General features: G+C 44.8%; 94 protein-coding genes, 1 pseudogene and 1 riboswitch. Of the genes and pseudogenes, 69 read left to right on the forward strand and 26 right to left on the reverse strand.

The window, feature by feature from the left end; all coding sequences use genetic code 11:
- The first annotated feature begins 124 nt into the window (after positions 1–124).
- The 10 genes from B5G00_RS13740 to B5G00_RS13785 all read left to right on the forward strand — a co-directional run bounded on the left by B5G00_RS13740 (position 125) and on the right by B5G00_RS13785 (position 10,289).
- Positions 125–667 carry a Fe-S-containing hydro-lyase gene (locus B5G00_RS13740; protein WP_087273681.1) on the forward strand — a complete coding sequence of 181 codons (543 nt, stop codon included), beginning with the start codon at positions 125–127 and terminating at the stop codon, positions 665–667.
- Between the two features lie 262 nt (positions 668–929).
- A complete protein-coding gene (locus B5G00_RS13745; protein WP_087273683.1) occupies positions 930–1,805 on the forward strand; it encodes a hypothetical protein in 876 nt (291 codons plus the stop codon).
- A 57-nt stretch (positions 1,806–1,862) separates the two neighbouring features.
- Positions 1,863–2,402, forward strand: a complete 540-nt coding sequence (locus B5G00_RS13750) for a DUF2284 domain-containing protein (RefSeq protein ID WP_242971367.1) — start codon at positions 1,863–1,865, stop codon at positions 2,400–2,402.
- A gap of 72 nt (positions 2,403–2,474) precedes the next feature.
- Positions 2,475–3,278, forward strand: a complete 804-nt coding sequence (locus tag B5G00_RS13755; protein WP_087273685.1) for an SseB family protein — start codon at positions 2,475–2,477, stop codon at positions 3,276–3,278.
- A 69-nt stretch (positions 3,279–3,347) separates the two neighbouring features.
- Positions 3,348–4,172: a PHP-associated domain-containing protein gene (locus B5G00_RS13760; RefSeq protein ID WP_087273687.1), complete on the forward strand. Its 825-nt coding sequence runs from the start codon at positions 3,348–3,350 to the stop codon at positions 4,170–4,172.
- A complete protein-coding gene (locus tag B5G00_RS13765) occupies positions 4,153–5,451 on the forward strand; it encodes a homoserine dehydrogenase (protein ID WP_087273689.1) in 1,299 nt (432 codons plus the stop codon). The genes B5G00_RS13760 and B5G00_RS13765 overlap by 20 nt, the downstream gene beginning before the upstream one ends.
- Positions 5,448–6,629, forward strand: coding sequence for an alanyl-tRNA editing protein (locus B5G00_RS13770; protein ID WP_087273690.1), 1,182 nt, complete (start codon positions 5,448–5,450; stop codon positions 6,627–6,629). The genes B5G00_RS13765 and B5G00_RS13770 overlap by 4 nt, the downstream gene beginning before the upstream one ends.
- A gap of 18 nt (positions 6,630–6,647) precedes the next feature.
- Positions 6,648–8,309 carry a glycoside hydrolase family 13 protein gene (locus B5G00_RS13775; protein WP_087273693.1) on the forward strand — a complete coding sequence of 554 codons (1,662 nt, stop codon included), beginning with the start codon at positions 6,648–6,650 and terminating at the stop codon, positions 8,307–8,309.
- A gap of 85 nt (positions 8,310–8,394) precedes the next feature.
- Positions 8,395–9,381 carry a choloylglycine hydrolase gene (gene bsh, locus B5G00_RS13780; protein WP_087273696.1) on the forward strand — a complete coding sequence of 329 codons (987 nt, stop codon included), beginning with the start codon at positions 8,395–8,397 and terminating at the stop codon, positions 9,379–9,381.
- Positions 9,382–9,524: 143 nt separating this feature from the next.
- Positions 9,525–10,289, forward strand: a complete 765-nt coding sequence (locus tag B5G00_RS13785; RefSeq protein WP_087273698.1) for a heparan-alpha-glucosaminide N-acetyltransferase domain-containing protein — start codon at positions 9,525–9,527, stop codon at positions 10,287–10,289.
- A gap of 66 nt (positions 10,290–10,355) precedes the next feature.
- Here the strand turns inward: B5G00_RS13785 and B5G00_RS13790 are convergent, their stop codons facing one another.
- The 11 genes from B5G00_RS13790 to B5G00_RS13840 form a co-directional block, all read right to left on the reverse strand.
- On the reverse strand, positions 10,356–11,762 hold the full coding sequence (locus tag B5G00_RS13790; RefSeq protein WP_087273700.1) for an MDR family MFS transporter: 1,407 nt from the start codon (positions 11,760–11,762) through the stop codon (positions 10,356–10,358).
- Entirely contained in the window at positions 11,755–12,237 is a 483-nt protein-coding gene (locus B5G00_RS13795) for a MarR family winged helix-turn-helix transcriptional regulator (protein ID WP_087273702.1), read from the reverse strand. Before B5G00_RS13795 ends, B5G00_RS13790 begins: the two co-directional genes overlap by 8 nt.
- 137 nt (positions 12,238–12,374) lie before the next feature.
- A complete protein-coding gene (locus B5G00_RS13800; protein ID WP_087273704.1) occupies positions 12,375–13,175 on the reverse strand; it encodes an urease accessory protein UreD in 801 nt (266 codons plus the stop codon).
- A complete protein-coding gene (ureG, locus tag B5G00_RS13805; RefSeq protein WP_087273707.1) occupies positions 13,175–13,783 on the reverse strand; it encodes an urease accessory protein UreG in 609 nt (202 codons plus the stop codon). The genes B5G00_RS13800 and ureG overlap by 1 nt, the downstream gene beginning before the upstream one ends.
- Before the next feature lie 75 nt (positions 13,784–13,858).
- Positions 13,859–14,560 carry an urease accessory protein UreF gene (locus B5G00_RS13810; protein ID WP_087273709.1) on the reverse strand — a complete coding sequence of 234 codons (702 nt, stop codon included), beginning with the start codon at positions 14,558–14,560 and terminating at the stop codon, positions 13,859–13,861.
- Entirely contained in the window at positions 14,557–15,069 is a 513-nt protein-coding gene (locus B5G00_RS13815; protein ID WP_087273711.1) for an urease accessory protein UreE, read from the reverse strand. Before B5G00_RS13815 ends, B5G00_RS13810 begins: the two co-directional genes overlap by 4 nt.
- Positions 15,070–15,080: 11 nt before the next feature.
- Positions 15,081–15,587 carry an AmiS/UreI family transporter gene (locus B5G00_RS13820; RefSeq protein WP_087273713.1) on the reverse strand — a complete coding sequence of 169 codons (507 nt, stop codon included), beginning with the start codon at positions 15,585–15,587 and terminating at the stop codon, positions 15,081–15,083.
- A 10-nt stretch (positions 15,588–15,597) separates the two neighbouring features.
- Entirely contained in the window at positions 15,598–17,319 is a 1,722-nt protein-coding gene (ureB, locus tag B5G00_RS13825) for an urease subunit beta (protein WP_087273715.1), read from the reverse strand.
- Between the two features lie 30 nt (positions 17,320–17,349).
- Entirely contained in the window at positions 17,350–17,709 is a 360-nt protein-coding gene (ureB, locus tag B5G00_RS13830; protein WP_087273717.1) for an urease subunit beta, read from the reverse strand.
- A gap of 20 nt (positions 17,710–17,729) precedes the next feature.
- The gene (ureA, locus tag B5G00_RS13835; protein WP_087273718.1) at positions 17,730–18,032 is read right to left on the reverse strand and encodes an urease subunit gamma; all 303 of its coding nucleotides are present in this window, start codon (positions 18,030–18,032) and stop codon (positions 17,730–17,732) included.
- A gap of 284 nt (positions 18,033–18,316) precedes the next feature.
- The gene (locus B5G00_RS13840) at positions 18,317–19,186 is read right to left on the reverse strand and encodes a LysR family transcriptional regulator (RefSeq protein ID WP_087273720.1); all 870 of its coding nucleotides are present in this window, start codon (positions 19,184–19,186) and stop codon (positions 18,317–18,319) included.
- A gap of 242 nt (positions 19,187–19,428) precedes the next feature.
- On the opposite strand from B5G00_RS13840, the gene B5G00_RS13845 reads away from it, so the two are divergent.
- The 19 genes and pseudogenes from B5G00_RS13845 to B5G00_RS19840 form a co-directional block, all read left to right on the forward strand.
- A complete protein-coding gene (locus B5G00_RS13845; RefSeq protein WP_087273721.1) occupies positions 19,429–20,070 on the forward strand; it encodes a DUF3796 domain-containing protein in 642 nt (213 codons plus the stop codon).
- Positions 20,071–20,073: 3 nt separating this feature from the next.
- Positions 20,074–20,277, forward strand: a complete 204-nt coding sequence (locus B5G00_RS13850; RefSeq protein WP_087273723.1) for a helix-turn-helix transcriptional regulator — start codon at positions 20,074–20,076, stop codon at positions 20,275–20,277.
- Between the two features lie 213 nt (positions 20,278–20,490).
- Complete coding sequence (locus B5G00_RS13860) at positions 20,491–21,285, forward strand: CPBP family intramembrane glutamic endopeptidase (RefSeq protein WP_087273727.1); 795 nt, start codon at positions 20,491–20,493, stop codon at positions 21,283–21,285.
- Between the two features lie 368 nt (positions 21,286–21,653).
- Complete coding sequence (locus tag B5G00_RS18910) at positions 21,654–21,806, forward strand: hypothetical protein (protein WP_162613511.1); 153 nt, start codon at positions 21,654–21,656, stop codon at positions 21,804–21,806.
- Between the two features lie 73 nt (positions 21,807–21,879).
- Entirely contained in the window at positions 21,880–22,278 is a 399-nt protein-coding gene (locus B5G00_RS13870; RefSeq protein ID WP_162613512.1) for an alpha/beta hydrolase, read from the forward strand.
- Positions 22,187–22,420, forward strand: a complete 234-nt coding sequence (locus tag B5G00_RS19980; protein WP_087273733.1) for an alpha/beta hydrolase — start codon at positions 22,187–22,189, stop codon at positions 22,418–22,420. The genes B5G00_RS13870 and B5G00_RS19980 overlap by 92 nt, the downstream gene beginning before the upstream one ends.
- A gap of 19 nt (positions 22,421–22,439) precedes the next feature.
- A complete protein-coding gene (locus B5G00_RS13880; RefSeq protein ID WP_087273735.1) occupies positions 22,440–22,991 on the forward strand; it encodes a hypothetical protein in 552 nt (183 codons plus the stop codon).
- Between the two features lie 44 nt (positions 22,992–23,035).
- Positions 23,036–23,209, forward strand: a complete 174-nt coding sequence (locus B5G00_RS13885; RefSeq protein ID WP_206423801.1) for a DUF7677 family protein — start codon at positions 23,036–23,038, stop codon at positions 23,207–23,209.
- 44 nt (positions 23,210–23,253) lie between these two features.
- Positions 23,254–23,445 (forward strand): hypothetical protein, encoded by a 192-nt coding sequence (locus B5G00_RS13890; protein ID WP_087273737.1) that lies wholly within the window; start codon positions 23,254–23,256, stop codon positions 23,443–23,445.
- Between the two features lie 239 nt (positions 23,446–23,684).
- A complete protein-coding gene (locus B5G00_RS13895) occupies positions 23,685–24,137 on the forward strand; it encodes an Hsp20/alpha crystallin family protein (protein WP_087273740.1) in 453 nt (150 codons plus the stop codon).
- A gap of 58 nt (positions 24,138–24,195) precedes the next feature.
- A complete protein-coding gene (locus B5G00_RS13900) occupies positions 24,196–24,654 on the forward strand; it encodes an Hsp20/alpha crystallin family protein (RefSeq protein WP_087273742.1) in 459 nt (152 codons plus the stop codon).
- Between the two features lie 180 nt (positions 24,655–24,834).
- Positions 24,835–25,386 carry an inorganic diphosphatase gene (locus B5G00_RS13905; RefSeq protein WP_087273867.1) on the forward strand — a complete coding sequence of 184 codons (552 nt, stop codon included), beginning with the start codon at positions 24,835–24,837 and terminating at the stop codon, positions 25,384–25,386.
- A 43-nt stretch (positions 25,387–25,429) separates the two neighbouring features.
- A complete protein-coding gene (locus B5G00_RS13910) occupies positions 25,430–26,374 on the forward strand; it encodes an AEC family transporter (RefSeq protein ID WP_087273745.1) in 945 nt (314 codons plus the stop codon).
- Between the two features lie 62 nt (positions 26,375–26,436).
- Positions 26,437–26,542: riboswitch (TPP riboswitch) on the forward strand.
- A gap of 436 nt (positions 26,543–26,978) precedes the next feature.
- Positions 26,979–27,173, forward strand: coding sequence for a sulfur carrier protein ThiS (gene thiS / locus B5G00_RS13915; RefSeq protein ID WP_087273747.1), 195 nt, complete (start codon positions 26,979–26,981; stop codon positions 27,171–27,173).
- Between the two features lie 4 nt (positions 27,174–27,177).
- Positions 27,178–27,816, forward strand: a complete 639-nt coding sequence (gene thiF / locus B5G00_RS13920) for a sulfur carrier protein ThiS adenylyltransferase ThiF (RefSeq protein ID WP_087273749.1) — start codon at positions 27,178–27,180, stop codon at positions 27,814–27,816.
- A 17-nt stretch (positions 27,817–27,833) separates the two neighbouring features.
- Complete coding sequence (locus B5G00_RS13925) at positions 27,834–28,610, forward strand: thiazole synthase (protein WP_087273752.1); 777 nt, start codon at positions 27,834–27,836, stop codon at positions 28,608–28,610.
- A gap of 12 nt (positions 28,611–28,622) precedes the next feature.
- A complete protein-coding gene (thiH, locus tag B5G00_RS13930; protein ID WP_087273754.1) occupies positions 28,623–29,843 on the forward strand; it encodes a 2-iminoacetate synthase ThiH in 1,221 nt (406 codons plus the stop codon).
- Positions 29,836–30,450: a thiamine phosphate synthase gene (locus B5G00_RS13935; protein ID WP_242971368.1), complete on the forward strand. Its 615-nt coding sequence runs from the start codon at positions 29,836–29,838 to the stop codon at positions 30,448–30,450. The genes thiH and B5G00_RS13935 overlap by 8 nt, the downstream gene beginning before the upstream one ends.
- Before the next feature lie 24 nt (positions 30,451–30,474).
- Positions 30,475–30,681 (forward strand): annotated as a pseudogene (locus B5G00_RS19840) (MFS transporter); the annotation flags it as partial.
- Between the two features lie 160 nt (positions 30,682–30,841).
- Here B5G00_RS19840 and B5G00_RS13945 read toward each other — a convergent pair.
- On the reverse strand, positions 30,842–32,065 hold the full coding sequence (locus B5G00_RS13945) for a MalY/PatB family protein (RefSeq protein ID WP_087273756.1): 1,224 nt from the start codon (positions 32,063–32,065) through the stop codon (positions 30,842–30,844).
- 121 nt (positions 32,066–32,186) lie between these two features.
- On the opposite strand from B5G00_RS13945, the gene B5G00_RS13950 reads away from it, so the two are divergent.
- On the forward strand, positions 32,187–32,825 hold the full coding sequence (locus B5G00_RS13950) for a TetR/AcrR family transcriptional regulator (RefSeq protein WP_087273758.1): 639 nt from the start codon (positions 32,187–32,189) through the stop codon (positions 32,823–32,825).
- Positions 32,826–33,003: 178 nt separating this feature from the next.
- Here B5G00_RS13950 and lon read toward each other — a convergent pair whose 3' ends face one another.
- Positions 33,004–35,274 (reverse strand): endopeptidase La, encoded by a 2,271-nt coding sequence (gene lon, locus B5G00_RS13955; protein WP_087273760.1) that lies wholly within the window; start codon positions 35,272–35,274, stop codon positions 33,004–33,006.
- A 284-nt stretch (positions 35,275–35,558) separates the two neighbouring features.
- Between lon and B5G00_RS13960 the strand changes: the two genes are divergently transcribed.
- The 5 genes from B5G00_RS13960 to B5G00_RS13980 all read left to right on the forward strand — a co-directional run bounded on the left by B5G00_RS13960 (position 35,559) and on the right by B5G00_RS13980 (position 40,736).
- Positions 35,559–37,349 carry an ABC-F family ATP-binding cassette domain-containing protein gene (locus B5G00_RS13960; RefSeq protein WP_087273871.1) on the forward strand — a complete coding sequence of 597 codons (1,791 nt, stop codon included), beginning with the start codon at positions 35,559–35,561 and terminating at the stop codon, positions 37,347–37,349.
- A gap of 291 nt (positions 37,350–37,640) precedes the next feature.
- Positions 37,641–38,459, forward strand: a complete 819-nt coding sequence (locus B5G00_RS13965) for a PRD domain-containing protein (protein ID WP_087273762.1) — start codon at positions 37,641–37,643, stop codon at positions 38,457–38,459.
- 90 nt (positions 38,460–38,549) lie between these two features.
- A complete protein-coding gene (locus B5G00_RS13970) occupies positions 38,550–38,807 on the forward strand; it encodes an HPr family phosphocarrier protein (protein ID WP_087273764.1) in 258 nt (85 codons plus the stop codon).
- A gap of 18 nt (positions 38,808–38,825) precedes the next feature.
- Entirely contained in the window at positions 38,826–40,448 is a 1,623-nt protein-coding gene (gene ptsP / locus B5G00_RS13975; protein WP_087273766.1) for a phosphoenolpyruvate--protein phosphotransferase, read from the forward strand.
- A 12-nt stretch (positions 40,449–40,460) separates the two neighbouring features.
- Positions 40,461–40,736 carry a PTS transporter subunit EIIB gene (locus tag B5G00_RS13980; RefSeq protein WP_087273769.1) on the forward strand — a complete coding sequence of 92 codons (276 nt, stop codon included), beginning with the start codon at positions 40,461–40,463 and terminating at the stop codon, positions 40,734–40,736.
- Positions 40,737–40,847: 111 nt separating this feature from the next.
- Here the strand turns inward: B5G00_RS13980 and B5G00_RS13985 are convergent, their stop codons facing one another.
- Positions 40,848–42,104, reverse strand: coding sequence for a 6-phosphofructokinase (locus tag B5G00_RS13985; RefSeq protein ID WP_330396375.1), 1,257 nt, complete (start codon positions 42,102–42,104; stop codon positions 40,848–40,850).
- 213 nt (positions 42,105–42,317) lie between these two features.
- Between B5G00_RS13985 and fba the strand changes: the two genes are divergently transcribed.
- Positions 42,318–43,187, forward strand: coding sequence for a class II fructose-1,6-bisphosphate aldolase (fba, locus tag B5G00_RS13990; protein ID WP_087273772.1), 870 nt, complete (start codon positions 42,318–42,320; stop codon positions 43,185–43,187).
- A gap of 176 nt (positions 43,188–43,363) precedes the next feature.
- Here fba and glgD read toward each other — a convergent pair whose 3' ends face one another.
- Positions 43,364–44,479, reverse strand: a complete 1,116-nt coding sequence (glgD, locus tag B5G00_RS13995) for a glucose-1-phosphate adenylyltransferase subunit GlgD (RefSeq protein WP_087273774.1) — start codon at positions 44,477–44,479, stop codon at positions 43,364–43,366.
- A 1-nt stretch (position 44,480) separates the two neighbouring features.
- Positions 44,481–45,620, reverse strand: a complete 1,140-nt coding sequence (locus tag B5G00_RS14000) for a glucose-1-phosphate adenylyltransferase (RefSeq protein ID WP_087273778.1) — start codon at positions 45,618–45,620, stop codon at positions 44,481–44,483.
- A 237-nt stretch (positions 45,621–45,857) separates the two neighbouring features.
- On the opposite strand from B5G00_RS14000, the gene B5G00_RS14005 reads away from it, so the two are divergent.
- The 6 genes from B5G00_RS14005 to pdxR all read left to right on the forward strand — a co-directional run bounded on the left by B5G00_RS14005 (position 45,858) and on the right by pdxR (position 52,880).
- Positions 45,858–47,219 carry an alanine/glycine:cation symporter family protein gene (locus tag B5G00_RS14005; protein ID WP_087273875.1) on the forward strand — a complete coding sequence of 454 codons (1,362 nt, stop codon included), beginning with the start codon at positions 45,858–45,860 and terminating at the stop codon, positions 47,217–47,219.
- 77 nt (positions 47,220–47,296) lie between these two features.
- Positions 47,297–48,073 (forward strand): SDR family oxidoreductase, encoded by a 777-nt coding sequence (locus B5G00_RS14010; protein WP_087273781.1) that lies wholly within the window; start codon positions 47,297–47,299, stop codon positions 48,071–48,073.
- 331 nt (positions 48,074–48,404) lie between these two features.
- A complete protein-coding gene (gene truA, locus B5G00_RS14015) occupies positions 48,405–49,139 on the forward strand; it encodes a tRNA pseudouridine(38-40) synthase TruA (protein ID WP_087273783.1) in 735 nt (244 codons plus the stop codon).
- A gap of 50 nt (positions 49,140–49,189) precedes the next feature.
- Entirely contained in the window at positions 49,190–49,636 is a 447-nt protein-coding gene (locus tag B5G00_RS14020) for a PaaI family thioesterase (protein WP_242971369.1), read from the forward strand.
- A gap of 135 nt (positions 49,637–49,771) precedes the next feature.
- Entirely contained in the window at positions 49,772–51,469 is a 1,698-nt protein-coding gene (locus tag B5G00_RS14025; RefSeq protein ID WP_087273785.1) for a glutamine--tRNA ligase/YqeY domain fusion protein, read from the forward strand.
- Positions 51,470–51,473: 4 nt separating this feature from the next.
- On the forward strand, positions 51,474–52,880 hold the full coding sequence (gene pdxR, locus B5G00_RS14030; RefSeq protein ID WP_087273787.1) for a MocR-like pyridoxine biosynthesis transcription factor PdxR: 1,407 nt from the start codon (positions 51,474–51,476) through the stop codon (positions 52,878–52,880).
- 66 nt (positions 52,881–52,946) lie between these two features.
- On the opposite strand, the gene B5G00_RS14035 is transcribed toward pdxR, so the two are convergent.
- The 3 genes from B5G00_RS14035 to B5G00_RS14045 all read right to left on the reverse strand — a co-directional run bounded on the left by B5G00_RS14035 (position 52,947) and on the right by B5G00_RS14045 (position 56,168).
- Entirely contained in the window at positions 52,947–54,536 is a 1,590-nt protein-coding gene (locus B5G00_RS14035; protein ID WP_087273788.1) for a potassium/proton antiporter, read from the reverse strand.
- 278 nt (positions 54,537–54,814) lie between these two features.
- A complete protein-coding gene (locus B5G00_RS14040; RefSeq protein WP_087273791.1) occupies positions 54,815–55,249 on the reverse strand; it encodes a hypothetical protein in 435 nt (144 codons plus the stop codon).
- 109 nt (positions 55,250–55,358) lie between these two features.
- Entirely contained in the window at positions 55,359–56,168 is an 810-nt protein-coding gene (locus tag B5G00_RS14045; RefSeq protein WP_087273793.1) for a Cof-type HAD-IIB family hydrolase, read from the reverse strand.
- Between the two features lie 221 nt (positions 56,169–56,389).
- Here B5G00_RS14045 and B5G00_RS14050 point away from each other — a divergent pair, with 221 nt between their 5' ends.
- The 8 genes from B5G00_RS14050 to htpG all read left to right on the forward strand — a co-directional run bounded on the left by B5G00_RS14050 (position 56,390) and on the right by htpG (position 62,380).
- Positions 56,390–56,689, forward strand: coding sequence for a DUF2325 domain-containing protein (locus tag B5G00_RS14050; protein WP_087273796.1), 300 nt, complete (start codon positions 56,390–56,392; stop codon positions 56,687–56,689).
- A complete protein-coding gene (locus B5G00_RS14055; RefSeq protein ID WP_087273800.1) occupies positions 56,679–57,230 on the forward strand; it encodes a DUF3793 family protein in 552 nt (183 codons plus the stop codon). The genes B5G00_RS14050 and B5G00_RS14055 overlap by 11 nt, the downstream gene beginning before the upstream one ends.
- 30 nt (positions 57,231–57,260) lie before the next feature.
- Positions 57,261–57,686, forward strand: a complete 426-nt coding sequence (locus B5G00_RS14060; protein WP_334293308.1) for a flavodoxin — start codon at positions 57,261–57,263, stop codon at positions 57,684–57,686.
- A 152-nt stretch (positions 57,687–57,838) separates the two neighbouring features.
- Entirely contained in the window at positions 57,839–58,423 is a 585-nt protein-coding gene (locus B5G00_RS14065; protein ID WP_087273803.1) for a Maf family protein, read from the forward strand.
- 6 nt (positions 58,424–58,429) lie between these two features.
- Complete coding sequence (locus tag B5G00_RS14070; RefSeq protein ID WP_087273806.1) at positions 58,430–59,107, forward strand: HAD family hydrolase; 678 nt, start codon at positions 58,430–58,432, stop codon at positions 59,105–59,107.
- 61 nt (positions 59,108–59,168) lie between these two features.
- On the forward strand, positions 59,169–59,432 hold the full coding sequence (locus B5G00_RS14075) for a glyoxalase (protein ID WP_087273809.1): 264 nt from the start codon (positions 59,169–59,171) through the stop codon (positions 59,430–59,432).
- 78 nt (positions 59,433–59,510) lie between these two features.
- Positions 59,511–60,158, forward strand: a complete 648-nt coding sequence (locus B5G00_RS14080; protein WP_087273811.1) for a class I SAM-dependent methyltransferase — start codon at positions 59,511–59,513, stop codon at positions 60,156–60,158.
- Between the two features lie 134 nt (positions 60,159–60,292).
- A complete protein-coding gene (gene htpG, locus B5G00_RS14085) occupies positions 60,293–62,380 on the forward strand; it encodes a molecular chaperone HtpG (RefSeq protein ID WP_087273879.1) in 2,088 nt (695 codons plus the stop codon).
- 155 nt (positions 62,381–62,535) lie between these two features.
- Here htpG and B5G00_RS14090 read toward each other — a convergent pair whose 3' ends face one another.
- The 3 genes from B5G00_RS14090 to B5G00_RS14100 are packed head-to-tail and all read right to left on the reverse strand — an operon-like array spanning position 62,536 to position 65,289.
- Positions 62,536–63,906, reverse strand: coding sequence for an NAD(P)/FAD-dependent oxidoreductase (locus tag B5G00_RS14090; RefSeq protein WP_087273814.1), 1,371 nt, complete (start codon positions 63,904–63,906; stop codon positions 62,536–62,538).
- A gap of 24 nt (positions 63,907–63,930) precedes the next feature.
- A complete protein-coding gene (nudC, locus tag B5G00_RS14095; RefSeq protein ID WP_087273818.1) occupies positions 63,931–64,767 on the reverse strand; it encodes an NAD(+) diphosphatase in 837 nt (278 codons plus the stop codon).
- 18 nt (positions 64,768–64,785) lie between these two features.
- Complete coding sequence (locus tag B5G00_RS14100; RefSeq protein ID WP_087273821.1) at positions 64,786–65,289, reverse strand: DUF5721 family protein; 504 nt, start codon at positions 65,287–65,289, stop codon at positions 64,786–64,788.
- 194 nt (positions 65,290–65,483) lie between these two features.
- Here B5G00_RS14100 and B5G00_RS14105 point away from each other — a divergent pair, with 194 nt between their 5' ends.
- The 10 genes from B5G00_RS14105 (at position 65,484) to B5G00_RS14155 (ending at position 76,919) form a co-directional block, all read left to right on the forward strand.
- Entirely contained in the window at positions 65,484–66,323 is an 840-nt protein-coding gene (locus B5G00_RS14105; RefSeq protein ID WP_087273823.1) for a DegV family protein, read from the forward strand.
- 277 nt (positions 66,324–66,600) lie between these two features.
- Entirely contained in the window at positions 66,601–67,653 is a 1,053-nt protein-coding gene (locus B5G00_RS14110; RefSeq protein ID WP_087273881.1) for an inorganic phosphate transporter, read from the forward strand.
- Positions 67,654–67,664: 11 nt separating this feature from the next.
- Positions 67,665–68,288: a DUF47 domain-containing protein gene (locus B5G00_RS14115; protein WP_087273825.1), complete on the forward strand. Its 624-nt coding sequence runs from the start codon at positions 67,665–67,667 to the stop codon at positions 68,286–68,288.
- Between the two features lie 673 nt (positions 68,289–68,961).
- Positions 68,962–69,720 carry an adenosylmethionine decarboxylase gene (gene speD, locus B5G00_RS14120; protein ID WP_087273827.1) on the forward strand — a complete coding sequence of 253 codons (759 nt, stop codon included), beginning with the start codon at positions 68,962–68,964 and terminating at the stop codon, positions 69,718–69,720.
- Between the two features lie 59 nt (positions 69,721–69,779).
- Entirely contained in the window at positions 69,780–71,234 is a 1,455-nt protein-coding gene (locus tag B5G00_RS14125; RefSeq protein WP_087273829.1) for an aminotransferase class I/II-fold pyridoxal phosphate-dependent enzyme, read from the forward strand.
- Between the two features lie 2 nt (positions 71,235–71,236).
- Complete coding sequence (gene speE / locus B5G00_RS14130) at positions 71,237–72,097, forward strand: polyamine aminopropyltransferase (RefSeq protein WP_087273831.1); 861 nt, start codon at positions 71,237–71,239, stop codon at positions 72,095–72,097.
- Positions 72,078–72,932, forward strand: coding sequence for an agmatinase (gene speB / locus B5G00_RS14135; protein WP_087273833.1), 855 nt, complete (start codon positions 72,078–72,080; stop codon positions 72,930–72,932). The genes speE and speB overlap by 20 nt, the downstream gene beginning before the upstream one ends.
- A 106-nt stretch (positions 72,933–73,038) precedes the next feature.
- The gene (locus tag B5G00_RS14140; protein ID WP_087273835.1) at positions 73,039–74,241 is read left to right on the forward strand and encodes a saccharopine dehydrogenase family protein; all 1,203 of its coding nucleotides are present in this window, start codon (positions 73,039–73,041) and stop codon (positions 74,239–74,241) included.
- Positions 74,241–75,377: a carboxynorspermidine decarboxylase gene (gene nspC, locus B5G00_RS14145; RefSeq protein WP_087273838.1), complete on the forward strand. Its 1,137-nt coding sequence runs from the start codon at positions 74,241–74,243 to the stop codon at positions 75,375–75,377. The genes B5G00_RS14140 and nspC overlap by 1 nt, the downstream gene beginning before the upstream one ends.
- Positions 75,378–75,902: 525 nt before the next feature.
- Positions 75,903–76,919: a YeiH family protein gene (locus tag B5G00_RS14155; RefSeq protein ID WP_087273844.1), complete on the forward strand. Its 1,017-nt coding sequence runs from the start codon at positions 75,903–75,905 to the stop codon at positions 76,917–76,919.
- A 219-nt stretch (positions 76,920–77,138) separates the two neighbouring features.
- On the opposite strand, the gene B5G00_RS14160 is transcribed toward B5G00_RS14155, so the two are convergent.
- Both B5G00_RS14160 and B5G00_RS18745 read right to left on the reverse strand, forming a co-directional pair.
- A complete protein-coding gene (locus B5G00_RS14160) occupies positions 77,139–77,705 on the reverse strand; it encodes a DUF1700 domain-containing protein (protein ID WP_087273845.1) in 567 nt (188 codons plus the stop codon).
- The gene (locus tag B5G00_RS18745; RefSeq protein ID WP_140403167.1) at positions 77,702–77,878 is read right to left on the reverse strand and encodes a PadR family transcriptional regulator; all 177 of its coding nucleotides are present in this window, start codon (positions 77,876–77,878) and stop codon (positions 77,702–77,704) included. Before B5G00_RS18745 ends, B5G00_RS14160 begins: the two co-directional genes overlap by 4 nt.
- A 273-nt stretch (positions 77,879–78,151) precedes the next feature.
- On the opposite strand from B5G00_RS18745, the gene B5G00_RS14165 reads away from it, so the two are divergent.
- From B5G00_RS14165 to B5G00_RS14195, 8 genes are all read left to right on the forward strand, one after another.
- The gene (locus B5G00_RS14165) at positions 78,152–79,015 is read left to right on the forward strand and encodes a hypothetical protein (protein WP_087273847.1); all 864 of its coding nucleotides are present in this window, start codon (positions 78,152–78,154) and stop codon (positions 79,013–79,015) included.
- A gap of 135 nt (positions 79,016–79,150) precedes the next feature.
- Positions 79,151–79,846 (forward strand): VanR-ABDEGLN family response regulator transcription factor, encoded by a 696-nt coding sequence (gene vanR / locus B5G00_RS14170; protein WP_087273849.1) that lies wholly within the window; start codon positions 79,151–79,153, stop codon positions 79,844–79,846.
- Positions 79,847–79,931: 85 nt separating this feature from the next.
- Positions 79,932–80,978, forward strand: coding sequence for a sensor histidine kinase (locus tag B5G00_RS14175; RefSeq protein ID WP_242971370.1), 1,047 nt, complete (start codon positions 79,932–79,934; stop codon positions 80,976–80,978).
- Positions 80,979–81,127: 149 nt separating this feature from the next.
- On the forward strand, positions 81,128–82,075 hold the full coding sequence (locus B5G00_RS14180) for a D-alanyl-D-alanine carboxypeptidase family protein (protein WP_087273852.1): 948 nt from the start codon (positions 81,128–81,130) through the stop codon (positions 82,073–82,075).
- A gap of 226 nt (positions 82,076–82,301) precedes the next feature.
- Positions 82,302–82,640, forward strand: coding sequence for a hypothetical protein (locus B5G00_RS19375; protein ID WP_330396377.1), 339 nt, complete (start codon positions 82,302–82,304; stop codon positions 82,638–82,640).
- Positions 82,641–82,666: 26 nt separating this feature from the next.
- Positions 82,667–82,957, forward strand: a complete 291-nt coding sequence (locus B5G00_RS19380) for a hypothetical protein (RefSeq protein WP_242971371.1) — start codon at positions 82,667–82,669, stop codon at positions 82,955–82,957.
- Between the two features lie 48 nt (positions 82,958–83,005).
- The gene (locus B5G00_RS14190; RefSeq protein WP_087273854.1) at positions 83,006–83,287 is read left to right on the forward strand and encodes a hypothetical protein; all 282 of its coding nucleotides are present in this window, start codon (positions 83,006–83,008) and stop codon (positions 83,285–83,287) included.
- A gap of 24 nt (positions 83,288–83,311) precedes the next feature.
- Positions 83,312–83,833 (forward strand): hypothetical protein, encoded by a 522-nt coding sequence (locus B5G00_RS14195; RefSeq protein WP_087273856.1) that lies wholly within the window; start codon positions 83,312–83,314, stop codon positions 83,831–83,833.
- Between the two features lie 48 nt (positions 83,834–83,881).
- On the opposite strand, the gene B5G00_RS14200 is transcribed toward B5G00_RS14195, so the two are convergent.
- Both B5G00_RS14200 and B5G00_RS14205 read right to left on the reverse strand, forming a co-directional pair.
- Positions 83,882–85,171: a sensor histidine kinase gene (locus B5G00_RS14200; protein ID WP_087273858.1), complete on the reverse strand. Its 1,290-nt coding sequence runs from the start codon at positions 85,169–85,171 to the stop codon at positions 83,882–83,884.
- Positions 85,172–85,855: a response regulator transcription factor gene (locus tag B5G00_RS14205; RefSeq protein ID WP_087273860.1), complete on the reverse strand. Its 684-nt coding sequence runs from the start codon at positions 85,853–85,855 to the stop codon at positions 85,172–85,174. It abuts the gene before it with no gap.
- A gap of 260 nt (positions 85,856–86,115) precedes the next feature.
- Here B5G00_RS14205 and B5G00_RS14210 point away from each other — a divergent pair, with 260 nt between their 5' ends.
- Positions 86,116–87,477: a hypothetical protein gene (locus B5G00_RS14210; RefSeq protein WP_087273862.1), complete on the forward strand. Its 1,362-nt coding sequence runs from the start codon at positions 86,116–86,118 to the stop codon at positions 87,475–87,477.
- Positions 87,478–87,536 lie beyond the last annotated feature (59 nt).

Consider the following 87,536-nt stretch of genomic DNA (forward strand, 5'->3'; position numbering starts at 1 on the left):
AACCAGCTATTTTCGTATCAGATACAGAGAAATGCCCATCTCCATGGCTCATTCATCTGAGATAGTAACTTGAAAAACCTTTATTTTAAAGGAAAATCACTTGACAATATAGGGAGGAAGGAACATGGACAGATATATGAAAGCGCCTCTGGATCGGGAAGAGGTAAAGACCTTGAGAGCAGGGGATTATGTATATATTACGGGAACTATCTATACAGCCAGAGATGCGGCACATCTGCGGATGTCCCAGGCACTTGATAAGGGAGAGAAGCTTCCAATAGAACTGGAAGGGAATGTGATTTACTATATGGGACCTACCCCGGCAAGAGAGGGAAGGCCTATTGGCTCTGCAGGGCCTACCACTGCCAGCCGTATGGATAAATATACCCCCAGGCTTCTGGACCTGGGCCTTACAGCCATGATTGGAAAAGGAAAAAGAAAACCAGAGGTAACAGAGGCTATTGTCCGGAACGGTGCAGTATTTTTCGCTGCAGTGGGAGGAGCAGGAGCTCTTCTTTCTAAATGTATAAAAAAGGCAGAAGTGATCGCCTATGAGGATCTGGGAACAGAGGCTATCAGAAAGCTGGAAGTAGAAAATCTCCCAGTGATTGTAGTTATTGATTCTCAGGGAAATAATTTATACGAAGAAGTATTAAATAAGCAGTGATGAAAAGCAGGACCCTTATCTGAGCTTTCAGGACTGAAAAATTTAAAATAAAAGAGCGCTGTATTTAATGAATAGAGGAACTGGTTTTGACCAACTATTATTAAATGCAGCGCTTTGTTTTACATTGTGTGAACCAGAAGATTATGGTATACTAGCCGCAAAGATGCGTCCAGTATCGCCTATTGCCGCCAAATGAACATAAATGTTCGCTTGGCCCCTTGTACACTGAGGGTAAAGGCAGAGAAAAGAAACAGGAGGTCTTATGAGAAATAATAATACAAGTCCCATTGTTTATATTGGCGTACTGCTGGTGACCCTGGTCATTTTGACAGCAGCCAATATGCTGAGAAGTCAATTTTCTTCAGAGGAACCCCAGGAGGAAAATCAGGTCCAGGGAGAATATGCACTGAAGGCGGTTTATTTAGAGAAAGAGGACGGAAACAGTATTTTTGTAAATCTGACAGAGGAATACCCATTTGATGGAAACATACCCGAGGGAGAACTCTATGATGAGGATGGCGAAAAGATCACCCAGGAAGATCTGAACAGCGGAGATGTGCTGAATATCTGGGGAAACGGCGTTATTGCTGAATCCTATCCTGCCCAGTACAATGGGATCACAAAAATGGAAAGAACAGAGCAGTCTAACCAGGAATATATTGATCAATACGGGCATTATCTGGAGGAGCTTTTTGTAGAAAAGGATCCCTCAGAGCTGCCTTATCTGAATGTGTGCTATAGGGATGAACTGGCAGATGCGGCAGTGATGATCCCGGATCCCCTCAGTTATACCTGGACATATACAGATGAAAGTGGGGAGAGCAGGGCTGTTACTACAGATGGGGCTCATGTCCTTCATACAGAGCCGGTGGAAGTGAAGAAGATTTCAGAACCCATGACTATGGAACTGTACTTTGACGAAGTACCCGAGAGTGTAGAGCTTCTGGTTTGGGATGATACCCTTCTGGGACAGTACCAGGACAGTGCTGATCAGATTCCGGAGGGAACAGCTGTGGAAGTGACAAAAAGTAGAAAGGGAAATCTGGAGTTTAACGCCCAGCCTGGTTCTGTATACCTGGTGCAGGGACAGTGGGATCAGGGTACTGTAGAATATGGGTTCTGGGTGCCATCGGAGTAAAGTTATGGACTGAGTACAGCTAAAAGCTTTAGTGAATAGAAAATGGGAGGAAGAAAGATGATACAGGAAGAGGAATTATTGAAAAAAGCAAAAGAGGCAGGATTTGACAACTGCCGGATTCTTCCGGCAGGAGAGCTGAGTTTTGACCATTCGCTGAGAAAATATTGTGAGGTAAATTATTGCGGGAATTATGGAAATAACTATTCATGTCCTCCAGAATGCGGTACACCTGAGGAAATGGAAGAAAAAACCGGGAAATTCTCCCGGGTTTTGGTACTTCAGACTATTACGCCGGTGCATGACATTGCCGATGACCGGGAAACCAGGGAAATCAAGCACCGCCATAATCAGATGACTTGGGGACTTATCGACGGCCTTTCAGAGAAGCTGGGAAACTTTCTTCCGGCTATGGCAGGCCCCTGTCAGATTTGTAAAGACTGCGAGAAAAAAGATGGAAAACCTTGCAGCTTTCCAGAGAGGATCGCATCCTGCCTTTCAGCCTACTGCATTCAGGTGGACAAGCTGGCAGAAAAATGTGATATGCCTTACTGGTGCCAGGGAGAGGTGGCTTTCTTCAGCCTTCTGTTTTTTTCCTGATTCCCGGGGACAAAACGCAGAAAAAGGTGTATACTAGAGACAGAGAATGATGAACACAACAGGAGAAACAAAATGGATGCTATTAGAAAAGAACTGATCAGAAAAATACAGACTCTGGGAGAGGTTTATACCATTCTTTCCAGGGCTACCAGACTGCCCTATGTAATCTGTGATCCGGAGAGCTTCAATGACCAGGTATGGATATTTGAGAGTAAGGAAGAGCTGGAAAAGGCTGTGAAGCCTTTTACAGATAAGAAAAACCCCGTTGCGGCTATTAAGGTGGAAAACAAGAGCTATCTGAGTTTTTATACGACTCTTTACACTCTGGGAGTAAACGCAGTGGTGTTTTATGAGGAGGATAAGGCTACGGAACTGGAATTAGAAGAGATTGTAAAAAAACCGGATTTCTCTTCTCTTCCTAAAGAAAAGCAGCCGCTGTTTAACCCTCAGCTCCAGCTTTCTGGTATTTATTTTATGCAGGAACTGCGAAGAGGCGGCGCTAATGAGGAAAAAGATAATCTTCCGGAACTTGAAGAAGAAGTAGCTGCAAATGTGGTAAAAAGCAGATACCTTATGGCTGTACAGAGACCGGAAGAGGGGCAGGATCAAAAAAATGTACAGGTGCCTTACATCAAAAATAATCAGGGAGATATTTACCAGCCTCTGTTTACAGATGCGGAAGAATTCCGGAAGTTTAATAAAGAGAAGAAGCTTCAGGCTCTGCTGGTAGGTTTTGACAATCTGGAGAAGGTCCTGATCCCGGCGGCAAAGGGGATTATCATCAACCCCCAGGGATTTAATCTGATCATTCCAAAAGAGAAGATCCAGGGACTGAGGCAGCGGTTCGGCATTGCGCCTCAGGACGGCCAGAAATAATGTGTCCTGCGGAAAGAAAGCAGGGACCAAACAGGCTTCTGAGCATAAGATCAGGAAGGAGAGATAGGCTTGAAGATTGATATGCACTGCCATACACGGGAAGGTTCCCCGGACGGGAAAGTACCTATTGAACAGTATATACGTATGCTGCGGAATCAGGGATTCGGAGGCATGCTGGTGACGGACCATGACTCCTACGGGGGATATCGCTATTGGAAGAAGAATATCAAAGGAGATAAGTATCAGGATTTTTTGGTCCTGAAAGGAATAGAATATGATACCCTGGACGCAGGCCATATTCTGGTGATCATGCCGGAGACTATAAAGCTGCGGCTTTTAGAGCTTCGGGGGATCCCGGTGCAGATGCTGATTCCTATTGTTCATAATTACGGAGGAATCCTGGGACCTGCCCATCCCTGCGGAGAAAAGTATATGAGTTTTATGAACGCAAAGGCTTATCAGAGAAATCCGGATATCCTAAAAGAATTTGATTTCATGGAAATTTTCAATGCCTGCGAACCTCAGGAGGTAAACGACAGAGCAAAAGCAGTTGCAGAGCAATATGGATTGCCGGGAACAGGCGGCAGTGATGCTCACAAAGCAGACTGCATTGGCCTGGCTTACACAGAAATCCCAGATGATGTGACCTGTGAATCAGATCTTATCACTCATATTATGAAAGGAACGCCTATGGAATGCGGCGGTTCTATTTATACCAATACTACTAAGGAAAAAATGGGGAAAGCCAAGGGTCTTTTTTCACGTTCTTTCTGGGTATACAATAAAGTGGGAGGATGGAGTAAAGCCCTGAGCAGGAGCAACAAGATGAAGAAGGGATATGTAGAAAGAGTAGAAGTAAAAAAGGAAGAAAAGAATGAGCAAAAAAATGATTAATGTAGCCCTTCTGGGGCTGGGAACAGTGGGAACCGGTGTCTATAAAGTCCTGAAAATGCAGCAGGATGACATGGAAGATAAAATCGGAGCCAGGGCAGAGATAAAAAAAATCCTGGTGAGAAATCTGAAAAAGGCTGCGGCTAAAATCGAAGAGCCAGAGCTTTTGACTAATGACTGGAAAGAGATCCTGGAGGATGATTCCATTGAGATTGTTATAGAGGTCATGGGAGGAATCGAGCCAGCCAAGACTTATATGCTGGAGGCCTTAAAGGCAGGAAAACATGTGGTGACGGCAAATAAAGACTTGGTGGCCTCTTACGGACAGGAAGTACTGGACTGTGCGGCAGCCAACAACAGAGACTTTCTTTTTGAGGCGGCAGTGGCGGGGGGAATTCCTATTATACGCCCGCTGAAACAGTGCCTGGCAGGCAATCATCTGTCAGAGGTGGTGGGGATTGTCAATGGAACTACGAATTTTATCCTTACCAAGATGACCCAGGAAGGAATGGAATTTGCAGAAGCTTTGGCTCTGGCCACCAGGCTGGGCTATGCGGAGGCTGATCCTACAGCAGATATCCAGGGGCTGGACGCAGGAAGAAAGATGGCGATTCTGGCTTCCATTGCCTTTAATTCCAGAGTTACCTTTGAAGATGTGATCACAGAAGGGATTACTCATATTTCTGCAAAGGATATCCGGTACGCCAGGGAATTGGGCTGTGTGATCAAGCTTATGGGATTGGCCAGAAATACAGATTCCGGAATCGAGGTTCGGGTCCAGCCTATGCTGGTTCCCCAGGAGCATCCTTTGGCGACTGTCAATGATTCTTACAATGCAGTCTTTGTAAAAGGTGATGCAGTAGGCGATGCCATGTTCTATGGAAGAGGAGCGGGGGAAATGCCTACAGCCAGCGCCATTGTGGGAGATGTTTTTGATATTGTAAGGAATATCCTCTTTAACTGCACGGGAAGGATCAGCTGTACCTGTTACAAAAATCTTGCCGTGAAAGAGGCAGAAGATATCGAAAGCCGTTTCTTCATGCGGCTTCATGTAGATGACCGCCCAGGCGTACTGGCAGGAATTGCCAGTGTGCTGGGAAATAACAATGTGAGCATTGCCCAGATGATACAGAGGCACAAGGACGGAGATCTGGCAGAAATCGTAGTGGTAACCTCCAAAGTACGGGAAGGAAACTTTAATGACGCCATGATGATCGTAGAGGGCTTGAATGCAGTACATAAGATATCCTCTGTGATTCGTGTATATGGAGGCCAGAGATGACAGAAAAGCTTTTTTATGAAGACAGCTATATAAAAGAATTCCGGGCCAGGGTTTTGTTCTGTACGGAAAGGGAAGGCGGTTATCAGGCAGTTCTTACGAGAACTGCCTTTTTCCCAGAAGGAGGAGGACAAAGTGCAGACACCGGCTTTTTATATACAGAAGACGGCATCGAAGTAAACGTTACTGATGTGCAGGAAAAAGATGGTGTAGTCTTTCACTATATTACAGGTCCTTTGAAAGAAGGAGAAGAAATAACAGGGAAGCTGGATTTTCAGGAGCGGTTTTCCAAGATGCAGCAGCATACCGGAGAGCACATTATATCAGGACTGGTCAGCCGCCATTTCGGCTATCACAATGTGGGATTTCACCTGGGTACAGAAGAGGTTACCATGGACTATGACGGTGTGCTGTCCCAGGAAGATTTGGAGCAGATTGAGGAAGAGGCCAATGAGGCAGTGGCAAAAAATCTGCCGGTGGTTGTTCTTTACCCTTCAGAAGAAGAATTAAAGAATATTACATACAGAAGTAAGATTGAGATTGAGGGGCAGATAAGGATTGTGCAGATACCGGGATATGACAGCTGCGCCTGCTGTGCGCCTCATGTAAAGGAAACAGGCAGCATAGGCCTGATCAAGATTGTGGGCGCCATTCACTATAAAGGCGGTATGCGGGTATCTATGCTCTGCGGATTCCGGGCTCTCTGGGATTACCGGATGAAAGAGAAAAATATAGTCCGGATATCCAATCTCCTTTCTGCAAAGCAGGAAGACACAGCTCAGGCAGTGGAACGTCTGGGACAGGAAATAAACCGTCAGAAGGAAAAGATCAGGGACCTCCAGCAGCGGTATGTGGCTCTTTGCCTGGAAGAAGCCAGAAAGAAAGCAGCCACGGCTCCGGAAGAAAATATTTTACTTTTTGCGGAGGAACTGGATGGCGGGGCCAGAAGGAATTTTGTCAATGGAGCTATGAAAATGACCGAAGGCTTTGCAGGAGTTTTTGTGGGGACCGATGAGCAGGGATATCAGTATGTGCTGGGAAGCAGGAATCAGGACATACAGGAGGCAGGAAAAAAACTGAACGTCCGTTTTCAGGGAAAGGGCGGAGGCCGTCCGCCTATGATACAGGGTTCTCTTAATGGAACAGAGCAGGAGATTAAAGAGTTTATAAAAAATATATGAAAACGGAGGTACAGCGCTATGGAAAGAGCATGGTGGAAAGAAGCAGTGGTATACCAGATATATCCCCGGAGCTTTATGGATTCTAACGGTGACGGAATCGGGGATCTTCCGGGAATCATCAGCAAACTGGACTATCTGAAAGAGCTGGGAGTGGATGTAATCTGGTTGTCTCCCTGCTACAAGTCGCCTAACGATGACAATGGATATGATATTTCTGATTACCGGGACATTATGGATGAGTTTGGAACCATGGAGGATTTTAAAACGCTTCTGGAAGGGATACATGAGAGAGGCATGAAGCTGGTCATGGACCTGGTAGTAAATCACACTTCCGATGAGCATCCCTGGTTTATAGAGTCCAGAAAATCCAAGGACAACCCTTACAGAGACTATTATATCTGGAGAGACCCCAAGGAGGGAAAAGAACCCAACAACTGGACTTCTTATTTTTCCGGCCCCGCCTGGGAATTTGACGAGGCTACGGGACAGTATTACCTTCATCTTTTTACCAGAAAGCAGCCGGACCTGAACTGGGAAAATGAGAAGGTGCGGTATGAGATTTATGATATGATGAAATTCTGGCTGGATATGGGCTGCGATGGATTCCGGATGGACGTGGCAAATCTTTACTCCAAGGTTCCAGGGCTTCCTGACGGTATTCCCAGAAAAGGAAGAATCGGGGCAGAAAATTATCAGAACGGCCCAAGGATCCATGAGTTTTTCCATGAGATGAACCGGGAGGTCCTTTCCAAGTATGATATTATGACTGTAGGAGAGATGTCTGATGTACCTTTGGAAGAGGCTTTGAAATATGCGGGAAAAGATACCCATGAACTGAATATGGTATTTCAGTTTGAGCATGATGACCTGGATACAGTGGATGGAGAGAGATGGGCCTATCGGAAAGTGCCTCTGCCGGAATTAAAGGCAGTTCTCAGCAAATGGCAGGTGGCAATGAATGACAAGGCCTGGAACAGTCTCTACTGGACCAATCATGATCAGCCAAGGACTGTTTCCAGAAGAGGAAACGATAAAGAATTCCGGAAGGAAAGCCAGAAGATGCTTTATACCATGCTGATGACCATGCAGGGCACTCCTTATATTTATCAGGGAGAAGAGATCGGCATGACCAATGTTTATTTTGATTCTATAGAGGATTATGATGACGTAGAAATCCACAACTGCTGGAGAGAAAGAGTTATCAAAGGGGGAGAGGATCCCCAGAAGCTTCTGGAGGGTATCCGCTACCGGGCCAGGGATAATGCCAGAACGCCTATGCAGTGGAGTGATGAGGAGAACGGCGGCTTTACCACAGGAACTCCCTGGCTGAAGGTGAATCCCAATTATAAAGAGATCAATGTGAAGGAATCTCTTGAAGATGAAGATTCTATTTTCCATTACATGCAGAAACTGATCCGTATGAGAAAAGAGAATCTTACTGCAGTCTATGGGGACTTTAAAGAGTATGAGCCGGATGATCAGCAGCTTTACATATATGAGAGAAACTATCAGGAACAGAAAATGTTCGTGGTATTGAATTTCTCAGACCAGGAGGCCTCCTTTACCATGCCGGAAGAGTGGAAAAAAGAAGAGGCAAAGCCATTGATCGGAAATTATCCGGAGAAACCTTTCCAGAGCCGGACCTTTGCTCCCTGGGAAGCAGCAGTGTATATCAGATAAACTCCTGAAAAACGGGGATAACAGAAGTCTTTCGGGAAATAATAAGATACAGTATATATGAGGAAAATGGAGCTGACCTGTGAAAATGTGTACATGTATTGCTTATGAAAACGGAGACTTTTATTTCGGACGGAATATGGACCTGGATTACTCGATTGGAGAACAGATTATTCTTACTCCAAGGAATTATATCCTTAAATTCCGGAAGCTGAATCCTGCAGAAAAACATTATGCCATGACAGGTATGGCCGCTTCTGAGGATACATTTCCTCTTTACGCCGAAGCAGTAAATGAAAAAGGCCTGTTTATGGCAGGCCTGAATTTCCCACAAAATGCAGTATATCAGGAGGCGAAAGAAGGAGGGAAAAATGTTGCTCCTTTTGAGATTATACCATGGCTTTTGGCCTCCTGCGCTTCTGTGCAGGAAGCCAGAGAGCTTCTTTTTCAGGCCAGGATCGTAAAGATTCCTTTTGCTGAAGAGATGCCTCTTGCTCCTCTCCACTGGATGCTGGGTGACGGAAAGGAATGTGTGGTTTTGGAGGCAGTGGAAGAAGGACTGAAGATTTACGAAAACCCTATAAAGGTACTGACGAATAATCCCCCTTTTCCCTTTCATAAAGATTATCTGACTCATTTTCGGAAGCTGTCACCAGGGCAGGGAGAAAATACCTTTTCCAGGAAGCTGCCCCTGGAACCCTACTGTCAGGGAATGGGAGGAATAGGACTTCCGGGAGATGCTTCTTCTGCCTCCCGTTTCGTAAGGGCTGCCTTTCTGCTTTGGAATTCCAGATGTGAGAAAGAGGAAAATGCCAATGTATCCCAGATATTTCACATACTGGATCAGGTGAGTATGGTGAAGGGGACAGTTCTTACAGAGGAAGGGACCTGTGATATGACGACTTATTCCTGCTGTGTAAATGGAAAGAGAGGAGTCTATTATTATAAAACCTATGACAACAGCAGCGTACAGGCTGTGGAGCTGGCAAAAGAAGACCTGGAAGGAGAGAGACTGATCTGTCATAAGGTTTCGGTGAGAGGGGTTCCTGAGAAATCTTTTCAGTCAGGAATTTAACTGGTAACAGTCTCTCAAGGCTGGTTCGGACACGCTTCCCTTGTCATCCCAGAGGAAAACTGATATGATGGGAAAAACAGAAGGCTGGGAATTTGCTGTTTAAAAGCGAAAGCCTGCTTCTGCAATAGATAAGGAGTAAAGAGATGACAGAAACTACAATAGAAGAAAAGAAGGAAAGATATTATCTTCTGGATGCCCTGCGGGGCCTGGCACTGGTGAACATGCTCCTGTATCATTTTTCTTATGATATCTTTGTCATATACGGGCAGAATCCCCATTGGTTGGGGGCTCCGGCCACCTTTTTCTGGCAGCAGGGAATCTGCTGGAGCTTTATACTGATTTCAGGTTTCTCCTGGCGGTTTGGAGCAGCCAACAGTCTGAAACGAGGGCTGTTCTTAAATGGTTTGGGCCTGCTGATCACGGCGGTGACCTGGCTGGTCATTCCTGATGAGGTTGTGTTTTTCGGCATTCTGAACTTTATCGGCTGCGGGGTCCTGCTGACCATTCCTTTTTCAAAATTAGGAAAAAAGACTCCGCCCCTTTTGGGAGCGGTAATATGTCTGGTACTGTTTGCCCTGACTTATCCTATACAGAATGGTTATCTGTGGCTGGGAGGAGAGACCCTGGCGCTTCCTCGGGAACTGTACTCAGGAGTCCTGACAATTTTTGGATTTCCGGGAGCAGGCTTTTATTCCAGCGACTATTTCCCTATATTGCCCTGGATTTTTCTGTATTGGACAGGCTGGTTTTTATATCCTTTGCTTATGAAAAACAAAGGAATCCGGCACTTTCTCAGCATCCGGATCCCTCTGCTTTCAGACATAGGAAGAAAAACTATCTGGATATACGTTCTTCACCAGCCTATTCTTATGGGAATCTGTATCATATGGTCTTCTCTTTTTATGTAGCTTTTTTATGAAAGTCCAGTTTAAAAAAACAAAGGGGCTGCTGGCAGGCCAGTGGCGACATAACCATCAGGCCTGCTTTTTCTTTCCTGAAAGTGCGAAGACTCCCAAAGAACAGCAGATCACAACAACGGCCAGCACTGCCAGAAGATAGAAGGAATACTGAGTGCCCTGGGCAGTAGCTGCTGCCATGTCATCAGGGAGCTTTGCCTGGGAGGCTGCCACTATGGTGGTGATAATGGAAGTGCCGATGGCGCCAGCCAGCTGCTGGAGAGTATTGATCACTGCATTGCCGTCAGGATTTAATTCCGGCGGCAGCTGCTTCAGTCCATTGGTCATGGTGTTTCCTACAGAGAAGCCCTGGCCGAAAGCGAAGAATATATAGAATAAGATAAAGCTTCCGATGTTTAGTTTCAGGGCGAAAATGCTGAAGCATACCGTTGCCAGGATAATACAGAAGTTACCGGAAAGGATAGGTTTCTTTGCTCCGAAACGGTCCAGCATCCTGCCACTTATAGGAGAGAGAACAGCGCCTATGATACAGCCGGGGAGGAGAAGGCAGCCTGCCAGAAAAGCTTCTTCCCCCAGAACAAGCTGCGCATAGTTGGGGATCAGAAATCCCAGTCCAAGGCAGATAAACTGAATAAAGACAAGGACCAGTACACTGAGGCTGAAGGGAACACAGCGAAATACCCGGATATCGATAAGGGGTGTTTCCCTTTTTTTACATCTCAGACAGAATATCACAATACAGATAATGCTGGCTGCCAGAAGCCCCAGTACCTGGACACTGATCCAGCCTGCGTCGGAAGCGGTGCTGGTAGCAAAGATAAAGCAGGCGAAGCCTGCAGCCAAAAAGAAGTAGTCCAGCCATTGGAAAGAAATCTTTTCTGTCTCTGTTACCTGACGGATAGAGAAAACCCCAAGGAAAAAAGAGAGCAGGAGCAGAGGAATCAGAGAGATAAAGATCATCCTCCAACCGAAATTGCTTACCAGCATACCTCCCACGGAAGGTCCTACTGCAGGAGCCATGGCTGTGATCAGAGAGGCGATTCCCATCATCAGCCCCAGTTTTTTGGCAGGAACCTGCTCCAGAACGATATTAAACATCAGAGGCAGGGCGATACCTGTTCCCACACCCTGGATCAGACGGCCCAGGAGCAGAAGAGAAAATACCGGGGTAACAGCAGCCATAATGGTTCCTATAAGGAACAGGCAGATGGCGGTGACAAAAAGTTTTTTCAGTGTAAACCGCTTTTTCAAATAAGAAGATGCAGGTATGATCATGGCCAGAATAAGGAGATAGCCGGTAGTGATCCACTGTACGGTAGAAGTTCCGATGCCGAATTCTTCCATCAGAGTGGGGAAGGTAACATTCATGGCAGTTTCCACCACTACGCCGGAGAAGGACATGATTCCTGCGGCAATGATGGAAAAGATCAGCTTTGCATCAATTTTCTTTTCTGATTCATTCATTTTCTTCTTTTTCCTTTCTTTTTTCCTTGTAGGCGGTAATATCCAGACCTTTCATGATTTCCAGTACCCGGTGAATGGTACTAACGGTTACAGAAAAATCTTCAGGAGAAATATCCCGGAAATTTTCAGCCAGCCAGGAGTGATATTCCCCTACATAGAAATCATAATATTCCTTCCCAAGAGATGTCAGAGCTATGTGGACGATCCTTTTGTCCTCCTGGTCAGGGATTTTTGTCAGAACCTTCAGTTTTTCCAGCTCCTGGATTACTTTGGTGATGCTTGGCCTGGTGACTCCAAGCAGTTTACTCACATCGCTGACCATCACCTTTTCCTGGCATTGGCTTAACTGAAACACTGCGTCGATCACATAGATATGCCGGGGAGACATTCCTTTGGGAAGAGGGGGCATCAGCTCTGTAATGCGTTTGGCGTCCTGGCAGGCAGAGAGAAAATCTTTTACATAAGATATTTCCATGTTTACTTCTCCTTTCTGAAATTGATTACCATAAATAATTATCTTTAGTAATTATTTAAAATAATTATATGAAGATACAGAGAAAATGTCAAGAGAAAACCAAAGAAGAATAATAAAAAACTGCTGTGCCTCAGCCTTTACAGGCCGCTGCACAGCAGGATTTTTTGAGACAATTCTTCCAGTACCTGTCCCCGCCTTCCCAGAATACGCACTGCCAGGTCCCCCTGGGGCAGCCGGGTAATGCCTCCGGTGATATCCGAAGTATTTTCCAGAAGATCTTTAACCTTGGATACAAAACTTTTCGGATCCTCCGGCGGTGTAAGGTATATACAGGCCAGATGGGTATAGGACTCATACATTCCCATACTGTCCATAGAGAAAAGTACAGGGTCATACCGGGTATTGTCCCGGTAGATCAGTTTTCCATTTCTGTAGATACGGACCAGATTATGATAGAAACGATAGGCAAAAGTCTCCCCTCTGGCGTATCGTCCGCAGGAAAGGATCTCGCTCATAAAGAACTGGGAGGTCTCATCTTCCAGCCGGATATCCATGGTGCTTTCAAAGGCAGATCCTTTAAAAGGAATCATAGGCTGGGGATGAAAGAAAAAGGTTCCTCCTTTCTCTACGAAAACAGAGGTATGTCTGCCTGCCTTTCCTTCTTTCATGCAGTGGATCTTATCGTAGGACTGGGAGATGAACTCTGTCCTGGCGCCTTCTTTTATATGAAAAGAAAATTCCTGAAGATCTCCTGCCATGATTCCCGGGGAAGCAGCCAGCAGCATGACCTGGATCCCGCCGCCTTTCAGGGGAAAGGGCTGCATGATCTTAAAGGGAGAGGTATAAGAAAAGTCTTCCAATATGGTCTGGCCTTCACGGGTACCGGCGGTAATGGAAAAGCGGGAGACTTTTCCATAGGGATTTTTTTCTTCTGGCATTACATTCCCTCCAAAAGTACGTTTTTCTTGATCCATTCCACTACCTGTTCCACATGTTCTCCGCTGCGGATATTGGTGAACAGGAAAGGACGGTCTCCCCGCATTTTCTTAGAATCTCTTTCCATAACCTCCAGGCTTGCCCCTACATAGGGAGCCAGGTCGATCTTATTGATTACCAGCAGGTCAGAACGGGTGATCCCTGGTCCGCCTTTTCTGGGGATCTTGTCCCCTTCCGCCACATCAATGACAAAGATGGTGGCGTCGGCCAGTTCCGGTGAAAAGGTAGCGGAAAGATTATCCCCGCCGCTTTCTATGAAAAACAGCTCGATATCCGGAAACTTTTCCGCCATTTCTTCTACTGCCTCCAGATTCATGGAGGCGTCTTCACGGATGGCTGTGTGAGGGCAGCCGCCGGTTTCCACGCCGGTGATCCTTTCCAGAGGCATGATACTGTTTTTGGCAAGGAATTCTGCGTCCTCTTTCGTATAGATATCATTGGTGATAACACCGATACTGTAATCTTTGGCCATGCGCCGGGTAAGGGCTTCTATGAGAGCAGTCTTGCCGGAACCTACAGGGCCGGCTACGCCGATTTTTACATAAGACATAATTCTTCCTTCTTTCATATATAGTAGAGTCTGCATTCGCAGACAGAGAAATATAAAAACAGGGCTGCACCTGTATCAGGACATATACAGCCGGGAGTACAGACCTTCATGCTGGATAGCCCGCAGGTCAAAGCCGGGAGTGGAAGCGCAGAACATTTCTTCTCCCGCTGTGGTCACAAGAAAAAGCACCTCTTCCAGGACCTGATGGAGGGAGAGGAGGATTTTCTGTCCCTCTGACTGGCTGAGGGGGATGGTCTTTACACAGTTTGTGACCATAGCAGAGGTCTGGGCATAAAGAAAGGCTGCCATAGAATCCTCTAAAGGGATCCCGGCGGCACAGCAGAAAACTCCGTAAGCACAGGGATGACTGGTTACTTTTCCCCGGCGGAGTTCCTGGTATTCCTGAAAAATATTTTTCTTCCAGGAAATCTCCATGTGCTGGAGTGTCTTCACAAAACGGCTGCCCAGTTTCCTGGAGGCTTCCCGCAGTTCCAGGGGGATCTTGGAGGCGTCCAGGACGTCCTCCAGTTCCTCCAGCTTTTCCAGATCTTCTTTAGCTGCTGCTTCATAGGCCAGCCGGACAGCCAGAAGATCTGTATAGAGAAGGCTGCAGTGCAGCCGGTTTTCTATGTAAAGCCTGGCGGTGTTTCCATCGCTCACCAGGCCTTTCTGTATATAAGTCTCCAGCCCATAGGAGTGGGAATAACCTCCTATGGGAAAGAGAGAATCATTTATCTGAAGGAGGAGAAAACGGGCCTCCATATCCCGGCGGTTCATGTCTGAGCTCCTTCCTGGCTTCCATGATCGTGGTGATGGGAATGGCCGATCTGAGAGGAAATCTGTCCTTTAAAGTTCAGAGATTCTATGGTTTTCCTGGCTTCTACACCATGAAGAGAAGAGAGGAGACGAAGCATAGGCTCATTATAGGGAGTTACAAAGGTGCTGGAATCCTCTCCAAAGAAAAGAGGCGCATGCCGGTTTCCGATTTCATAGCAGACCTTGGGGATCATCTCCGGGTGATGGGGAGAAACCTTTGCCTTGACTACCTCGCAGGGAGGGGTATGGACGGCAATGACCAGTTCGGGATCTGCGTAGAGTACATCCCCCTCTAACAGCCCGGTTTTCAGTACTGAGTCATCCAGACGGATTCCTATTTCCCGTCCGGCATCCGTAACCTTCCGGTGGATTTTTTTAAAGGCCTCGTGCCACTCCACAGTGATAAATTCCAGCTTCTTTCCCTGGAGTTCTATGTCTTCCAGTTTTCCCAGTATTTTTTCACAAATCATAAGTTTTTCTCCTACCATTGACCGATTAACATAAGAAGTCCCGGTATCCAGGCGGTGACGACCCCTTCAAATACCTGGAGACAGGGGACGAATTTCCCCAGCTTTTTCCCGCAGATATCTTCCACAAAGGAAGTTCCCCAGAGAACTGCCCAGAGATACCAGATAGCGGCCCAACGCCAGTCCGCAGTCACATTTAAAGCAGCGCTTCCTGTAACTCCTTCAATGGTTCCGAAGACTACAGCGTTTACTGCTACAAAGGTGGAAAACCAGGCAAAGGGGATGGGGCTTAAGTTCCACAGTTTGGAAAACGCTACAAAGATATATGTGAAGCCGAAGAGCAGTCCTGTTCCTGCAGCGTAATAATTTCCCATTACCAGGTTTACCGCATTGATAAAAATGGAAAGTCCTCCGGTAAGGATATTCATAACCGCCGCTGATCTTCCCTCTACCTTGTATAAGGTGCACATGCCGTTATTGATCAGGACGATTCCTACAAATAATAAACAAACGCCTAACATGGGACACCTCCTAGAATAAGCTGTAAAGCTGTGTCAGAGGAAGTTTGTCAGCAGGTTTGGAGGTGATATGTTCTCCGTCCACTTTTACCTCATAGGTTTCCGGGTTTACTGTGATCTGGGGTGTCTTGCTGTTGAATTTCATGTCCTTTTTGCCGATATTGCGGCAGCCGGATACAGGAACCACTGTTTTTTCCAGATGATATTTTGTCTTTACGTCTTCTTCCATGGCTGCCTTAGATACAAAGGTCAGGCAGGAAGCATATTTTGCCTTTCCGTGAGCGGCAAACATAGGCTTGTATATTACCGGTTCACAGGTGGGAATGGAAGCGTTAGCGTCCCCCATCTTTCCGGCAATGATCATGCCGCCTTTGATGATCAGGTCAGGTTTGATACCGAAGAATGCAGGATTCCACAATACCAGATCGGCGAATTTTCCTTTCTCCACAGAACCTACATAGTCGGCTACGCCATGGGTAATGGCCGGGTTGATGGTATATTTGGAAATATAACGTTTTGCCCGGAAGTTGTCGTTTCCGTGGCCTTCATCCTCAGGAAGGGCTCCACGCTCCCCTTTCATCTTGCTGGCAGTCTGCCAGGTACGGGTGATGACTTCTCCCACACGTCCCATAGCCTGAGAGTCAGAACTCATCATGCTGAAGACGCCCATGTCATGGAGAACATCTTCTGCGGCAATGGTTTCCGGACGGATCCTGGAATCTGCAAAAGCTACGTCCTCTGGGATCCTCTTATCCAGATGGTGGCAAACCATCAGCATGTCCAGATGCTCATCCAGAGTATTTACTGTATAAGGCATGGTAGGGTTAGTGGAAGAGGGAAGTACGTTGGGAGCTGCCGCTGCCCGGATAATGTCAGGGGCATGGCCGCCGCCGGCGCCTTCTGTATGGTATGTATGGATAGTTCTTCCTGCAATGGCTGCCAGAGTATCTTCCACACAGCCCCCTTCATTAAGAGTATCTGTATGGATGGCTACCTGCACGTCATAGTCGTCGGCCACGTTCAGGCAGTGATCAATGGCAGCAGGAGTAGAACCCCAGTCTTCATGAAGCTTCAGTCCCATAGCGCCGGCTTTGATCTGTTCCACCAGAGCTTTCTCGTCAGAACAGTTTCCTTTTCCAAGAAGACCGATGTTCATAGGGTATTCTTCACAGGCCTTTAACATCATTTCCATGTTCCAGGGGCCTGGAGTACAGGTGGTGGCGTTGGTGCCGTCGGCAGGTCCTGTTCCGCCGCCGATCATAGTGGTGACGCCGCTGTACAGGGCACATTCTACCTGCTGGGGGGAAATGAAATGGATATGGGTATCCAGTCCGCCGGCAGTGAGGATCAGGCCTTCACCAGCCAGGGCCTCTGTGGAAGCGCCCACGGTCATTCCGGGAGTTACCCCGTCCATAACTGCAGGGTTTCCGGCCTTGCCGATGCCTGCGATCTTTCCGTCTTTAATTCCGATATCTGCTTTGTAGATTCCTGTATAATCCAGGACTAAAGCGTTGGTGATCACCAGATCCAGGTCTCCGTCGGCGCTGGTAGTCTTTACAGACTGTCCCATGCCGTCACGAAGGGTTTTGCCGCCGCCGAATTTACACTCGTCCCCGTAAGTGGTGTAATCTTTTTCTACTTCAATGACCAGGTCTGTATCTGCCAGCCGTACTTTGTCCCCTGTGGTAGGGCCGTACATCATGGCATATTTCTCTCCGGATATTTTTACGCTCATATTCATACCTCCAAGATTAGTTTGTGTATTTTAAAGGAATCCTTTCTGCTTTGCCTTTTCCATGGAAGCGGCTTTTGTCCCTTCCACAGCCTGGGCGCAGGTCAGATCGTTCAGTCCGAAGATCCGCCTGGTGCCTCCCATGGCAGTGAGGACAACTTCCTTTTCCTCTCCCGGTTCAAAACGGACAGAAGTTCCCGAAGGAATATCCAGATGGAAGCCATAGGCTTTTTCCCTGTCAAAGGACAGACAGCGGTTTACTTCAAAGAAATGAAAATGAGACCCTACCTGCACAGGACGGTCTCCGGTATTTGTGACCATCAGCGTAAGGGAAGTCTTCCCTTCATTTAATGTAATTTCCCTTTCCAAGGGCATGATTTCTCCGATTTTCATTGCGTTACCTCCTGATCGCATTACTGAATAGGGTTGTGTACAGTGACCATTTTGGTTCCGTCAGGGAAGGTGGCTTCCACCTGTACTTCTGAGACCATATCGGCCACTCCTTCCATTACATCGTCTCTGGAAAGAAGCTTTGTTCCCAGATGCATAAGTTCTGTAACTTCCTTACCGTCTCTGGCCATTTCCATTAATTCCGAACTGATATAGGCTACCGCTTCCGGGTAGTTCAGCTTCAGTCCTCTGGCTTTCCGCTCTTTTGCCAGATTTCCGGCCAGATGAAGCAGGAGCTTTTCCTGTTCCTTAGGTGTCAGTCTCATACTTTCTTCCTCCTTGCGCATAAAAATAAAAAAAGGCAAAGACGCTTCTTTCGGCGTCTTTGCCTTTATGGGAGAGATAGTAGCATGGGAGAAGAAAGATGTCAAATAAAAGTTCTTATTTCTTTATTGAGAAAAAAGTATTTTTATACATATTAAAAAATATCTGACCAGCAGAGAATCGGAATACTATGAATAATTTTTTGGGGTTTTTAAAATTCTTTGTGAAAAATACCAAAGATAAAAGGACCTGGATACAAAATATAAGTGAATTATACACGAAACCGTTAGAAAACGGAGTCTTTTATGTAATGAATAAATTTTGTTGCAGCAGCGGAGAAGACAAAATTTTTCTTCCAGGCCAGAACGGCGCCGGTCTCCAATGCAGGGGAAAAAGGAATAAAACGCAGGTCGTTGGAAATGTTTTCAATATAAAAGCATAGAGCAACTCCAACGTTATTTTTCACCATGTCTGCTGCATTTAAGATCAGGTTATAGTTGGCTGCCACATCAATCTGATCGTAAAAGTCCCCGAACCAGTTGGCCAGTTCGTTTTGTACCATTTCTCTCCGTGACATCAGAAGCGGAAATTTTGCCAGATCCTCCGGCGTCACAGTTTCTTTAGAAGCAAGGGGAGAGTCCTTCCGTACCAGTACGCCCCACACCTCTTTCTTTTCCAGACGGAGAAACTCATATTTCCCAATATCCACAGGCTCCGTGAACAGACAGATATCAAGAAGTCCTTTTTCTATCCGGTCCTTCAGGTCATCAGCCGTTGCACTGTAGATATTATAATGGACAAGGGGATATTTTTCCCGGAAAGCTGCCATTTTCCGGGAGAGAAAGGTCATGTTCCGGGTTTCGGCACAGCCGAAAAAGATTTCCCCGGAAAGGGCTTCTGCTTCATGGGATAATTCTTTTTTTGCCTTATCTGCAAGTTCTATGATCTCCTGAGCCCGCCGCTTCAGCAGCATACCATCTTCCGTAAGGACTATCCGATACTTGCTCCTGTGGAAAAGAGTGGTTCCCAGTTCCTCTTCCAGCTGTATAAGCTGCCGGGAAAGAGTAGGCTGGGTAATATGAAGCAGGTTGGCAGCTTTTGTAATATTTTCTTCCCTGGCAACCATTAAAAAGTATTTTAAAACACGGATTTCCATAAGATGATATACCTTCCTTTCTGTTGTTTCTGTCTTTAAGCATACATGATTTTGGTCAGAAGTTCCAGTATTATGGAAAAATTTCTATCCGTACAATCTTGCGTTGGAGACGTGATGCGGCATATACAGCTCTTGAATAAAAAGTGATATATTTGTAGCATTTTTGCTGACACTCTAAGGATATGGTGATATATTTATCTCATAAAGATACAAAAATGTCTCATTTAAAAGGAGGAAATACTATGTCAAAGAAACAGATTAAGAGAATTATCTTTATGGGACTGGGGTGTGCAGTGTTACTCATCGCAGCAGTGATCTACTCCCTGCTTTATAATGAGGGACGCTGGGTGAAAGAGATGGATATGTCAACTTATGTGTTCTCTCCAAAGGATATTCCCATGCTGGCAGCGGGAGTTTTAATAGCTGTATACGCTGTCTATATCCTGGTACTTTGTGTCAGGAATGCCCTTTCAAAGAAATATCCGGATAAAAAATACTCTCGGACAATCTCACCTCTGTGGGGATTTTGCGGGATCTTCGGATTTTTAGGTTTTGGGGGCTTCTGGACCTATGATAAGTATGGAGAAATATTTCCCTTTGTCTTCTTTCTGTTTTTCGGCTTTTTCGGACTGTTTTTTGAAGGAAAACTCTCTCACACTTTAGAAGATGAGCTTTTTCAGGAAAACAGGCGAAAAGCACAATTAAAAGCATATAAGACAGGATTCCGTTTATTGTTCATAGTCATATGGCTTATGGGACTTGGGATGTTTTCCCGAAATGTAGAATGGTGTGCCATCTTCATGCTGATTTCTGTTTCCTTTATCTATGCCCTGGTCCTTTTCTTCAGCAATTATTTCCTGTACCGTTATGAAAAAGGAGAGTAGATCATGGGTGCAGATTTTGTTTGTAATTTAAAAGTATATCGCACGGCACAGGGACTTACCCAGGAACAGCTGGCCGAGATCGTAGGGGTCCGGCGGGAAACCATTATGAGATTGGAAAAAGCCCAGTATAATCCTTCCCTGAAACTGGCCATTGATATTTCAAGAGCTGTGAAAGCTCCCATAGAAGATATTTTTGTTTTTAAATAAATTATTTTGTTGTTCCCGGCTGGCTGTTCTGCTTTATCCATTTGATATGCATTACATACAAGCGGTTAGTCTTTACGATTGACCGCTTTTCAAGAATTTTAATATAATGGGGAACAGAAACTCCGGAACAGGGAGAAAGGCAGGGCGAAAAATAAATAGAAATATTGAAGAAGATTTTTTTCAATATTCGTATCATAATAGAGGTGTTGTAATATGAAGAAGTTATTTATTACAGGAACAAAAGCAATTTTTTTCTTTGTTGGATGGGCTGTTTTAGCCGGATTGTTACCTATTCCCGATTCCTCAAATGGTGCAGTTTGGAGATTTTGGGCTGAACTTATTCCGTTTCTATGTGTTGTGGGTTTAACTCTGATCTTCTGGCTAATGGAGAAACGAAAAATAGAAATGCATATCATCTCCAAGCCATTCAGAAGTGTTTGCATCGGCTTTGGGACGGGTGTCCTTTGGCTGGGTGCTGCCATCATAATTTTAGCTGGACTGGGGGTAATGAGAATTACAGCCACTGACACTTTTCCAATGTTATGGCTATGGCTGCTTTCCGCACTTATAAACACAATCATGCAGGAATTATTGGTGCGAGGTTATCTCTACCAAATGATAAAGCGTAACTATAATGTGGTTGCGGCAATGGTTGTTACTACGGCATTGTTTACCTTTATGCATGGAGGTGCCTTTGAAGCAGGTATTGTGCCAGTATTAAATGTTATTACGATGAGCATTTTAATGACTACGGTATTAGAATATACCCAATCACTGATTGCTCCCGTGATGATGCATTTTATATGGAATGGTGCTGGAGGTATTATTCTCGGCGTTGTTTCGCTGGCAGACGATTATCCACATCTGTTCACAACAGCTTTTACTGGAAACACACTGCTATCTGGTGGAATGCCTAAAATGGAAGGAAGCATAGTCGTTTTAACCATAAATATAGCATTGACATTACTATTTCTGCTTTTTCTAAAAAAGCAACGAAAAGTCGCGTAACGTCATTTTACAAAAAATGGAATATCGCAAGTAGATCATGGAACGCCCAGATAGACGTTCCTTTTCTATTTCCAGCCGTTCAGTAATGGACGGCTTTTTCTATATTCTCTACAGAAAGTCCTTGGGATTGCCCTGTAGGAGAAAAATCCCCCGGGAGGGAGGCACACCTGCAATACCGGCTATAGCTGACCCCAGATACATGTCCGTTTGGCTTGCTGATTCCAGGAATAAAACCTTTGGGTATATACCGGAAAACCAACTGGATATTCTGAAGACTTTGTAAATAATCTATAATTATTTACAAAGTCAGAAGGGATTTGTAAATAATTATACAAATTTGAAAACAGCAGGGTCAGGAGGAAGGAAAGATGAGCAACTATGGAATACGATTTTCTATTCTGGATCTGGGAATCATGAAATCCGACGTTAACCTTGTAGCGCCTGGAACTGTGAAGGCCACTCGTTCCAATCCGGAGGCAAAGACTTATATGCTTGAAAAGCAGTACCGGAGAAAACAGTGAGATCCAGACAGCAGCTCATGGGCAGGTGGATGCAGGGACACGACAGATCTTCTATCTGTGGGAGGAAGGCAATATGCCTTCAGAAACAGAGTATACGGAAAACAATGGCGGTTATGCAGATGACCCCGGCTTCCGTCCTACAGTGAGAACATTTCCTGTGCCCGAGGAAACAGAGGTTAAAGGCGCTGTACTGATCTGCGCAGGGGGAGCTTTCCAATACCGAAGCGACCAGTATGAGGGAACTCCTGTGGCGGAAGCGCTCAGTCAGCGGGGCTATCAGAGCTTTGTGGTGGACTACAGACTAAGGCCATATACCCAGGAAGAAGGAGCCTTGGATCTTGCCCGGGCTGTCCGGTTTGTCAGAAGCCACGGAGAGGAATATGGAATCGATCAGGAAGATATTGCAGTTATGGGATTTTCCGCCTACCTATTTTGCATACGGAACCAGGGATCCTTTTGTAGGGGAATTTGAAGAATGTATCCAGGCTTTGGAAGAAGCAGGAGTATCTGTAGAATCCCATGTGCTGGAAGGAATGCCCCATGGTTTCGGAGCAGAAGGGGGCTGGATAGAAGGATATGATCAGTGGCTTGGCAGTATATTTGCAGAAGGATAAAAAATCAGGAGGAAGAGGTATGGGAAAAACATGGCACATATACAGAAACAGTCTTAGGGTTATCCTTTTGTCCGGGGTTCTGTCTTTTATGCTGCTTCTGTCAGGCTGCGGCCAGACAGAGGAGAGCTACCGGACAGATTCATCAGATGCAAACCCTTCAGAGAAAGCTGAAACTGTAGAGAACGGGAGCAGTGGTGAGGAGGAGGATTATACCTTAGAGACAAAGGTTATGGATGTGATCAATGATCCGGTATTTGGAGATTACGGGAGACTGATTTTTCCTGTGGACCGGACGATTGATGAGGATCTGGAACTACAGGATGTGGGAGAGATCCTGACCTGGTATAACAATGTGAATCCAGACCGTACGGTGGAGATTGCAAATTATCTGAAAGATCAGGTGGAGTCAGGAGAGCAGATTTTCTATGACATTTATACAGATGAAGAAAAGGCGGAAGATCCTGACAAGGAAAATACAGGGCTGTTTTTCTTCCGGGGAGAGCCGGGAGCAAAGACTGCAGTGATCAATGCAGGAGGAGGTTTTGTCTATGTGGCTGCCATCCATTATTAGAAGGAATCGATTTTTTTAGCGAATTCAAAGAAAGTCCAAGTCTATTGGAAACAGTATATGCAATATTTATGAACAACCTTGAGCTTGATGAAAATGGAGAGGTTCTAAATGCAAAATATGCAGAACACAGGGCTGCACAATATATTAAACAGTGGTGTATAAAAGAATATATTGCCGAACCCACATTTGAAGGCTCAGAGGAGTTAGAGTTATATTGACAACTCCTAAGTTGTCGAATTTGAAGTTAATGAGGGGAGAATAAATGGATAAAGAAAAAAAGAGAAAGTTTCATTTGGTGTTATATGGAATTGCTATTCCCGTTAGTTTGTTCGCTCTATATACATTTATCTTTGTTTTTGATAATGGTATTGGGTGGAAAATTGCGTTAATTATTATTGGTTTGGGTTGGCTTATATCCGCTATCTCCGGGGTTATAGAAAATTTGAAGAAATAGAACAATCCTGCTTTATCTGTACACAATATGAAGTCTAAGCTATAACAAAATTAATCGGTACGAAATTTTTAAAAAATTTTAGCACTCGAGGGTTGACTTTGCTGAAAATATGTGTTATATTACAACTAGAACAAAGGAAGAGAGAAAAAGAATGATTCCCAAGTTCCGACAACAACACTTCGGTTTTCCCAAAGTGCTAAAATAAATAATATGATGTCTTTTGAAAGGAGATATGACTTATGTTAGTACCTAGTATTTTTGGAGAAAATTTGTTTGATGACTTTATGGACTTCCCATTTAACGATGATTTCTGGGGAAGGAAAAATCCTTTATATGGAAAGAACGCCAAGAGAATGATGAAAACCGATATCCGGGAAACAGATGGTTCCTATGAACTGGATGTTGACCTGCCGGGATTTAAGAAAGACGAGATCAAGGCTTCCCTGGAAAATGGCTACCTTACCATTTCCGCAGCAAAGGGATTGGATAAAGATGAGAAAGACAAAGACGGCAAATATATCCGCCAGGAGCGTTATGCAGGAGCAATGAGCAGAAGCTTCTATGTAGGCGATGAAGTTACCCAGGAGGATATCAAGGCTAAATATGAGGACGGTATCCTGAAACTGAGCATTCCGAAAAAAGAGAAAAAACCTGCAGTTGAACAGGATAATCACATTGCTATTGAGGGATGACAGATTTTAGTCAGCCCTGGGCAGAAGAGTAGGAAAAGTGAAAAAGGAGGAATGACCTATGTTACTGCCGAGAACATTTGCTGATGACTGGTTTGATGATTTCTTTGATTTTGACGATTTCCCATTTTTTAATGATAGAGAAGATAGGAAAATGGAAAGGAAGCTCTATGGACGGAGAGCGAAAAATCTGATGAAGACAGATATCCGGGAGAAGAAGGACGGCTATGAACTGGATATTGATCTTCCCGGATTCAAGAAAGAAGATATAAAGGTTACTCTGGAAAATGGCTATATGACCATTTCCGCACAGAAGGATTCTCCAAAGGAGACAAAGAACGGACGTTTCATCCGGAAAGAACGTTTCAGCGGAGCCTGTGAGAGAAGCTTTTATGTAGGCGACAATCTGACTCAGGAGGATATCCAGGGTGAATTCAAACATGGCGTACTGAAACTGAGGATTCCGAAGAAAGAAGCGGCTCCTCAGGTAGAAGAGAATAAGTACATTACCATTGAATAAAGGGATAATAGATAAGGGACTGCTTCCCGCCGGGGATTTAAGAACCGACAGGGGAGCAGTTTTTTGCTGTCTGCTTTTGCACAGAAAAAGAATTTGCAAATAGGAGAAAAGGGTTATAGAATAGGGATATCAAAACAGGAAAGTCTCAGAAGGGGAGAGACTTTAAAAGGAGGTATTTCTATGAACATTTGGCATGATATCAGTGAGGAGCGGATCTACCCCACAGATTTTATGGCGGTGATCGAGATCGAAAAGGGGAGCAACAAAAAATACGAGCTGGATAAGGAGACCGGCATGCTGTCACTGGACAGAATCTTATTCACTGCAACCCACTATCCCATGAACTACGGTTTTATTCCCAGAACTTACGGAGACGACAAGGATCCTCTGGATGTGCTGGTACTTTGTTCTGAATCAATTCTGCCCATGACCCTGGTCAGGTGCTACCCTATAGGTGTTATGAAGATGGAAGACGGGGGAATGGGAGATGAGAAGATCATTGCCATTCCTTATGGAGATCCTACCTATATGGGTTATACAGATATCCATGAACTGCCGAAGCACATTTTTGAGGAGCTGAAGCACTTCTTTACTATCTACAAACATCTGGAAGGAAAAAGTACCACAGTCAATGAGTTCGGCGGCCCCATTGCGGCAGTGGAAGTTATCGAAAAATGTATGGAGAATTATAAGAAAAAATTTGTAGATCAAACAGAGGAAGCCCAGGCATAAAAAGGGCGGTCAAAAACTTGAAAGGAAGACTGGAAGAACGGCCATGGAGAATCTTATTTTTAGTCTGAATGCTACGATACCTGTATTTTTGCTGATGGTCCTGGGACTGGCTCTCAGGAAAATCGGCTGGATCGACGAAGGGTTTGCTTCGAAGATGAATCAATTTGTCTTTCGGGTGCCTTTGCCGGTGCTTTTATTCCAGGATCTGGCTACCGTAGATTTTTATGAAATGTGGGATGGAAAATTTGTTCTTTTCTGTTTTGTTGTCACATTTCTGGAGATTTTCCTAGCCGGTCTTCTCTCCCTTCTTCTGAAAGACCGGAGCACCAGGGGGGAGTTTATCCAGGCTTCTTACCGGAGCAGCGCTGCTCTCCTGGGGATTGCTTTTATCCAGAATATTTACGGTTCTGCTGGGATCGCCCCCTTGATGATCATTGGCAGTGTTCCTTTGTATAATATAATGGCGGTAGTGGTCCTTTCTTTCTTCAGCCCTGAAAGAAAGACCCTGGACGGAAGTACCGTTAAGAAGACTTTGAAAGGGATCATTACAAACCCCATTATTATTGGTATTCTGGTGGGAATGGCCTGGTCTCTGCTGAGACTGCCTTTGCCCCAGATTGCTCAGAAAACAGTCAGTAGTATAGGGGCGACGGCAACCCCTCTGGGCCTGATGGCCATGGGAGCTTCCTTTGATTTCAAAAAGGCTCTGGGGCAGAAAGGACCGGCAGTAGCTGCCTCTTTTCTGAAGCTGGCAGGATTTGGCACCCTGTTCCTTCCTTTGGCGGCAGCTATGGGATTCCGCCAGGAAAAGCTGGTAGCCATTCTGATCATGCTGGGTTCGGCTACTACAGTAAGCTGCTATGTGATGGCGAAAAATATGGATCATGAGGGAACGCTGACTTCCAGCGTGGTTATGCTGACTACACTGGGAAGCGCTTTTACCGTCACTGCCTGGCTGTATATTTTCAGAACTCTGGGGATGATCTGAGAAGGGCTGTCTGGTTGATAAATTTATCTTGACAGAAAAGAGAGAGAAGTTTATACTGAAAAAGTAAAAAACAGGGGAGCTTGTAAACAGGCTGAGAGGAAGTTGTGAACTTCGACCCGGGAACCTGATTTGGATAATGCCAACGTAGGAAGAAAGAAGAGATTTCAGGAGATGGCAGAGTCCGTCTCCTTTCTTTTTGTGCGATAAGCTGGACATGATATTGCGTCAGATAGGATATTCCCCTATCCGATCAAAAGACTCTTCAGAAGACAGATTTCTGAAAGAAGTCCCAAGCTAAGGTTCCTTACGAAAACAGAATACTGATCACAGTTGAGAGTGAGCCAACGGGTTCATGAAGGGGTGCACCACCACGGGTGTATTACTTCGTGAACCCTTTTTTAGTCTATGTAGCTGTCCCATTAATCATTTTCGAGAATATTTACACATTTTACTGCTTAGTCTGCGCTGCTTTGAGCCTATGGTCTCAAAGCTGTGCTCGACAAATTCGCATAAAATGTATAAATATTCCTGAAGTATGACTAATGGGACAGCACCATAGAATAAAACCTCTCTGTGTGGCAGAAATTCTGGAAAGGAGAGGAAGATGATTGTAAACGGAGAAAGAGCAGCCTGGGAGGCCGGTCTGACAGTGGAGAAGCTGCTGGAAGCAAGAAATTACCGGCAAGACCGGGTTGCGGTGGAAAAAAACGGAGAGATCGTTCCTAAGAAGAATTATTCCACAGAAGAGATCCTGGAAGAGGACAGGATCGAGATCGTCAGTTTTGTTGGAGGAGGCTGATCTTATGGAGAAAAGGATTCCATCCAGGGAAGAACTGCAGAAAGCCCTTCTTGCCCGGTGCACAAGGGAAGAAGCGGAAAAATTGTGGAATGCCAAGATTGCGGTGGCAGGCCTTGGGGGTCTGGGCTCTAATGTGTCGGTGTTTCTGACCAGAGCAGGAGTGGGACATCTTCATCTTATTGACTTTGATAAGGTGGATATGACAAATCTGAACCGGCAGCACTATTTTATTTCCCATCTGGGTATGGATAAGACAGAAGCACTGAAAGAGCAGCTTCTTCAGATCAATCCCTGGCTGGATATTGAGACCAGTTGTGAAAGGGTTACGGAAGAAAATATTCCCAGGCTTTTTCAGAATGCAGGTATTATCTGCGAAGCTTTTGACAGGCCGGAGAATAAAGCTATGCTGGTTAACGGCTGTCGGGAGTTTTTTCCTGAAAAACCTCTGGTCTGTGCCAGCGGCATGGGAGGGTTTGGAAGGAGCAATGATATCGTCACCAGACAGGTGGGAAGAAATTTCTATCTCTGCGGAGACGGGACTTCCGGGATCGAGGAAGGACAGGGGCTTGCAGCCCCCAGAGTGGCCCTGTGCGCAGCTCATGAGGCAAACCTGATCCTGGAACTGATATTAGAAAAAAATTAAGAAATGAGGGAAGAAAAATGAACCATACAAAAGACACTTGGAAAATCGGTAACCACGAGTTTACTTCCAGATTTATTCTGGGATCCGGGAAATATTCTCTGGATCTGATAAAGGCAGCGGTAGAGCAGGCAAAAGCCCAGATCATTACCCTGGCTCTTCGCCGGGTAAATGAAGGCGGCGCCGCCAATATCCTGGATTATATCCCCCAGGGCGTCAGTCTTCTGCCCAATACTTCCGGAGCCAGAGATGCCCAGGAGGCAGTGCGGATCGCCAGGCTTTCCAGAGAAGTCTGCGGCAGCGATCTGGTAAAGATCGAGATCATGCGGGATACCAGATACCTTCTTCCGGACAACCAGGAAACCATTAAAGCTACAGAAATCCTGGCAAAAGAAGGATTTACTGTTATGCCCTATATGTATCCGGATCTTAATGCCGCCAGAGATATGGTCCAGGCAGGCGCCGCCTGTATCATGCCTCTGGGAGCGCCCATCGGCTCCAACAAAGGCCTGTGTACCAAAGAATTTATCCAGATCCTCATTGATGAGATCGATCTGCCCATTATTGTAGATGCCGGCATCGGAAGACCTTCCCAGGCCTGCGAGGCTATGGAAATGGGGGCAGCGGCAGTTATGGCCAATACTGCTATTGCAACGGCAGGAGATGTGCCTCTTATGGCAGATGCCTTCCGCAAGGCTATAGAAGCAGGAAGAGAGGCTTACCTTTCCGGACTTGGAAGAGTTATGGAAAAAGGAGCCAGCCCTTCATCACCCCTTACAGGATATCTTCAGGACTAGGAGGCAGAGGCAATGAGTCAGGAAAATCACGTAAACGAAAGTATCATCAACGAAGAAGTAAAAGAATTTCTGGAAAAAGGAAAGCGGACGGATCACATGAAATATCTGCCGGATATGGAAGTGATTCAAAGCGATGTGATGGACAAAGTCCGGGAGGCTGCGAGAAATTATGACTACAGTCTGTATACAGAGGCAGATGTAAGAAGAGCTCTTGCCCATGATTACAAGACACCGGAAGACTTTAAGGCCCTCCTTTCTCCTGCGGCTCTTCCTCTTTTGGAGGAGATCGCTCAGTGCGCCCAGAAGGAGACCAGGAAGCACTTCGGCAATTCCATTTATATGTTCACGCCTATCTACATAGCAAATTACTGTGAAAACTACTGTATATACTGCGGGTTTAACTGCCATAACAGGATCAAAAGAGCCCAGCTTACCTATGAAGAGATTGACAAGGAAATGGCAGCTATTGCCAAGTCTGGCCTTCAGGAAATCCTGATTCTGACAGGGGAGAGCCGGAAAAAATCCACCGTAGAATATATCGGAGAGGCATGTAAGATCGCCAGGAAATATTTCCGGGTCATCGGCCTGGAGGTTTATCCTATGAATTCTGATGAGTACGCCTACCTTCATAAATGCGGAGCAGACTATGTCACCGTTTTCCAGGAAACCTATCATGCAGACAAATATGAGACCCTCCATCTGGCAGGTCATAAAAGGATTTACCCTTACCGTGTCAATGCTCAGGAAAGAGCCCTTATGGGTGGTATGCGGGGAGTAGCTTTCGGCGCCCTTCTGGGGCTGGACGATTTTAGAAAAGATGCTTTTGCCACAGGTATGCATGCCTGGTATCTCCAGAAAAAATATCCCCAGGCAGAGATTTCCTTCTCCTGTCCAAGACTTCGTCCTATTATTAATAACGACAAGATCAACCCCATGGACGTCCACGAGGCCCAGCTTCTTCAGGTAGTCTGCGCCTACCGTCTGTTTATGCCTTTTGCAGGGATCACTATTTCTACAAGAGAGTGTGCCAGAGTAAGGGATAACCTGGTAAAGATCGCCGCCACTAAGATTTCCGCCGGAGTCAGCACCGGTATCGGCGAGCATGTAGAAGAGCTGGAAGATAAGGGAGACGCTCAGTTTGAGATCTCAGACGGACGGTCTGTCCAGGAAGTCTATGACAGCCTGCTGGGAGAAAATCTCCAGCCGGTTATGGCGGAGTATGTCTATGTGTAGAGAAGAAAGAATGACTGCAGAGCTGGAAAAAGATCTCTGGTCCCGGATAACGGTTGTTACTGACCGGAAGCTTGCTGTCCGCCCTTTTCTGGACCAGATCGAGATCCTCTGTCAAAAAGGGCCCGAGAGGATCTTGTTAAGAGAAAAAGATCTGAACCTGCCGGAATATGAGAAGCTTGCAGTAGAAGTAAAAGAAATCTGTGACAGATACCAGGTGCCTTTTTACTGCCATACCTACAGGGAAGCAGCAGTAAAAGCAGGGACGCAGGGTCTGCAGCTCCCTCTTTCAGTGCTTCGGGAGACAGGAAGAGGAAGCTTGGACAAAAAATGGAACCTCGGCTGTTCTGTTCACAGCCTGGAAGAGGCTCAGGAGGCGGAATGCCTGGGAGCGGATTATGTCATCGCCGGACATATATTTGCTACAGACTGTAAGAAGGGCCTTCCTCCCAGAGGCCTGGACTTTCTGGAGCAGATCTGCCGGTCAGTTTCCCTGCCGGTCTACGCCATCGGAGGGATCTGTCTGGAGCAGGATCAGATAAAAAAAACACTGGCTGCCGGAGCCAGAGGAGTGTGCATTATGTCCGGAGCTATGAAATTCCAGCCGTAAAGGCTCAGGCAGGAGGATATTACAATGTTTCAGCTATTGTTAGCGATTATTTATCTGGCTTTTATCAGCCTGGGACTTCCGGATGCACTTTTAGGCTCTGCGTGGCCCACCATGTATCAGGAACTCTCGGTACCTGTTTCCTTTTTCAGTGTACTTATGACGGCAGCGGCGTTGTTCGGGTTTTCTGTCAGCCATTCTTATGCGGCGCTGTGTCTGTGGGCCAGCAGCTATCTGGTGCTGCGCCGGGGCCTTTCAGAGGATGCAGCCGCCGGTATTCGGGGTGATCGCCAATCATATCAGCACAGCTCTTCTGCCGCTGTATCTGCTGCTGATCCTGGTGCTCATGATATTCGCATATGAGAAAATGCTGAAGAAAGTAAAATAACTGTATTCAGGCGTTAAATACATATTTATCCAGCCGTTCCATAGCCTCTTTAACAAGGCTGTGGGGCAGGGCCAGATTCATACGGATAGAGCAGGGACCGTGGAAAGGCCTGCCGTCCTGCCAGATAACACCCACCTGGATCCCGGCGGCTTCCAGCTCATCCAGGGTCTTTCCATGTTCCTGGCACCATCTGGTGCAGTCCAGGAAGAGCATATAGGTTCCTTCCGGTCTGGACAGTTCTACACCGGAAAAATGGGTGGTGATATAGTCATAAGCATAGTTTACATTGTCTGTCAGTACCTGGCAGAGCTGATCCACCCATTCATAGCCTTCCGGCTTGTAGGCGCCGATCAGGGCATGCATGCTCAGTACATTCATGCTGTTGTAGTGAGAAAGAGAGGATTCTTTCTCCATACGGTCACGGATCCATTTGTTATAGACAATATGATAGCTTCCCACAAGGCCCGCCAGATTAAAGGTTTTGCTGGGAGCGTAGAATGCGGCGGTGCGCATCTTTGCGTCCTGGCTGACGGATTGGGTGGGAATATGTTTGTGTCCATCCAGGATCAGGTCAGACCAGATCTCGTCAGAAACCACATAGACATCATATTTCTGGAAAAGGGCCATGGCTTTTTCCAGTTCCCAGCGTTCCCACACCCGTCCGCAGGGATTGTGGGGAGAACAGAAAACAGCGGCATGGATGTTTTCTGTAGCCAGTTTCTCCTCCATATCTTCAAAATCCATACGCCAGATGCCTTTTTCATCACGTTTTAAAGGACTCAAAACCATATCGTAGCCGTTATTTTTCAGACTGCCGGTAAAACCTATGTAGGTGGGAGAGTGAAGGAGTACCTTGTCTCCTTTGGAACAGAATACGTTCAGAGCAGAGACTACTCCGCCCAGAACCCCGTTTTCATAACCGATACATTCACTGGTAAGACCGGTGACCCCATTTCTGGTCTGCTGCCACCGGATAATGGAGTCATAATATTCCTGAGAGGGAGAAAAATAGCCGAAAGCCGGATGTTCCGCCCTCTGGATCAGGGCTTCCTGTACGGTGGGAACCGTAGGAAAATTCATGTCTGCCACCCACATGGGGATCACAGAAAAGCCTTTTTTGATTTCAACATTTTCTACTCCCAGCATACCGCCTTCCAGAGCAGTTTCTACATCTAAAGCTATGGCGTCTTTGCCTTTCCGGTCCATGATTGTGGTAAAGTCGTATTTCATGTCAAAAAACCTCCTATTATTCTCTTCCTATGATACAATCTGCAGGCAAAAAATTCAAGGCTTTGCCATAGCGTATACTTCGTGGTATACTAGCCTTGAATTCTAAGGAGGCATGTTTTTTATGAAGTGTCAAAAGGTGAAAAAAGAATCCCTGGCGGCAGCCCGGCAGCAGGAGATCATACGGGCCTGTGAGGAGCTGTATGAGACTATGGAATACGAGGATATCAGCATTAAAGAAATTGCGAAATCCACCTCCATCTGCCGTTCTAATATATACAACTATTATCAGACAAAGGACGAGATCTTTCTGGATATCCTGGAGAAAGATTATCTTTCCTGGACAGAAGACATCAGGGAGGCTATGGACCGGGAGGAACAGCCGGGACGGGAAGCCTACTGCAGGAATATTGCCGGGACGGCGGCTCTTCATCCCAGGCTGCTGAAACTGATGGCAGTCCATTATATCACTATAGAGAAGAACTGCTCTCTGGAAAAGCTGACGGCTTTTAAGCATGCCATACATCCTTTCCAGGAGACCATGGAAGAAGTGCTTACCCGGTATTTTCCCAAAGCACCCAGAGAGAAGATCCAGAATTTTATCTTTCTCCTTCTGTCTTTAGTCCAGGGGATCTATTCCATGACCAGCCTTTGTGAGAAGCAGGTAAAGGCCATGCAGGAGGTAAATCCGGATTACCGGATGCCGGATTTTACTTCAGCCCTCTATCAGGCTCTTTATATCCTTACCTCAGACTTGCTGTAAAAAACCCAATTCTTATTGTCAGGAATACAGGAAAAGCTGCCAGTATACCCTTTGCCAAATAACTGGGCCAATCCCGCAGAATGCTTTTTGCCCCGCGCAATCGGGAAAGCAGACAAGGGATTTGGCGCAGTTGTTTGCAAAAGGATATACTGGCAGCTTTTTTAAGTTCATGCAGTCTTTAATCTTTCAGTACCTGGTCTAACACATCGGTAACTTTCTTTACCGGGATGATCTCCAGTTTTTCTTTGACTTCCTCAGCCACATCTTCCAGATCCTCAATATTGTCATAAGGGATAAATACCTTCTGGATACCGGCTCTCTGGGCAGCCATGAGTTTTTCAGGAAGTCCTCCGATAGGCATGACACCGCCACGGAGAGAAACCTCACCGGTCATGGCATATTCTGTTCCCACAGCCTTTCCTGTTACCAGAGAGGCCAGGGCGGTTACCAGAGTAATACCTGCAGATGGTCCGTCTTTCGGCACAGCTCCCGCAGGAACGTGAATGTGAAGATCCCGTTTCTCCAGGATCTCTGTTTCTTTGGGAAACAGAGATTTTACCAGAGTCAGGGCAATCTGGACAGACTCTTTCATTACATCTCCAAGCTGTCCGGTGATGAGGAGATTTCCTTTTCCTTCCATCAGCTTGCTTTCGATAAAGAGGATCTCGCCGCCTGCGGTGGTCCAGGCAAGGCCTGTAACTACACCCGGCTCTTTTTCCTCCAGACGGGTCTCATGACGCATACGCTGATGTCCCAGGTATTCCGGCAGGTTTTCTTTAGTAACCGTTAAAGTTTCCTGTTCTTTCTTCACCAGCTTTACAGCAGCGTTCCGGCACAGGATGTCGATGAGTTTTTTCAGGCTCCGGACCCCTGCTTCCCCGGTATATTCTTCGATCATTTTGTGCAGAGCGCTGTCGGTAACCTCCAGATTTTCTTCTTTAATACCCATAGTTTCCAGAGCCTTTGGCAGAAGATGGCGTTTGGCGATCTGGAATTTTTCCAGAGATGTGTAGCCTGGAAAGGAAATTACTTCCATACGGTTCAGCAGAGGCTCTGGAATGGTGTCTGTGGTATTGGCAGTGCAGACAAACAGAACATTGGACAGATCATAAGGAACGTTCATGTAATGATCGGTAAAGCTGTTGTTCTGTTCCGGATCCAGAACTTCCAGAAGAGCGCTGGCAGGATCGCCGCTGTAGTCTCTGGCCAGTTTATCCACTTCATCCAGGACCATAACAGGATTGGAAGCTCCACTGCGCTTCATGCCTTCCATGATACGTCCGGGCATAGCCCCTACATAAGTACGCCGGTGTCCCCGGATCTCTGCTTCATCCCGGACACCTCCCAGACTGATCCGGACATATTTTCGTCCCAGAGCCTTGGCGATACTCTGGCCGATGCTGGTTTTTCCGGTGCCGGGAGCTCCTACAAAGAGCAGGATAGAACCGGACTGTTTTTTGTTCAGGGCCATTACTGCAAGCTGCTGGATGATCCTCTCTTTGACTTTCTTCAGTCCATAGTGGTCTTCATCCAGGATGGCCTCAGCTTCTTTCAGGTCAATAGAAGGCATTTTCGGAGTCTTCCAGGAAAGGCTGGTGACAAAATCCAGATAATCATAGAGCAGGCCGTATTCATGGCTTTCCTTGCCTTCCTGCTTCATACGGTTTAAGACTTTTTCTGCTTCCTGCTTTGCTTCTTTGTTCATGCCGGAACGGGCGATCTTTTTTTCAAACTTCCGTACATCGGAGACATTTTCCGGATGCATATCGTCCAGTTCCCGCTGGAGATATTCAATCTGTTTTTTGATAGCCGCCTCCCGGTAAAGCTGTTCCTGATCATCCTTCTGAGCGGAAGAGGCTTCCTGGGAAACCTTGGACATTTCTATAAATTCATAGATGGCATTCTCAATGAGGCCATCCCTTTCCTTCCTAGAATCTGCCGCCAGGATCTTATATTTTTCTTCTGTACTGAGATTCAGATAATCTGTGAGAGAGCAGGCCAGATCGTGAAGGTTTTTCCTTTGCAGGATATAACTTCTGGCCCAGACGCCCCATTGATACCCCTGGACAAATTTCAGAAGAGCTCCCCGGAGTTTTGAAAAAAGTTCCGCCTCTTCCTCATCAGAGATATCGCTGATCTCTCCCCGGATAGAAGCGGTAGCTGTGATATGATTATCTGCAACTTCAATATCGGAGATATCCACCCGCTCCAGTGTGCGGATCTGCACATTTTCCGAATCGTCGATCCCTTCTACCCGGGCAGAAATGCCAATGGGATAGAAATCCCCGGCAGTCAGCTCATTCCCGGCTTTGTCGTCTTTCAGCAGCATAAAGAGCACATCGTCATCTTTTTTCATAGGTTCTGTACACCAGTCGTTGAAAAAATCCTTCTTGAAATAGTAGGAAACATCGGGAAGTAAAAGTATATTATGAACAGGTCTTACAATCATAAGAAATCCTCCTTTTATCAGCAGTCTGTTTAAACGAGTGCTAAAGCTTGATTTTAAAATATAGCGAATAATAAATGAATTATCCGCTTTCCCGTTTAAAACCTACAACAGTTTCCTGGCACAGTACAAATTCTGACACTGTGTCATTGGTTATACAATAGCATGCACAAAAGAGAATGTCAATATACTTTGCAAAAAAAATGAAAAATAAAGTAGACGGAAAAGAGAAAATCCGATATGATATTTTCTATCGGGCAGCTTTGCTCTGCAAAGGAGAATATTCGATGAACATTATTAACATAGAACATATTGATAAGATATTTGGAGATAAAGTGATTTTTCATGACGCTTCTCTGGGAATCCAGCAGGGGGATAAGATCGGCATTATAGGGATCAATGGTACAGGAAAGTCTACTTTATTAAAGATCATTGCCGGAGAAGAGGAACCGGATACGGGAGAGGTGATATACCAGAACGGTCTGAAGACCCTGTATCTGCCTCAGAATCCGGAATTCCCTGGCGAGGGGACATTGGAGTCTTATGCTCTGAAGGGAGATCCTCAGATAGACTGGCAGGTACAGAGCTATCTGAATATACTGGGATTTACGGATCTGGACATTCCTTTGTCAGCTCTTTCCGGAGGACAGAAAAGAAAGGCGGCTATGGCCAGGACTCTGTCCCAGGAATTTGACGTACTCCTTTTAGATGAGCCAACTAACCATCTGGACTTTGAAATGACAGCCTGGCTGGAGGATTACCTGAGAAATATGAACAAAACGCTTCTCATGGTAACTCATGACCGTTACTTCCTGGACCGGACGGTGAATAAGATCCTGGAAGTCAGCCATGGCAGTCTTTATGAATACCAGTCAGACTATTCTGGATTTCTGGAATTGAAGGCCCAGAGAGAAGAGATGGAGCTGGCATCTGAGAGGAAACGTCAGAGTATTCTGCGTATAGAAACTGAATGGGCCAAGAGAGGCTGCAGAGCCAGAAGCACTAAGCAGAGAGCCAGACTTCAGAGACTGGAAGAATTAAAAAAGGGAAGAGGACCGGTAAAAGAACAGAATGTGGAACTGGAGAACCAGGCTGTGCGGATGGGAAAGAAGACCTTAGAACTTTCTCATATCAGCAAAAGCTATGGTGAAAAGAAACTGATAGAAGATTTCAGCTATATTTTTCTGAAAAATCAGCGAGTAGGATTCATAGGACCTAATGGCTGCGGAAAGTCTACCTTAATGAAGATTATTGCAGGGCTCCTTGGGGCGGATTCTGGAACTGTAGAAAAGGGAGAGACTGTGAAAATCGGCTACTTTGCCCAGGAAGAGCAGGAAATGGACCCTTCTCAGAGAGTTATTGATTATGTAAAAGACATAGGAGAATATTTCAAGACCGGCGAAGGAAGGATCAGTGCTTCTCAGATGCTGGAACGCTTTCTCTTTACTCCGGATATGCAGTACGCCCCTATTGGCAAGCTTTCAGGAGGAGAGAAAAGGAGACTGTACCTGTTGGGGGTACTGGCAGGAGAGATTAATGTGCTGATCATGGATGAAGCAGGAAATAACCTGGATATTCCAACCATGACTATTCTGGAAGATTATCTGCTGTCCTTTCAGGGAATTGTCATTACCGTATCTCATGACCGCTATTTTCTGGATAATGTGGCAGACCGTATCTTTGAATTTGACGGTCAGGGTCATCTGACCCAGTACGAAGGAGGCTATACCGATTATCTGGTGGCAAAGAAAAGCAGGGACCAGGGAAAGAAAGGACCGGAGCAGACCCAGCCTAAAAAAGAGAGCAGCCGGGACTGGAAAGGGCAGCGGCCTGTAAAGCTGAAATTTTCTTTTAAAGAACAAAGAGAATATGAAACTATCGACCAGGATATTGCAGCACTGGAGGATAAAATAGAAAAGCTGGATGCGGAAATCCTGGCTAATGCCACCAATTCGGCAAAGCTCAATGAACTGATGAAAGAAAAAGAAGATACAGAAGCCGCCCTGGAAGAAAAAATGGATCGGTGGGTCTATCTTACGGAACTTGCGGAGCAGATAGAAGCTGAAAAAAATAAGTAAAAGGCAGCTAATGTAAAAAATGCACAAAAACAAAGGGAAATATTAGTAAAAAAATACAGCTTGACGGTGGGGAACACTTTAGTATATAGTTACTATCAGCAGAACAAAATAGAAGGAACAATATATTGATAGTGTGTTACTGGTAAGCAGGCATAAACTATCCGGTATATTCACTTGAAGAGAGTCAGAAGCTGAGACGTTTTTGGCTGCTACAGTGATAGGCGGATATGTTTGTGCTTTTCTTTTTGTCAGTAAAAAGAAGATATAAAGAAAAACAAGGGATTCTTGAAAATGTATCAGATTATCAAAGTATTAAATAATAATGCGATTCTGGCCTATCATAACGAAAATGAGCGGATACTGCTGGGTAAGGGAATCGGGTTCGGAAAGAAGCAGGGAGAACGTTTTGATAAGATTCAGGGCGCGAAAGTTTACGCTTTGGAAGCAGGAGAGAAGCGAAGCTCTGCTGTAAATGCAGTGAATGTCATAGAGCCGGTGTATCTGGAGGCAGTAGGACGGATCATTGACGAGGCGGAAATGATTTTTGACTCCATTAACAGAGGAATTCTTCTTCCCCTGGCAGATCATATTGCTTTTGCGGTGAAAAGAGAGCAGGAGGAGAATATCTACATACCCAATCCTTTTATACCGGATATTAAACTGCTCTTCGATAAAGAATACGGGGTGGCTTTAAAAGGCAGAGAGATCATTGAAGAAATGACCGGATGCCGGATTTCCGATGATGAAGTAGGATTTATAGCCCTCTATATCCATTCAGGACTTTCTAATGAACATGTGTCGGAGACTTTGAAGACAACCAGGATCATTGATGAGACTATAAAGATTATTGAGAATCAGATGGGGAAGAAGCTGGAGACAGAGTCCCTGTCCTGCATCCGTCTGATCAGCCATCTCTATTATATGCTGGTCCGGACGAGAACCGGAGAAGGAGTCAATATTAATCTGAATGACTTTATGGAGGCCAATTATCCCCGGGCAAATGAGACTGCCCGAATGGTATGTGAATATATGGAAGAGGCAATGGGGAAACCTATTGCAAAGGAAGAAATCGGCTTCCTGGCCGTACACATACAGAGAGCGGCTGTGTGAGGTAAATATCCCATAGAAATATGGGCTATTGCGTATCGCCTAAGGCGAAGCGCAGATATATATAAACCAATATGAAGGGAGATTTTTAAAATGAAAAACTTTGAGTACACAATTAAGGACGAACTGGGAATCCATGCAAGACCTGCAGGAATGCTTGTAAAAGAGGCTAAGAAATATCAGAGCAAGATTACCATTACAAAAGAAGGAAAAACAGCAGAGGCTTCTAAGCTTATGGCGGTTATGTCTTTAGGTGTAAAGTGCGGACAGACCGTACAGATTGCTGTAGAAGGTGCAGACGAAGAAGCAGCTGCAGCTGGTATCCAGGCTTTCTTTGAAGCAAATCTGTAAGACTAAGGGGTAGTGAATATGGAACGTCTGAAAGGCAAATCAGTTTATAAGGGAATTGCCCTTGGAAAGATTTCTGTCCTGAAGAAAAATGACTATGTAGTAAAGCGCGTAAAGGTGGAAAATTCTGAGGCAGAGATTGAAAGAGTGGCCCAGGCAAGGGAAAAAGCAAAAGAACAGCTTCAGAAGCTGTATGATAAAGCTGTGAAAGAAGTGGGAGAAGCCAGTGCGGCAATCTTTGAAGTACATCAGATGATGCTGGATGATGATGACTATAATGAGTCTATCGAAAATATCATCCGCACCCAGGAGGTCAATGCCGAATACGCTGTAGCAACTACAGGGGACAACTTCTCTCAGATGTTTGCCAGCATGGACGATGATTATATGAAAGCCCGTGCAGCAGATGTGAAGGACATTTCCGAACGTCTGGTGAGAAATCTTTACGGCGGAGACGGCGGAGATATGGAATTTGACCAGCCGGTGATTATTGTGGCTGATGATCTGTCTCCAAGTGAGACCGTTCAGATGGACAAAGAAAAAATCCTGGCCTTTGTTACTGTTCATGGCTCTACCAATTCCCATACAGCCATTCTGGCCCGTATGATGAACATTCCGGCTCTCATCGGCGTAGACATGGATCTGGAAAAACTGAAATCCGGTATGGAGGCTGTGGTAGATGGCTTCGCAGCAGAAGTAATCTTTAATCCTGACGAAGAAGTGAGGATGGATGCCAGAAAGCGTATTCAGGAAGAAGAAGAAAAGAGCAGGCTCTTATTAGAGTTAAAAGGCAAGGAAAACATTACTCAGAGCGGCCATAAAATCAACATTTATGCCAATATCGGCAGTGTTGGAGATATGGGATATGTACTGGAAAACGATGCAGGAGGTATTGGTCTGTTCAGAAGTGAATTCCTGTATATCGGCAGAAATGAACTGCCGAGTGAGGAAGAACAGTTCCAGGTTTATAAGCAGGTAGCCCAGACTATGGCCGGCAAAAAAGTAATCATCCGTACACTGGATATTGGCGCTGACAAGCAGGCTGATTATCTGGGACTGGGCAAGGAAGACAACCCTGCCCTTGGATATAGAGCTATCCGTATCTGTCTTACTCAGCCAGAGATTTTTAAGACTCAGTTAAGAGCTCTTTTCCGGGCAGCAGTATATGGAAATATTTCCATTATGTACCCTATGATTACGTCTGTGGAAGAGGTTCTGGAGATTAAAAAGATCGTCAAAGAGGTAAAGGATGAGCTGGAAGCAGAAGGAACCCCTTATAAGAGTGATGTAGAAGAAGGCATTATGATCGAGACTCCTGCTTCTGTTATGATCAGCGATGATCTGGCAAAAGAAGTGGATTTCTTCAGCATCGGAACCAACGATCTGACCCAGTATACCCTGGCCATTGACCGTCAGAATGAGAAGCTGGACAGATTTTATAATCCTCATCACAAAGCCATTCTGAGAATGATCCAGACTGTGGTGGACAATGCCCACAAGGAAGGAAAATGGGCAGGAATCTGTGGAGAGCTGGGAGCTGATACCGAGCTTACGGAGACCTTTGTGAAGATGGGAATTGATGAGCTTTCTGTTGCGCCTTCTATGATTCTAAAGCTTAGAAAGATTGTCAGAGACATGCCGTGAAAGTGAGCGGTTATGAGAGAAAAAAGAATTTCTAAAGAGATAGATTTCAAAGAAATGGCCCAGGCTTTTCTGGAAGGAGCGGGAGGACGTGAAAATATTATCAGCTGCTATAATTGTATTACCCGACTCCGTCTGAAGGTGAAAGAACACACTGCTGTAGATGAAGAAAAAATAAAAGATTCAGGAGCGGCAGCAGTGTTCTGGCCAGAGGCTGATCTGCTCCATATTGTCCTTGGTCCTCAGGTTTTTGATGTGGCCAGAGAGATGAAAAAGCTTATGGAAAAATAAAAAGCTGTGTTTTAAACAGTAAATAAAAAGGAATATTCTCCTGTCTGATGCTAAGATGCACAAGACGGAGAATATTCCTTTTTTCATAAGTAATATATCAGAGAAAACGGTTTATTTCCGGTATACAAAATCTGGAAGTCCGTCAGTACCCAGGGGTACTTCTACAGTTCCCTGGATAAGAGGAAGGGCATAGGTAATGAAATCCTGAGTGATGTCAGAACCATCTTCAGAAATCCATTCCAGAGGAACGGTTTTTTCCTTGTTGCAGATTAAATTTACGTCTTCAAGGCCGAGGCGCATACGGTAAGGAACATTGCTGTCTCTTACATAAGAAACCATTTTCCCAGTTTCTCCCTTCAGTGCACAGCGGACGCCGAACTGTCCTGCGGCCACTGCCTCCTGCTGATCAGCAGCGGACATCATAGCAGATGAGCAGCGCTGGCTTACATTCAGTTCTACAGAACGGGCCTTTACTCCCAGACGGCTGCGAACCAGATTTTCCAGATATTTTCCACAGCCTGCAAGCATTTTGTGACCGAAAGAATCAGTGCCCACAGAGTTGTCATATTCGCAGATAAAGGTGCCTTTTTCGTCATGGATCCCTTCGGAAACGCAAACGATCACATTTGGATTTTTCTCAAAACACTCCTGAACTTTTGAGAGGAATGCCTCCTGGTCGAAAGCAGTTTCAGGAAGATAGATAAGAAGCGGATTATCTCCTGTATATTTCCTTGCAAGAGCACCTGCAGCAGTGAGCCAGCCAGCATGACGTCCCATGATCTCTACGATAGTTACAGATTTTGTCTCATATACATTGGCATCGGTGACGATTTCTCTTACTGTGGAGGCCACATATCTGGCAGCGCTTCCAAAACCTGGAGTATGGTCTGTAAGGACCAGATCATTATCAATTGTTTTGGGCTCGCCGATTACCCGGATCGGGCTGTTTATCTTCTCTGCATAACGGGAAAGCTTGCTTACCGTATCCATAGAATCGTTGCCTCCGATATAGAAGAAATATCCGATATCCAGTTCCTCAAATTTCTGAAAAAGATGTGGATATACCGGGTCGTTCAGATCTTCCGGAAGCTTATAACGGCAGGAGCCAAGATATGCTCCAGGAGTGGTTTTTAACTTCTCCAGATCATTTCCTTTGAAAACTTCCTGAAAATCCAGAACCCTTCCTGCCAGGAACCCTTCGATTCCGTTTACCATTCCATATACATGTCCTATAGAGTCCTGGAGAAGGCCTTCAGATACTACACCATAAAGGCTGCTGTTGATTACCGCAGTGGGGCCGCCGGACTGACCTACGATTAAATTTTTTCTGTTCAATGTTTCAATTTGTATGGGCAGAAATCTGACCATACCCTCCTTTCCTGGATTCTTTCCCATAAAAGGGACTGTCGTATTTGACTGTTTTTCTGGGACTTATTATAGCATGGTTTTGGTGAAATTGCATTAAGAAATACTTGCCTGAAAGGGAAAATGTGATATAATAATTGTAGGTTTTCTAAGGGCTGACTTATCCAGTCCTGTGAAAGAGGGAACTTTAGAAAAATTATATGGAGGTCTTTAATTATGTTAGTATCAGCAGCAGAAATGTTAAAGAAAGCGAAAGCAGGACATTATGCAGTAGGTCAGTTCAATATCAATAACCTGGAGTGGACAAAGGCGGCTCTTCTTACAGCTGAAGAATGCAAGTCTCCTATTATCCTGGGCGTTTCTGAAGGCGCTGGAAAATATATGTGCGGTTTCAAAACTGTAGCAGATATGGTAAAAGCTATGATCGAAGAACTGAACATCACTGTACCGGTAGCTCTTCACTTAGACCACGGTACATATGACGGATGCTACAAATGTATCAAAGCAGGATTTTCATCCATCATGTTCGATGGTTCTCACTATCCAATCGAGGAAAATGTTGAGAAAACAAAAGAGCTGGCAGGTGTCTGCAAAGGCCTTGGACTTTCTCTGGAAGCTGAAGTCGGTTCTATCGGCGGAGAGGAAGACGGCGTTGTAGGTATGGGCGAGTGTGCAGATCCTGAAGAATGCAAGATGATTGCTGATCTGGGTGTAGATATGCTGGCAGCAGGTATCGGCAACATCCATGGAAAATATCCGGAAAACTGGGCAGGCCTTCGCTTTGACGTGCTGGATAATATCCAGAAACTGACAGGTGAGATGCCTCTGGTACTTCACGGCGGTACAGGAATTCCGGCAGATATGATCCGTAAAGCTATTGACTTAGGCGTATCTAAGATCAATGTAAATACAGAATGCCAGTTATCTTTTGCAGCAGCTACAAGAAAATACATCGAAGAAGGTAAAGATAACCAGGGTAAAGGATATGACCCACGTAAATTATTAAAACCGGGCTTTGACGCAATCTGCGAGACAATCAAAGAGAAAATGGAACTCTTCGGTTCTGTGGGAAAAGCATTTGAATAAGAAAAACAGAAAATAAATATAATGGGAAGGGAGTTGCCGTTTTTGATATGGCAGCTCCCTTTCTATTACGTAGAAGCACTTTTGACTTATTTAGAAGAAAAGAGGGCGGCAATACTTACACATTATATGAAGTACCACCGCCCTTATGACTATAACAATTTTATACCATACCGATTCTATAAGGTATCATTTCTCTTGACATAACCTGGTCTGTCAGGGGAAGAGATAATCTCCTTTACATGAATCAGCTTAGCATGCTTATCTACTACCTGATTCTCTACATAAACATCTTTTCCGATTACAGAATCAGGAAGGATTACGCTGTTCTTAACTACAGCACCTTCTTTGATCACACAGCCTCTTCCGATTACGGAATTTTCTACAGTACCTTCAATGAGGCAGCCGTTGGAAACAACAGAGTTTTTCACGCTGGCGCTTTCAAAATACTGAGTCGGACAGGAATCGTTAGTCCTGGTGTAAATGGGCCATTCATCACTGAAAAGACTCTGGCAGGCTTTCATATCTATGAGAGAGATATTAGCATCATAATAGCTCTTAAAGTCAGAAATTGAAGCAAAATATCCACGATGAGCTACTCCACGGATATCTAATTCGCTGCAGGAATCATTTACAATATCAGACAGCGTATACATAGAAGAAAGTTTATGAGCTTTTTCTACCAGCTCAATAAACAGTTCTTTTTTTATTACATAGGTTTCCATGAAGATGTTACGATTCTTCGCATTTCCGTGATTAGGCTCCATGGAAAGAACGCCTTTCTGCTTGTTCAGGTTCAGGATATTGCAGTTCAGGAAAGATTCCTTTGCATTGTCCACAGAATGATATAAAAGAGTAATGTCTGCACCGGATTCAATATGTGATTCCAGAAGCTGGCTGTAATCCATAGCATAGATCATATAACTGGGAGCAATCACTACATAAGGTTCACTGGCCTGTTCAATAAACTCCATATTTTCGATAAAGGCAGCAATGTCATTGTTGTAGATATCATTGTCCATACCGTTTTCAGAGTAGAGAAGATGAAGTTTTCCTCTCTTAGAGTTGATATTATAATGACGTCCGGTTCCCAGATGCTCGGTCAAAGAACGAGGTTTTCTGCGGATATATACCTGAATACGGTCAATGCCGCTGTCGCTCATATTGGAAATCGGGAAGTCGATTACCCGGTAGCGTCCCAGGAAAGAAAATGCTCCTACAGGACGGTAGGTCTGCATGCCCTCTATATGTACATTCCTTCCGGCAAAATTTACGATTCCTAATGCCTTACTCATATTATTCCTCCCCCTTTACACGTTTTGCAATGAGTTCGATATGCTCGCTGTCAGCACTGCCTACCTTGGCATTTTTGCCGATATGTACGCCGTCTGCCACAATAACTCTCTGCACCACAGCGCCTTCTTCTACCACAGCGCCTGGCATGATCACACTGTCAATAACCTTAGCGCCAGTTCCAATCTTGGTATCTGTAAATAATACAGAGTTTTCTACAGTACCATCGATAATACAGCCCTGGGTGATAAATGCGCGTTTAATTTCTGCATTGGGACCGATATAATGGGGAAGACTATCAGAATCTTCGGTGTAGATCTTCCAGGAAGAATCGCTTAAATCCAGAGGATTGTTTTTGTCCAGCAAGTCCATATTGGCCTCCCAAAGAGAATCAATGGTTCCTACGTCTTTCCAATATCCTTTGAATTTGTAAGCGTAAAGTGTCTTGCCTTCATTGAGCATAACAGGAATGATATCTTTACCGAAATCATGGTGAGAATCCGGATTCTTCATATCTGCAGTTAAAAGTTTTCTCAGAGGTTTCCAAGTAAAGATATAGATACCCATGGAAGCCAGGTTGCTCTTTGGATGTTCAGGTTTTTCCTCGAATTCTACAATCTTTCCTGTCTCATCTGTATTCATGATACCGAAGCGGCTGGCTTCTTTCATTGGAACTTCAATTACAGCGATGGTAGCGTCTGCATTCTGCTCTTTATGTGCAGCAAGCATTTTTGCGTAGTTCATTTTATAAATGTGATCTCCGGAAAGGATTAAGACATATTCCGGATCAAAGCTGTCGATAAAGTCGATATTCTGAGAAATAGCATCTGCGGTTCCTCTGTATACGTCTAAATCTACATCTGCCTTTTCACGGGGAGCAAGTACGTAAACTCCGCTGTTTTTGGCATCCAGTCCCCAGCGTCCGCCGGCAGCTACATAGCTGTTTAACTGAATGGACTCGTACTGTGTCAGTACGCCTACATTGTCGATTCCACTGTTGGCGCAGTTACTCAGTGGAAAATCAATGATACGGTATTTTCCGCCGTAGGATACGGCAGGCTTTGCAACTTTTTTTGTCAGCTCATGCAGACGTGTGCCACGACCACCGGCCAGTATCATTGCCAACATATTGTTTTGTTTCATAATGAACCCTCTCTTTCTTAAGATAACAATAGACACAGCAGGGTAAGCTGCTCTTTATTGTTTCACTGTCATATATTATACAATTAATCACTGTTTTTTTCCACAATTTTGAGCAAAAAAACACAAAAATTATGAAAAAAACTTTAAATCATTATAGGGATAATGGCTAAAAACCTGGTGAACACATTTTTTACCGGGAACTTGCATAAATTTTACAAAAAAACAGGTAAAAAATCCATGGAAGAGTTCATTCACGGGCTTCAGCATCTGGTGTGGGGACCAGGGATGCTGGTGTTCTTTTTGGGAACGGGAATTCGTTTTACTCTTCGCTCGCGATTCTTTCAGATAAGAAAAATACATATCTGGATGAGAATGACTATTGGCGCTTTACTAAATAGAAAAGATGTGAGAAGAACAGACAAAGAACATTCCATTTCCCAGTTCCAGTCTTTCTGTACAGCACTGGCAGCTACTCTTGGAACGGGAAATATTACAGGAGTGGCTACTGCATTGATTTTCGGGGGACCAGGGGCGATTTTCTGGATGTGGGTCTCAGCATTTTTCGGAATGATGACCAACTATGCGGAAAACTATCTGGGAATCCGGTATCGATATAAAGACCAGAAGGGACAATGGATAGGCGGTGCCATGGTCTATATGGAGAGAGGATTAAACTCCAGGCTTTTGGCAGTACTCTTTGCAGTATGCTGTCTTGTGGCCTCTTTGGGGATGGGAAATATGGTTCAGGGGAATTCCATGGCAAAGGGCTTAGAGACTGCTTTTGGCATTCCCCCTTTTTTGACCGGCACCCTTTGTATGATCTTGCTGGCCCTGGTGGTCACTGGCGGGGTAAAACGGGTGGCTGCTCTTACAGAAAAGCTGGTTCCCCTTATGGCAGGAATTTATTTTCTGGGAGCGCTGGCAGTGCTGGCCGTAAATTGGAGAGCAGTTCCCCAGGCAGTGGAAATGATATTCACCCAGGCTTTTCAGATGAAAGCAGGACTGGGCGGAGCAGCAGGATACACTGTGAAACAGGCTGTCCGAATGGGAGTAGCCAGAGGGATTTTCTCTAATGAGGCAGGCCTGGGGTCTTCGGTAATGGCCCATGTTCAGTCTGACGTAAAGGAACCGGAGATACAGGGAATGTGGGGAATGCTGGAGGTATTTATCGATACAATGGTTGGCTGTACAGTTACTGCTTTGGTAATCCTTACAAGCGGCGTATACCAGCCGGAACTATATCTGGAACAGATGGGCCGGGGAATAGAAACAGTGGATGGCACCACGCTGACTGGTCAGGCTTTTGCTTCGGTAATCCCATGGGGAGAGCAGTTTCTGGCAGCGGCTACGGCATTATTTGCTTTTGCCACTATTGCAGGCTGGTCCTATTTCGGAGAGCAGACTGCGGCATATCTGGGAAAAGAAAAAGGCGCTTCTGTCTATCGATATGTCTATATCCTCATTACACTTCCCGGCTGTATTTTGGCGCCAAGCCTGATCTGGGAGCTGTCAGATGCCTTTAATGGTATGATGGCCCTGCCTAACCTGGTGGCTTTGTTTTTCCTGGGAAAACAGGTGAAGTTTTGGAAGGAAGAATAAAAAGATTGCACAGAAATTTCCCACAGTATATAATCAAAGTATGCAAAATCAGACAATAAGTTAAAAGGAGAGAACTTATGGGAATTTTAGAAAAAATGAGACTGGACGGGAAAGTATCTTTTGTTACAGGGGGAGCAAGGGGCATTGGAAAGGCTATTGCCCAGGCTTTGGCAGAGGCGGGAAGTGACCTGGCTCTGGTAGATATTGATATGGAAGAGGCGGCAAAAACTGCTGGTGAGATTGAAAAAAATACAGGGGTGAAGGCCATTGCTATCCAGGCAGATGTGACAAAGCCGGAAGAAGTAGATGCAATGATAAGAAGAATTATGGAAGAATTCGGGCATCTGGATGCGGCCTTCTGCAATGCAGGAATCTGTATGAACATTCCGGCGGAGGAGATGACTTATGAACAGTGGAAAAAGGTTCTAGATATTAATCTTACAGGAGTCTTTCTCACTTCCCAGGCAGCGGCCAAAGTTATGCTGAAACAGGGAAAGGGCTCTATTATTAATACGGCCTCTATGTCTGCTCATATCGTGAATGTGCCCCAGCCCCAGTGCTCTTATAATGCATCTAAGGCAGGAGTTATCCAGCTTACAAAATCAATGGCTGTGGAGTTTGCGAAAAGAGGCGTCCGAGTAAACAGCATCAGTCCGGGATATATGGCTACAGAGCTGACTTTGAATTCGGAAAGCCTGAAACCTCTCATAGAGAAATGGAATCATATGGCGCCTATGGGACGTATGGGAAAACCGGAAGAGCTCCAGTCAATAGCTGTATATCTGGCGGGAGATACCAGTTCCTTTACTACAGGAGCGGATTTTGTTATAGATGGGGCATTTACCTGCTTCTAAAATTCAAAATATATAAGCAGATATGGACTGGATGGGGCTGTCGCATTAGTCATATGTCAGGAATATTTATACATTTTATGCGAATTTGTCGAGCATAGCTTTGAGACCATAGGCTCAAAGCGGCACAGACTGAGCAATAAAATGTATAAATATTCTCGATTTTGATTAATGCGACAGCTCCATTTTACGTACGGATGTTCATTTGTGGTTTTTAGTATTTACACTGAGGCTGCCAGATTATATAATGAAACAGATAAATATCAGGATATAATATGTACAAAGGCCTTTGAAAAAGAGGCAGAGCCAGAGAAGTGAAAAGAAGGACGGAAATATGAACTATCGATTTGACATACAGTACGACGGGACCAGATATGGAGGCTGGCAGAGACAGAAAACCACAGAAAACACTATTCAGGGGAAAATCGAGGAGGTTCTTTCCAGGATGACAGGAAATCCTGTGCAGATACAGGGAGCAGGAAGGACTGATGCAGGGGTACATGCCCTGGGCCAGGTAGCCAATGGACATTTGGATACACCCATGAGCTGTGAGGAAATCTGTGAATATATGAATCATTATCTTCCGGAGGACATTGAAATCCTCCAGGTGTGCCAGGTTTCCGACAGGTTTCACAGCCGTCTTAATGCTAAAGAAAAATTGTATCGTTACCGTATAGGAACAGGCAGCCATAAAAATGTATTTGAAAGAAAATATCTCTGTCCCCTTCATGAAACTTACAATGTAAAAGCCATGGAACAGGCTGCCGTGTATCTTACAGGTACCCATGATTTTAAAAGTTTCTGCTCTAATAAAAAGATGAAAAAGTCCACAGTCAGGACTCTTTATGAAATCCGGCTTACCCAGCTTCCAAATGAGCTGCAGATTGATTACCGGGGAGAGGGATTTCTCTATAATATGGTGCGGATCCTGACCGGAACCCTCATCGAAGTAGGAAGAGGAGACCGGAAACCAGAGGAGATTCCGGGTATATTGGAGGGAAGAGACCGAGGACTGGCAGGCTTTACGGCACCGGCCAGAGGACTGACACTGGTAGAAGTCAGATATTAAAGAAAATGGGTTTAGAGCCATAAATTCGGCAGACAGAAAGGCGGTTAAAAATGGAAGAAACCATGCAGGAACAAATGGAGAGGGAAATCCGGGAGAGTATGGACAAACTGTACCCTAAAGACCCGGATCATTTATACAGCAAAATGCAGATTGAGTTTTACAGCTGCAGTTATGAAAAGAAGAGTGTGACACTCCGTTTTCCTATCCAGAGATGGGAATTGAACCATATGAGTACGGTCCACGGAGGAATTATTGCCGCTGCCATGGATACCACCTGTGGAACTGCAGTCCGCAGTGTCACAGGCAAAACTATGATCCCCACCATAAATCTGAACATTAATTATATTTCCCCGGGAATGGCTGGAGATGCCATGCTGGTAACGGCCCGGGCAGACCGGGCGGGCAGACGGATCTGTAATATCAGCGCTCAGTGCAAGTCAGAAAAAACGGGAAAGCTGATTGCTACGGCTGCGGCAAATTTTATGATCGCAGAATAAAAAATGGGGCAAAGCCTTTGAAAAATGGAAAATTTATGATACTATATCAGATGTTGACGGATCCCGGCAGTCTGTAAGAAGGCCGGCAGCATTTGAAAGAATTGAAAGAGAAGTCCGCAAGGATAAATACCATAGATGGAGGAGAATAAATTGGAAAAAGAGACAGTAAAGGAAACCGTTTCCAAAAACTTTATTGAACAGATCATAGAGAAAGATCTGGCTGAGGGAAAATATGAGGAGATCTGTACCAGATTCCCTCCGGAGCCTAACGGCTACCTGCATATCGGTCACGCAAAATCTATATTATTAAATTACGGACTGGCAAAGAAATATAACGGAAAGTTTAACCTTCGTTTTGACGACACCAACCCTACCAAAGAGAAGACAGAGTTTGTGGATTCCATCAAAGCAGATGTGAAATGGCTGGGAGCTGACTGGGAAGACAGGCTTTATTTTGCTTCTGATTATTTTGACCAGATGTATGAGGCTGCTATAAAACTGATAAAAAAAGGCAAAGCTTTTGTCTGTGATCTCAGCCCTGAGGAAATCCGGGAATACAGAGGTACCCTCACAGAGCCAGGAAAGGAAAGTCCTTACCGGAACAGAAGCGTTGAGGAAAATCTGGATTTGTTTGAGAAAATGAAAAATGGGGAGTTTCCTGACGGCAGCCACGTGCTCAGAGCAAAAATTGACATGGCCTCTCCCAACATTAATATGAGAGACCCGATCATTTATCGGGTAGCCCATATGACTCACCATAATACCGGGGACAAATGGTGTATCTATCCTATGTATGATTTTGCCCATCCTATAGAAGATGCTATTGAGGGAGTGACCCATTCTATCTGTACCCTGGAATTTGAGGATCACAGACCTCTTTATGACTGGGTGGTAAGAGAACTGGAATATCCCCATCCTCCGAAACAGATTGAATTTGCAAAACTGTATCTCACCAATGTGGTAACAGGAAAGAGATATATTAAGAAGCTGGTAGAAGACGGAACAGTAGACGGATGGGACGACCCCAGACTGGTGTCTATTGCTGCTCTCAGAAGAAGGGGATTTACTCCGGAATCTATCCAGAAATTTGTAGAGCTCTGCGGTGTTTCCAAGGCAAACAGCTCTGTAGATTACGCTATGCTGGAGTATTGTATCCGGGAGGACCTGAAGATGAAAGCCCCACGTATGATGGCAGTACTGGATCCAGTGAAACTGGTCATCGATAATTATCCGGAAGGAGAAATTGAGTATCTGGAAGTTCCAAATAACATGGAAAATCCGGAGCTGGGTGTAAGACAGGTGCCTTTTGGAAGAGAGCTTTATATTGAGAGAGAAGACTTCATGGAAGAGCCGGTAAAGAAATACAGACGTCTCTATCCGGGAAATGAAGTAAGACTGATGAATGCCTACTTTGTTACCTGTACAAGCTGTGAAAAGGATGAAGAAGGGAATATCACAGTGATCCACTGTACGTATGATCCTGCATCCAAAGGGGGAAATTCTCCTGACGGAAGAAAGGTAAAAGGTACTATTCACTGGGTATGCGCATCTACAGCAGTAAAGGTACAGTGCCGTCTCTATGAGAATATCGTAGATGAAGAAAAAGGTGTATACAATAAAGAGGACGGAAGCCTGAATGTAAATCCAAATTCTCTTACTGTAGTGGAAGAAGCCTATGTGGAGCCGGAACTGGGAAAGGCAGGAGCTTATGACCGCTATCAGTTTGTGCGGAACGGATTTTTCTGCGGAGACTGCCATGATACCAAACCGGGAGCACCGGTGTTTAACCGTATTGTATCCCTGAAGAGCTCTTTTAAGCTTCCTGAGAAATAAGAAGATGAATGATTTGCTGATTCCTCTGAAAGAGGACAGCCGGTTTCCTATGTACCGGCAGATTTATGATCATATAAAAAATGAAATACAAAAGGGAAAGATGAAGGCAGGAGAAAAACTGCCTTCTTCCCGCATTTTGGCGAAAAATCTCTGCATTAGCAGAAGCACTGTGGATATGGCTTATGACCAGCTGCTGGCAGAGGGATATATAGAATCTGTTCCCTGTAAAGGCTACTATGTGTGCCAGATGGAAGGCATTTATTTCGACAGAAAGAAAAAGGAATTTCCAGAAGTAAATTCTGGACAAAAGCCTTCCGATACTGTTTACAGGTGGGACTTTGCGCTGAATGGTATTGCACCGGGAGGATTTCCCCATAATATCTGGCGGAAACTGTCCAGGGAGGTCCTTTCACAGGAAGGAGACAGTCTTTTTCAGCTGGGAGACCCTTGTGGAGAACCTGGGATCCGACAGGCGGTGGCAGAATATCTTCATAGTGCCAGAGGTGTAGACTGCGACCCAGGTCAGATTATTATAGGGGCAGGAAATGACTATCTTCTTATGCTCCTCTGGGTGATACTGGGGAAAAATCGGAAGATTGCTATGGAAAATCCAACTTATCTGAGCGCCTACTACGATTTCCTTCATATGGGCAGCCACATTTTGCCGGTAGGACAGGATGAACAGGGAATCCGTATAGAGGAGCTGGAAAAAACAGAGGCGGATACGGTTTATGTAATGCCCTCCCATCAATTTCCCATGGGAATGGTCATGCCCCTGAAGCGGAGGACGGAGCTCCTGAAATGGGCCGGAGCCAGGGAGGGAAGATATATTATCGAGGACGATTATGACAGTGAATTCCGCTATAAAGGCCAGCCCATCCCGGCTCTTTCCGGATTTGACCAGAAAGGCTGTGTGATCTATCTGGGGACCTTTTCCAAATCTCTGGCGCCCTCTGTCAGAGTCAGTTATATGGTCCTTCCCCGGGAGCTGATGAACACGTATCTGTCTTTGGAACATCTTTTTTCCGTAACTGTATCCAGAACAGACCAGAAGATTTTGGAATTGTTTCTCAGAGAAGGATACTATGAGAGACATTTAAATCGTATGCGGGCTGTTTATAAAAATAAACATGATCTTATGGTAAAATGCCTGAAAGACATGTCCCATATATGCACTTTTTCCGGAGAAAATGCAGGAGTTCATCTGCTGGTGGAATTCTGTAACGGGCTGACAGAACAAGAAGCTGTTTTCCGGGCAAAAGAATCTGGAATTAAGGTTTATGGAGTGTCTGAATATCGGATACAAAAGACGTCAAAAGAGGAAAATATGGTTCTATTGGGCTATGCTACTTTGAGAGAAGAAGATATTGAAAAGGCCATGAAAAGCCTAAAAAAGATATGGGAAAACTAAAACAGAAAAGAAGCTGCGCATTTTGTATGTAAGGAATATTTACACATAAAATGCGGCAGCTTCTTTTTAAAATCTTGCAGTAACGATGATATCACCCTCCCGGAGTACATCTTTCCCTTCAGGAATAATAGAAGTTCCGTCTCTTAAAATAAGAACAATAAGACAGCCTGCAGGAATAGAAATTTTCCTCAGAGGCTTGTTCAGCCATGGATGATTTGGACGGATGACATTTTCATAGAGAGACAGGTTTTTTCTGTCTTCAAACTCAGGGGCAGCCACCACCAGAAGATCCCCCGGCAGGATTTCTGTATTTCCGTTTGGAACAATGCTCTCTGTACCACGAACAATCATGACGATCAGCAGTCCGGAAGGAAAAGAGGCATCTTTTACCAGACAGTGAGACAGACGGTCACCTTCTTTTACGGAAATCTTTATGAAACTTACGTCTGTGGATTCCTGATAGTCATTAAAAGTCCGTTCCACATTTCCGTGGAGATCGATCATCTGCAGTTTTTCGGATACCCAGGGAAGAAGGGTTCCCTGTATAGCAATAGACATCAGGACAATACAGAAGACCAGGTTAAAAATATTGTATTTCATTGGTACATCATTAAGCACTACCAGAATGGAAAACACAATGGAAGCAACACCTCGAAGTCCGGACCAGGCGGTGACGCCAATCTGCCGAAAAGATGACCGGAAAGGCGCCAGGATGAGAAGGACGCTTAAGGGCCTTCCCATCAGAGTAAGGAAAACCATAATGAGAATGGCGGGGATCAGTACCGGTCCTAACTGAGCAGGTGTGACCAGAAGTCCCAGAAGGAAAAATATGATCATCTGAGAAATCCCTGTGATGGTGTCGAAAAAGTGGACCAGATATTTTTTATCAGGTATGTAATAATTTCCCATTAAAATACCGCTTAAATATACACTGAGATAGCCATTTCCTCCCAGAAGAGAAGGAAGAGCGTAAGCAGTAAGCGCTACGGCAAACACAAAGATTGTCCGGCCTTGTTCCATCTCAAAATTAAAGTGGCGAAGCAGCAGGATACCAATCCAGCCGATGAGAAATCCCCCTGCCAGACCGAAAAAGATCTGCTGAAACAGCATAAGAGGAACTGAGATTTTTTCACCTGTTATAACAGAGATCAGAACCAGAGTCAGCATATAGGAAATCGGGTCGTTGGAGCCGGATTCTACCTCTAAAAGAGAAGCTGTATTGTCTTTTAGAGCCAGGCTTTGGGAACGGAGTATGTTAAAGACTGAGGCCGCATCTGTGGAAGCGATCACGCTTCCGATAAGGATACTTTCCGTCCAGGATAGACGGAGAACGAAATGTATAAAAGCTCCGGTAAAGCCGGCGGTAAGAATAACCCCCAGGGTAGATAAACAGAGAGATTTTCCCAGAACAGGCCTGGCGGAAGCAATATTGGTGCCAAAGCCTCCATAGAACATAATGAATATCAAACAGATAGTACAGATACTCTCGGACACAGAATAGTCATCAAACTGTATTCCAATGGGACCGTTTGCTCCGAAAAACATGCCTAATCCTATAAAAATCAGAAGGGAAGGAACAGGAAGATTTTCAGCAAAACGTCCTAAAAGGATACAGATCATAATTACAATTCCAACTAACAGTAATACTTCATTCAAAAGCATTCCTCCTTTACAAAAAAAGGGAGATTTATGGTGAAACAGCAGGAAAATAATCGAAGTCTTATCTGCGTGTTTTACCACAAAACTCCCAAAAACTACGGATTAAAAGTTACTCCTTCAAGAGAGGCCGCCCCTTTGCGGCCAGTCAAAACCCCGTATGCTTGCATCGGGGTTTTTGACCCTCGCGGCAGTCGCCAAATGGACATGCGAGCATGCCCGCTTGGCTCGTTGCTCGCGGGAATAAAGTATGATATTTGCACAAATGCATCAACAGTTTATGACTCTTTTGAATCATCAACTGCTTCTTTAATATTTTCTGCGGTTTCTTCTACCTTTTCCGCTGCCTTTTCTACAGTCTCAGCTGCATCAGATACGGCTTCCTTTCCAGCCTCTTTTACTTCTTCAGCGACTTCAGATGCTGCTGAGGAAAAAGACTCTTCTTCTTCAAAGATGTCATCGTCAACGAAATCATCGGTGTGCTCTTTTACCTTACTTACCGCATTATCCACAGATTTTTCTACAACGTCTTTCAGCCGGGAGGCAACATTGACCGCTGAGGCGGCAGTTTCCTTAATATTATCCTGAAAATCTGCAAATTCCTCCTGGAGATCAGGATCTTCGCTTTTCTTTTTTACGAAGTAATAAACTGCTGCGCCTGCAGCGGCTCCAAGAGCCCCTGCACCTAAAAGTTTTTTGCCAAAATTTCCCATATTCTCTAAATCCTTTCTTTACAATTCAGACATTTGTAATGCAACTACCCGTCTAATAATATTTTCTCTATTATAATCCAACTTATAAGAAGAATGGAAGGGGTTTTCATTAATTTTCTATAAAGTTTTTAATGATTTCACGGATTCCGCCGTGATTATTATCGGATTTTGTGATGTAATCAGCCACTTTTTTGACTTCTGCTGTGCCATTTGCCATGGCAATACCTGTATGAGCTGCTTTCAGCATGGCTATGTCATTTTCTGCATCACCTGCCGCATAAGTGTTTTCTATGGGGACATTCAGAAGCTGGCAGAGTATATGGATGGCATTGCCTTTGGACACTCCTAAAGGTACATGTTCCAGATAATAATCACTGGAGAAAAACAGTGAAATTTTATCTTTTGACCAATCCTCCAGAGAACGACGGTATGCCTGATGATGCTCTCGGTCATGAAGGCAGGAAGTAAGGATTTTGAAAGGTTCTTTCGTCAGTTCTCCTGGAGGGTCCGGGAGGATGCGGACAGGCATACTGGTATGGGCAGCATATTCTCGCAGCTCCTCACTGTCTGTTGCTGCCAGTACATATCCATCCTCATAAGTCTGACAATGAATATGGAATTTTTTCGCCTGCTGAAAAATATACTGAACATAAGGAAGAGGGATTGTTTTCTTATAGAGTATTTTCTGAGAGGTACAATCGTAGATCAGGCCTCCGTTGTAGGTTATGGCATAGGACTGCTTTTGAACGGATGCCAGCTCTTCTATATAAGGCAGGGCGGAAGAAAGGGAGCGTCCGGTAGAGATTACAGTTATGTTCCCCTGGCGTGAGGCATAATCGATGGCCTCCAGATTTTCAGAAGATATTTTCTTGTCCCGGTTCAGGAGAGTACCGTCTAAATCGGTGAATAAAATTTTCATTGGGAGCCTCCTTATATCTGTACAATGGTTTTAGTTTAGCATATGAAAAATTTTCCGTCAAATTTTAAAAACTTGTTGACAGGAAGAGAAAAAGCAAGTAATATGATAGTTAGTTAAAACTAATTAAGCAAAACTAATTTAAGGAATATAAAACGGATAGAGGATCCGTTTTCTTTTTCCATAGGAGTTAGAAAAAGCTAACTAGAAAGGAGCGATTCCATATGAGTATTGTAATTATAGGCGGCAATGAGAGAATGGTAACAAGATATGAAAACCTCTGTCAGGACTATGGATGTAAGGCAAAGGTTTTTGTAAAGGAGCATGGCTCTATCAAGAAAAAGATGGGCTGTCCGGATCTGCTTCTTTTATTTACAAACACAGTTTCTCATAAAATGGTTATGAATGCTTCTCAGGAGGCAAAGAGAAATAATATACCGATTGTCAGGATCCACAGAAGCAGCACATCAGCCCTTCAGTCGGTTCTGGAAGATATTAAAGGAGGGCAGGTAAATGCTGGATAAGTTTCTGATAAGGCACAGCGCCCCTACACTAGCAGGACTGAAGACTGCAAATCTTTTCTGGTATCCCTGGGAAAAAGAAGAGGAGTTCCGTGAAGTCCTTTCTCAGTGGAGAAAAATTTTTCAGGAAAAAGGCCTGGATCTTCATGTGATGAAAGTAAACGGACACAGAGCCCTCCTGTATGTTTTTCGAGTTGGAAAGCTGGATGAGGAACTGAAAAGGGAAAAGACCAGAGCAATTTTAAAGACTCAGGGATATTGCTATGAGACTGCAGAGGAAGCTATTGAAATCCTGAAAGACAGAATGGGAGACGAGGGAGAGTTCCCCCATGAGGTAGGCCTTTTCCTGGGATACCCTGAAGATGACGTCTGGGGATTTATGGTGAATCAGGGAAAGAACTGTAAGTGCTGTGGATGCTGGAAAGTGTATTGTGATGAATGTTCTGCCATGAAGACCTTCTGCAAATTTAAAAAATGCGAAGAAGTTTATCAGAGACTGTTTCTGGCAGGAAAGCCTGTGAGGCAGCTGATCGTGGCTGCTTAGCATACAAAATAATTTTAAAGAGAGGTATATATTATGAAAACAGCAGTTGTATACTGGAGTGGAACAGGAAATACAGAGGCTATGGCTCAGGAAGTAGAACAGGGAATGAAAGATGCAGGAGCAGAAGCAGAGGTGTTTGAAGCAGCGGCTTTCTCCGGTGATAAGATGGCAGAATATGACGCCATTGCTTTTGGCTGCCCTTCTATGGGTGACGAAGAACTGGAAGATACAGAATTTGCACCAATGTTCGATGACTGCAAAAACGGCTTGTCAGGAAAGAAAATCGGCCTTTTCGGCTCATATGGCTGGGGAGACGGTGAATGGATGCGGAACTGGGAAGCCTCCTGCAAAGAAGCGGGAGCAAATTTGATACAGGATGGCGTGATCTGCAACGAAGAGCCAGATGACGAGGCAAAAGAGGCCTGCAGAAATCTGGGAAAGACCCTGGCCCAGTAATATCCCAGAAGGTTAACGAACAGTTTTGATAGAAATAAAGAATCAGAGATCCTGCAGCTTGCTGTAAGGTCTCTGATTTTTTAGTTGCATACCTTTCAGAGACAGGCTATACTTAAAAGCAAAGAAACAGAGAAATACAAAAGGAGCATGACATGAGAAAAATCATACTTGCAAGCGCTTCTCCCCGGCGTCGGGAGCTATTGGAACAGATTGGCGCTGTGTTTGAAGTCTGTCCGGCAAAAGGAGAGGAGAAAATCACAAAGACAGATCCGGGAGAGGCAGTAGAAGAATTATCTTTGGGAAAATGCCGGGAGATTTTTTCTGAACAGAAAGATGATGTGACTGTGATCGGAGCAGACACGATTGTGACTCTGGATGGAAAAATTCTGGGGAAGCCCAGTTCCCAAGAGGATGCTGTCAAAATGCTTTCTATGCTTCGCGGAAGGTCTCATCAGGTATTTACCGGGGTAACGGTCATGAGCAGAGAAGGAGAAAATGTTCAGACCCTTACTTTTCATGAGTCCTCTCAGGTAAGTTTTTATCCAATGTCAGACAGGGAAATACAGGATTATGTTCACAGCGGCGAGCCTATGGATAAGGCCGGCGCCTATGGCATTCAGGGGAAAGGCGCGGTTTTTGTCCGGGAGATACAGGGCGATTATAACAATGTAGTAGGGCTGCCGGTGGCAAGGCTCTACCAGGAAATGAAAAATATGGGAATTCAGATTAGGGAGTGAGAAGACATGTATAAAGCCTGTATTTTTGACTTGGATGGAACCATTGCTGATACAGTAGAGTCTATTGCTTATGTGGGAAATCGAACCCTGGCCCATTTTCATCTGCCCCCTATTCCGGTAGAGGATTATAATTTTTACGCGGGAAACGGAGCCGATGAATTGGTGCGGAGGATGCTTGCCGCTGTACCCGGAGGCGACAAAGCAGATTATGAGCAGGTCCGCAGACTGTACAGAAAATGGTTTGCGGAAGATCCGTTTTACCATGTGAAGCCTTTTGAAGGGATTATAGAGATGTTGGAGGAGCTGAAAAAAGAAGGGATGAAGATAGCTGTTCTTTCTAATAAGCCCCATGAAGCTGCTGTGGAGGTAGTGGAAAAAATTTTCGGACAGGAGATGTTCCATAAAGTCCAGGGACAGACGGAAAAGGTGCCAAGAAAACCTTCCCCCATAGGAGCACTGACTATTGCAGAGGAATTTTCTGTAGAACCTCAGGAATGTCTGTACCTGGGAGATACGGATACAGATATGGAGACCGGACATGGCGCGGGAATGTTTACTATTGGTGTGACTTGGGGATTTAGACCCAGAAAAGAACTGGAGGAGCATAGAGCGGACTTGATTGTGGACAGGCCGGCTCAGATTTTGGAATTTTTAAAGAAATCTAGAGAAAATCAGAAATTATAACAGAAAGAGAATGGGGATAAAAACCACTGCATACATACAAAATATAAGGGAGGAAATGAGAATGAACGAATACAGCGATGAATGCATTTTAACCTTTTTGAAAAACCAGGGACAGCTTTTTTCCGAGCCGGTTGCAGAGACTATGGAAGAGGCAGAGGCCTTTCTGGAGGACTGCATGGCTGAGGTAGTGGATTCTCTGAAAGAAGTACGGGAATATTTTGAGGAAAGCGGTATGGACGTGGATGGAATGTCCGATGAAGAATTGGAGGAATCCAGCGAGGTATTTCCTTTGCCGGGAGGAGGATATCTGATCGTTGAGGGGTAGGCTGCGGAAAGCAGAAATAAGAAGTGGTCAAGATAGGTACAGACGAAATAATGATAAACCAGGAACAGGAGTGAGACCATGAAAAGTAACAGGCAGGACAGCCAGAAATTTTGGAACGGGCGTTCAAAAGTATATGATGCTCAGGTAATCCCGGAATATAAAAGCGCTTATAAAAAAACAGTGAAGCGCTCGGCACGTTTTTTAGATAAGGAAGATATCGTGTTGGAGATTGGCTGCGGTACGGGAAACGCTACGATTCCTCTTGCCGGCTATGTTAAGGAAATTACAGCCATAGATACATCAAAAGATATGATGGACAAGGCTAAAGAAAAAGCCGGGAAAGCTGGAAAAAACAATATCCATTTTGTGAAAAAGGACCTTATGGAACTAAAAGAAAAGGCGGAGAGTTATGATGCAGTGACAGCCTATAATGTACTGCTTTATATGAAGAATCAGGGTGAGGTTCTCAGAAGGATTCATGATCTTCTGAAACCAGGAGGAATTTTTATCTCTGCTACGGACTGTCTGGCGAGAAACTTTTCTCCTGTGGCCGTGGAGAAATTCTGGAAAAGCAAGCTGGGCCTGATGCCCTATGTTTCTTTTGAAACGCCTATTGGCCTTATGCGGAAAATCCAGAAACATGGTTTTCTGATTCTGGAGATTGTAAACCTCCATCAGAATCCCCCGAATATCTTCATTGTAGCACAGAAAGTAGAAAAGAAATAAGAATTATTAGCACTCATGAAAAATGAGTGCTAATTTTTTCTTGACTTTTCAGATTTTGGGTATTAATATGTTCTTTAGACGGGGCAAGTGTAGAGGTCCCAATGCTAAAAGAAGAAAAAGGAGATGGATTTATCATGGCTAATAAGCGTGGTACTTTATCAATTAATAGTGACAATATTTTTCCAATCATTAAAAAATGGCTGTATTCTGATCATGACATTTTTGTCCGTGAGATGATTTCTAATGGCTGCGACGCTATTACAAAGCTGAAAAAACTGGAGGTTATGGGAGACTATACTTTCCCGGAAGGTCATAAGAATAAAATCGAAGTTATCGTAAATCCGGAAGAGAAAACTCTGAAGTTTATTGATACAGGTCTTGGTATGACTGCTGATGAGGTAGAAGAATATATTACCCAGATCGCCTTCTCAGGTGCTACAGAGTTTCTGGAAAAATACAAAGACAAGACCAATGACGATCAGATCATCGGCCATTTTGGACTGGGATTCTATTCTGCATTTATGGTTGCTGATGAGGTGCATATTGATACTCTTTCTTATAAAGAAGGGGCTGCCCCTGTTCACTGGGAATGTGACGGCGGCACCGAATATGAGATGGGAGAAGGAAACCGTACTCAGGTAGGTACAGAGATTACCCTGTTCTTAAATGAGGACAGCCTGGAGTTTGCCAATGAGTATAGAATGAGAGAAATCATTGAAAAATACTGTTCTTTCATGCCTGTGGAAATCTTCCTTTCCAAAGCCAATGCCCCTCAGGAATATGAGACCATTGAAGAGTCTGAACTGAGAGAAGATGACGTGGTTGTAGAACATATCCACGAAGATGCCAAGACAGAGGAAAAAGAGAATGACAAAGGTGAAAAAGAGACGGTAGAAGTTTCTCCTGCCAGAGATATGGTGAAGATCAACAAGCGCCCGGTTTCTTTAAGCGACACCCATCCTCTGTGGATGAAGCATCCCAATGAGTGTACAGAAGAGGAATACAAAGAGTTTTACCGGAAAGTCTTTATGGACTATAAAGAGCCTCTGTTCTGGATCCATCTGAATATGGATTATCCTTTTAACTTAAAGGGTATCCTGTATTTCCCGAAGATCAATATGGAGTATGAATCTATTGAGGGAACTATTAAACTGTATAACAACCAGGTATTCATAGCTGATAATATTAAAGAGGTGATCCCGGAGTTCCTTATGCTGTTAAAGGGTGTTATCGACTGTCCGGATCTGCCTTTGAACGTATCCAGAAGTGCGCTTCAGAATGATGGATTTGTGAAGAAGATTTCTGACTATATCAGCAAGAAGGTAGCAGATAAGCTTACTGGAATGTGCAAGACTGACAGAGAAAATTATGAGAAATACTGGGACGATATCAGCCCGTTTATCAAGTTTGGCTGCATTAAAGACAGCAAATTCTCTGAGAGAATGATGGATTATATCCTCTATAAGAACCTGGATGGAAAATACCTTACACTGGAGGACTGCATTAAAGAAAATACGCCTGAGAAAACAGAAGAAGAGGTAAAGGAAGAGCAGGAACAGGTAACTGAAGAGAATAAAGAGGAGACAGCGAAAGAAGCTATGGAAGAAGCTAAAAAAGAGCCTGAAAAGATAAACATCTATTATGTGACAGATGAAGTGCAGCAGAGCCAGTATATTAACATGTTTAAGGAACAGGGGCTGGATGCAGTAATCCTGAAACATAACATTGACTCCCCTTTTATCTCTCACGTTGAGCAGTCAAAGGAGAATGTAAGATTCCTTCGTATTGATGCCGATGTATCTGAAGCAGTAAAGGAAGAGGATGGAAAGAATCTGGAAGAGGAGACCAAAGAACTGTCAGAAATCTTCAAGAAGGCCCTGAATAAGGAAAACCTGACAGTAAAGGTAGAAAATCTGAAAAATGAGAATGTATCTTCTATGATGACGATTTCCGAAGAAAGCCGCCGTATGCAGGAAATGATGAAAATGTACAACATGTATGGTATGGACCCATCTATGTTCGGCGGACAGGAGACACTGGTATTAAATGCCAAAAACAAGCTGGTACAGTATGTACTGGAGCACAAGGATGGAGAGAATATCCAGATGTTCTGTGAGCAGCTCTATGACCTGGCTCTGCTCAGCCACAGACAGCTCACTCCTGAAGAAATGACAAAATTTGTTGCCAGAAGCAATGAGATCATGCTGAAGCTGGCTCAATAAATTCATAAAACAGGCTATAAAATGCCTGACAGAGAAAAAGAATGCTCTGAGAGTTTTTCTAAACGCGAAAATTTCGTGTAGGAGAAGAATCTCAGAGCGTTTTTTGTGGAAATTTCTGTTTACCCTCAGTGTACTTATATCTGGAAAGCAAAAATTTATAAATGTTCTAATATATGTCTGGCTACATAGACTCCTGAGGCAGAAGCGTGGGAAAGGGAATGGGTAACGCCGCTGCCGTCTCCAATGATATAAAGGCCTTTATAAGGACTTTCCAGGTTTTCATCAATCTTGACTTCCATATTATAAAATTTCACTTCTACGCCGTAGAGGAGCGTATCGTCATTGGCAGTGCCGGGAGCAATTTTATCCAGAGCCTGGATCATTTCGATGATACCGTCCAGAATTCGTTTAGGCAGTACCAGGCTTAGGTCTCCAGGTGTGGCTTTGAGGGTAGGACGCACCAGTCCTTCATCAATACGGCGGGCAGTACTGCGCCGGCCTCGCATCAGATCTCCGAAGCGCTGGACAATAACTCCTCCTCCCAGCATGTTGGACAACCGGGCAATACTCTCTCCATAGCCGTTGCTGTCACGGAAAGGCTCAGAAAAGTGCTTGGAGACCAGCAAGGCAAAGTTAGTGTTTTCCGTCCGCATATTGACATCTTCATAACTGTGGCCGTTGGCTGTAATAATGCCGTTAGTATTTTCGTTTACTACAATGCCATAGGGATTCATACAGAAGGTACGGACATTGTCCTCAAACTTTTCCGTTCTGTATACAATCTTGCTTTCGTAGAGCTCATCGGTGAGATGAGAGAAGATTACTGCCGGAAGTTCTACCCGGACTCCCAGATCTACCCGGTTGGAAAGGGTGGGGATGGAGAGCTGCCGGCAGACAGATTCCATCCATTTACTGCCGCTGCGGCCTACGGAGACAATACATTTTTCACAGTCCGCAGAAGTATTTCCGAAAAATACCCGGAAACCCGGAGATAGGACTTCTACGGAAGATACAGGAGTATTGAAATAAAAATCGACTTTATCTTTTAATTCATGGTACAGGTTTTCCAGGACCACATAGTTCAGATCTGTTCCCAGATGACGTATAGAGGCGTCTAAAAGATGAAGCTTGTTCTGGAGGCAGAGCTTTTTAAATCGGGTTCCTGCAGTGGAATACAGCTTTGTGTTTTCTGCCCCATGGGAGAGGTTGATCTGGTCCACGTAATTCATCAGATCCAGAGCCGTCTGCCGCCCTATATGTTCGTACAGAGTGCCGCCAAAATTGTTGGTGATGTTATATTTGCCGTCTGAAAAGGCTCCTGCGCCGCCGAATCCGCTCATAATGGCACAGGTTTTGCAGTTGACACAGGAGGTGACTTTTTCCCCGTCAATGGGACAGCGGCGTTTTTCCAGGGGATTTCCTGCTTCAAATACGGCAATTTTCAGATTCCGTTGTTCTTTTGTGAGCTCATAGGCAGAATAGATTCCTCCTGGCCCGGCTCCTATAATGATAATATCGTACTGCATAGCAATTCCTCCATTTGGCTAAGATCAATCCAGCCCTTTCTTAAACTGGATCATCATCTCCCGTGTCAGGCTCACATCATATTCGTCATAGGGAATATCCTCTCTTTCAAACCACTCTGCTTCAGACAGCTCGTCTTCCTCCAGAGTGATGTGGTCGCTGCCATCCAGGTCGCAGTAGAATCCCATCAGGAGACTGCTGGACAGAGACCAGGGCTGGCTTTTATAATAGCGGATATTTTTGACCTTTAGTCCCACTTCCTCCATAACTTCCCTCTTTACCGTTTCTTCCAGAGTTTCCCCGATTTCTGCAAACCCTGCGATAAGAGCGTAGCGCCGGGCAGTTCCTCCTGCATATTTAGACATGAGAAGCCGGTTTCCATTCCGTACACCTACGATTACAGCAGGAGAAATTTTTGGATACTCGGTGTTTTTGCAGTGAGGACAGTACATCATCCTTTCTCTAGTGTCGTGGATCAGAGAATGTCCGCATTTTCCGCAGAACTTTCTGGTGGAGTACCAGTTGTAAAGCTGATAACCGGTAATCAGGGCGAAGCCGTTTACCTGGGGTCCCAGATTCCGGAAGATGATAATGTCCTCCATAGTATAACCAGGAAGGGCTTCTAAAGATTCTTCTTGGGTAAGATAATAATTCCTTCCATCAATGGAGAATAGATAGGTATAAGATTTATAAATCCGGGGATAATATTCCCCAGTATACTGGAAATCAGGAAAGGAAAAAGTATCTTCTGTGATTTTTACCAGCACTTTCCGCTCCTGAAAGAAAAGAATACAGTCCCCGCCCTTTGGAGGCACCGGACGGTATTCGTTATGATAGCAGTGACTGCCAAGATCCTGGATCATAGATATAACCTCCGTTTTCTATACAGATTCCCAGAGAATCTGCTGTTGTTTAAAATATTTCAGGACAAGCTCGTCCCAGGCGTGGTCCAGGGACTTGTCCAGAGTAAAGGTCTTCAGAGAAGTACCTGTGGTACAGGTAAGATGAGCTCCGTCATACTGAAAATTTAAAAACAGACCAAAAATTTCTTCAGTTGTGTAAGAAAGCCCGCTTCCCTGAAGCAGCTTTTCTGTATTTTTGCTGGAAAGACGGAATATGATCTTAAAATGAAGAGGAGTCTTTTTTCCCCTTATTATAGAAAAGCAGAAAGGCTTGATATCTTTCCATAAAGCGTAATTCCGCCGTTCTTCCTGAAGCTGCTGGTTCTCTTCTGTGTCAAAGAACTCTTCATGGAGATTTCCTTCAATGGAGTAAGTCACAGAAGTGGTAATAGATGCTTCACTGAGCCAGAAGGAGTCAAAGGCATTACCGATCAAAAGCTTTGACATGAAATCTTTAATATCCTGAATTTTTACAGCAATCATATAAATACAGGCCTCATTTCTGATAAGTTCTGGGACTGTTCAAAGAGGAACAGCCTTTTTGAACAGAACCAATAACAGTATAAACGAAAAGAGAAAAAAATCCTAGAGTTTTCCCGGAAAAAACCTTTTCAAATAGAATCAGGTGTGTTATCATAAGACATGGTATTAAAAACTACATAAAGAGGTTGTGAAAAATGAGTTATAAAATTATTATAGATAGCTGCGGAGAGCTTTTAGAGAGATGGAAAACAGATGAGCACATTGAAAGCGCTCCCCTTACACTGACAGTAGACGGCGAGGACATTGTGGATGATGAAACTTTTGACCAGGCATATTTCCTGAAAAAGATTGCAGACAGCCCCAACTGTCCAAAGTCTTCCTGTCCATCCCCGGAAAAATATATGGATGCCTTTGACTGTGATGCAGAACATGTTTATGCAGTGACTCTTTCCTCTAATCTCAGCGGTTCTTACAACAGCGCTGTACTGGGAAGAAACCTGCTCCTGGAGAATAAACCGGAGAAAAAAATTCATGTATTCGATTCCTGCTCAGCTTCTGTAGGAGAGACTTTAATCGCTTTGAAGATTGAAGAATGTGAGCAGGCAGGCATGGAGTTTGAGGAAACTGTGGAGACCGTAAATAAATATATAGAGTCTCAGAAGACCTATTTTGTTCTGGAAAATCTGGAGACCCTGAGAAAGAACGGAAGGCTCAGCAATTTAAAAGCTTTTGTTGCCAGCGCCCTGAAGATCAAACCAGTAATGGGCTCTACTCCTGAAGGAACCATTGCCCAGCTTGACCAGGCCAGAGGAATCAACAAAGCCCTGGTGAAGATGGTAGACTACGTGGCTAAGGGAGCTGTGGACAGCAAGAATAAAGTATTGGGCATTACCCACTGCAATTGTCCGGCCAGGGCAGAAATCGTGAAAGACGCCATATTAAAGAGGATTCCTGTAAAAGATGTAGTGCTTCTGGATACTGCAGGGGTCAGCACTATGTATGCCAATGACGGCGGCGTTATCGTAGTTATCTGATATTCAAGAAAAAATTCAAGAAAAACCTGTTCCGTGAAAACCGTCTAAGATGGGGGAAAACGGAACAGGTTTTTTGTATAATGTGTCCTGTTGACAATGAAAAGATTGAATGTTATATTTGGATTAAATCTGTGTAAAATATAATGACAGGAGGAAGACAAAAAAAGAAAGTATGAGGATGCCTAAGCCTTTATGGCTATGCATGATTAGTCTTCCCTCTGTCATTTTTTGCTGGAAAAAAGAAAAATATAAGACAAAAGAAGAAGGAGAGGCATATATGGATTTATCATTTTCTTATTTTTGCCAGGCAGTTATTTCGAATCCGGTGATGCTTGTTACTGTAGCCTTGACTCTGGGAGTTATCTTTGTAAATGGATGGACAGATGCGCCAAATGCCATTGCCACTTGTATCGGTACTCGCAGTATGAATGTACGCCACGCCATCTGGATGAGTGCGGTGTTTAACTTTCTGGGCGTTCTGGTCATGACACACATCAACAGTTCTGTGGCTTCTACCATCAGCAATATGGTTGATTTCGGAGGCAGGACTGACCAGGCTCTGGTAGCTTTGTGTGCTGCATTATTTTCTATTGTGGTGTACAGTGTGGCGGCTTCTATATTCGGGATTCCTACAAGTGAAAGCCACAGCCTGATCGCAGGTCTTTCAGGAGCAGCCATTGCTGTCCAGGGTGGCATCGGAGGCATCAATTTTAATGAATGGGTAAAGGTGCTTTATGGTCTGGTACTGAGCCTGGCTCTGGGATTTTTCGTGGGTTGGGTTATCTGTAAGGGAATCACCATTATCTGCGGAAGGATGGACCGGAGAAGGACAAATACCTTTTTCCGAAACGGACAGATTTTCGGAGCTGCTTTTATGAGTTTCATGCATGGAGCTCAGGACGGACAGAAGTTTATCGGCGTTTTATTCCTGGGCATGGCTTTCTGCAATGGACAGAACAGTGTAGAGGGAATGGTGATCCCAGTGTGGCTGATGATGCTCTGCTCCATTGTTATGGGTGTAGGAACCAGTGTGGGCGGTGAGAAGATCATCAAGTCAGTGGGAATGGACATGGTAAAGCTGGAAAAATTCCAGGGATTTTCCGCGGACCTGGCAGGAGCTTTCTGTTTGCTGCTGGCCAGCGTTTCCGGTATCCCGGTGTCTACCACCCATACAAAGACCAGCGCCATCATGGGCGTTGGGGCAGTGAAACGTCTGTCTGCCATTAATTTCGGCGTGGTAAAGGATATGATGCTGACCTGGATCTTTACGTTTCCGGGCTGCGGACTGATCAGTTTCATTATGGCAAAAATATTTATGATAATTTTTTAGGAGGATAAAAAATGGCAAGAAAACAGGATGCATATTACTTCGATAATTTTATAGCATGTGCAGAAGAATCCTGCCAGGCAGCCAGCCTTCTGCGGAAGGTTCTGGGAGATTTCAAACCCCAGGAGTTGGAAAAATATCTGGAAGAGATTCATGAAATTGAACACAGGGCAGATGGGAAAAAGCATGAAATGCTGGACAGGCTGGCAAAGGAATTTATTCCTCCTATTGAGCGGGAGGATATTGTAGAGTTAAGCCAGAATATTGATACGATGACCGATCAGGTGGAAGATGTATTGATGCGGATTTATATGGGCAATGTTCAGGAAATTGAGCCGGATGCTCTGGAGATGACAGACGTAGTGATCCAGTGCTGTGAGAAGGTCCGGGACCTTTTGAAAGCCTTTTCTGATTTCCGCCATTCTAAGGAGATGAAAAATCGGATCATTGAGATTAATGATCTGGAGGAAACCTCAGACCGACTGTTTATGAAGAGTATGAGAAAGCTCCACACAGAGTGCAGCGATCCTCTTCACATCATTGTCTGGAGAGAGATTTACATCTATCTGGAGAGATGTGCAGATGCCTGCGAGCATGTGGCGGATACAGTAGAAAGTGTTGTAATGAAAAATTCATAACCCCTGAAACAGAAGGAAAAAAGTTTCTGAAAACCCTAAAACCCCGTATATCCGGTGATGCAGTTCTGCTGGATATGCGGGGTTTTTGACCATGCAGAAAAAGAGGAGAGTTTTGATAACTGGGAATTGACAAAGAAAGAAAAATCATTTATAGTAGAAGTGCTATGGGATACAAAGTTCGACAGAGGTTCCATGCAAATATTTTTTGACCACCCTTTGGGTTAAGGCCATACGGACAGCCGGGTCAACTGCCGACAGCAGCAAGGGCTGCATTATTGATTGAGTTAGAAGCTCAAATTTTATAAGTTGGTAACTTTACAACCAGTGCATGAGAAAGGTGCACATCAACTTGTGAAACGGTCAATAAGAGTAGTAAAAGTGAGATATTTGCTATATAGACTCTGAACTTTTGGGTTCCATATTTTTTTGACGGTAAGTTCCTGAAAAGGGAACTTTCAGAAGAATGAGAAGAATGTGGAAGGATCACGCAAGTAATGTGCCGAAATGCAGATTGCCTGCGTTTTTTTATTCTATAGAAAAGTCCTTCGGACTGTCCCCTCAAGACGGAGGAGAGGGGGAGTTAAAGCGGGCCTGCCTATTTTGGTTTAAGTAAGAAAGAATAAAAAAGGGATTGCACTTGTATTGATTCTATAAGTTAAAAGGAGTTCCTGATATGGGCGAAAAACTAAGGTTATATGGATTTAATAATTTAACGAAGGCGCTGAGCTTTAACATTTACGACGTCTGTTACGCCAAGACGGCCAGAGAGCAGAAGGATTATATTGCCTATATTGACGAGCAGTATAATTCTGACAGACTCAGGACCATACTGACAACTCTTACAGATATGATCGGGGCTCAGGTGCTGAATATCGCCCAGCAGGATTACGAGCCTCAGGGAGCTTCGGTTACTCTGCTTATCGCAGAGGGATCCATGATCCCGGCGGGAAGCACTCAGGTAGCCCATCTGGATAAAAGCCATGTGACGGTCCATACTTATCCGGAGTATCATCCGGAGACTTGCCTGGCTACCTTCCGGGTGGATATTGATGTAGCTACCTGCGGGGAGATCACCCCTCTTTCCACCCTGGATTATCTCATCGGTTCTTTTGATTCGGATATCATTACCATGGATTACCGGGTCAGGGGATTTACCAGAAGCGTAAACGGGGAAAAATTATTTATGGACCACAAGGTCACATCTATCCAGGACTATATCGACAGCCGTACTCTGGAAAGGTATGACGCAGTGGATATTAATGTATATGAGGCAAATATTTTCCATACGAAGATGATGGTGAAGGAGATCGATCTCCAAAACTATCTGTTTAATACGGACATCTATGAGCTTCCGCCGAAAAAGCGGCTGGATATTATGAACAGTCTGCGAAGAGAAATGATTGAAATCTTCAGTGGACGGAATATTTACTAATTTTAGCAGTTAAGCATGCTTTCAAAAGAAAGCGTATTGTATGAGCAGGAGGTGGGCATATGGGTGAAATATCCCAGGAAAACGCCCCGATTTACGAGGCATTGGAAAGACTGAGAAAGATGAGGGTGGTACCTTTTGACGTACCCGGACATAAAAGAGGAAGAGGAAATCCGGAGCTTGCCAGGCTTCTGGGAGAGAAATGCATGAGTATGGATGTAAATTCTATGAAGCCCCTGGATAATCTCTGCCATCCCGTGTCGGTGATTCGTCAGGCGGAAGAGCTGGCAGCAGAGGCCTTTGGAGCGGCCCACGCATTTTTAATGGTGGGAGGGACCACTTCCGCAGTTCAGGCTATGGTCCTTTCTGTGGCAAAGAGAGGGGAGAAGATCATTCTTCCCAGAAACGTCCACAGAAGCGTGATCGGAGCTATGGTGCTTTGCGGAGCAGTGCCGGTATATGTAAATCCCCAGTGTAATGAGCGGCTGGGAATTCCCCTGGGAATGACGGTGGAGGATGTTAAGAAGGCTATTGAAGAAAATCCGGATGCCAAAGCAGTGCTGGTGAACAATCCTACTTATTATGGAATTTGTTCTGACATAAAAACCATTGTGAAGATGGCCCATGACCATGGCATGTATTGTCTGGCAGACGAGGCCCATGGAACTCATTTTTATTTTTCCGACCAGCTTCCGGTATCTGCTATGGAAGCAGGAGCAGATATGGCTGCAGTGTCTATGCACAAATCAGGAGGAAGTCTCACACAGAGCTCCCTTCTCCTTCTGGGACCCAATATGTCCGAGGGATATGTCCGTCAGATCATAAACCTGACCCAGACTACCAGCGGCTCGTATCTTCTTCTCTCCAGTCTGGATATTTCCAGGAGGAATCTGGCTCTCAGAGGCAAGGAGACCTTTGAAAAGGTAAGAAGCTATGCAAAATACGCCAGAGCAGAGATTAACGATATTGGAGGGTATTACGCTTTCTGCAGAGAGCTGATCAATGGAAACAGCGTCTATGACTTTGATGTGACCAAGCTGGCGGTCCATACCCTGGATGTAGGGCTGGCGGGAATCGAGGTCTATGATCTTCTGAGAGACGAGTATGATATTCAGATAGAATTCGGGGACTTTGGAAACTTTCTGGCTTATCTGTCTATTGGAGACAGAAAGCAGGATATTGAGCGTCTGGTATCTGCTCTTGCGGAGATTTCCAGGAGATTCGGAAAAGAAAAAGTGAATCTTATGACCCAGGAATATGTGGATCCTCAGGTAGCGGTGTCTCCCCAGGATGCTTTTTACGCAGATAAAGAAAAGGTGGAGCTGAAGGATGCGCCGGGACGGATTTCCGGTGAATTTGTCATGTGCTATCCTCCGGGAATCCCTATTCTGGCGCCGGGAGAGCGGGTGACTCAGGAAATCCGGGAACATATTGAATATGCCAGAGAAAAAGGCTGTACTTTAACAGGAGCGGAGGATCTTGAAATCCGCCATCTCAATGTGCTGAAAGGAGTATAGACATGGATTTTTGGTTTTCTGAAAAACAGACAAAAAATGTAAAGCTGTCTATCCGGGTTGACCGGCAGCTTTACAGCGGCCACAGTGATTTCCAGCGGATTGACGTGTTTGAGTCGCCGGAGTTCGGGCGCTTCCTGACTCTTGACGGTTATATGATGCTGACGGAAAAGGATGAGTTTATTTACCATGAGATGATCACCCATATTCCTATGGCAGTACACCCCCATGTGGAGAAGGTGCTGGTCATCGGAGCGGGAGACGGCGGAGTTATCCGGGAGCTGGTCCGGTATCCGGAGATTCAGCGGATCGACCTGGTGGAGATTGACGAGATGGTGGTGGAAGTATGCAGGAAATATCTGCCCCAGACTGCCTGCCGTCTGGATGACGAGCGAGTAAAGATCCATTATGAGGACGGCCTGAAGTTCATCCGCAGATGTAAGGAAGAATACGATTTGATCATTGTGGATTCTACAGATCCTTTCGGACCGGGAGAGGGACTGTTTACCAGAGAGTTTTATGGGAACTGCTATAAAGCCCTAAAGGAAGACGGGATCATGGTAAATCAGCATGAAAGTCCTTTTTATGAGGAGGACGCCCTGGCCTGCCAGCGGGCCCATAGAAATATAACAGAATCTTTCCCCATAAGCCGGGTATATCAGGCCCATATTCCAACTTATCCATCGGGCCACTGGCTTTTTGGCTTTGCCTCCAAGAAATATCATCCTCTCCGGGACCTGAGGGAAAAGGAGTGGAATGACAGGGGAATTACTACCAGGTATTATACCACCACACTGCACAAGGGAGCTTTTTACCTCCCGGCATATGTAGAGGAGCTATTAAAAGATGTTGAGAACAAACGTTGAGACTTATCTGGAATGTGACAGAGACTATGAGGAAGCGGATATCGTGCTTTTCGGAGCGCCTTTTGATTCCAGCACTTCTTTTCGCCCTGGAACCAGATTCGGCAGCAGCGCTATCCGCCATGAGTCTTTTGGGCTGGAAAGCTACAGTCCTTATCAGGACCGGGATCTGAGAGATTACCGGATCATGGATTCGGGAGATCTGGAGCTGAGTTTCGGAAATACCAAGCTGGCCCTGGCAGATATCGAAGAGCGGGCCGGAATCATACTGAATGACGGGAAGATCCCTTTTATGCTGGGCGGAGAACATCTGGTGACATTGGGAGCTTTCCGGGCAGCGATCAAAAAATTTCCGGACATCCATGTGATTCATTTTGACGCCCATGCAGATCTGCGCCAGGACTATCTGGGAGCAGAACTTTCCCACGCCTGTGTGCTGAGAAGATGCTGGGAGCTGGCAGGAGACGGACGTATCTATCAGTTTGGTATCCGCTCCGGAGACCGGGAAGAATTTTACTGGGGAAAAGACCATGTAAAAACCAGAAAATTTGATTTTGAGGGCCTTGAGGAAACCCTGGAACAACTGAAGGATGTTCCTGTTTACTTTACTCTGGATCTGGATGTGCTGGATCCTTCCGTATTTCCGGGAACAGGTACGCCGGAACCTGGCGGGGCCTCCTTTGAGGAGCTTCGCAAAGCAGCCACCCTGGTCTGCCAAAAGAGTAATGTGGTGGCCTGCGACGTAAATGAGCTGAGCCCTCATTACGATCAGAGCGGGGCTTCCACTGCCGTGGCCTGCAAGATCGTCCGGGAGATGCTTCTGGCACTGGGTAAATAGAAGTAAGCATACGAATGCATGGAAACACGAAAAAGGTAAAAAGATAGTAACATTATAAATACAATAGCCGAAAGTTGAAGGCAAAAAAGAAATCGGAGGAAAAATCATGGGAAAAGCATTGATCATCGGATGCGGCGGCGTAGCTTCTGTAGCTATTCACAAATGCTGCCAGAACAGTGAAGTATTTGAGGAGATCTGCATTGCCAGCAGGACAGTGTCCAAGTGCGACGCTCTGAAGGAAAAACTTCAGGGAACCACCAAGACAAAGATCACCACTGCACAGGTAAATGCAGACAATGTGGAGGAACTGATTAATCTGATCAACAAAGAAAAACCGGATGTGGTGCTGAATCTGGCTCTGCCATATCAGGATCTGACTATTATGGACGCCTGTCTGGCTACAAAGACCCACTATGTGGATACTGCCAATTATGAGCCGGAAGACACGGCAAAATTTGAATACAGCTGGCAATGGGCCTACAGAGAAAGGTTTGAAAAAGCTGGGATCACCGCCCTTTTGGGAAGCGGTTTTGATCCGGGAGTTACAGGAGTATTCTCTGCCTATGCTCTGAAACATGAATTTGATGAGATCAACTATATTGATATCCTGGACTGCAACGGCGGCGATCACGGCTATCCTTTTGCCACCAACTTTAACCCGGAGATCAATATCCGGGAGGTTTCTGCTAACGGCTCTTACTGGGAAGACGGACACTGGGTGGAGACCAAACCTATGGAGATCAAGAGAGTTTATAATTTTGAAGAAGTAGGAGAGAAGGATATGTATCTGCTCCACCATGAGGAAATCGAAAGCCTGGCTCTGAATATTCCAGGGATCAAGAGGATCCGTTTCTTCATGACCTTTGGACAGAGCTATCTTACCCACTTAAAATGTCTGGAGAATGTAGGAATGACCTCTATTGAGCCTATTATGTTTGAGGGAAAAGAGATCGTGCCTCTCCAGTTCTTAAAGGCAGTTCTTCCTGATCCGGCTTCTCTGGGACCAAGAACCAAAGGAAAGACCAATATCGGCTGTATTTTCCAGGGAAAGAAAGACGGAAAGGACAAGAACTATTATCTGTACAACATCTGCGACCATGAGAAGTGCTATGCAGAGGTAGGCTCCCAGGCAGTTGCCTATACCACAGGAGTTCCTGCTATGATCGGCGCTATGATGATCATGACAGGAAAGTGGAACAAACCGGGAGTTCATAACATTGAAGAGTTTGATCCGGATCCATTTATGGAAGCTCTGAATAAATGGGGACTGCCATGGAGAGAAAGCCATGATCCGGTTCTGGTGGATTAATGAACGGGAAAACACAGGCAGGCTTTTCTACCCCCTATTTTCTGGTGGAGGAGAAAAGCCTGCTCCACAATCTGGAAATTTTAAAAAGAGTACAGGAAGAGGCCGGGTGTAAGATCCTTCTGGCCCAGAAGGCCTTTTCCATGTTTTATGCATATCCTCTGATCCGGAAATATCTGGCGGGAACTACTGCCAGCGGTTTATATGAAGCACGGCTTGGTCATGAATGCTTCGGAGGAGAGACCCATGTATTTTCTCCTGCCTACCGGGAAGAGGAGTTTGAGGAAATTTTACAGTATGCAGATGATCTGGTATTCAACTCACCCAGACAGGTGCGCCTTTTCGGAGAACGGGCAAAAAAAGAGGGAAAATCTATAGGCCTGCGGATCAATCCTCAGTGTTCCACCCAGGAGGGACATGCTATTTATGATCCCTGTGCACCGGGGTCCAGGCTGGGAACCACTCTGGAGAACTTTGATGAAAGTCTCTTGCCTCTTCTGGACGGACTGCACTTCCACACTCTCTGTGAACAGGGAGCTGAGGACTTGGAGATCACCCTTCAGGCTGTGGAGGAAAAATTTGGAAAATACCTGTATCAGATGAAGTGGCTGAACCTGGGAGGGGGACACCACATTACAAAAGAAGACTATGACGTAGAGAAACTGATCGCCATGGTAAGGCGGCTGAAGGAGAGCTATGATCTGGAAGTCTACCTGGAGCCGGGAGAGGCGGTAGTTTTAAATGCAGGACTGCTGGTTGCTTCTGTGCTGGAAGTGGTCCACAATGATCTGGATATTGCCATATTGGATACTTCCGCAGCCTGTCATATGCCCGATGTGCTGGAAATGCCCTACCGTCCTCCGGTGAAAAACAGCGGAGAGCCGGGGAAAAAGGCCTATCCTTTCCGCCTTGCAGGACCTACCTGTCTGGCTGGAGATGTGATCGGGGATTACTCTTTTGATGAGCCTTTAAAGCCGGGGGATCAGATTATTCTGGAAGATATGGCTCTTTATACCATGGTGAAGACCAATACTTTCAACGGAATGCCCCTTCCGGACATTGTCTGGGAAAAGGCGGACGGGGAGAAAGTGCTGGTAAAGAAGTTCGGGTATGAGGATTTTAAAGGGAGACTCTCCTGAGGGATATATAAAATTTAATAAGAGGCTGTTTCATTAAAGGAAAATCAGGAGGTCAAATGTATATATATTCTTCCTGTATGTTTAGTGAGACAGCCCTTTCAAATTTTTTTAGACAGTATTAAAACGCAATACTTTTAAAAATGTCTTTGCATTTAGGGTAATTTGGCTGCAGACCCATTTGGACAGAATGGAGATCCTGAGAAGGCTGCCAAAGTAATTGTTGAAGCAATTAATAAAGAGGATCCTCCGAAAATGATTCTTTTAGGAGAAGGCGCAGCGGATCTGGGAATAAAAATCCTCAGGGAGGAAATCCGGGAGATTACAAAATGGAAAGATTTAGGGGAAGCGGTGGGTTTTGAGAAGCAGTAGTTGATAGAAATTTATAAGTGCAGTATAAAAGGCAAAAACCGGAATATTTTTCATGCATAAGTAAAACCTATAAAGGATATAAGAATATATTACTTTTCTTTATAGAATGTGTCTGGTATATTCTTTACAGAAAATCAGAAAAGGAGAATGACCAGAATGAAACAGTTAAAGAAACAGGCCCTTGGAATCGGTTTTTGCCTGCTTATCGCAGTTCCGGCCTGGCTTTTGGGGAAATGGCTTCCGGTAGTGGGAGGACCGGTCTTTGCCATTTTGATGGGTATGTGCCTTGCCCTTATGATAAAGGAGCAGCCTGCCCTGGAGCCGGGAGTAAAATATACTTCTAAGAAAATCCTCCAGTATGCCGTGATCCTTCTGGGATTTGGCATGAACCTGACAGATATACTGGAGAAAGGAAAACAGTCTCTTCCCATCATCCTTGCTACTATTATTACAGCCCTGGTGATCGCCTTTGTAATGTATAAGGTGCTGAAAATGGACAGCAAGATCTCCACTCTGGTAGGTGTGGGATCCTGTATCTGCGGAGGTTCTGCCATTGCGGCTACGGCTCCGGTGATCGATGCAGATGATGAGGAGATTGCCCAGGCGATTTCTGTGATTTTTCTTTTTAATGTGATCGCAGCCCTGATCTTTCCTTCTCTGGGAGGAGTCCTGGGTTTGAGCAATGAAGGATTTGGGCTTTTTGCCGGAACAGCTGTTAATGATACTTCTTCCGTAACTGCAGCAGCCACGGCCTGGGATGGCATACATGGAAGCAATACTCTGGAAGCGGCAACTATTGTAAAGCTGACCAGAACCCTGGCGATTATCCCCATTACCCTGGTCCTGGCTCTCTGGCAGGTCTGGAAGGCAAAAGCAGCAGGACAGGAAGCCGGGGGAACCTTCCAGATAAAAAAGATCTTCCCCTTTTTTATCCTGTTCTTTATCCTGGCCTCTGTGATCACCACCGTATTTTCTCTTCCCGGTTTTGTGACGGCGCCGATAAAAGAATTGAGTAAGTTTTTCATTATTATGGCTATGGCGGCTATTGGATTTAACACCAATCTGGTGAAACTGGTAAAAACCGGAGGAAAACCTATTTTCATGGGATTCTGCTGCTGGGTGGGAATATCCGTGGTAAGCCTTCTTATGCAGAAGGCTCTGGGAATCCTGTGATCTGTACACAGGAGGATGAAGTAGGAGAAAGAGCTGGCACATTAAACATATATCAGGAATATTTATACATTTTATGGGAATTTGTCGAGCATAGCTTTGAGGCCATAGGCTCAAAGCGGCACAGACTGAGCAATAAAATGTATAAATATTCTCGATTTTGATTAATGTACCAGCTTCTTGCTTTTGTATAGCATTTAAACAGACAGAGAACGGCTTATGTTATGATAAACTCTTTTTTGTATGGCTTAATTTTTCCAGATACAGGAGTAACAGTTTCCATGCGCCCCGGCCCAGGAAGAAAAGAAGGATCCCAAAGAATGCAGAACAGAAAAACTCCGCCACAGGGTTCAAGTCTATAAGGCCATAAAAAACGATCTGCATATTCTGGATAAAGGGAATTTGCAGATTTAACAGATAGTCAAACATTTTTACAGCGCTCAGGACAGGTGCGGCTATTCCACATAATAGGAAGACAGGAGCAATAACTGCCAAAACAGGGATGACGACCATACCGGAAAATCCTGCAGCTGCATAGAAGGCCCATAAGATCAAAAATCTTTTCACACTGCATCTTTTTTCTTTTACCAGCAGATCTTTCAGATAAGCTTTTGCCAGATCTTTTGGACTCCCTAAACGATCCAAGATCTGTTTGGAAGACATCTGTTCACTTTCCATTTCCAGCATTGTACTTTTAATTTCTTTTACGATATCGGCTCTTTCAGAAACCGGAAGGGGTTTCAGGTGACGGTCCACCGCAGTCAGATATTTTTCCAGGGATTGGTTCATGGGGATCCTCCTTTCAAGTCTTCTGAGCAAAGGATAGATGGTGCAATAAAAGGATAAGCATTTAGTTCCTGAAGGATCTCGTAACCGTAACGGGGAGTCTGTCTCAGCAAGAGAAGAACACAGTATTCCAGGGTTCCCCGCAATATCTGAGATTTCCATTTTTCAATATTCATAATACCCTCCTTAACAAGGTATATCGTACTACACAGTATATGCAAAGTCAATTCATTATTGCAAAGTGTTTAAGGAACATGATAAAATACAGGCAAAGCATTATATTTCTTAAGTTCTTATCTATGGGACATAATGTTCTGTCTATATTTCTTGAAAACTTTTCTCAGAAATCTCAATGCTTTAAAAATTCCATGAAACTGGCAGAGAGGTTTCTCAGGGTATTTACAGAGGAGAGACCTTCTGCCTAATACAATGAACAAGGAGGTCTGTCTATGGCACAAGACAAAGAAGTAACTGCAAACCGCACCTATAAATCCTCGGTATTTACTATGGTATTTCAGGAAAAGAAGGAACTGCTGGAATTATATAATGCAGTCAGCGGCAAACATTATGAGGATCCGGAGAAGCTGGAGATCAATACCCTGGACAATGCCATCTATATGTCCATCAAGAATGATTTGTCTTTTATCATTGATTCCAGGCTGTCTCTGTATGAACACCAGTCTACCTATAATCCCAATCTGCCCCTGCGCTGTCTGTTTTATGTGGCGGATATTTATTCCAAAATAGCTTTGCATAAAGATATTTACGGGAGCACGCCTCTTTCTATACCGGATCCGCAGTTTGTAATCTTCTATAATGGAGAGCAGGAAGTGCCGGAACGGGAGATCATGAAGCTTTCCAGTCTTTATACGGTGAAAGAAGAGCGGCCAAAACTGGAACTGGAAGCAGTTATGCTCAATATCCGTCCGGGGCATAATCAGCGACTCATGGAAGCCAGCAGAACTTTGCGGGAGTATGCAGAGTTTGTGGAGCGGGTGAGAAAGTATGCAAAGACCATAGTCTTAGATGAGGCAGTGGAGAGAGCAGTGACAGAGTGTATTGCCGAAGGGATCCTCAGAGATTTTCTGGAGAAAAACAGAGCGGAGGTGATCAAAGTGTGTCTGTATGAATACAATCAGGAAGAGCATATGAAGTTTGTGAGAGAAGAGGGAATAGAACAAGGAAATCTGACCGCTATCCGAAACCTCATGAAAAATATGGACTGGAGTGCTGTAGAGGCCATGAAAGCTATCGGAATTCCGGAAGAAAAATGGCAGGAGTATGAGAAGAAACTAAATGAGAGCCAGGAATAAGGTCTGAGAGGTTATAGAAAGGCAGATCCGGTATGCAGAATCGTATGGTATATCGGACCTGCTTTTATTTGCCCGGGCCTTTATTCTGTGGTAAGATAGGAAAGACGATTTTTAACCTGGCACAAGGAGGCAGAGATGAAGGAAAAGATTTTAGTGGTGGATGACGAGAAGGAAATTACAGATCTGGTGGCTCTGTATCTGGAAAACGAAGGATTCCAGGTTTATAAATTCTACGACTCCCGTGAGGCCCTGAAATGTGCCCAGAAGGAAGAGATGGATCTGGCGGTTCTGGATATCATGATGCCGGAGGTGGATGGCCTGGAACTGTGCAGACTTATCCGGCAGAAGCACACCTATCCCATTATCATGCTTACAGCCAAGGGAGGAGAAATTGATAAGATCAACGGACTGACACTGGGAGCTGACGACTATGTGACAAAACCTTTTCTTCCCCTGGAGTTGGTGGCACGGGTGAAGGCACAGCTTAGAAGATACAAGCAGTATGACGGAAGCCGGGAGAAACAGGAAGAAGTGTTTTTTCATAAAGGACTGGTCCTGAATCTGGATACTCATGAGTGCACCCTGAATGAAAAGCCTTTGGCCCTTACCCCTACAGAATTTACGATTTTAGCAGTGCTCTGTAGGAAAAAGGGAAGTGTGGTCAGTGCAGAGGAGCTTTTTCATGAGGTCTGGAAAGACGAATACTACCAGAAAAGTAATAATACCATTTCCGTTCATATCCGCCGCTTAAGGGAGAAAATGGGAGATTCCTTTGAAAAGCCCAAGTATATTAAGACAGTCTGGGGGTGCGGATATAAAATTGAGGGATAGAACAAAACAGATCTTAAAACTTCTGCTGATTCTTCTTATAACAGCTGGAGTATGCTGCCTGGTTTACTTTCTGGTGGACTATATTATGAATGGAAGTTTTGTGGACTGGTTTGAGAGTCAGTTTACTTATATACAGTCTGCGTACAGTGCCGAATATGGAGGAGAATATGTACAGACGGTAATCAACTGGTATAGGTTGAAAGCCTTTCTGGTTATATTTTTTATCGTTATTGTGTTTATCCTTGTACTGACGGTAACTGCCATTCTTTATTTCTACGGTAAAAGGAAGACAAGGAAAAATGTGGAAGATCTTGATAAAAAGATCCAAAGTTATATGACGAGAGACCTGGAGATGGAAGAGGTGTTTCCGGCGCCCTATACAGAAGTAGGAGCCCGTATGCTGCAGATCAAGACCGGTATGATCCGGAAGGAGGAATCTCTGAAGCAGGAGGCTCAGAGGAAAAATGACCTGATCACCTACCTTGCTCATGACCTGAAAACCCCTCTGACTTCTGTTATCGGGTATCTTACCCTTCTTGAAGAGGCTTCGGATATGCCGGAGACTCAGAAGGAAAAATATACCCACATTGCCCTGGAAAAGGCACAGAGGCTGGAAGGGCTGATCGAGGAATTTTTCGAGATCACCCAGTATAACCTTCAGAACATTTTCCTGGAAAAAGAGGATCTGGATCTGTCTTATATGCTTATGCAGATGGCCGAAGAGTTTTATCCGGTTTTGGCAGCCCATGGAAATGAGGTAAAACTGGAAATAGAGGAAGATATTCATTTGCACGCCGATCCGGACAGGCTGGCCAGAGTCTTTAACAATATCCTGAAAAACGCAGTAGCTTACAGCTACCCAAATACGCCTATTACTATACGGGCTTCCCGGAATAAAGATAAGGTCCTTCTTTCTTTTGAAAACCATGGAAAAAATATACCCCAAGAAAAGCTGGAAAGTATTTTTGAAAAGTTTTTCCGTCTGGACAGTTCCAGAAAGACCAATACCGGAGGCGCCGGACTGGGTCTGGCTATTGCAAAGGAAATCGTAGAGCTTCATGGAGGCAGTATATCTGCCAGGAGCCAGGATGAGAAAGTGATCTTTACTGTGGAATTGCCGGTAAAACAGTGACCTTTTCTTACCTTCATTTTTTCTTAGGAATTTAGCAAGGAAATATTAAAACATTCCCGTTCTTTATCTGTTATTTTTAAATCATTCAGAATCTTACTTAAGGCATGTATGGCTCTGAATGGAAAACACAGATAAAGGACGGGATTTTTATGCGCAGAAGAAAAAGAAGAAAACACCTGCTGGGAAAGCTTATTTTTTTTATCGGAGGAGCATATGCTTTTATCCTTGCAGCAGCAGTGATACATAGTATAGGCGGCCTGGGCGGTCTGAGGGAGAGCGTTGAGGAAAATATAGATTCCGGCCAGAATCTGGTAGATCTCTCTTCTCTATACAGTAAAATCGCAGTGCTTCTGGATCTGGATACTGGAGAGATTGCAGCTCAGAAGAAGAGCCAGGAGAGGATTTATCCGGCTTCTCTGACCAAAATGATGACTGTGCTTCTGGTATTGGAAAACGGGGAAGATTTAAATAAACAGGTAAGGTTGTCAGAAGATATCTTTCCAGAGCTTTATGAAGAGGGCGCTTCCATGGCAGGATTCCTTCCGGGAGAGCATGCTTCTGTGAGAGATCTGCTATATGGGGCGATGCTTCCCTCAGGGGGAGAATGCTGCAAAGCACTGGCAGAAGAAGTAGCCGGGTCAGAAGAAAAATTTGCAGATCTCATGAATAAGAAAGCAGAGGAACTGGGTATGAAGCATACCCACTTTGTAAATTCTACAGGTCTTCCGGATAAAAAGCATTACACCACCACCAGAGATCTGGCCCGGCTTTTGGAGTATGCCTGGGAAAATGGGGACTTCCGTGCAATCTTTACAACAAGGTCTTACACCGTGCCGCCTACAGACGGCCACCCGGAGGGGTTTACCTTCTCCAGCCTGATGTTTCAGGAAATGGAGCAGTCCGGTGCTGCCAGTGATTATATTTTAGGGGGAAAGACCGGCTATACTTCTGAAGCAGGCCTGTGTCTGGCCAGTGTGGGAACTGCCGGAGACAAGACTTATGCACTGATTACCGCCAAGGCAGACGGCAGCCATGATACCCAGCCTTATCATATCTTAGATGCTGTTTCCGTATTCCAGAAACTGAACGGGGAATAAAAAATTAAAACAGCATTGCCTGCTCTGCAGCCCCGTGTTACAATACAGGCAAAGCATTATATTTCTTAAGTTCTTATCTATGGGACTTTTGTCCTGTCAATTTTTCTGAAAACATGTCTGAGAAATCTCAATGCTTTAAAAATTCCAGTAAACCGGCAGAGAGGTTTCTCAGTGTATTTACAGAGGAGAGACCTTCCGCCTATTACAATAAAAAGGAGGTCTTTCTATGGCACAAGACAAAAAAGTAACTGCAAACCGCACCTATAAATCCTCGGTATTTACTATGGTATTTCAGGAAAAGAAAGAACTGCTGGAATTATATAATGCAGTCAGCGGCAAACATTATGAGGATCCGGAGGAACTGGAGATCAATACCCTGGACAATGCCATCTACATGTCCATCAAGAATGATTTATCTTTTATCATTGATTCCAGGCTGTCTCTGTATGAACACCAGTCTACCTATAATCCCAATCTGCCCCTGCGCTGTCTGTTTTATGTGGCGGATATTTATTCCAAAATAGCTTTGCACAAAGATATTTACGGGAGTATGCAAAGACCATAGTCTTAGATGAGGCGGTGGAGAGAGCAGTGACAGAATGTATTAACGAAGAGATCCTAAAAGAGTTTCTGGAGAAAAACAGAGCGGAGGTGATCAAGGTGTGTCTGTATGAGTATAATCAGGAAGAACACATGAAATTTGTGAGAGAAGAAGGTTTCCGACAGGGACATGAGCAGGGCACAAAATCTACCCAGTTAGAAAATATTAAGAATCTTATGAAAAACACTGGATGGAATGCAAAAGAAGCCATGAAGGCCCTTGGGATTCCGGAAGAAGAGCAGGAAAAGTACCAAAGTAAACTGCAGGAATCCAAGCGGTGACTTTGTAAAAAACAGCAGAAAGACAATGAACCAAGTAAGGAGAATCCTATGAATGGAAAAAAACTTTATATAATCTATGCAGCAGAACTTTTGTTTTATCTGCTGTTTCATTTTATTCAGATTCAGAAGGGACTTTTTGGGCAAGTGTTTTTTACAGGAATCCTGGCAGCTCTTTTTCTATGGGCGGTTGTCTTTCTGCTACTTTTTCTGGTAAAGAAGATCCGAAAAAAGGAGCGGTGGAAGTGGTGGGAAATTTTTTTTCTGCTTCTTCAAGGTGCATATTCCATATGGCTGGGATATGAGTTTCTAATAGGAATTTTATTCTTTTGACGATATCTGACGGGAGATATGAAAATGGAGATTAATATACTCAATTCTTCAAATGCTGGCGCTGTAGCACAGTTCATGTCAACAGTCAAACCCGAATGGTGGGATTATACTGGGGCATATCAACAGCTGCAGGATGTATCATTGCTTGCAAGTCTTATAGGTTGGTATATGACGGAAGATTCAAAGATTAAGGGTTGGATTTTGTGTGCGGAATACGCAGGATATTCCTGCTTAAGTATTGAGAATTTAGGATACGACGATAACGGGCAATTTGTAATGGAACAGCAATTGGAACCATTGCTGATACAAGCGGAAACTTACGCAAAAGAAAAAGGTTATCGAAATCTAAAATACATAATCGGCTCAACAGAAATGTCGTGTCATGGAAAGCCCATCCTGGATTTTGCGGCAGCATTGAAAGACTTAAAATCGTACAATAGAAAACACTTTGATTATTTCGTGGACTACGGCTTTAAGCCAACTGGTTTTATCCCGAATTGTTACGGAAATAATTACCACGGTATTGTTATGATAAAGCAATTATAAGGGCAGAACAGGGCCACCGGCTTAGTCGATGGCCCTGTTCTGTGAAGATCATTCCCCATACGGAATCTTTAAAAGAAAAGTACAACCTCCCCCAGGCGTATCTTTCAGGATCAGATCTCCTTTGTGGAGTTTTGCCAGTTCTTTTCCTACAGGAAGCCCCAGGCCGAAATGGCCTTTCTGATTCCGGGATCTGTCCTGCTGATAGAACCGGTCGAAGACCGCCTCTTTTTCCGGATCGGGAATGCCTTTTCCATGGTCTGCTACGGAGAAGCAGAGATACTTTTTTTCAAGGAAGATTCCCAGGTCTATGGATTTTCCCTGACCGGTGTAGGACATGGCGTTGTCCATGAGGACGGAGAGGATCTGGATGATCCGGTTTTTGTCGCAGCGGATCTTGGGTAGCTCTAAATCTGGCAGCTTCAGGTTCAGAGGGATCTGATTCTGTCTGCACAGGGGCTGGTAAATCTCATAGACATCCAGTAAAATGGTATCTCCGTCGCAGAGATCCAGAGTAAGATTCCATTTTTTTGAATCGGCAGAGGCCAGGATCAGCAGATCACGGATCAGAGTGCTCATACGGGAGCACTCTTTTTCAATATTTTCTACCATGGCAGGAATATCCTCAGGAGAGGTTTTTATGGCTGAGGCGCTGGCTTGGATCACAGCCAGGGGAGAGCGGAGCTCATGGGATGCAGCGGCGATAAATTCTGCCTGCTTTTCTTTGTTTTCCTTTAGGGGGACCAGGGTCTTGCCTACAAATTTCCAGCTTACAAAGCCCAGGAGGAGAAAGCCCAGGATCCCTGCCCCGGCAAAGAACAGACCCTGAAAAAAGGTCTGTCTTTCTGCCTGGGTAATATCCTGAAGGACAAGAAGAGTTTTTTCTCCTGTTTCCGTGGCTGTCTGAAGGGCCATGCCGCAGTAATAATCCCCGGAATTTCCAGTGATGTAGAAAAGAGAGGTCTGCCGGGCGCTTCCGGGAGAAAGGCTGGTGCCGGACAGACCTTCCAGGGAGACCTGTTCCAGAGCGTTTTGGATCAGTGTTTCCCGGTCTGTGGCCGGATCCCAGGCCCCGGGAAAGAAAATAGGATCCCCATTTTCTTCTATGTGTATGATCAGCCGGTTATTCGTTTCCATCTGGGCAAGCCATTGGTCAGAGAAAAAGGACAGGGACTGGAACTGATTGGAAAGATTCAGGAACAGACTGGAAAACAGAGCCTGGTTCCTGGATTCTACAGCTCCCTTCATATAAAAAAAGCAGACCAGAAGAATACCGGCCAGAATGATCCCGCAGGTTATAGAATAAAAGAAGGTCAGTTTTTTCTGGAGTTTCCGGAACATTTATGTTTCCTCCTCTGTTTCCAGCTTGTAGCCCACCCCATGGACGGTGGTGATTTTTGCCTTAGTCTTTAAGGTGCGGAGACGTCTTCGGAGAAAATAGATGTAATTGTCCAGATTGCCTTCCTCCACTTCCGTATCAGCTCCCCATACATAGGAGAGAAGCATGGATCTCTTCAAACACTGCCCTGGATTCTTCATAAAATATTCCATAAGGCCTGCCTCTTTTTTGGAAAGAGAGAGGGTGTTTTTTCCGCAGGAAAGTTCCAGTTTTTCAGGGTCAAAAGCAAGATCTGTCCACACAAGCCGGCCGGGAGCCTGGAGCTGCCGGGGTCTTCGGGTAAGGGCCCGGATACGGGCCAGAAGCTCTTCCGGGGCAAAGGGCTTAGTGATATAGTCATCTGCGCCTTCGTCCAGGCCATGGATCTTGTCGTCCAGAGAATCCATGGCAGTAGCCAGGATCACCGGGGTCTGGATTCCTCTTTTCCTTATGGTATTCAGCAGCGTCAGCCCGTCCAGTTCCGGAAGCATACGGTCCAGGATTATCAGATCATAGACATTCTGAAGGGCGTAGAAAAGCCCGTCTGTTCCATTATTGCATATATCCGTGTCATAGCCCTGGTCCTTAAAGTGGATCAGCAGGGCCTGGCATAAATCTTTATCGTCTTCTACCAGTAATATCCTCATAAAAATCTCCCTTTTCCTATAATAATATGATGTCGAGGGTAAAAGCCTCCAGCTATGATATCTACGGATTGTTACGTACTGTACATTCTCACAATCCTGCCATCATTTAAGAAATTGTTTTATATGGTCAGAAAATTTTCCTGTTCTCATTTTATCACAGAATTCTCTAAAAATTCTCGAAAAATAACTTTCTGTTTTTCAAGATTTTTAGAGAATTCCCTGTTATGATGATAGACAGAAACGAGAAAGGAGAGACAATCATGAATCTGAAAAAAGGAATCTGTTTTCTTCTGGCAGGAGCCCTTGGAACAGGAACGATCCTCAGCGGCTGCAGCCAAAAAGACACCACAGAAGATGCCGTCAGCGCCAAAGGCGGTTATATAGAGGAAGAAATGGAAGCTCCCTGGCAGGAGGGAGAATATTATATGGGCAGCTTTTTTAACCAGGAGGGGAATCTGGAAGTCTATACAGGAGGTACTTCCGACAGCGGGACAGCACAGGTTTTCTCCTATACCTATACCGGAGGAGGAAACTGGGACCAGCAGGAAGAATCCTGGGCAGAGACTCTTCTGGGTACAGATAGCACTGCCGATAAGCTGATACAGGGAGAGGATCAGAACCTTTATCTGATGACTGTAAAAAATTCTCAGGAAGATAGCCAGTCTGAAGAAACGGAGTCCTCAGAATCTGAAGAAGTAAACATTGATGACCTGATCCAGGAATGGCACCTTTACCGGTATGCCGGGGAGGGAGAAGCCCAGGAACTTTATCCCGAATGCCTGTCTGAAGAAGGCCAGAGAGAAGCAGGGGGATTCTTTCCCTACTACTTCGGCGTAAATCAGGAAGGAGATCCGGCCTTTATGGGGATGGGATCAGAGATAGCCATCTATGACAAAGACACAGGAAAAGAACAGTATACCTTTCCCTCCTATATGATCATGAACAGCTCAGATACTATGGCAGATATCAGCGGCAATATACTGGCGGTCCTGGGAAATGAGGATCAGGATCTGGTTCTTTATGACACCCAGACAGGAGAAGAGACAGGAGCTATCGACTTTGGAGACCAGGACCGGGGACAGCTCTGCGCTGCCGGAGAGGGAAAATATTATCTGGCAAATTCCAAAGGAATCTTTGTATATAAGGAAGACGGCAGTATTGTGGAACAGATCTATGACGCTGGCAGAGGGGTTATGGGAGAGACGGCAAGCAGCCTGATCTTCAATCATTTCCTGGCAGGGGAAAATGAAGACTTCTATGCGCTGTATACGGATTATGAGACGCAGAAACTGAGTATTTGCTATTACTATTACAACGGTTCGGTTACCAGCGAAGTGAAAAATGAACTGTCTGTTTACAGCCTGTATGAAAGCAGGATGATAGAAGACGCTGTGCGCAAATACGAACGGGAGCACCCGGAGACAGAGGTGACTTACGAGTATGCGGTGGAAAGCGACGGCTCAGGAAATCCGGAAGACGCCATTGATACCCTGAATACCCAGCTCCTTAACAAAGAAGGACCGGATATTCTCCTTTTAGACGACCTGCCGGTGGATTCCTATATAGAAAGCTTCCTGTATACTATAAATCAAGGAGTTGACCAAAGAAAATACCTCAAGTAAATTTAGATTATTACTGACCTGGCGAGTTGGTAAAATCTAAAAACACAAGAGGTATCTGA

This window comes from Blautia sp. An46 (assembly GCF_002161645.1).
GTDB classification, from domain to species: domain Bacteria; phylum Bacillota; class Clostridia; order Lachnospirales; family Lachnospiraceae; genus Blautia; species Blautia ornithocaccae.

Excerpts from the sequence above, each read along its gene's own strand:
- B5G00_RS14040 (WP_087273791.1), bottom strand. The coding sequence starts at position 55,249 with ATGGGAAATTTTGGCAAAAAACTTTTAGGTGCAGGGGCTCTTGGAGCC.
- B5G00_RS13970 (WP_087273764.1), top strand. The coding sequence starts at position 38,550 with ATGAAAAACTTTGAGTACACAATTAAGGACGAACTGGGAATCCATGCA.
- B5G00_RS14100 (WP_087273821.1), bottom strand. The coding sequence starts at position 65,289 with ATGATTGCTGTAAAAATTCAGGATATTAAAGATTTCATGTCAAAGCTT.
- B5G00_RS13770 (WP_087273690.1), top strand. The coding sequence starts at position 5,448 with ATGACAGAAAAGCTTTTTTATGAAGACAGCTATATAAAAGAATTCCGG.
- B5G00_RS14195 (WP_087273856.1), top strand. The coding sequence starts at position 83,312 with ATGGAGATTAATATACTCAATTCTTCAAATGCTGGCGCTGTAGCACAG.
- B5G00_RS13810 (WP_087273709.1), bottom strand. The coding sequence starts at position 14,560 with ATGAACCGCCGGGATATGGAGGCCCGTTTTCTCCTCCTTCAGATAAAT.
- thiS (WP_087273747.1), top strand. The coding sequence starts at position 26,979 with ATGATTGTAAACGGAGAAAGAGCAGCCTGGGAGGCCGGTCTGACAGTG.
- B5G00_RS14005 (WP_087273875.1), top strand. The coding sequence starts at position 45,858 with ATGGAAGAGTTCATTCACGGGCTTCAGCATCTGGTGTGGGGACCAGGG.
- B5G00_RS13755 (WP_087273685.1), top strand. The coding sequence starts at position 2,475 with ATGGATGCTATTAGAAAAGAACTGATCAGAAAAATACAGACTCTGGGA.
- B5G00_RS14070 (WP_087273806.1), top strand. The coding sequence starts at position 58,430 with ATGTATAAAGCCTGTATTTTTGACTTGGATGGAACCATTGCTGATACA.
- bsh (WP_087273696.1), top strand. The coding sequence starts at position 8,395 with ATGTGTACATGTATTGCTTATGAAAACGGAGACTTTTATTTCGGACGG.
- B5G00_RS14205 (WP_087273860.1), bottom strand. The coding sequence starts at position 85,855 with ATGAGGATATTACTGGTAGAAGACGATAAAGATTTATGCCAGGCCCTG.
- B5G00_RS13800 (WP_087273704.1), bottom strand. The coding sequence starts at position 13,175 with ATGCCAGAAGAAAAAAATCCCTATGGAAAAGTCTCCCGCTTTTCCATT.
- nspC (WP_087273838.1), top strand. The coding sequence starts at position 74,241 with ATGAACGGGAAAACACAGGCAGGCTTTTCTACCCCCTATTTTCTGGTG.
- B5G00_RS13980 (WP_087273769.1), top strand. The coding sequence starts at position 40,461 with ATGAGAGAAAAAAGAATTTCTAAAGAGATAGATTTCAAAGAAATGGCC.
- B5G00_RS13880 (WP_087273735.1), top strand. The coding sequence starts at position 22,440 with ATGGGAAAAACATGGCACATATACAGAAACAGTCTTAGGGTTATCCTT.
- truA (WP_087273783.1), top strand. The coding sequence starts at position 48,405 with ATGAACTATCGATTTGACATACAGTACGACGGGACCAGATATGGAGGC.
- B5G00_RS14200 (WP_087273858.1), bottom strand. The coding sequence starts at position 85,171 with ATGTTCCGGAAACTCCAGAAAAAACTGACCTTCTTTTATTCTATAACC.
- B5G00_RS13815 (WP_087273711.1), bottom strand. The coding sequence starts at position 15,069 with ATGATTTGTGAAAAAATACTGGGAAAACTGGAAGACATAGAACTCCAG.
- B5G00_RS14190 (WP_087273854.1), top strand. The coding sequence starts at position 83,006 with ATGAATGGAAAAAAACTTTATATAATCTATGCAGCAGAACTTTTGTTT.
- B5G00_RS14000 (WP_087273778.1), bottom strand. The coding sequence starts at position 45,620 with ATGAAACAAAACAATATGTTGGCAATGATACTGGCCGGTGGTCGTGGC.
- B5G00_RS13775 (WP_087273693.1), top strand. The coding sequence starts at position 6,648 with ATGGAAAGAGCATGGTGGAAAGAAGCAGTGGTATACCAGATATATCCC.
- B5G00_RS14050 (WP_087273796.1), top strand. The coding sequence starts at position 56,390 with ATGAGTATTGTAATTATAGGCGGCAATGAGAGAATGGTAACAAGATAT.
- B5G00_RS14010 (WP_087273781.1), top strand. The coding sequence starts at position 47,297 with ATGGGAATTTTAGAAAAAATGAGACTGGACGGGAAAGTATCTTTTGTT.
- B5G00_RS19980 (WP_087273733.1), top strand. The coding sequence starts at position 22,187 with ATGGAATCGATCAGGAAGATATTGCAGTTATGGGATTTTCCGCCTACC.
- B5G00_RS14125 (WP_087273829.1), top strand. The coding sequence starts at position 69,780 with ATGGGTGAAATATCCCAGGAAAACGCCCCGATTTACGAGGCATTGGAA.
- thiF (WP_087273749.1), top strand. The coding sequence starts at position 27,178 with ATGGAGAAAAGGATTCCATCCAGGGAAGAACTGCAGAAAGCCCTTCTT.
- B5G00_RS13900 (WP_087273742.1), top strand. The coding sequence starts at position 24,196 with ATGTTACTGCCGAGAACATTTGCTGATGACTGGTTTGATGATTTCTTT.
- B5G00_RS13870 (WP_162613512.1), top strand. The coding sequence starts at position 21,880 with ATGCCTTCAGAAACAGAGTATACGGAAAACAATGGCGGTTATGCAGAT.
- B5G00_RS13860 (WP_087273727.1), top strand. The coding sequence starts at position 20,491 with ATGAAGAAGTTATTTATTACAGGAACAAAAGCAATTTTTTTCTTTGTT.
- B5G00_RS14055 (WP_087273800.1), top strand. The coding sequence starts at position 56,679 with ATGCTGGATAAGTTTCTGATAAGGCACAGCGCCCCTACACTAGCAGGA.
- B5G00_RS13985 (WP_330396375.1), bottom strand. The coding sequence starts at position 42,104 with ATGGTCAGATTTCTGCCCATACAAATTGAAACATTGAACAGAAAAAAT.
- htpG (WP_087273879.1), top strand. The coding sequence starts at position 60,293 with ATGGCTAATAAGCGTGGTACTTTATCAATTAATAGTGACAATATTTTT.
- ureA (WP_087273718.1), bottom strand. The coding sequence starts at position 18,032 with ATGAGACTGACACCTAAGGAACAGGAAAAGCTCCTGCTTCATCTGGCC.
- B5G00_RS13960 (WP_087273871.1), top strand. The coding sequence starts at position 35,559 with ATGAACATTATTAACATAGAACATATTGATAAGATATTTGGAGATAAA.
- thiH (WP_087273754.1), top strand. The coding sequence starts at position 28,623 with ATGAGTCAGGAAAATCACGTAAACGAAAGTATCATCAACGAAGAAGTA.
- ureB (WP_087273715.1), bottom strand. The coding sequence starts at position 17,319 with ATGAGCGTAAAAATATCCGGAGAGAAATATGCCATGATGTACGGCCCT.
- B5G00_RS13935 (WP_242971368.1), top strand. The coding sequence starts at position 29,836 with ATGTGTAGAGAAGAAAGAATGACTGCAGAGCTGGAAAAAGATCTCTGG.
- B5G00_RS14045 (WP_087273793.1), bottom strand. The coding sequence starts at position 56,168 with ATGAAAATTTTATTCACCGATTTAGACGGTACTCTCCTGAACCGGGAC.
- B5G00_RS13950 (WP_087273758.1), top strand. The coding sequence starts at position 32,187 with ATGAAGTGTCAAAAGGTGAAAAAAGAATCCCTGGCGGCAGCCCGGCAG.
- B5G00_RS18910 (WP_162613511.1), top strand. The coding sequence starts at position 21,654 with ATGAGCAACTATGGAATACGATTTTCTATTCTGGATCTGGGAATCATG.
- nudC (WP_087273818.1), bottom strand. The coding sequence starts at position 64,767 with ATGATCCAGGATCTTGGCAGTCACTGCTATCATAACGAATACCGTCCG.
- B5G00_RS13965 (WP_087273762.1), top strand. The coding sequence starts at position 37,641 with ATGTATCAGATTATCAAAGTATTAAATAATAATGCGATTCTGGCCTAT.
- B5G00_RS13910 (WP_087273745.1), top strand. The coding sequence starts at position 25,430 with ATGGAGAATCTTATTTTTAGTCTGAATGCTACGATACCTGTATTTTTG.
- speB (WP_087273833.1), top strand. The coding sequence starts at position 72,078 with ATGTTGAGAACAAACGTTGAGACTTATCTGGAATGTGACAGAGACTAT.
- B5G00_RS19375 (WP_330396377.1), top strand. The coding sequence starts at position 82,302 with ATGGCACAAGACAAAAAAGTAACTGCAAACCGCACCTATAAATCCTCG.
- B5G00_RS14175 (WP_242971370.1), top strand. The coding sequence starts at position 79,932 with ATGAATGGAAGTTTTGTGGACTGGTTTGAGAGTCAGTTTACTTATATA.
- B5G00_RS14080 (WP_087273811.1), top strand. The coding sequence starts at position 59,511 with ATGAAAAGTAACAGGCAGGACAGCCAGAAATTTTGGAACGGGCGTTCA.
- B5G00_RS13845 (WP_087273721.1), top strand. The coding sequence starts at position 19,429 with ATGTCAAAGAAACAGATTAAGAGAATTATCTTTATGGGACTGGGGTGT.
- B5G00_RS14180 (WP_087273852.1), top strand. The coding sequence starts at position 81,128 with ATGCGCAGAAGAAAAAGAAGAAAACACCTGCTGGGAAAGCTTATTTTT.
- ptsP (WP_087273766.1), top strand. The coding sequence starts at position 38,826 with ATGGAACGTCTGAAAGGCAAATCAGTTTATAAGGGAATTGCCCTTGGA.
- B5G00_RS14025 (WP_087273785.1), top strand. The coding sequence starts at position 49,772 with ATGGAGGAGAATAAATTGGAAAAAGAGACAGTAAAGGAAACCGTTTCC.
- B5G00_RS13790 (WP_087273700.1), bottom strand. The coding sequence starts at position 11,762 with ATGAATGAATCAGAAAAGAAAATTGATGCAAAGCTGATCTTTTCCATC.
- B5G00_RS14075 (WP_087273809.1), top strand. The coding sequence starts at position 59,169 with ATGAACGAATACAGCGATGAATGCATTTTAACCTTTTTGAAAAACCAG.
- B5G00_RS13745 (WP_087273683.1), top strand. The coding sequence starts at position 930 with ATGAGAAATAATAATACAAGTCCCATTGTTTATATTGGCGTACTGCTG.
- lon (WP_087273760.1), bottom strand. The coding sequence starts at position 35,274 with ATGATTGTAAGACCTGTTCATAATATACTTTTACTTCCCGATGTTTCC.
- vanR (WP_087273849.1), top strand. The coding sequence starts at position 79,151 with ATGAAGGAAAAGATTTTAGTGGTGGATGACGAGAAGGAAATTACAGAT.
- B5G00_RS13850 (WP_087273723.1), top strand. The coding sequence starts at position 20,074 with ATGGGTGCAGATTTTGTTTGTAATTTAAAAGTATATCGCACGGCACAG.
- B5G00_RS18745 (WP_140403167.1), bottom strand. The coding sequence starts at position 77,878 with ATGAATATTGAAAAATGGAAATCTCAGATATTGCGGGGAACCCTGGAA.
- B5G00_RS13945 (WP_087273756.1), bottom strand. The coding sequence starts at position 32,065 with ATGAAATACGACTTTACCACAATCATGGACCGGAAAGGCAAAGACGCC.
- pdxR (WP_087273787.1), top strand. The coding sequence starts at position 51,474 with ATGAATGATTTGCTGATTCCTCTGAAAGAGGACAGCCGGTTTCCTATG.
- B5G00_RS13785 (WP_087273698.1), top strand. The coding sequence starts at position 9,525 with ATGACAGAAACTACAATAGAAGAAAAGAAGGAAAGATATTATCTTCTG.
- B5G00_RS14140 (WP_087273835.1), top strand. The coding sequence starts at position 73,039 with ATGGGAAAAGCATTGATCATCGGATGCGGCGGCGTAGCTTCTGTAGCT.
- B5G00_RS13740 (WP_087273681.1), top strand. The coding sequence starts at position 125 with ATGGACAGATATATGAAAGCGCCTCTGGATCGGGAAGAGGTAAAGACC.
- B5G00_RS14210 (WP_087273862.1), top strand. The coding sequence starts at position 86,116 with ATGAATCTGAAAAAAGGAATCTGTTTTCTTCTGGCAGGAGCCCTTGGA.
- B5G00_RS13925 (WP_087273752.1), top strand. The coding sequence starts at position 27,834 with ATGAACCATACAAAAGACACTTGGAAAATCGGTAACCACGAGTTTACT.
- B5G00_RS14090 (WP_087273814.1), bottom strand. The coding sequence starts at position 63,906 with ATGCAGTACGATATTATCATTATAGGAGCCGGGCCAGGAGGAATCTAT.
- fba (WP_087273772.1), top strand. The coding sequence starts at position 42,318 with ATGTTAGTATCAGCAGCAGAAATGTTAAAGAAAGCGAAAGCAGGACAT.
- B5G00_RS13795 (WP_087273702.1), bottom strand. The coding sequence starts at position 12,237 with ATGGAAATATCTTATGTAAAAGATTTTCTCTCTGCCTGCCAGGACGCC.
- B5G00_RS14020 (WP_242971369.1), top strand. The coding sequence starts at position 49,190 with ATGGAAGAAACCATGCAGGAACAAATGGAGAGGGAAATCCGGGAGAGT.
- B5G00_RS13820 (WP_087273713.1), bottom strand. The coding sequence starts at position 15,587 with ATGTTAGGCGTTTGTTTATTATTTGTAGGAATCGTCCTGATCAATAAC.
- B5G00_RS14165 (WP_087273847.1), top strand. The coding sequence starts at position 78,152 with ATGGCACAAGACAAAGAAGTAACTGCAAACCGCACCTATAAATCCTCG.
- B5G00_RS14105 (WP_087273823.1), top strand. The coding sequence starts at position 65,484 with ATGAGTTATAAAATTATTATAGATAGCTGCGGAGAGCTTTTAGAGAGA.
- B5G00_RS13895 (WP_087273740.1), top strand. The coding sequence starts at position 23,685 with ATGTTAGTACCTAGTATTTTTGGAGAAAATTTGTTTGATGACTTTATG.
- B5G00_RS14155 (WP_087273844.1), top strand. The coding sequence starts at position 75,903 with ATGAAACAGTTAAAGAAACAGGCCCTTGGAATCGGTTTTTGCCTGCTT.
- B5G00_RS14160 (WP_087273845.1), bottom strand. The coding sequence starts at position 77,705 with ATGAACCAATCCCTGGAAAAATATCTGACTGCGGTGGACCGTCACCTG.
- B5G00_RS14110 (WP_087273881.1), top strand. The coding sequence starts at position 66,601 with ATGGATTTATCATTTTCTTATTTTTGCCAGGCAGTTATTTCGAATCCG.
- B5G00_RS13840 (WP_087273720.1), bottom strand. The coding sequence starts at position 19,186 with ATGGAAATCCGTGTTTTAAAATACTTTTTAATGGTTGCCAGGGAAGAA.
- B5G00_RS13750 (WP_242971367.1), top strand. The coding sequence starts at position 1,863 with ATGATACAGGAAGAGGAATTATTGAAAAAAGCAAAAGAGGCAGGATTT.
- speE (WP_087273831.1), top strand. The coding sequence starts at position 71,237 with ATGGATTTTTGGTTTTCTGAAAAACAGACAAAAAATGTAAAGCTGTCT.
- B5G00_RS14065 (WP_087273803.1), top strand. The coding sequence starts at position 57,839 with ATGAGAAAAATCATACTTGCAAGCGCTTCTCCCCGGCGTCGGGAGCTA.
- ureB (WP_087273717.1), bottom strand. The coding sequence starts at position 17,709 with ATGAAAATCGGAGAAATCATGCCCTTGGAAAGGGAAATTACATTAAAT.
- ureG (WP_087273707.1), bottom strand. The coding sequence starts at position 13,783 with ATGTCTTATGTAAAAATCGGCGTAGCCGGCCCTGTAGGTTCCGGCAAG.
- B5G00_RS13905 (WP_087273867.1), top strand. The coding sequence starts at position 24,835 with ATGAACATTTGGCATGATATCAGTGAGGAGCGGATCTACCCCACAGAT.
- glgD (WP_087273774.1), bottom strand. The coding sequence starts at position 44,479 with ATGAGTAAGGCATTAGGAATCGTAAATTTTGCCGGAAGGAATGTACAT.
- B5G00_RS13890 (WP_087273737.1), top strand. The coding sequence starts at position 23,254 with ATGGATAAAGAAAAAAAGAGAAAGTTTCATTTGGTGTTATATGGAATT.
- B5G00_RS14115 (WP_087273825.1), top strand. The coding sequence starts at position 67,665 with ATGGCAAGAAAACAGGATGCATATTACTTCGATAATTTTATAGCATGT.
- speD (WP_087273827.1), top strand. The coding sequence starts at position 68,962 with ATGGGCGAAAAACTAAGGTTATATGGATTTAATAATTTAACGAAGGCG.
- B5G00_RS13765 (WP_087273689.1), top strand. The coding sequence starts at position 4,153 with ATGAGCAAAAAAATGATTAATGTAGCCCTTCTGGGGCTGGGAACAGTG.